83 protein-coding genes (2 of these 83 cut by a window edge) are annotated in these 115343 nt (G+C 47.4%); 37 read left to right on the plus strand and 46 right to left on the minus strand.

The genetic code is table 11. From position 1 onward, the window contains the following. From MYF79_RS22975 to MYF79_RS23035, 13 genes are all read right to left on the minus strand, one after another. A protein-coding gene (locus MYF79_RS22975) for a SusC/RagA family TonB-linked outer membrane protein (RefSeq protein ID WP_247810162.1) crosses the window boundary here: on the minus strand, nt 1-1726 show its 5' portion. 1655 nt of this gene lie to the left of the window's left edge; only the first 1726 of its 3381 coding nucleotides appear in the window; it begins with the start codon at nt 1724-1726; its stop codon lies beyond the left edge, outside the window. 111 nt (nt 1727-1837) lie between these two features. Continuing rightward, nucleotides 1838-2767 carry a FecR family protein gene (locus MYF79_RS22980; RefSeq protein WP_247810163.1) on the minus strand — a complete coding sequence of 310 codons (930 nt, stop codon included), beginning with the start codon at nt 2765-2767 and terminating at the stop codon, nt 1838-1840. A gap of 132 nt (nt 2768-2899) precedes the next feature. Beyond that, the gene (locus MYF79_RS22985) at nt 2900-8356 is read right to left on the minus strand and encodes an Ig-like domain-containing protein (RefSeq protein WP_247810164.1); all 5457 of its coding nucleotides are present in this window, start codon (nt 8354-8356) and stop codon (nt 2900-2902) included. A 56-nt stretch (nt 8357-8412) separates the two neighbouring features. Next, entirely contained in the window at nt 8413-10014 is a 1602-nt protein-coding gene (locus tag MYF79_RS22990; protein WP_247810165.1) for a RagB/SusD family nutrient uptake outer membrane protein, read from the minus strand. A 17-nt stretch (nt 10015-10031) separates the two neighbouring features. After that, the gene (locus MYF79_RS22995; protein WP_247810166.1) at nt 10032-13190 is read right to left on the minus strand and encodes a SusC/RagA family TonB-linked outer membrane protein; all 3159 of its coding nucleotides are present in this window, start codon (nt 13188-13190) and stop codon (nt 10032-10034) included. An 87-nt stretch (nt 13191-13277) separates the two neighbouring features. Then, nucleotides 13278-14327, minus strand: a complete 1050-nt coding sequence (locus tag MYF79_RS23000) for a FecR family protein (RefSeq protein ID WP_247810167.1) — start codon at nt 14325-14327, stop codon at nt 13278-13280. Between the two features lie 70 nt (nt 14328-14397). Next, nucleotides 14398-14952 (minus strand): sigma-70 family RNA polymerase sigma factor, encoded by a 555-nt coding sequence (locus MYF79_RS23005; protein WP_247810168.1) that lies wholly within the window; start codon nt 14950-14952, stop codon nt 14398-14400. Between the two features lie 462 nt (nt 14953-15414). Next, a complete protein-coding gene (locus MYF79_RS23010) occupies nt 15415-16008 on the minus strand; it encodes an RNA polymerase sigma factor (protein ID WP_247810169.1) in 594 nt (197 codons plus the stop codon). Between the two features lie 79 nt (nt 16009-16087). After that, on the minus strand, nt 16088-17083 hold the full coding sequence (locus MYF79_RS23015) for an MBL fold metallo-hydrolase (protein WP_247810170.1): 996 nt from the start codon (nt 17081-17083) through the stop codon (nt 16088-16090). Between the two features lie 45 nt (nt 17084-17128). Further along, complete coding sequence (locus MYF79_RS23020) at nt 17129-18199, minus strand: serine hydrolase domain-containing protein (RefSeq protein WP_247810171.1); 1071 nt, start codon at nt 18197-18199, stop codon at nt 17129-17131. A 5-nt stretch (nt 18200-18204) separates the two neighbouring features. Continuing rightward, nucleotides 18205-19323: a lactonase family protein gene (locus MYF79_RS23025; protein ID WP_247810172.1), complete on the minus strand. Its 1119-nt coding sequence runs from the start codon at nt 19321-19323 to the stop codon at nt 18205-18207. Nucleotides 19324-19503: 180 nt separating this feature from the next. Then, nucleotides 19504-21108 carry a M1 family metallopeptidase gene (locus MYF79_RS23030; protein ID WP_247810173.1) on the minus strand — a complete coding sequence of 535 codons (1605 nt, stop codon included), beginning with the start codon at nt 21106-21108 and terminating at the stop codon, nt 19504-19506. Nucleotides 21109-21137: 29 nt separating this feature from the next. Further along, a complete protein-coding gene (locus MYF79_RS23035; RefSeq protein WP_247810174.1) occupies nt 21138-21560 on the minus strand; it encodes a secondary thiamine-phosphate synthase enzyme YjbQ in 423 nt (140 codons plus the stop codon). A 127-nt stretch (nt 21561-21687) separates the two neighbouring features. Here MYF79_RS23035 and MYF79_RS23040 point away from each other — a divergent pair, with 127 nt between their 5' ends. After that, nucleotides 21688-22536 carry a universal stress protein gene (locus MYF79_RS23040; RefSeq protein WP_247810175.1) on the plus strand — a complete coding sequence of 283 codons (849 nt, stop codon included), beginning with the start codon at nt 21688-21690 and terminating at the stop codon, nt 22534-22536. 103 nt (nt 22537-22639) lie between these two features. After that, nucleotides 22640-23857 (plus strand): PAS domain S-box protein, encoded by a 1218-nt coding sequence (locus tag MYF79_RS23045; protein ID WP_247810176.1) that lies wholly within the window; start codon nt 22640-22642, stop codon nt 23855-23857. A gap of 184 nt (nt 23858-24041) precedes the next feature. Here MYF79_RS23045 and MYF79_RS23050 read toward each other — a convergent pair whose 3' ends face one another. Together MYF79_RS23050 and MYF79_RS23055 are read right to left on the minus strand one after the other, a co-directional pair. Continuing rightward, complete coding sequence (locus tag MYF79_RS23050; RefSeq protein ID WP_247810177.1) at nt 24042-25721, minus strand: RagB/SusD family nutrient uptake outer membrane protein; 1680 nt, start codon at nt 25719-25721, stop codon at nt 24042-24044. Between the two features lie 23 nt (nt 25722-25744). Next, entirely contained in the window at nt 25745-29026 is a 3282-nt protein-coding gene (locus MYF79_RS23055; RefSeq protein WP_247810178.1) for a SusC/RagA family TonB-linked outer membrane protein, read from the minus strand. Nucleotides 29027-29578: 552 nt separating this feature from the next. Between MYF79_RS23055 and pncB the strand changes: the two genes are divergently transcribed. Beyond that, nucleotides 29579-30754, plus strand: coding sequence for a nicotinate phosphoribosyltransferase (gene pncB, locus MYF79_RS23060; RefSeq protein WP_247810179.1), 1176 nt, complete (start codon nt 29579-29581; stop codon nt 30752-30754). A gap of 21 nt (nt 30755-30775) precedes the next feature. Beyond that, nucleotides 30776-31504: an FRG domain-containing protein gene (locus tag MYF79_RS23065; protein ID WP_247810180.1), complete on the plus strand. Its 729-nt coding sequence runs from the start codon at nt 30776-30778 to the stop codon at nt 31502-31504. A gap of 71 nt (nt 31505-31575) precedes the next feature. Here MYF79_RS23065 and MYF79_RS23070 read toward each other — a convergent pair whose 3' ends face one another. Further along, on the minus strand, nt 31576-32325 hold the full coding sequence (locus tag MYF79_RS23070) for a metallophosphoesterase (protein WP_247810181.1): 750 nt from the start codon (nt 32323-32325) through the stop codon (nt 31576-31578). Nucleotides 32326-32327: 2 nt separating this feature from the next. Continuing rightward, nucleotides 32328-33065, minus strand: a complete 738-nt coding sequence (locus tag MYF79_RS23075; protein WP_247810182.1) for a nucleotidyltransferase — start codon at nt 33063-33065, stop codon at nt 32328-32330. Nucleotides 33066-33251: 186 nt separating this feature from the next. On the opposite strand from MYF79_RS23075, the gene MYF79_RS23080 reads away from it, so the two are divergent. The 3 genes from MYF79_RS23080 (at nt 33252) to MYF79_RS23090 (ending at nt 35652) form a co-directional block, all read left to right on the plus strand. Beyond that, nucleotides 33252-33713: a lipocalin family protein gene (locus tag MYF79_RS23080; RefSeq protein ID WP_247810183.1), complete on the plus strand. Its 462-nt coding sequence runs from the start codon at nt 33252-33254 to the stop codon at nt 33711-33713. 409 nt (nt 33714-34122) lie between these two features. After that, nucleotides 34123-34458 carry an EthD domain-containing protein gene (locus MYF79_RS23085; protein WP_247810184.1) on the plus strand — a complete coding sequence of 112 codons (336 nt, stop codon included), beginning with the start codon at nt 34123-34125 and terminating at the stop codon, nt 34456-34458. Nucleotides 34459-34662: 204 nt separating this feature from the next. Then, on the plus strand, nt 34663-35652 hold the full coding sequence (locus tag MYF79_RS23090) for a helix-turn-helix domain-containing protein (RefSeq protein WP_247810185.1): 990 nt from the start codon (nt 34663-34665) through the stop codon (nt 35650-35652). 255 nt (nt 35653-35907) lie between these two features. Here the strand turns inward: MYF79_RS23090 and MYF79_RS23095 are convergent, their stop codons facing one another. The 4 genes from MYF79_RS23095 to MYF79_RS23110 form a co-directional block, all read right to left on the minus strand. After that, nucleotides 35908-36318 (minus strand): VOC family protein, encoded by a 411-nt coding sequence (locus MYF79_RS23095; protein ID WP_247810186.1) that lies wholly within the window; start codon nt 36316-36318, stop codon nt 35908-35910. A 52-nt stretch (nt 36319-36370) separates the two neighbouring features. After that, entirely contained in the window at nt 36371-36778 is a 408-nt protein-coding gene (locus tag MYF79_RS23100; RefSeq protein WP_247810187.1) for a DUF6223 family protein, read from the minus strand. Between the two features lie 68 nt (nt 36779-36846). Continuing rightward, entirely contained in the window at nt 36847-37671 is an 825-nt protein-coding gene (locus tag MYF79_RS23105) for a helix-turn-helix transcriptional regulator (protein ID WP_247810188.1), read from the minus strand. A 193-nt stretch (nt 37672-37864) separates the two neighbouring features. Then, the gene (locus MYF79_RS23110) at nt 37865-38263 is read right to left on the minus strand and encodes a hypothetical protein (RefSeq protein WP_247810189.1); all 399 of its coding nucleotides are present in this window, start codon (nt 38261-38263) and stop codon (nt 37865-37867) included. A 237-nt stretch (nt 38264-38500) separates the two neighbouring features. Between MYF79_RS23110 and MYF79_RS23115 the strand changes: the two genes are divergently transcribed. Further along, nucleotides 38501-39061 carry a hypothetical protein gene (locus MYF79_RS23115; RefSeq protein ID WP_247810190.1) on the plus strand — a complete coding sequence of 187 codons (561 nt, stop codon included), beginning with the start codon at nt 38501-38503 and terminating at the stop codon, nt 39059-39061. Between the two features lie 143 nt (nt 39062-39204). Here the strand turns inward: MYF79_RS23115 and MYF79_RS23120 are convergent, their stop codons facing one another. Beyond that, nucleotides 39205-39531 carry a DUF4870 domain-containing protein gene (locus MYF79_RS23120; protein ID WP_199655540.1) on the minus strand — a complete coding sequence of 109 codons (327 nt, stop codon included), beginning with the start codon at nt 39529-39531 and terminating at the stop codon, nt 39205-39207. A 307-nt stretch (nt 39532-39838) separates the two neighbouring features. On the opposite strand from MYF79_RS23120, the gene MYF79_RS23125 reads away from it, so the two are divergent. Beyond that, on the plus strand, nt 39839-41551 hold the full coding sequence (locus MYF79_RS23125; RefSeq protein WP_247810191.1) for a LuxR C-terminal-related transcriptional regulator: 1713 nt from the start codon (nt 39839-39841) through the stop codon (nt 41549-41551). A 239-nt stretch (nt 41552-41790) separates the two neighbouring features. Here MYF79_RS23125 and MYF79_RS23130 read toward each other — a convergent pair whose 3' ends face one another. Together MYF79_RS23130 and MYF79_RS23135 are read right to left on the minus strand one after the other, a co-directional pair. Next, nucleotides 41791-42753 (minus strand): RimK family alpha-L-glutamate ligase, encoded by a 963-nt coding sequence (locus MYF79_RS23130; RefSeq protein WP_247810192.1) that lies wholly within the window; start codon nt 42751-42753, stop codon nt 41791-41793. After that, on the minus strand, nt 42701-45190 hold the full coding sequence (locus MYF79_RS23135) for a glycosyl hydrolase family 95 catalytic domain-containing protein (protein WP_247810193.1): 2490 nt from the start codon (nt 45188-45190) through the stop codon (nt 42701-42703). The genes MYF79_RS23130 and MYF79_RS23135 overlap by 53 nt, the downstream gene beginning before the upstream one ends. 566 nt (nt 45191-45756) lie before the next feature. Between MYF79_RS23135 and MYF79_RS23140 the strand changes: the two genes are divergently transcribed. Together MYF79_RS23140 and MYF79_RS23145 are read left to right on the plus strand one after the other, a co-directional pair. After that, the gene (locus MYF79_RS23140; protein ID WP_247810194.1) at nt 45757-49842 is read left to right on the plus strand and encodes a two-component regulator propeller domain-containing protein; all 4086 of its coding nucleotides are present in this window, start codon (nt 45757-45759) and stop codon (nt 49840-49842) included. 11 nt (nt 49843-49853) lie between these two features. Then, nucleotides 49854-50417: an SMI1/KNR4 family protein gene (locus MYF79_RS23145; RefSeq protein ID WP_247810195.1), complete on the plus strand. Its 564-nt coding sequence runs from the start codon at nt 49854-49856 to the stop codon at nt 50415-50417. On the opposite strand, the gene MYF79_RS23150 is transcribed toward MYF79_RS23145, so the two are convergent. Continuing rightward, nucleotides 50418-51494 carry a WD40 repeat domain-containing protein gene (locus MYF79_RS23150; RefSeq protein WP_247810196.1) on the minus strand — a complete coding sequence of 359 codons (1077 nt, stop codon included), beginning with the start codon at nt 51492-51494 and terminating at the stop codon, nt 50418-50420. 177 nt (nt 51495-51671) lie between these two features. Here MYF79_RS23150 and MYF79_RS23155 point away from each other — a divergent pair, with 177 nt between their 5' ends. The 7 genes from MYF79_RS23155 to MYF79_RS23185 all read left to right on the plus strand — a co-directional run bounded on the left by MYF79_RS23155 (nt 51672) and on the right by MYF79_RS23185 (nt 62072). Then, nucleotides 51672-52142 (plus strand): VOC family protein, encoded by a 471-nt coding sequence (locus MYF79_RS23155; RefSeq protein WP_247810197.1) that lies wholly within the window; start codon nt 51672-51674, stop codon nt 52140-52142. A gap of 577 nt (nt 52143-52719) precedes the next feature. After that, the gene (locus MYF79_RS23160; RefSeq protein ID WP_247810198.1) at nt 52720-55575 is read left to right on the plus strand and encodes a TIM-barrel domain-containing protein; all 2856 of its coding nucleotides are present in this window, start codon (nt 52720-52722) and stop codon (nt 55573-55575) included. Between the two features lie 105 nt (nt 55576-55680). Then, nucleotides 55681-58794: a SusC/RagA family TonB-linked outer membrane protein gene (locus MYF79_RS23165; RefSeq protein ID WP_247810199.1), complete on the plus strand. Its 3114-nt coding sequence runs from the start codon at nt 55681-55683 to the stop codon at nt 58792-58794. 18 nt (nt 58795-58812) lie between these two features. After that, nucleotides 58813-60378 (plus strand): RagB/SusD family nutrient uptake outer membrane protein, encoded by a 1566-nt coding sequence (locus MYF79_RS23170; RefSeq protein ID WP_247810200.1) that lies wholly within the window; start codon nt 58813-58815, stop codon nt 60376-60378. 26 nt (nt 60379-60404) lie between these two features. After that, nucleotides 60405-61169, plus strand: coding sequence for a hypothetical protein (locus tag MYF79_RS23175; RefSeq protein ID WP_247810201.1), 765 nt, complete (start codon nt 60405-60407; stop codon nt 61167-61169). 236 nt (nt 61170-61405) lie between these two features. Continuing rightward, entirely contained in the window at nt 61406-61852 is a 447-nt protein-coding gene (locus MYF79_RS23180) for a DUF6934 family protein (protein ID WP_247810202.1), read from the plus strand. A 10-nt stretch (nt 61853-61862) separates the two neighbouring features. After that, nucleotides 61863-62072, plus strand: coding sequence for a hypothetical protein (locus tag MYF79_RS23185; RefSeq protein WP_247810203.1), 210 nt, complete (start codon nt 61863-61865; stop codon nt 62070-62072). Between the two features lie 220 nt (nt 62073-62292). On the opposite strand, the gene MYF79_RS23190 is transcribed toward MYF79_RS23185, so the two are convergent. Further along, the gene (locus MYF79_RS23190; protein WP_247810204.1) at nt 62293-62679 is read right to left on the minus strand and encodes a hypothetical protein; all 387 of its coding nucleotides are present in this window, start codon (nt 62677-62679) and stop codon (nt 62293-62295) included. 97 nt (nt 62680-62776) lie between these two features. Then, complete coding sequence (locus MYF79_RS23195; RefSeq protein WP_247810205.1) at nt 62777-64783, minus strand: glycoside hydrolase family 19 protein; 2007 nt, start codon at nt 64781-64783, stop codon at nt 62777-62779. 104 nt (nt 64784-64887) lie between these two features. Here MYF79_RS23195 and MYF79_RS23200 point away from each other — a divergent pair, with 104 nt between their 5' ends. The 7 genes from MYF79_RS23200 to MYF79_RS23230 all read left to right on the plus strand — a co-directional run bounded on the left by MYF79_RS23200 (nt 64888) and on the right by MYF79_RS23230 (nt 70609). Beyond that, on the plus strand, nt 64888-65748 hold the full coding sequence (locus tag MYF79_RS23200; protein WP_247810206.1) for an alpha/beta hydrolase: 861 nt from the start codon (nt 64888-64890) through the stop codon (nt 65746-65748). Nucleotides 65749-65861: 113 nt separating this feature from the next. Next, nucleotides 65862-67112 (plus strand): PAS domain-containing sensor histidine kinase, encoded by a 1251-nt coding sequence (locus MYF79_RS23205; RefSeq protein WP_247810207.1) that lies wholly within the window; start codon nt 65862-65864, stop codon nt 67110-67112. Between the two features lie 14 nt (nt 67113-67126). Further along, nucleotides 67127-68185 carry a response regulator gene (locus MYF79_RS23210; protein WP_199655558.1) on the plus strand — a complete coding sequence of 353 codons (1059 nt, stop codon included), beginning with the start codon at nt 67127-67129 and terminating at the stop codon, nt 68183-68185. A gap of 87 nt (nt 68186-68272) precedes the next feature. Beyond that, entirely contained in the window at nt 68273-68656 is a 384-nt protein-coding gene (locus MYF79_RS23215; protein ID WP_247810208.1) for a hypothetical protein, read from the plus strand. A 94-nt stretch (nt 68657-68750) separates the two neighbouring features. After that, nucleotides 68751-69185, plus strand: a complete 435-nt coding sequence (locus MYF79_RS23220; RefSeq protein ID WP_247810209.1) for a MauE/DoxX family redox-associated membrane protein — start codon at nt 68751-68753, stop codon at nt 69183-69185. A gap of 85 nt (nt 69186-69270) precedes the next feature. Beyond that, on the plus strand, nt 69271-69489 hold the full coding sequence (locus MYF79_RS23225) for a hypothetical protein (protein ID WP_199655561.1): 219 nt from the start codon (nt 69271-69273) through the stop codon (nt 69487-69489). A 58-nt stretch (nt 69490-69547) separates the two neighbouring features. Further along, the gene (locus MYF79_RS23230; protein WP_247810210.1) at nt 69548-70609 is read left to right on the plus strand and encodes a hypothetical protein; all 1062 of its coding nucleotides are present in this window, start codon (nt 69548-69550) and stop codon (nt 70607-70609) included. Here MYF79_RS23230 and MYF79_RS23235 read toward each other — a convergent pair. The 8 genes from MYF79_RS23235 to rmuC all read right to left on the minus strand — a co-directional run bounded on the left by MYF79_RS23235 (nt 70603) and on the right by rmuC (nt 83386). Continuing rightward, a complete protein-coding gene (locus MYF79_RS23235) occupies nt 70603-71955 on the minus strand; it encodes a RagB/SusD family nutrient uptake outer membrane protein (protein ID WP_247810211.1) in 1353 nt (450 codons plus the stop codon). The two genes, MYF79_RS23230 and MYF79_RS23235, sit on opposite strands and share 7 nt — an antisense overlap. Nucleotides 71956-71966: 11 nt before the next feature. Continuing rightward, the gene (locus tag MYF79_RS23240) at nt 71967-75206 is read right to left on the minus strand and encodes a SusC/RagA family TonB-linked outer membrane protein (RefSeq protein WP_247810212.1); all 3240 of its coding nucleotides are present in this window, start codon (nt 75204-75206) and stop codon (nt 71967-71969) included. Between the two features lie 53 nt (nt 75207-75259). Next, entirely contained in the window at nt 75260-76486 is a 1227-nt protein-coding gene (locus MYF79_RS23245) for a FecR family protein (RefSeq protein ID WP_247810213.1), read from the minus strand. A 52-nt stretch (nt 76487-76538) separates the two neighbouring features. Then, complete coding sequence (locus tag MYF79_RS23250; protein WP_247810214.1) at nt 76539-77057, minus strand: sigma factor; 519 nt, start codon at nt 77055-77057, stop codon at nt 76539-76541. 136 nt (nt 77058-77193) lie between these two features. Further along, nucleotides 77194-77574, minus strand: a complete 381-nt coding sequence (locus MYF79_RS23255; protein WP_247810215.1) for a response regulator — start codon at nt 77572-77574, stop codon at nt 77194-77196. A gap of 21 nt (nt 77575-77595) precedes the next feature. Beyond that, nucleotides 77596-81195 carry a response regulator gene (locus MYF79_RS23260; RefSeq protein ID WP_247810216.1) on the minus strand — a complete coding sequence of 1200 codons (3600 nt, stop codon included), beginning with the start codon at nt 81193-81195 and terminating at the stop codon, nt 77596-77598. Nucleotides 81196-81209: 14 nt separating this feature from the next. Beyond that, nucleotides 81210-81893 (minus strand): basic secretory family protein, encoded by a 684-nt coding sequence (locus tag MYF79_RS23265; RefSeq protein ID WP_247810217.1) that lies wholly within the window; start codon nt 81891-81893, stop codon nt 81210-81212. A 74-nt stretch (nt 81894-81967) separates the two neighbouring features. Beyond that, nucleotides 81968-83386 (minus strand): DNA recombination protein RmuC, encoded by a 1419-nt coding sequence (gene rmuC / locus MYF79_RS23270; protein ID WP_247810218.1) that lies wholly within the window; start codon nt 83384-83386, stop codon nt 81968-81970. A 301-nt stretch (nt 83387-83687) separates the two neighbouring features. Between rmuC and MYF79_RS23275 the strand changes: the two genes are divergently transcribed. Continuing rightward, nucleotides 83688-84293, plus strand: coding sequence for a porin family protein (locus tag MYF79_RS23275; protein WP_247810219.1), 606 nt, complete (start codon nt 83688-83690; stop codon nt 84291-84293). A gap of 269 nt (nt 84294-84562) precedes the next feature. On the opposite strand, the gene MYF79_RS23280 is transcribed toward MYF79_RS23275, so the two are convergent. Genes MYF79_RS23280 through MYF79_RS23290 form a run of 3 tightly spaced genes read right to left on the minus strand, consistent with a single transcriptional unit; the run spans nt 84563 to nt 88526 of the window. Then, nucleotides 84563-86260 (minus strand): DUF885 family protein, encoded by a 1698-nt coding sequence (locus MYF79_RS23280; RefSeq protein WP_247810220.1) that lies wholly within the window; start codon nt 86258-86260, stop codon nt 84563-84565. An 8-nt stretch (nt 86261-86268) separates the two neighbouring features. Beyond that, on the minus strand, nt 86269-87516 hold the full coding sequence (locus MYF79_RS23285) for an NAD(P)/FAD-dependent oxidoreductase (protein ID WP_247810221.1): 1248 nt from the start codon (nt 87514-87516) through the stop codon (nt 86269-86271). An 8-nt stretch (nt 87517-87524) separates the two neighbouring features. Beyond that, complete coding sequence (locus MYF79_RS23290) at nt 87525-88526, minus strand: 4-hydroxyproline epimerase (RefSeq protein WP_247810222.1); 1002 nt, start codon at nt 88524-88526, stop codon at nt 87525-87527. A 246-nt stretch (nt 88527-88772) separates the two neighbouring features. Here MYF79_RS23290 and MYF79_RS23295 point away from each other — a divergent pair, with 246 nt between their 5' ends. Beyond that, on the plus strand, nt 88773-92384 hold the full coding sequence (locus tag MYF79_RS23295) for a PAS domain S-box protein (RefSeq protein ID WP_247810223.1): 3612 nt from the start codon (nt 88773-88775) through the stop codon (nt 92382-92384). Nucleotides 92385-92397: 13 nt separating this feature from the next. On the opposite strand, the gene MYF79_RS23300 is transcribed toward MYF79_RS23295, so the two are convergent. Then, on the minus strand, nt 92398-92832 hold the full coding sequence (locus tag MYF79_RS23300) for a nucleoside deaminase (protein WP_247810224.1): 435 nt from the start codon (nt 92830-92832) through the stop codon (nt 92398-92400). Nucleotides 92833-92969: 137 nt separating this feature from the next. Between MYF79_RS23300 and MYF79_RS23305 the strand changes: the two genes are divergently transcribed. From MYF79_RS23305 to MYF79_RS23345, 9 genes are all read left to right on the plus strand, one after another. Further along, complete coding sequence (locus tag MYF79_RS23305; RefSeq protein ID WP_247810225.1) at nt 92970-94154, plus strand: IPT/TIG domain-containing protein; 1185 nt, start codon at nt 92970-92972, stop codon at nt 94152-94154. A gap of 695 nt (nt 94155-94849) precedes the next feature. Next, on the plus strand, nt 94850-95431 hold the full coding sequence (locus MYF79_RS23310; RefSeq protein ID WP_247810226.1) for a sigma-70 family RNA polymerase sigma factor: 582 nt from the start codon (nt 94850-94852) through the stop codon (nt 95429-95431). Nucleotides 95432-95517: 86 nt separating this feature from the next. After that, nucleotides 95518-96669 carry a FecR family protein gene (locus MYF79_RS23315; RefSeq protein ID WP_247810227.1) on the plus strand — a complete coding sequence of 384 codons (1152 nt, stop codon included), beginning with the start codon at nt 95518-95520 and terminating at the stop codon, nt 96667-96669. A 191-nt stretch (nt 96670-96860) separates the two neighbouring features. Beyond that, nucleotides 96861-100394 carry a SusC/RagA family TonB-linked outer membrane protein gene (locus MYF79_RS23320; RefSeq protein WP_247810228.1) on the plus strand — a complete coding sequence of 1178 codons (3534 nt, stop codon included), beginning with the start codon at nt 96861-96863 and terminating at the stop codon, nt 100392-100394. A gap of 21 nt (nt 100395-100415) precedes the next feature. Beyond that, nucleotides 100416-101870 (plus strand): RagB/SusD family nutrient uptake outer membrane protein, encoded by a 1455-nt coding sequence (locus MYF79_RS23325; protein ID WP_247810229.1) that lies wholly within the window; start codon nt 100416-100418, stop codon nt 101868-101870. Nucleotides 101871-101892: 22 nt separating this feature from the next. Continuing rightward, entirely contained in the window at nt 101893-102819 is a 927-nt protein-coding gene (locus MYF79_RS23330) for an ABC transporter ATP-binding protein (protein WP_247810230.1), read from the plus strand. Between the two features lie 8 nt (nt 102820-102827). Then, nucleotides 102828-105134 (plus strand): Gldg family protein, encoded by a 2307-nt coding sequence (locus MYF79_RS23335; protein WP_247810231.1) that lies wholly within the window; start codon nt 102828-102830, stop codon nt 105132-105134. Nucleotides 105135-105137: 3 nt separating this feature from the next. Continuing rightward, on the plus strand, nt 105138-106466 hold the full coding sequence (locus MYF79_RS23340; RefSeq protein ID WP_247810232.1) for a MutS-related protein: 1329 nt from the start codon (nt 105138-105140) through the stop codon (nt 106464-106466). A 2-nt stretch (nt 106467-106468) separates the two neighbouring features. Continuing rightward, on the plus strand, nt 106469-107740 hold the full coding sequence (locus MYF79_RS23345) for a MutS-related protein (protein WP_247810233.1): 1272 nt from the start codon (nt 106469-106471) through the stop codon (nt 107738-107740). A 127-nt stretch (nt 107741-107867) separates the two neighbouring features. Here the strand turns inward: MYF79_RS23345 and MYF79_RS23350 are convergent, their stop codons facing one another. The 7 genes from MYF79_RS23350 to MYF79_RS32530 all read right to left on the minus strand — a co-directional run bounded on the left by MYF79_RS23350 (nt 107868) and on the right by MYF79_RS32530 (nt 113175). Continuing rightward, entirely contained in the window at nt 107868-108224 is a 357-nt protein-coding gene (locus MYF79_RS23350; protein ID WP_247810234.1) for a hypothetical protein, read from the minus strand. Nucleotides 108225-108753: 529 nt separating this feature from the next. Next, nucleotides 108754-109035: a hypothetical protein gene (locus MYF79_RS23355; RefSeq protein ID WP_247810235.1), complete on the minus strand. Its 282-nt coding sequence runs from the start codon at nt 109033-109035 to the stop codon at nt 108754-108756. Nucleotides 109036-109127: 92 nt separating this feature from the next. Then, nucleotides 109128-109583 (minus strand): hypothetical protein, encoded by a 456-nt coding sequence (locus tag MYF79_RS23360; protein ID WP_247810236.1) that lies wholly within the window; start codon nt 109581-109583, stop codon nt 109128-109130. Between the two features lie 356 nt (nt 109584-109939). Next, entirely contained in the window at nt 109940-111151 is a 1212-nt protein-coding gene (locus tag MYF79_RS23365) for a WG repeat-containing protein (protein WP_247810237.1), read from the minus strand. A gap of 623 nt (nt 111152-111774) precedes the next feature. Continuing rightward, nucleotides 111775-112260 (minus strand): hypothetical protein, encoded by a 486-nt coding sequence (locus MYF79_RS23370; protein WP_247810238.1) that lies wholly within the window; start codon nt 112258-112260, stop codon nt 111775-111777. Nucleotides 112261-112400: 140 nt separating this feature from the next. Next, nucleotides 112401-112778 (minus strand): hypothetical protein, encoded by a 378-nt coding sequence (locus MYF79_RS23375; RefSeq protein ID WP_247810239.1) that lies wholly within the window; start codon nt 112776-112778, stop codon nt 112401-112403. Nucleotides 112779-112983: 205 nt separating this feature from the next. Further along, nucleotides 112984-113175, minus strand: a complete 192-nt coding sequence (locus MYF79_RS32530) for a hypothetical protein (protein ID WP_410688328.1) — start codon at nt 113173-113175, stop codon at nt 112984-112986. A gap of 2115 nt (nt 113176-115290) precedes the next feature. Here MYF79_RS32530 and MYF79_RS23380 point away from each other — a divergent pair. Then, nucleotides 115291-115343 carry the start of a hypothetical protein gene (locus tag MYF79_RS23380; protein WP_247810240.1) on the plus strand. Its footprint extends 235 nt past the window's final position, so 53 of the gene's 288 nt are visible here — the first part of the coding sequence; the start codon lies at nt 115291-115293; its stop codon lies off the right edge, out of view.

The raw sequence follows: 115343 nt of genomic DNA on the forward strand, positions 1-115343 counted from the left end.
CGAACGCAAACATGACGCTGGCGGTCAGTCCTTTGGTCAATGCATCCAGTTCCTGTGTAGCCCTTAAATTGGAGAACAACTGGTTGCGGAACTCATTGCGGTAACCTCTGCGGGTCAGGTCTGCATAGGGGTTACGGAAACCACCGTTAGCAGATTGCCCCGGCACCAGGCCTCCGGGATACATGATGGGGTAAGCAACAGGTGCTGCGTCCATCGCACTCTGGAAAATATCAGCAGAATTAATACCGGGATAATTACCATTGGAGAAATAACCCTGCAAACCTACATCCAGCTTAGTGCTTTTAGTAACGCGCAGATTAAGGTTGCTGGTGAAATTGTACCTGTTGTATTTCATGGATGAATTGTACTTCGCCAGGTCATCTGTTTTCAGGAACCCTGACTCATTGAAATACCCCAGGGATACATAATACTGGGCGTTCTCCACGCCACCGCTGGCATTCAGGTTAGTGCTGCGGGTATGCCCATATTTATTGAATACGGCGTCCATCCAGTCCACATCAGGATACAGTAAAGGATCTGTACCGTTTTTAGTGTTCTGGATATATTCCTGCGAATATTTCGGATTCTGGTTACGGGTGGTCAATGCCTCATTGGCCAGGTTCATATAAGAGATGCCATCCAGCATTTCCGGGCGGCGTACAAAAGTGTTTACGCCCTCGTTATAATCCAGGTAGATCTGCGGCTTGCCTACCTTTCCTGTCTTCGTTTTTACCAGTATTACGCCATTGGCGCCACGTACTCCATATACAGCTGTACCGGCCGCATCTTTCAGTACGGTGAAAGACTCAATATCTTCCGGAGAGATATTATTGATAGAACGTTCCACACCATCTACCAGGATCAGGGGACCGGAGCTGTTACCATCGCCGAAGGTAGAGATACCACGGATCCAGATATCCGCGCTTCCCTTACCAGGTTCACCGGAACGCTGCACGCCCACTACGCCGGCAATACGGCCTGCCAGCATGGTGGTGATATCAGCCGCAGGCTGTTTGAATTCTGTTACCCTTACGGTAGATTGTGCGCCCACCAGGCTCACTTTACGCTGTGTACCGAAACCTACTACGGCAACTTCACCGAGCGATTTGCTGGCTACTTTCATACGGATATTCAGGCTGGTCTGATTACCCACTGTTACGACAACAGTTTCATAACCGATGAAACTAAAGGCTAATACGGCGTCTGCCGACTGTACGATCAGTTTGAACTTACCGTCATTGCCGGTGGAGGTCATGGTGCTGGCCCCGCGTACGGCTACGCTTACACCAGGCATTGGATTGCCTGTTTCATCCAGCACGATACCCGATACCACAATATCTTCCCTACCTGTTTTGGTAGCTACAGGCGAAGGATTGCCGGCGGCAGCTCTGCTGATCACAACAACGTTGTTGACCTCTGCAAATTCCAGCTGTTTGTTGCGGAGTAATTGTTCCAGCACGATGTCCAGTCGCTGGTTGGAGAAGGAGCAATCCTGGATGGGAAAAGAGCGTAACAATTGTTTGTCGTAGGCAAAAGTAACTTTCGTGGAAGAGTGCAGCTCCTGAATAGCTGACTCCAGGGAACCGCTTTTCAGGCGGATCGTGACATTGGTTTCTTTCAGGATCTGTCCCTTACCTGCATATACCGGCAGGAAAAGAGAGGCTCCCATCAGGAGAAGAACAGCAGAGAAGAGCCGTCTTCTGAAGGTCGTGGCAATTTTTTTCATACGTAGTTTAGGCATTAAGATGTTACGTTAGCAGTACTCCCGTGACATTGGTTGCATACAGTGTTTTCTTGTGTTTGCTTGTACTTGTCTGTTAGTGTTAGTCTGTTGGTTTTATTTATGGAGTGTGACCACGTGGCCGGTCACTTCTATCTTCAGGTTATGAATGGCAGCCAGTACCTCAGCGGCTTTCACAGGGTCCATCGTCGTGGATAATTCCGTGGTGTACCTCGTTTCCCGGATCTTCACTTCAGAAGTGGTCAGGCTGAGGCCGAAGTTCTTCTGCATCAGCACCACCATATCATCAAAAGAGGCGTCGTTCAGTACCATGGTACCCTGCCGCCATCCCAGGAGGCTTTTATCAATGGCGTCTACCGTAGCGGTTTTTTTGGCCCGGTCATAGGTCAGGGCCTGGTCTTTCACCAGAACATCTGCGCTGCCGCCTGCTTTTTGTACGCTTACCTTACCATCGGTCACGGAGACACTCATCCTGTTCACGCCTTTATAGGCGCTTACGTTGAAGGCGGTACCGAGTACAGTGGTAGTCAGCGGGCCGCTCTGAACGATAAACGGAATGGCGGGATTGCCTTTGACATCGAAGAAGACTTCCCCGTCCACGATGTCCAGCCGGCGTTCCTTGCTCATATCTTTAGGTATACGGATCACGGAACCGGCGTTCAGGGTAAGCTGAGAACCGTCTGCCAGCTGTATGGTTTTCCTTTCACCAATGGCGCTGGCAATTTCCGTATAGGCAGGGGCGGATTTATTGACCATATAATAGGTCAGCCCGCCTGCCAGCAGCAGGAATATGGCAGCAGCGGCCGCCAGGCTTCTCTTCAGGTAATAAACCTTCTTCCTCTCCAGTTCCGGTTGGATGTTCTGCCAGATTTCCCGGCGGATGGCCTCTTCCTGCTCCCTGCTGAGAGGGGCAACAGGCTCATTATCAAAGGACTGGTACCAGCTATCGATGGTGTCGGATTCCCTTTTTCCGGCCTGCCCCAGGAGGTATTGCCGGAAGATGCGCTTCAGTTTATCAGTTTCCAATGTGGAGGTTTTATAAGCTTATCCGGGAAATGGAGGTTTGGTACTAGAGAGAGGGAAAAAAAATTTTTAAGCAAAAAAGAAGAGCCGCCCCATTATATGAGACAGCTCTTCTTCTTCGTCTGATTATTTTCCTTAATGTTTCACAACTTTCATCGTCTTGCTCTGAGTGCCTTGCCTGATATTGATATAATAAATACCAGGTTGCAGCTGCCCGCCAAGCTGGTAATTTACACCGGCATTTATCCTCGCCGAATAAACGACGCTGCCGACGTTGTTAACAATGCTAAGCACCGCTGGCGCTTTCGCGGAAGAAGTCATTCTTACATTAAACACGCCATCGGAAGGATTGGGATATATTTCCGTCGTAAAATCGAGCTTGCCATGGGTGTTTAATTTGTTGCCGGCTACTGCAACCAGGCTTTGGTTTGCAGTCACGTTTTGCAGGGTATCCCCCGGCTGTAATGTCCGCACTTCGATAGCTGCCACCGAGCCGCTGTAAGGATCATACAATCCTTTTTTAGGATAAAAGAATACCATTATCAGGCCGGCATTATCTGCTTTCGCCCTGATAGTTTTTATAACAGCAGTGTTCAATTTATTGCCTGCAGCCTGATAGATATTGAAATCAGTAAGGCTGTCGAGACCATTGGTGGCCTTTATGCTAAAGATCCTCTTGTTCTTCTCTGCATCCTGTGGCTCAACAAAGTGCAGGCGGATGGTATAAACAGTATTTGGAGCGAGCCCACGCAGATAATAGCGCATCTGGGTAACATTGTCTTTGAATACACGTACATACTCATAGACCTGCGGAGGAGCCGGATCAGTAACCTGGGACAGGTCTACCGGGGCATTCACTTTTTGTACCCAGGTATAACCGGCATGCCATAGTTTGTCGGTACCGGTGGGGCCTTCCGGAACATATTGCGCAAAGATGGTATTGGCATATGGACCGGGAGGTGTCAGCGTGGTTCCCGCGTTGATGCCAAAAACGGCGTTTTGATTAGTCTTTAAAACTTCTATGCAATAATCATCCAGCCATACGGTGCCAAAGCCTTCTTTCGCCACCCAGTAAGTGAGTCCTGTCGCACTATCGGGCACAGTGATGGTATCTCTTACCTGCGCCCAGTTATCGCGGTAAGCAGCTACATTGTGCAACTCTTTCGAATAGTTGGCGTTACCTGTGGAATTGCCCTGGTTGTCTACAAACCCTACGCCATATCCAGCCCACCACGGATAGCCGGTCGCGTCTTTTTCTACCTTCACCCATTTGCTAAATACAATGACACTGCCGCCTCTTACAGGAATGGATCCCTGAATGTTCATACTGGTCTTCACTGTAGTAAAGCCCATTGTTACTGCTTTGTCGCCGGAATGGCCTTTACCGCTGACAGTGTATACAGCGCCGACAAAGGGCGAGTCCTTTTTAAAAGTAAGCCAGTTAATCAGGTCGCTTTCGAAGCCGTAGTTGGGTATGCCACCGCAGGAGTCAAAGGGCACAATGGTTACGGGTAGTGTAGCCGATACATTCGATCCGTCCAGGGCACTGGCGGTAATGGTAGCTGTTCCCTGCCTGATCGCGGTAATGATCCCCGCAGTGTCGACGCTGGCCACCGTTGCGTCGGAGCTGGTCCAGGAAACATTTTTGCCGGTAGTGTTGGCAGGCGAGAAAGTATATTTCATCAACAAGGTATCTCTGGCGCCGATGATAGCGGAAGATGGCTGTAAAGTAAGCCCGGTGGCCAATACATTGACCACGTGCACATTGGCCTGCGCAAAAATTGCCGGGTTTTCGGCCGATGCTGCTTTTATGATCACATCGCCTTGCTTGATGCCTGTGATCGTACCACTGCTGTTTACTTTAGCCAGCATCGTATCTGAAGACGTCCATACCACTTGTTTGTTGCTGGCTTTCGCCGGCGCAATGCTGGCAGTCAGCTGGGTGGTCAATCCCACAAATACATCTGCCGATGATGTATTCAGTGTCAGGGATTGAACGGGTACATATATTACGTTGTAGGTCTTAGTAGCTGTGAAGCCGCTTTCTGCCGAGGTTGCGGTGATGCTAACCGTTCCGGCAGATTTTCCCGTCACCACTCCGTTCAGGTCCACCGTAGCAACAGCGGGATTGGAGGAAAGGTAGGAGACGTTCCTGTTGGTGGCATTCAGCGGCGTAGTGCCCAGCTTCAGGGTATCGGTATAACTAACATACAGGTTGCTGCTGTCAGACTGGATGCTGATGCCCTGAAGCGGAATGATACGCGCCTCAATGGCGGCTATGGAGGCACTATAGAGATCGCCGGCACCGGTTTTGGGGTAGAACCAGACCTCTATCAGGCCTGAACTGTTAGCTTTCGCCTGAATAGTACGCGTTACCACCGTGTTCAACTTATTGCCTGCGGCCTGGTAAACATTGAAATTGACCAGGCTATCGCCATTGGCAGCCTTTACACTGAAGATACGGTTCGCCTTATCAGCATCGCTGGGCTCTATAAAGTGCAGGCGTACCGCGTAATTGGCGTTGGGAATAAGGTTGCGCAGGTAATAACGCATTTGAGTAACGTTGTTCCTGGAGATGCGCATGTATTCATATACCTGGCGGGGGGCAGGCTCCGTTACCTGGCTCAGATCCGCCGTGGCCGTAATGCGGACATTCCCGGTATATCCCGCGTGCCAAAGCCCGGCGGTGCCGCTGGGGCCTTCGGGTACATACTGGCCAATGGTGGTATTCTGGTACGGCGTTGCGGGGTTACCTGTCGTCCCTGCATTGATAGCCGTCACAATAGTGTTGACGATCAGCCGCACAGTTCTGCTGGCGCCTCCATCTGCAGCGGTAACGGTGAGCATGGTGGTATCCAGCTTCAGGCCTTTTATCACGCCGTTGGCATCCACGCTCGCAACACTGCCGTCAGCCACTGTCCAGATAAGGGTTTTGTTGGTCGTATTCGCAGGCGTTATTGTGGCCATGATCTGCTTAGGGGTATTCATGGTGCCGTAGACGATGCTGTCTATCGTAATACCGGTGGATATGGTCGGCGGAATGACGACAATTGTGTGTGTGTCTGTTTTTCCCCCATCGACCGACGTAACGGTGATCGTGGCGTTGCCTGCTTTAATGGCGTTCACATTTCCGAATGGGTCCACTTTGGCTACCGAGGTATCGGAAGAGCTCCAGGTAACTGCAGGATTGGTGGGGTAAGCAGGGGTAAGTTTTACGTTCAACTTAAGCGAATATCCTTTTACAATAGTGTCTGATGAGGCATTGATTATTTCCACCGACTGAACAGGGCCTGCTACCGGGGTGCCAAAAAAGATACCATTCCCGTGAGCGGAAATAAACATTCTCCCCTTGTTATCTGCTGCGATATTCGGCGCTACACCCGGTAGCCTGTCTAAAATGGTCGTCCATGTGCGCCCCGTATCGTCTGAACGGAAAGCGCCATAGTAAACGCCGTTGATCGGAAGGATCTGGCTGGTCGCGTACAAAGCCAGGTGCGCATTAGGTGTAGTATCCGACATAGCGGCTGCTATCCATTTGGGTTTAAAATTCTCACCTCCTACCCTGGTGAATGTCCTGCCTGTGTCTGTTGTATGATAGAGTGCGCTGTATTCCGGATATGTGTCATTATAATAGGCGATCCATACATCACCTGTTTTCCCCGGTGTTGCCTCCACATTGGAAGTAGTGGCATAAGCAGAGCCGTTCGAATTGTTGCCTGCATTGGCTGTAAGGCCTTCCGCAGCTGTTTTCACGAACGATTTGCCGCCATCGCTGCTTACAAAGAACGATCCGCGGTCCCATACGTAAAAATAATCGCCGTTCACCTTATCGGCTACGAGATGGTTTTCGCCCGGATAAAGCACCCACTGCGGCCCGGCAGGCAGGATGCCGGAAGCAAGGCCGGTGGATTTTGTCCAGTTGCCCCCCAGGTTATCGGACCAGTAAACATTACCCGGGCTGTTGCCATCCATTTGCGTGAGCCAGAGAATGTTCCTGCGGTTCGCCGACACGGCTACACGCCCGCGTATGCCGGGCAAGGTAGGAAAAAGCGTGTACGTATCGCCGCCATCGGTGGAGTAACCCGCACGCGACGCGCCGATATCGTTATTATCCGGACCGTCGCTGCCCACACGTACAATAAAATTGGGGTCTGTATACTGGTAGGCTACGCCCTGCATGTTAAACGCTGAAAAGATGTTGGTGTACAGCGCGGTATTGGAAACAGCGCCCGTGTACAAGGGCTCCGTAAGGGAACGGTGATGGGCGCCACCAACATCCGCAGTAACTGAGAGCAACTGGTTCTTACCGCTGGGAGGGGCCATCAGCGGGCCTGTTACCATAATCTCTTCCAGGCCTACGACACGGATCTTCCAGTTGGCAGTAGCGGCAAAAACATTATCCGTGCACAGTATATCCAGCAGATCATTGGTCCATACCCGGTTCGGGTAAAAGGGATCCCAGGTAAATGCGATAGGATTATGCCCCGGGGCGTTATATGATACGCCGTCATTCCTCGAATGCGGTGCCTCCGAATTATCGCGGGATATCTTTCCCTGTGTGTAGGAACCGGGAGCGCCACCCTGCGTTGAAACAAAATAAGGGTCCTTGTTCCAGGTGCCACGTGTACCTACAAGAATTTCATTTGAATTGGCGGGGTCTACTGCCACTTTAGAGAAGTACCTGTCGGATTTATTCGGATCCGGGTCCGGCTCCAGGGTTACGGGAGAAATGTTCTGCCATCCGCCACTCTTATACTTGTAAACGCCTTTAGGCAAATTCTCGGCTCCGGCAGATACGTACAGGGTGCCGTCCGCGTGGATCGTAGCCCGGTAAGGATATGCAGGGCTGTTGCTCATCAACGCGAAAGAGCTGCCGCCGTTTTCAGACGCGTATACCCCGTTTGACCGGCCAATGTAGATCCTCCTGGTGACAGGTTGCCCGTCTATGGCAACAGTACCGGAACTTTTATCGAAAAGAATAAAAGAGCAATAGCCCTGCGTGGTGACGTCGCTTACCTGCGACCAGCTGGCGCCGGCGTTGTCCGATTTCAGGGCGCCATTTTGGTCCGTTACCACCCATACACGGTTGCTGTTGGATGGATCTACCTGTATACGATCGCCGAATTGCTGCGTACTGTTCGGATACACCCTGATCGGTACATGCAGATCGGTCCAGGTATCGCCCCTGTCAGTACTTTTCAGTATGGTGCCCAGGTCTGATTTACCTTTGCCCGGCCCGGCGCCTTCACTGTCCTGCACCGTGGCGTAAAGGATGTTGCCGGTAGAGTCGCTGGGATCTACCGCGATACTGCCACAACGCTGGTGAAACTCCCAGTTCCAGTAAGTGACAGGTATTTTTTTGAACAGCATTAAATGCTCCCATTTCTGCAGGTTCTTGTTCCACCGGTAAGGCGTACCTACGTCAGTAGTGATGAAATAAAGATCCGGCACCTTAGGATGTGCCACAAATGAAGGCAGCGCACCAGAGCCGCCTATCCGGACCTGATTCCAGGTATACGTTTGCGCATTTACTTCCCGCGAAGCGGTCAGATAAAAAATTGTTAGCAATAGGATGGAGTAGATCGTTTTCATGTACATAGTGGAATTTTTTAAGGTTTTTTTGGATGATGATCCCGGCTTATGCTTTGTTAATTCCAGCCGTCCCGGATATCTTTGGCCACATTAGGGTTATAATTTTTCTCTACATCGGGAATAGGGAACAACAAGTGTTTGTCCTGGAAAGGCTGTGTACCGGTTCCGGGTTCCGCGGCTTTTTCCGCGTTGATGGTTTGCTTGATAATGCCCCATCTCAGCAGGTCGAAATAGCGGCATTGCTCACCGCACAATTCCAGCTGGCGCTCGCGCATCAGTATTTTCATAGCATTATCTTTATCGCCCAGCGTGGTATATAAAACAGCATGCGAGCGGGAACGCACACTGTCGATCAGCGCCAACGGGGCATTGCCCGTATTGCCTTGCTGGATGTAAGCTTCGGCCAGCATCAGCATCACATCAGCCAGGCGGATCACCTGCCCGTTGATGGGACTTTTAGGATCGCCATATTTTTCCACGAGGTTGTAATACTCATACTTCTTCCAGCGATAGTCGCCCTGTGGATCGGTGGCATCAAAAGGAAACGCTTTTGCCCCTGTAGCGCATTGCTGGCAATACATGGTTTCTCCTCCGGAAGCGGCAGTACCATAGAAGGTGGATTTGGCACGGGGATCGGTATACGGTTCGCCGCTTGCAGGATTTGGATAGGTGAATGCTTTCACAGCGGCATTGCTGACGTACACGTTCTTCCAATCGTTCCAGCCATATTCCATCGCGCGACCAGTATGTGTTTGTTTACCTACCTGTTCCGCGCCGTTGCCAAACATATAGTACGGCGATCCAATACCCCAGTCGGTCCATTGCTGATCCATGATCTGAAAGATATTTTCCGGCGTGTTCTGGTTGGTAGTGCTGAAAACATTATCAAACGAGGAGTCAAGCCTGTAGGCATACGGTGCACCCATCAGCTTTTCGAAGGATGTTTGTGCAAGCGGCCATTTTTTCTGATACAGGTATACCTTTCCGAGTAGTGCTATCACAGCGCCTTTGGTCACCCTGCCTAATTCTGCGGCAGGATACACGGTAGGTAATTCCATAGTGGCTTCCGCTTCCGTCAGGTCTTTTTCCACCTGCTTCCATACGTCAGCAGCAGGACTGCGGGATAAATAGTTGTTATGAAGCGTGGTTTGATAATCGATATACAAGGGCACATCTCCCCATAAGGTCACTAAATGGAAATACGCATACGCCCGGAGGAACTTTACCTCCGCGAGGTATTGATTCAATTTTGCCCGGTCTGCAGTGACTGTAGGATTCCAGGCCGCTGCCCGGTCTATCACCAGGTTAGTCCGGAATATCATCCGGTAGAGCGAGCTCCATAGGGCACTCTGATCTGCATTGTTGGTACCAAAACTGTAATCGCCCAGTTCCTGTTCCGCCCCTAGCAAAAAGCTGGCGCGCTTGGCTTCATGCCCCATCAGGTCGAAAATATAATAATACTCTCTCGCCCACAGTCCCGGGTGTAGCAAGGTGGCATAACAGGCAATGGTAGCCTGGTTCAGCGCTCCTATGTTAGTGAAATAGGTATCGTATGCATAAGCACTCTGGTCCACTAAGTCGAGGCGCGATTTTTTGCATCCGGTAGAAATCGTCATCAGCCCGGCTATCAACAGTATTTGATGTATATACTTCTTCATAAGATCATGTTTAAAAATTAAAACCCTAATTGAATACCTGCCAGGAAAGTTCTTGGCTGTGGCACCTGCCCCTGATCAATACCACGCGCAAACAGGTAGTCGCCCGCCACTTCCGGGTCGTAGCCGGTGTACCTGGTGAGGGTAAGCAGGTTCTGTGCTGCTACGTAGATGCGAAGCGATTTAACGGCGCCCCCCGTAACATTGTTCAATATCGCCGCCGGGGTGTTATATCCAATTGTAATATTCCTCAAACGGAGATAGCTGCCATCTTCCAGCCACCAGTCGGACGGGCGGAGATTACCATTGCCGGTTACATTCTGACCTATTCTCGGTAAAGCGGCTACATCGCCGGGTTTACGCCACCTGTCAAGGATGTCGGTACCAGCGTTGTGCCCCGTAGACATGAAGCTGGTATTTAATTTTAAGCCATTCAGGAGTTTCAGTCCGCTGATCCCTGACAGCACCAGGTTCAGGTCAAAGCTTTTATATGTGATACCGGCATTGATGCCATAGATGTATTTCGGGATAGCATTGCCTAATATTTCCTGGTCCTTTGCCGTTACCACACCATCGCCGTTTATATCCCTATAAATAAAATCGCCCGGCAACAAGCCATCCTGGTACTTTGCATCCGGTCTGCCTGTTTTTTTGGCCGCTTCCTGGTTGAGGATAGATATTTCATCGGCATCCCTGGCCACATGATCTACGCGGTAACCATAGAAGGAGCCGATGGCACTACCTGCAGCGGTGTAAGTGGTGGCAGGTACCGGCGTAAAGGCGCCTGCCTGGATAGGTGCGGAAAACTGATCGCCTAATGACAATACTTCGTTGTGGTTAACAGATCCATTGATGCTCACATTGAAGCTGAAGTGATCGTTGATCTTATCCGCATACCCGATGGTCAACTCCACACCTCTGTTCCGGGCGTCGGCTGCATTGACTGTTTTACGGGGCTGCGCACCGGTAGTACTTACGCCGATACTGGCAGGAAGCAAAGTGGTTACCAGCAAACCGGTACTTTTACGATCATACCAGTCGGCTTCAATGGTAAGGCGGTTTTTCAGAAAAGCCAGGTCGATGCCTATGTCGATCTGATTGGTTTGTTCCCATTTTAAATCCGGGTTGCTAAGGGTGGTCAGGGTGGTGCCGGATATAAATGTTTCTGTGCTGCCCAGCGAGTATACCAGTGCGCCACCAGGTGTGCCCTGATACGTTTTTGCAGTATTCAGGAAGTTGGGGATATTATTGTTCCCGGTTTGCCCCCAGCTGGCACTCAGTTTTCCATCTGATAGCACAGGGAATATATTTTTTATGAATGCTTCTTCCGAGAAACGCCAGGACAAACCCAGGGCAGCGAAGTTACCGTAACGGTTGTTGGGGCCAAAGTTAGAAGCCCCATCCCTGCGGTAGCTGGTGGTCAGTATATATTTATCATCATAAGTATAGTTCAACCGGCCGTAGTAAGAGATCACCGAAGGGCGTGCATAGTTGGAATAACTACTGGTTACCGATTGCGAAGATGCTACACCTGGATTGGTGATATTATCATTGGGTTGCCCCGTTCCCCTGATGGAAGAGCTGTTGGTAATACCAGGATCGATATAGCTTTGTCCTGCAATCAAAGAGAGCTGATGCCTGCCAAGCAGTTTTTCGTACGACAGGTAGTTTTCCACCATATAGTATGAGTTCTCCGTGAAACTCAGCATCGACTGGCGGGCCTGGTTCAGGAAATTGGAGGCCTGGTACTGTTGCTGATAGCTGTTACTTCTGCTGGAGTTCACTTCTGCCGCAAACTGTGAACGGAATTTTAATCCATCGATGATACGCACTTCTCCCGATAGTTGCGGGAAGAAAGCCAGTGATTTGGTAGTCTGGCTTTTCATGGCAATCTCCTGTATCGGATTTACCGCATTGCTGAAGTCATCGATGTTGGAGACGATAGAATATCCGCCCTGGATAGATGGGTCCAGGATGGGTTTGTAGGGCGCATATTGTATGGCATTGATAATATTGGCATTGTAGCCTTTGCTGACATATTGCCGGACGATGATGTTCTGTGTGAACCGGAAGCGGCCCAGCGTTTCCTCGAGGCCAACACGTGCCTGGAATCTTTTGTTGGTGGCATCGGTTAAGATAGCCTGCTGATTGATATAAGTGGCAGATATACTATAGTTGACTTTTTCACCACCACCGCTGATGTTGAGGTCATTTTCGGATACCAGGGCATTACGGAAGATGGCATCCTGCCAGTTGGTACTGTCCTGTAAAACTGCGTTTGTGTTGAATTTTGCAGGCAGCACGGTATTTTTGGTAGCGGCAAGATCTTTAAGCGCCTCTACATATTGTGCGGCATTGAGCAGGTCCAGTTGTTTCCAGGCCCTGGCGATGCCCCATTGAGAGGTAAAGCTGACCCGGGGAGGACCTGTCTTACCTTTTTTGGTAGTGATGATCACCACGCCATTGGCGGCTGCTGAGCCATAGATAGCGGTGGAAGATGCATCTTTCAGGATGGTGATACTTGCTATATCCTGCGGGTTGAGTGTATTGAAAAGGTTTTTGGTACCCTGGATGCCATCCACTACATACAGCGGGTTAATATCCGTAAAGCTACCAGTCCCCCTGATGATGATCTGGGCATCTGCACCGGCGCTACCGCTGCTTTGCAGCACCTGTACACCTGCGGCCTTACCGATGAGCAGTTGCGAGGGATTGGTGGCATTTACCGCGCCGGCTTCTTTCACCGTTACGACGTTGAAGGCGCCTACCACATCTTTCTTCCTGGCGGTACCATAACCGATAACTACGATGTCGTTCAGCGCTGCCACTGTTTTGACAAGGCGTATAGAGAAAGTGAGCGTGGCGCCCGATTTCAGGGAGATGTTATTCAGCCGTTGCGTTTCAAAACCCATGTAAGAAATACTGAGTGCGTATTTTCCTTCGGGGGGTAATCCGGAAAAACGGAATACACCATTACTGTCAGTTACCACGCCGGCTGTATACATCGTCTTTTCATTGAGCGCCACTACAGAGGCATTGGGAAGGAGGTCACCCTGATCTGTGCGCACCGTGCCGGTCACCTGCATACGCCCCTGTGCCCGGGTGATCATCGAAACGCCTGATGTCAACATGACTAGCAGCAGATACAGACACCATTTTGGTTGATAGAACATCTTCATAACTGGAATGTGTTTTTAAAGTCCCGGGCATAGCAAGCCCGGGGGCGCTAAAGGCGCCCGCTTGTGGAATAGAACTATATCGGTGAATTATTTCCTCTTAATTATAAATCCGCTGTCATTCCGGATCAGCTTCAGGTTATTGGGAAGCGTTAAATCGGTTAAGATCTTCTCCAGTGAATCTGTCTTTTCAAACTTACCATCAAAATATATCTCCATCACGTCTGAAGGATAATAATAGATGGCTATTCCATAGTAATTACTCAGCTGATCCAATACCTGCGACATAGGCTGATTATTGAATTTATACCAGTCTGGTTTCGTATAACCAGTGTCTTTGTTGCCGGCTCTTACCAATACGTCCGTGCCCCTGGTACTGAAGTCAGACACGAGAACTTTTCCTGTTTTGCGATAGTAGTTGAGTTCTTTACCGGGGGTGAGCACTACATCGTTCATGATTTTCTTTTTATTGATGGCTCCCTGTATCATCACTTTCCCGCTGTTCAGTCTTATGCTGATCATATCTTCTCCCGGGATGGCTTTCACATGAAAAAAGGTGCCTAGTGCGGTCGTATATAGTTCGCCGCTATATACTACGAAAGGATGTGATCTATCGAATGCTACAGTAAAATCGGCTTCTCCTGTCAGGTAAATGTCCCTGTTGTTCCTGAATTGCTTATCATATAGAATGCTGGCTGCCGGCAACAACCTCACTACAGAGCCATCCGGTAATACGACCGCTATGGCTTTAAGGCTGGTATTGGTGGTCAGTTGCTGTTTTTCCGAAGGAATCATTATTGTCAGTCCCGGGTCACCAGCGGCTATTTTCTGCTGGTCGTGGCGGAGCAGAAACAGGCTGCCGCCGAGCAATATGCCGCTTGCTACCGCGGCAATGGCCAGTCGTCTGATCCATTTCTTCCGTTTATCAGCCAATATCGTTTGTTGATGAATATTTTTCAGCCACTGTTGGGAAACGGTTTCCGGGAAGTAGCCATCTTCCTGCAATTGCAGGAATTCTTCTTCCGGCAGGTATTTCTCCAGCATATCAGGATGCTCCTGCAGGTAATTGGCCACCCAGCGGACTTCTTCCGGCGTGCATTGATTGCCGAAGAACCGTTTCAGTAATTCATCATTTATCATATTGTATACAGCTGACAGATAAGTAATACGTTTGTAACAGGCGGACTACGTAGTCCGATGAAAAAATATTTTAAAACCGTCCGAACCAGGCCAGGAGAGAGACGATGAGCCCGAGATAATGTTTTATCTGTTTGATGGCCTGGAAAATATGTGCTTCCACTGTTCTGGATGACAAGGAAAGTTCCTGCGCGATCTGCCGGTGGCTCATGCCTTTAAACCGACTCATTTCGAACACTTTACGACGCATCGGAGGCATTTCTTTCAGTGCATTCGCCAGCTTCGCCTGTAGTTCTTTTTCCGCCAGCTTGCCCCATAGGTCGTCTACCGGCAGGGTATACTCGTCTATTACGTGGATTACTTTTTCCTTGTAAACGGTTTCCTTGCGGAGAAAGTCGATCAGCGTGGTGCGGGCAATGCGGAATAGCTGCACGGATATATCGAGGTCATCTGCGAGGTTTTCCCTGTAGTTCCAGCACTTGATGAATGCCAGCTGCGTCACCTCTTCCGCAATGAAGGATGACCTTGTTTTCTGGAGAATAAAATAGTAGATCCTTTTGTGCCAGGAATAATAGACCTCATTAAATACCAGCAGGTTACCTTGCTTCAAAGCAGCGATAGTATTCAAAACGTGGGGGATTTACCATAGCAATTTAAATAAATAAATATGGAAATGCCAGAGATATGGTCGACGCCGACCGACATCCCATACTGAGACCGGGCTACTTCGCGTGAAAACCCCGGAGAGGCGGCGACCGCCTGGAAACCGAAGGTAACCCGAGCCTATGTATTCGCTTGGTATTCGCTACAGGTTCGGTGGAGGCTCCTACCTACAGGCGCCCTACTATAGCATTATAGGCACTGTTCTATAGCGATCGCTATAGAATAGTAGGCTAAATGTAGGACTATAGCGCCTATAGGTAGGAATCAGTAGGATAGTTGCACCGAATCTCAAGCGAATGCCAGGCGAATCCGAATGCCAGGAAAGAGTGCTGGAGTGGTCTCAAGTCCGACCAGGCGTCTGGTATAAAGCGGGTTTAATCCCAGCTCAAAGGCAGGGTAAAGGCATGGTAAAAGCGTATTAGATCTACTATCTCACATGACAAAAGAGATAAGCCACCAGCAGGGCCCAGTCTCCCGAGGAACTGGATCTCAGGTACCCCCGCACCCTGCGAAGCGCTTCTGTCAGCTGGTTTTTAACCGTTTGCTCCGACAGGTTGAGCCGCCTGGCTATTTCTGCGATAGGAAGGTCTTCTTCCCGGCTCATCCGGAAGATCTGCTGCATACGGGTGGGTAACAGGCTGACGGCAGCGGCAATATTGGCACTCAGTTCTTTGGTTTCCAGCCTGTCATTGAATTCCTGGCTGTCCAGTATGTCGAATAAGGATATTTTTTTGATCTCTGCTGCACTGAAGGCATAGTGACTGATCACCCTGTATTTAATAGCAGCATGCAGGTATTTTGCGAATTCACCTTCCTTAAAAACGGGGATCTCTTTTCTTCTGCGCCAGAGGCTCAGCATGACTTCCTGTACCAGGTCTTTCGCATCATTGACGTCCACCCGCTGACAGGCCCGCGTATATAATGCTTTCCAATACCTGTTATACAGCATCTCGAAAGCAGCTGTATCATCTCCTTTCAGCAATTGCAGCAGGTCCCCGTCACTGATATGCGTTTCGAACATGTTGATCTTGGTGAGCCGTAAAGTAAAAGCGAATTACTTAAGAAAGCAAGTGCATTACAAATAATTAACCGGTCTCTGCTTAGCCGATGCGTAATTCCTCTCCTACCTTCAGCAGTTCCAGGCGCCCTTGTACTGCTCCTTGTTTTTCAAGTCCCTGCAAGGTTTTAAAAGGGTCGCTCAGCGGCTCGTCAGACAGTGCAAAAGTGCCATAATGCATGGGAATCATCACCCTGGCATGCATATCATTTGCGGCTCTTACAGCATCCCGGGGTGAAATATGGCTTTGCGACATGAAAAATTCGGGCTTATATGCCCCTATGCCTGCAATACAATAGTCTATCAGGGGAAAGATGCGGCCTGCATCCCTAAAATGACTGCCATATCCCGAGTCGGCAGCGAAATAAATGGTCCTGCCGCCTCCCTGGATCACAAAAGCGCCCCAAAGCTGCGTATTAACGTCCCCAAACCCGCGTTTGGACCAATGCCTTGCCGGAAGAAAAAAAATCTTTATACGGGCTTCTGTGCGGTATTGCTGGTACCATCCCGCCGTCTGCACCTGCTTACTACCCGTCAGTCTCTCCAGCAGGCCTTCCATCTTTAAGCCTGTCAGGTAGACTGCCTGCGGATTATTTTCTGCCAGTAAACGCAGGCTGCGCTTATCGCAATGGTCCAGGTGATTGTGAGATACCAGGATATAATCGAGGCCCTTTAATTTTGCCGGATCTATGGGAAAAGGCGTACGCCGTTTGAAGAGCAGGATATCATAGAAAACAGGATCGATCAATATGCTGACGCCCGCCAGCCGGATAAAGAAAGAGGCATGCCCCAACCACACGATACAATCTTTATCGGAATACAGGAAGTCCTCAGTATACAGTACCTCCGGATGCCAGGTATCCGCTTTCTTCTCTGCCTTCTGCGGATTACGCTGGAAACGCCATTTCAGAAATTCCAGGAAGGAGTAGATATGCGGGAACTCATGATTCACGAATCTCCCTTTTTTATCTACCGGGGTTCCTTTCCAGTCAAAAGGTAATTGCATACCGGACAATGCCGGGTTTGAGACATATTCCATAGCTGACGTCATGTGTTCCTGACAAATATACGTTATCGGGTACCGTTATTCTCCGTACCGCCTGCTAAGTTCTTTCAGCAGTACATCAACCGCCTCTTTTGTAGCGGAGCTTGCTGCATTCGTAAAGATGACATACCCCCGGTCAGCCTCTTTGATGATATGCACCCGCGTAATGAATGCACCGGCATTTCCTTCGTTATAGGCCACATGATGCTGTGGCAGCTGCAGTGGATTAAACCATCCATAAGAGAACTGTGGCATCCCAAAGAGTAATTGCTCAAAGGTCTTCTTTGGTAATAAATCACTCTTCCCTTTCAGTCCTGTCAGCAACATCCGCACAAACCGGGTATACTCCTCCAGGCTCACATTGATATTGCCTGCTGCCAGTAACCAGTTCATTTTATAACTTTCTGCAGGTGGCAACGGCTGCAGATCAGCGTTATGCCCCCAGGGTTGCGTAGTGTCTTTTAAATTCGGATAGTCGAAGTAGAAATTGATTCCCAACCGCGCCCCCAGTTCCTGTACAAGTGTTTTATAAGGCTTTCTGCTGGCTTTTTCCAGCATCAGCCCCGCAATGATGTAGTCCACGTTGGAAGGTGTCAGCCCGTTCTCATCCGGCTTCATAGGGGCTTGTGTCAGGAAATTCGCCGCCAGTTGTATACGTTGTGCGGCATAATCCCCGTGCAGGTCTTTGAAGCTGGGCGTTTCAGAATTATAGGAATATCCCTGCAGCCTGCCACGGAATGTCAGCAGGTTAGCGAGTGTGACGGTATCGTATACATATCGGGTTCTCCATCTCAGTTCGGGGAATATTGTCAGAATAGTGGAATTCCACCGGATCTTCTGCTCCTTCACCAGTAAAGCAGCAATAAAAGCAGTAATAGCCTTGGTATTCGATCCGATATGGAACCTGTCGCCCGGCTGGGCAGCATAAGTGCTATTAGCCCGTTTTACGCCCAATACATGGCATTCCAGCACACTATCTGAAGAGACAACGGCAAATGCCAGTTCAGGTACTTTGTACTGTTGCCTTATACTATCTGCGAAAGATACAATGCCCTGGCCCTGGCATAGATGAGGAATAGCTGCCAGCAATGGCAGCAGCAAGCGTTTCATAGGTATTAATCTTTATAGGTTCTGATTTGTAAATTGGAAGGTCCCTGCATCTTTACTTCTATACCTGTATTCGTCAACAGGCCGGTCTGTGCATTTCGTTTAAAGACGACCACATTACCGCTGATCTGGTTGGCCACCACCAGGAATTTCCCGGTAGGATCTATCAGGAAATTACGGGGATGTTCACCCTGTACGGGCTCATATCCTACAATGCTTAAGGTCCCGTTTTTGCTAATGCGGTAGATAGCTATATTGTTTTCATCTCCCCGGTTAGAGGCATACAGAAAACGGCCATCGGGCGAGATATGAATATCGGCGCTGTTGTAAAATTTCTGCGGCGCACTATGTGTCATGAGTCTTTGCAGAGAATCCAGCCTGCCCTTCTTGTATTTATATGCCGTTACGGAACCCGACATTTCCTCTATACAATAGGCAAAACGCCCGTTGGGATGAAAGGTAAAATGCCGAGGGCCGCTACCAGACACACTGCGAACAAAACTATCCGCCTGCAGGGGCTTTGCCTGGCTGGCATCAAAGGCGAAACGCCGTATTTTATCCGCCCCCAGGTCAGGAGCGAATACATAATCCTGCGCCGGAGAAAAGACCGTACTATGAATATGAGCGCTTTTCTGTCTCTCAGTGATACTACTATCGGTAAACGGAATAACCGTCACCGCTGTTCCGATAGTACCATCGCTATTCAAAGGGAATACAGAGATACTGCCACCGGTATAGTTTCCATTCACCAGCCAGCGACCGCTTTTATGCACGGCGAGATAGACGGGATTGTCGCCCCCGCTGGGCTGCTTGCTTAGTAAAGTGATTGTAGGCAGCTTCCGGTCGAAGCGGTAACTGCTTACACTACCCATACCTGCTGTACGGGTTTCCGTGCAGGCATAGATATATTCTCCATCCTGTGAAAGGGTCAGATAAGAAGGGTTCATGATGCCGGAAAAAGTGCAGACCTTATCCAGGTTTCCGCTCTCCATATTCATCCTGTAAATGTAGATCCCATCTTTATCTTTCGCGTCATTGTATGATCCGACAAACAGATAGGTTGTCTGGGCATAGATAAAACTGTTGGCGAGTAATGCCAGTAAGAGCAGATATAATCTTTTGAGCAAGGTGATGAAGCGGTTTATCGGGTCCGGAATTGATGTGCCGGACAAAGATAATACTTACCCTCATTCCATTTTAAGGCTTTTTACAGGATTGGTAAGCCTGGCTTTCAGCGCCTGAAAACTGATGGTCAGCCATGTGAAACAGCCTCCGGCAGGAAATCGGGATCGCCAACGCCTCCTCTCTTACATGTCCCTGCCATACATAAACAGCAGGTTTATCTGCGGATCGATACGTATCGTATGGTTAGCGTGTATATTGATCACCGTTACCTTGTCTTTGATCTGCACTTTATATATCCGGGGATCGTTGTCTATAGCGTATTCCAGCGGGAATGTGAACAAAGGTTCCTGTTGCTGCGTGATGATGAACTTACCTTCTCCACCAGGCCTGATGCTCAATTCCGGCATTCCCGGCATATATAGCCATTGCCGGAAGAAGTCGTCCAGGTTTTGCCCGCTTTCCTTTTCCATCACCTTTCTGAAGTCGGAGGTATTGGCATTATGCCCGCCATAAGTTGCGAAATAGCTCCTGATGCCTTTCCAGAAGAGGCTATCCCCCACCTGCCTTCTTAACATATGCAATACCCATCCGCCCTTCTGATAACTATTGGCATTCAGCAATTGTGTATATCTGTCTTTTGCGCTGGTATCGACAACAGGTGTATATCTCTTTTTCTCAAAGGCGATCACTTTCTTGCGGTCCGCCTTTAAACCGGTCTTCAGCGTATCAGTGCCATATGTATGTTCCATATACAGGTGCGTCATGTAGGTGGCAAAGCCTTCGCTGAGCCATACATGCTCCCAGCCGGTTTCTGTGATGGCATCTCCGAACCATTGATGTGCTATTTCATGAGCCAGCAGTTCCTCGATGTCTCTGGAGCCCACAGATTCTTCGGAGTAAAAGATAGCGCCGGCATTTTCCATACCGCCATAAATGGTCTTGGACTGGATATTAGCCAGCTTCTTATAGGGATAAGGCCCTATCTGCTGTATGAAAAAACGCAGGATCTCTCCAGCCTTGCCATAGTCGGCAAAGCCTTGTTTTTTATTTTCGGGGAACACATAGCTATATACAGGAATGCCCTGTACATCCGCTGAATGATCCACTGCAAAACCTGCTATACCAATTGCGAATATTTTCGTAGGCAACAGCGCCTTTTCCGTATAATGTGTCCTCCTCTGGTGGTTGCCTGTCAGTACATCCTGTGTTTTCAACCCGTTCGCCACCACAGTATATTTATCAGGTGTGATCACATCAAAATCCACGGCTGCTTTATCCGAGGGATGATCTATACACGGCAACCAATGATGCGCACGGTCGGGCCAGTTGTCTGTAAAGAAAGTACGCTTGCCGTATTTGTTCTTTGAGATGATCAGACCATCGCCGGGAATGCCGGCATATTCGATCCTGTAGGTATGTGTTTCGTCCTTCCTGCCATTAACGGATAAATACAGGGCGGCGCTGTCCTGCCGGAACGGAATATTCTTTATGTTATATGGAGCACCAGGTTTTGCAGCAGCGGAACGGCCTGCGCTTACTTTTTCTGTTACTTTCAGCACCGTCATACCAGTATCGGCTATAGCCGGCCCTACCAGGTCCAGGCGCAGCTCCGGCAGCTCATTCAGAAAACGTAGGGTGATTTCAGCGGTAGCTGTTATCTTATCAGTGTTATCGCGCACCGTCAGGGAAATGCCGTAGTGTTGCACGTCTACAGACTGGCGCTGGCCTAAGGTGTTGAAACAGATTCCCAGTAGCAGTAACGGGAGTACAATCAGTTTTTTTTGCATACGGTATAGTATCGGTTTTTCGCAGATTATTATTCTCCCCAGGCGGTGATGACCAGCCTTCTGCTGCCACCGCGATTACGGTGTTCGCATAAATAAATGCCCTGCCAGGTGCCCAGGGCCAGGTTGCCGTTCCTGATCGGGATCATCACAGAACTGCCCAGCATTGCTGCTTTCAGGTGCGCAGGCATATCGTCGGGCCCTTCATCGTCATGCTGATAGTCAGGATCATTTTCAGGCACCACTTTACTGAAATACATCTCAAAGTCCTTCCTGACGGTAGGGTCTGCATTTTCATTGATGGTGAGAGACGCTGAAGTATGCTGGATGAACACCTGGCACATGCCTGTCCTGATCTCCCCCAGCTGCGGCATAGCCTGTACCACTTCCCCCGTGATCAGGTGGAAACCCCTTCTCCTTTCATGGAGCTGTAACAATTCCTGGAATATCTTCATTTCATTCAATTTAAACATGGTTACACATGTTGTAACTACACTTTTCATGCCTGCTGTTAAATAGCATATTTATTTCAGATTTAGGCAGGACAAACTTAACTTAGTAAAAGAGAAAAATGAAATCGTTATGAAAACATTACTGATTCCGGTCGATTTCTCCACCACCTCCGATAATGCGGTCGATTTTGCGATAGAATGGAGCAAAGATTACGGTTATGAACGCATTATCCTGCTCAAGACCTTTTACGATACCGTTTTCGATCATATAGTGGTTTCTGCCGAATATGCCCCTGTCAGCCCTCATTACATGGCCAGGGAACGGGAGGAAGCCACTTTGCAAATGGATAGTCTTTCCCGGCACATTATTGGAAAGACCGACAATAGTCTGCAGGTTGTTTCCATGGTCAGCGAAGCTCCCCTGCTAAGGGCTATACTGGAAGTGGTCAGGGAAGAATCGCCTGAGATGATTGTACTGGGTAGCGACAACTTTAAATATTCCAGCGGCAGCTTCATTGCCGGCAACCTGATAGCCATCGCCAAGGCCAGTCCCGTCAGGGTGCTGATCGTACCGGCAGCCTATACCTATCAGCCGGTAAAGAACATCCTGGTGCCCTGCGACTATAAAACGCTGGACTCCCTCCATAAGCTGGAAAATCTCCGGATCCCTCCCCAGTGGAACGATAGTAAACTGCTGGTACTGAACGTAGACGCTAAAGAAAGGTACCTCAATCCTGACGATCAGCTGATAGCAGCAGAAGAACATGTACATGAACGCCTCCGGGAATACCAGCACGAAATCTGTTACAGCAGCGACAAAAATACCATTAACGGCATCCTGAGCTTTACAGAGAAACATAGGATCCAGCTCATCATTTCCTTACCTGGCAAACACAGCTTTCTTTACTACCTGACACATAAAAGTATTTCCGACGCTATCTGCCGTAATGCCCGCGAACCAGTCATGATACTCAAATAAATATCACTTTTCCGGGTACTTTCTCTCAAAAACTACCCATTATGCCAACAAATAATATGTATAATAAATTAATTTATTATTTTGGGTGGAATAGTCTGTTATCATGCCAATTTGGAAAAAATCATCTATTTTAAAGGCGCCCTCCCTTGGAATACTGTTAATGGGAAAGGAAGATGAGTTTTCCTTCGAGCACCGGCTATTCAATTTAACCGGGGCCATTACCCTGATGATCCTGTCTGCTTTCCTCGTCATCGATGTACTGATTGCCGCGCATAAATCCACCCTGCTTTTACTGGTGCTGATGGGCATACAGGTTGTCTATTATATCCTGTCCCGCAAAATGCGTAAATACCGGACTATCATTGTCAGCTATGTCATTGTCGTATATGCAGGCCTCAGCGGCAATTATTTCTTCAATGCGGGCATCGACGGACCCACCTTACTGCTGTTCTTCACCACGCTGCAGCTGGCGTTGAACATCTCCCACCGGGAAAAATATCTTTTATGGCTCATTTTAAGCCTTATCATACCCGGCACCCTGCTGGCTATAGAATTGTATTTTCCGGGACTAATAAGCGGTTACTATAAAACGCCGACAGAAAAGATCATCGACCGCTTCGGCTGTTATGTGCTGTCCACCATTTACATTTTCTTTGCCACTTCCAGTTTCAAAAGACATATCGCCCGCCAGCAGGAACGTGAGAAAAAAGGAGCTGCCGACATCGTGGAATACAGCATAAGGCTGCGTGCCTTCTTCGAAAGCCTGACCGACAATTTCGTGCTGCTGGACAGGAACATGAAAGTCCTTTACTTCAACAAGGCAGCCGTCGACCTGACCACTACTTTCTATGGTAAAAAGATCGAAGAGGACCTGAATATCGACCAGTTTGTACACGAATCCAATAAAGCATCCTTTTACTATTGTTTTAACACCGCGTTGAACGGCACCGCCATTTCCAGGGAATTCCAGCGGGTATACACCACGAAGGAAACCTGGTGGCTCAGCACCTTCAATCCGGCCAGGAATGAGCAGGGCGAGATCATTGGCGTGACCCTGATCATGAAAGATATCACAGATGCGTATCTGTACAAACTTAAAATAGAACGCAAGAACGAACTGCTGGAAAAGATCGCCTTTATACAGGCGCATGAACTCAGAGGCCCGCTTACCTCCATCCAAAGCCTCCTGGAGCTCATAAAGGAAGAATATTGCGATATGGACCTGATATATACCCGGAAGCTGGAAGAGGGCTTAAACAGGCTGGATGACAAGATAAAAGAGATCGTTACCCTGTCTTCCGGTCATAGGGAAGAGTTATAGGACTCCGGTTACGAACACGGGGCCATGTACGGGCTTGCGTAGGGAAGCGCCATAATATACCATCGCTAAAAGTTGTTACGAACACCGCGCAGCATACGGCCTTTCACAGCGCTAAAGCACCACAGGCAAAAGGCTGCCCCGCATGAAGCAGGAACAGCCCTTTTTAGTGAAAACCCGAACGTTATCAGAAGTTAGGATTTTTTACAGGCGCACTATCTTCACCCGGTGGGTTCAGATCTGCTTCATCTGCCGGTACATCCCAGTAATCCATGAAATTATAATTGATCGTGACATTGGTGTTCACCACACTGGCAGAAGTCAGGAAAGTATTGCCATAACTGCCGCCGCCATTGCTGATATCGTATGTCCAGCCCCATCTCCTGTTGTCATAGAAAGACAGCCCCCTGAACACCAGCGCGGCTCTTCTTTCCATTACCAGCTCTTTCAGCGCACCCACCTTTGTAAGCCCCGTACCGGCTACAGCGGGTATACCTGCTCCCATATACGCTCTCACAGCGTCTACATAGGCAAGTCCTGCATCAGTATTACCCAGGCGGATATTCGCTTCTGCCAGCATCAGGGCGTTTTCTTCATAGCTGGGGCCAATGAACAGTTCATAGTTGCCGGTCGACTTGGAGCCATACACATATACCCCGCTGGCGCCCGCGCCTCCGTCTATCATGCTGTACCGCGTACCGAATGAAAGATCATCCAGGTATTTGGTAGTGGTATTAAAATTATTAGCCAGGCGCTTGTCGCCCGGCTTCAGGTTCTGTACAAAGCGTTCACTCAGCCTGAATGTAATAGCGGTGTTCACACCAACGGTCAGTGCGGCTACGGTACCACCATCTGCAGTAAAGAAACCATTCGCCGCTGCGCTTCTGCCTGTAAATACATAGTCAGTGGGCTTAACACCATTCGTAGCCAGCGTCAGTACCTCATTCCAGTCGGCGGCTGTCATAACGTCTGCAGAAGCTTTCGTGATCACAGCATCCGGATTGCCGTTCACAAATGGCGCCAGCTTGTTCACGAGTATATTCCTGGCCAGCAGGGTATTGATATTCCTGATCCACATATCTGTGGTAAGTACACCACCCTTACCTACCTGGCAGAATGCAGGGATGAGCTGTCCTAATAGAGAGGAATAATCGCCTGAACTGGCAATGCCGGTCGACAATATATCAGACGCCATATGCAGGTATTTATTGGAGGCAGCGATCACCGAGTCTTTCAACACATACCTGTTACTGCCTGCACCATCCTGGTCAATGATCAGACCGGAATAATACATAGAACCGATGGAGGCATAGGCATATCCTTTCCACCAATAGCACCAGGCTTTGATAGTATTGCTCTTTGTTTTGGCATCACCGGAAAAAGTAATGTTGTCGACGATACTTAATACCTTATTGCAGGCGCCATTCAATGCATACATATTCAGCCACTGATAGTACAGCGGATTATACCCCGATCCGGTCTGTGCACGGGTATTGTTAGCCCGCAGCTGGCTGACGTTGGATATATTGGTATTCACCCTTGTATTGTTGTCCAGTATAAAATATTCCGGTATGCTGATCGTACTTACCAGCTGATTGGACGCCTGTGCGCCCACCACATCTGCCAGCAGTTCGCTGTAGCCGTAAGGCAATGAAAAATAACTGTCGCCCAGCCATACATCCCCTTTCTGAAACCCGTTGATATATACGGCGCCGATAGACAATGCAATGATGCCCGACTCATTATTCACATTCCCCCCTACCGTAGGCAGGTTGGGATTACCTACGTTGAGCTCTTTCTTACAGGCGAAGGTGCTGCATAAAATAAGGAACCCTAAAAGCCCTGAAACATATTTATTCCTGATCATAATTTTCTCTTTTTTGATAAACATTAGAATCCGACGTTTAAGCCTACTGCATAAGATTTGAGGTTCGGTATAGTACTGTTGTCTATGCCCCTGTCGAAAGAAGAGTTCACAGCGCCCGAACTCACCTCCGGATCAAAGCCGGTATAGTGGGTAACAGTCAGGAGGTTCCTGCCGGTCATCACTAACTGCAGTTTATTGAAGTATTTCATCCTGAATACTTTCGAAAAGTCAAAACCGACAGAGATATTCCGCAGTCTCAGGAAGGAAGCATCTTCATAGAAATAGTCTTTGGTGGCGTTGTTGCCCGGACCATACAAACTACCCCAGGAACCACTGTAAGCACTGCCGTAATAGGCAGTATATGCGGCAGTAACACCATTGATCGTAACAGGTTTGGAGAAGTCGCCGTGGATACCATCCCTGTACATCCATTCCTTCGTCTGGTTGTACAGGTGACTGCCATATATCCAGTCAAACTGGAAAGAGAAGGTCAGGAAATCCTTATAACCAAATGAACTGATAAAGGAGGCATTGAACTTAGGATTAGGATCACCCAGGGGATAAGCTTCTGAAGAGAACTGAATGCCCCTGGTACTAGTATCCACGAGGTGTCCGTTCACCACCTGGTACTTGCCTGCGTCCTGTTCTGAGATATATTTTGTTCCGGCCTTATTAACAGCATCTACGCTGGTCAATGCCTTATAACCATAGATCTGTCCGATCTTCTGTCCTGCTGTCAGCACCAGTGCTGTACTACCTGCCGCAGAAGTGAGTATGATGTCAGCACCACCATTGATCCTGTCGATCATAGATGTCTGATGACCGAAGTTGGTGGTGAAATCCCAGTTAAAGTTCCTGCTATGATACAAAGGCAGGTTCAGCTGGAACTGATAACCTTTGGACGACATATTGATCGCGTTGTTCAGGATACCGGTAGCGCCGGAAGATAGTGGAGCGCTCACAGTATAGATCACATTTTCACTCTTGCGTTTCCAGTAGGTAAAAGACGCATTCACGGTATTCAGCCATTTGCCTTTGCCGGCATTTAAAGTGAGGTCTGTACCAGCTTCAAACTCCTTGGATACTTCTACCTGCAGATGAGGATTCTGCCCGGTAACCGGTACGGAATACACTACGTCAGACCCAAGGGTGTTCTGGTCGAGCGTGGGGTACCTGTCAAAAGGCCCAGGCTGTATACCGGCTTCACCATATGCAGCTCTCAGTTTAAAATAGGGTATCCTGCTCTCCAGTTTATCGGCCCAGAAGTTAAAGGAAGAAGGGAGTATATAACCAAATACATTCGGGAAAGTAAAAGGAGAAGCACCACTTCCGAAAGCAGAAGACCAGTCGCTTCTGAAGCCACCACCTACGCCACCATAATCGCCGAAATCGATCTTCTGGTTGATGAGATAACCATAGGTGATGAAGGATTCCTCATAGTTGCCGGTTGTCTTGGTGGTGGTAGAATAAGGCGCCACATACAATTGCTTGGCAGTAGAGATATTCACCGGCGGAGAAAGCGGCAGGCCCAGACCATATATGTCTTCTTCCTTATACTTATTCTTCCGGTAGTCGTACGAGATCTGTGTTGTGGTCTGGACAGGCAGATGGATGTTGAAGTCTTTCTCAAAGTCTGTCCTGATATAAGCACTTCCCAGGAAGTTCTGGAAGGTGGTATTGTAGCTCCAGTTGTCTATTTCCCCGGTAGCATCATTGGCAAACTGGTACGCCCATGAGTCGTACAGCATGGTGTTCGCATTCTGTGTCTGGTTGCGATAGGTCCAGGTAGCCTTTTCTGTTCTGTAGTTAATACCATATTTCGCATCCAGTTCCAGGAAATGATTCACCTGGAAATTGGCGTTAAAGCTCTGTACGATATCTACCTTGTTATCCAGCCCGCTTGCATATTGCTTTACAAAGTAGGGGTTGAAGGCGTTGATACTTAAGAAATCGGCCGTTTGGTAAGCAGGTGCATTCCCATCAGCCATTTTATAGGTCAGGTCAAAGAAAGGTGAAGTGTTCAGGAAACTATAGATATTATCATTTTTACCTGCCGTATTTCCTTTGCCATACAGGTAACCGCCTGCGCCTCCCAAACCTGGTACGGTAGTATTTTTAGTATAGATCACCTGTGTGATGGAACGTAGTTTAAAGCCTTTGAACAATTCCGTTCCAAGGTTGGCTGTCAGGTTGGAACGGTCTACATAACCATTCTTCATGACAGGGCTCACCGTATGGTTGTTGGCAACGCCGAGAGAGAAATCAGATTTATCAGAACCGCCGGAAATGCTGATATTATTGTTCCAGGATGTTCCCGTCTGGAACACCTGTTTAAAGTGGTCATAATATTTCAGGTTGGCATTATATGGTTTGTTGGCAATATTTCTCGGATCGAGTATGCCGTACCGTGTAGCGCCGCCGTAGGCGTAGGATATACCCTCAATACTGCCCACATCAGTGTATTTCAGGATATTCCCCGATGCATCAACGATATTATTATTACCATCGGTTAAATATGGATGAAGACGGGCTTTCTCAACATGCCCGCTGTTGATATAACTGTTCGCAGCATAATTGGTAGAATAGGTAACGGCTATAGGGCCCCGTTTTCCTTTTTTGGTGAAGATCTGCATTACGCCGTTGGCGCCCTGCGCGCCGTACATGGACGCGGAAGCCGCCCCCTGCACCACTTCTATCCTTTCTACATTACTCAGGTCAAGCGAGTTGAGATCTGTGGCCGCTACCTGTACACCATCCAGCATGATCAATGGTTTGGTACCATTCTGTACGGTATTGACACCTCTTAACAGGATGTTGACAGGGTCGCCGGGGTTACCACTTACAGAAGAGATCTGTGCGCCGGGTATTTTACCTATAAGCGCCTGATCAATGCTGGTAGAGGGGCCGCTTACCAGTTTCTCTGCTGTAACAGATTCTACAGAGATGCCCAGCTTTCGTTTACTCGTAGCAGTACCCACACCGGTAATAACTACTTCAGATAGTATCTTTTTGTCCACCCCAAGTGTAACGTTCAGCACGGGACCATTTACTGTCACCTGCTTCGTTTCGTAGCCAATAGCCGTAAATATTAATACGCGGCCCTTTTCAACACTGATGGCGAATGCGCCATTGGCATCGGTTACAGTCCCCCCGCCACCTTTTATTTTGATACTTGTACCGGGCAGCGGCGCACCTGAATCGTCAGATACAATTCCGGTGATCTTAGTGGTGGATTGAGCATGAAGAGTGCTGACATAGGCATGGCATAGCAATACCAGCAGGCATAATAGCATTTTCTTTCTCATAATTGTGATTTAAATATTACTGTTTAACCGAGTAAACATGCCTGATAAGGGAAGCCGGGCAATAGGTACAATACTGTCCACTACCGCACTATAAAGCGCGGCATCAATAACAAAGCCTGTATGTACTGTGGTGTTCAGTACATAGCATTCCCCCTGGATAATTCGCTTATCTTTTCAATTCCAGTGACAAAAAATAATCAGGTTAAGTGGCAATTATTCTAACTGCACGGCCACTTTAAAAGCAACTGTTCACCACAAAAGTTCAATTCTTAAAATCAGGCATAGTACCTGGGTTTTCCAAGCTAATACGTCATCACGACAATGATGTCTGGTCGTCGATAATTTAGATTCTGGTTGACATTCTTATCATGATAAATATATAAACCTTTTGCTAGATTTCACAATTTTCGAGGCAGAAAAAGATAAAAAAGTAAATATTGAATTTATCATAATATGACGTTATATACATCTTACACTGTACTACCAGGACAGTGATATCTATCCCCATTTCCTTCAAACAGATTGGCAGCAGAATTGCGGAAGTATGCAGTTATGCGGACAAACATACTTACTTCGATACTTGATAACGACTTCTACAAGTTCACTATGCAGCAGGGAGTGATCACGCTCTTCCCTTATGCAAAAGCCCGTTATGCTTTTATCAACCGGGGCAAACATGTTTTTCCCATCGGCTTTGCCAATATCCTCCGTAAAGCTGTTGACGACATGGCTTTATTACAACTGAACAAACAGGAGAAAGATTTCCTCGGAACAAACTGTCCCTACCTCTCCCCTGTTTATCTTGACTTCCTGGAAGGCTATCGTTATGACCCTTCAGAGGTGAAGATCACACAGGAAGGAGATCAGCTGCATGTCAGCGTGGAAGGCGCCTGGTATCGTACCATTCTCTGGGAAGTGCCCCTGATGTCCCTGATCTGCGAACTGTATTACCGGTTAACCAATATTGATCGCATCAGTGATGAAGAAGTGATAGAGCGGACACGTAAAAAGATAGAAGACTACCTGTTGCTGGGAGTGACCGTCGCTGAATTTGGTACCCGCCGCCGGCATTCCTATGCCGTGCATCACCTGGTAATGAGGGCCCTGAAAGAATATGGTACAGGGGCCTTTATCGGATCCAGTAATGTACATATGGCCATGTTATATCAAACCAAACCTATAGGCACCCATGCGCATGAATGGTTCATGTTCCATGCGGCCCGTTATGGCTTTAAAATGGCGAATGCCCTGGGGCTTGAACACTGGACACAGGTATACCGCGGAGACCTTGGCATTGCGCTGTCTGATACATATACGACCGATGTATTCTTCCAACAGTTTGACAAGATGTTTTCCAAACTCTTTGATGGCGTAAGGCATGACAGTGGCGATCCGTTATTGTTTGCCGACAAAGTAATAGCTCACTACCAGCAGATGGGCATTCCTCCGTCCACCAAAACCATCATATTCTCTGATGCACTTAATTATGACAAGGTAACGCGTATTGCTGCACATTGCCGGAACCGGATAGGCATGTCTTTCGGCATTGGCACCAGCCTGACCAACGATGCAGGTCCTGCCGCCATGAACATTGTGATCAAAATGACGGCCGCCTGCCCGGAAGGAGAAGGCTGGACGCCGGTTGTCAAGCTGTCGGATGAACATGGCAAATATACCGGCGACGAGCAGATGATCGCGCTGGCCAAAACAATACTGGAAATTGATTGACGGAAACTAAACTCCAATTGTATGCAAGCGGTTGAACTGGATACCATACAGGCTTATCTTGACCTGATCAGGGTGAATAAGGAAGAAAATATACGTAATGGCAATATGGGAGATTTTGTTTTCCGCGGACAGGCGGCGGATTATCCATTGATCCCAAAAATCTGCAGATTGAAACCTAAAGGTGATCTTTTTGAGATAGAACGCGCCTTACTGATTGAATTTAAACGCACGAACCCATTGCTGGTAGAGCAACAGACGCCGCTGAACGACTGGGATTACCTGACCCTGGGCCAGCATTTCGGGTTGCCTACGCGCTTGCTTGACTGGTCCAACAGTGCGCTTACTGCCTTATGGTTTGCCGTATCAGGACACAACAGCGAATGCCTGCCGGCAGGCGCTTATGCTGTTGTATGGATATTGATGCCGACAAATGAAGATTTCAATTTTAATCCGGATGAGGTCCATCCATTTGATCTGCCGGCCACCAGGATTTTTCGTCCAAGGTTGATCAAACAACGGATCAATAACCAGTCGGGCGTTTTCACCGTTCCTTCCACGCAGGAATTACGTGAAACCAGGTATATGAATGAAAGCGACAGTTATGACCAGAAACTGATCAAAGTGAAGATCCCAACGGCCAGTCTGCCCAATATAAGGAATGACTTACACACCCTGGGTGTGAATGCTTTTTCCATCTTTCCCGAACTGGAAGGCCTTTGTACTTTTCTGCAGTGGCGTTACTTTGAGTAAGCTCATACTTCGAATATATAGAAGGGCATTTCATACTGCTTTTAACGCTGCAGTGGCATACTTGACCAGGCTCATACTTCAAATATATAGAAGGGCATTTCATACCCTGCTTTTAATAATACAGGCTTAGCTACGTTGAATACCTTCACACCTCCGGGCAATATGCCCTCCAGTGTGCCCATATGTGCATGGCCGTGAAAAACAGCCGCTACCTGCCGGCGGATCAATGGCTCTGCCAGCCGGGAAGAACCCAGGAAGGGATAAATAGGCTCCGGCTCGCCCTTCACAGTATCCTGCAGGGGCGCATAATGCAATACAGCCACCTTTTTCAGATGCTCATGCTGCTGATCTATCCTCGCCAGTGCTCTGTCGAGATGCAGCGCTTCATTGACAGCCTCCTGTACGAATGCCTTCATGGCGTCTTCTCCAAACATAGAGAGCATAAAATTATCAAATCCGCCGCCGAAGCCCTTTACACCGGCAAAACCTACATCTCCTATTACCACTGCCTCCCCGTCCAGGACGTGAACATTCTCGCTTTGCACTGTCTGCCGGATCAGTTTCTGCCGGCCCTTTTCATGGTCATGGTTACCCAGTACCGCTACCACCGGGATCGTGCAGGATTTCAGCTCATCGCATAAGATCTTCGCTTCACTTTCGTCGCCGGTATTGGTCAGATCTCCGCAAATGAGCAACACATCTGCCCTGCGGGATACCTCCTTGAAGTATTCCGTCCACTTGTTCTTGTCAGTGTCAGTTACGTGTATATCGGCGACGGCAGCAATGCGCATCTTTTTCCTTTCAGTGTTTTCAGCATCCATTATCAAACCGTTTTTATGGTCATTCCTTTATAGTGCCAGTCGGTAATATCGACTGCATATTGCGTCTGATCTATCAATGGGCCCCTGCATACCTTCTCCTGTGAAGGCGGCAGTTCATACTGCTCATGCGCCCTTTGCATCAGTTCGTCAAACAGCCAGCGGGGAATGATCTCCGTATAGTCGGCCGGGTAAACAAACTGAAACACAATCAATTGCGCCAGCAGCAGGTGCCAGTGAGGGTCACAGCGCTGCAGCAGCCGTTTCCAGTCCAGCTGCTTGCCATAACGTAACATCACGTGATTGACATCTGCCCCGTCAAAGCGTTCCCTGTTCTGTATAAAGACCTTGCTCCAGATCAGCTCTTCCGGCGCTATCAGCCTTATAGGTAAATCCATAAAGACGGTACTTACCGAGTGCTCATACCAGCTTTCATCAACAATACAGATATTGTTTGTACTATTGAATATAATGTCTATATAGTACTCGCCTTTAAATACCTTAGCCAGCCATCGCGCGTCGGTCAGCACAATCTCATACCCATGACGGGCAAACAGCTTCATAAGACCCGGATACTGCGTAGGTGTACAGAATATGTCAAGGTCCTTGGTATCACGGAAAAGACCCGTGTAATGGAATAAGGCGAATCCTCCTCCCAGCAAAAAGTCTTCCCCGCTCTCCACGAGGATCGATAATGCTTCCCGGTAAAAGGAATGCGCTTCCGTCTTTTGTATATCATTCATCGTCATACCTGTTATATAGACTAAAAACTATGCCGTTGCAGTTCTATACCAGCCTTATCAGGCCAAAGCCCGACTGCTTGCTATGCTTATCAAGCCAGCCGGCGCACAATTCCTGTGAATAATTGCCGAACGCTGTGAAGATTTTGCCCCATTCATTATATTTGAGTCAAATCCTTAATTTCAATCATGAAATATCTTCCGTTTATCGCCATCGCGATCTCATTGCTATCCTGCAGCCAGCAAAAAGAGGAATCGTCCACCGCCACTTCCAGATCACCACTAACAGGTACATGGAAACTGATCAGCGCAAAGTCTATTGAAAACAATGATACGACCGTTACTGCACCTGTTGCAGGACAGGAAACCATCAAAATATTCAATGACAGTTACTTTGCCTTCTTTACACATGATCTGAACCACGGGGCAGATTCAACCGCTGTATTTGGTTCCGGCAGCGGTACCTATACACTGGTGAAAGATGTGTACAACGAACACCTGGAGTACTGCAGCTACAGGGGCTGGGAAGACAAAGACTTCTCCTTCGTCATGCAGATCAAACAGGATACCATCATTCAGAACGGTATCGAAAAGATAGATAGCCTGAATATCAATCACGAGATCGTGGAGACTTATGTAAGGATCCGCTAAAAACAATAAAAAAAACAGGCTGTCCTTTCGCAAGGACAGCCTGTTTTTATTTTATACAGGTAATTGTTCATGAACAGCCGCTTATAATTCCATCCGCCTCAGCACCCTCACCATCGACAACAGTTTTCTCCTGCCAACATCAAACTGCCAATTGTATCCTTCCAGGACAATTGACAGGCAGATAACAGCTGAAATTTCCATTTTCGGGCTATTCTTTTAGCATTTCGGGTTATTCACCTTAAGTATCATCATCGAACTTTGTCACCGGCAATCTTGAAATGAATAATGGGGCTAACACCGGCCCATTATTTAAAAGCCATGGTTATACTGCGCAGTTACCTTATCAATTGATTAACAATTCACTTTCAACAAAGGGAATTACATACTCTCAATTTTATTAAAGGATTTTATGATTAAGTTAGCTATTTTATTAAAACGTCGGGAAGGCATGACTCACCAGGAATTTTTAAATTACCGCCGGGATATACATCTTCCGCTTCTGCTATCAATTCCTGAGACTAAACAATATGTCAGAAAGTTTATCTTTTCAGCTTCCATTCAGGCACCGGGTTATCCGGATCCTATATATGATGCTATGGTAGAAGCATGGTTCGATAGTCTTGAAGATCTGAATGCATTCTTCCTGTCAGATAACTTTGTAAATAAAGTCGACCCTGACCACGTACATTTTCTTGATGTTCCCGCGGCTGTAAGGTTGATTACAGAAGAGTCCGTGGTTATATAAACCAGTAAAAATTAATGATACTTTTTAAGTCAGACCTAAGCGGGTATTGCAATTGCGGAAAAGACGCCTGTCAATTGCAGTACCCGGCTTTTTTTCAGGAACGACTTATTATTTTAGGCTACATGAACTGAAAGTAGCCACATTATTTTAATTGAGGCTGCAGGTGATTTTGTTAATTTTGTCTTTTTTGAAGTCGATCAACATATGAAGAACTCCATACGCATTAGAAAGGGATTTAACCTGGTTGAAGATCTGTCAATTGATTTTTATAATGAAAGCAAGAAAGATGCTGTAAATGTCCCCGCCTACTTAGGAACTGGAAAGATCAGGGGCTTATATTTCCCTTCAGATTTAAATTTATATGTCGGCGATTACCATCTGAATGTCCCGTGGCAACTGGAAACAATCAACGAATCGGATAGCAGAACGTTCTGCATTTTTGCAAGCATCATATCAAATAAAATTACAATCAAAAAAGATAACGAATGGGTTGCAATAGATCATAACGGTCCCAATACGCAGCTATTTTTTTCATCCGGCTCATCTGTTGAAATAGCATTTCCGCAAAAAGAAGCCTTTAAGACGATAACAATAACTTTTACCGCTGAGACTGTGAGCGCAATTATAGATCACCCAGATGCGCTTAAAGGCCTTAATCCTGATGCTCCGTTTCTCTATTTAGATGAAACTGTTCCTGAGGCAGAAAATTATATCCGTAGATTAGCCAGTATCCATGATGAAAATAGTCCGACCCTCTTCGATACATATATTACGCTTCTTCATCTGCTTAAGCTAACGCTATACCGTACCTTTATTATCAAAGAACGCTACAATTCTTCCGGCCTTTTAAAGGAGGATGTCGAAAAGCTATTTTCTATCAGAAAAAAGCTGATGGAAAATAGTCATTTAACAATAAAGATCCCTACGCTCGCCGCGGAGATAGGTATGGGACAAAGTAAAATGGTTAAGCTATTCAAACAGGTCTTCAACCGTACTATTTCTCAGTTTGCTCAAAAGGCTAAGATCATCAAAGCAAAAGATCTTTTAAGTTCAAAGAGGTATAGCGTATCTGAAGTTGGTTATATGGTCGGGTACAACAACCTTACTCATTTTGCAAAAGCATTCAAAAAACACTACAAAGTCAATCCTAGTGAATATCTTAAGGATATACTGAGTAACAAGATAAATCGCTAATGGCGGGAATAGAAACTTTAGAAGTTGTTGATTGTGACTGTTTCTGTTTCTTTATTAATTACACCTCAACCGGGTTGGGGGACGGAAGTTTTCCTAGAACTTATGTTTCGACAAATAGCCGGTACAGGTTTAAAAGCAAACGCCAGGAATAATTATCTCCGGCGTTTGCTTTTAAGTGCTCAGTAGCGGATCGAACCTGCAGGCCGGATGCCCTGCCCATTCATAGCCCCCATGTCTCACCGTGCTTTATTCAACCTACCGCTTACCCTGTTCATTTGGCTCAAACAACTCAACCAGATTCCCTGAAGGATCCCGTAATAATATCTGTTTACCTCCAGCTCCGGCAGTCAGTTCATTCCGAAAATCCGCATTTTTTGTTTTTAACGCCGCTATATACTCTTCCAGGTTACTCACCTCCAATTGTATCCGGCTCCATCCCCCCGGCGCCACCGGCGTACCATCGGGCATCGGTTGTCCGGCGCCTCCAAAGCCCGGTTTATTCAGATACAAATGCAGGCTGTCTTTTGACAACATGGCGAACCCGGGTGCAACCTGCATATTCACCGTAAATCCTAATAAATCTTTGTAGAACGATACAGCAGCATCAATATCGTTCACGATATAGCGAACGCCGTAAAAAGCTACATGTTCATTATGCTTTTCCATAGATTATGAATTTTGGCTTTTGCAAGAATACCTGTATCAATAAGGCGACCTTCTACACCCGTTTTGCACGGAGCGCCAGGCTACTAAAAGTTATGCCCAGCAGTCCCAGCACCATAGCTACGATAGCGCCGGCCTTTCCACCGCCAGTACCAAAGCCGCCACTGACAGTGGCCAGATGCACCGTACTCAGTATAATGCAGATTATCCCCAGTACAAGGGCTGTGACAGATGATGATCGTCTGCTGGTAGTTCCATTAGCAGCACGGGCTTTAGCCCGCCAACCGATGATCAGGCTAATCAGGCCAAACACGGCGCCAGCAAGTGCCCTGGCTCTGCCAGCAGTAATGCCTCTGGGAACTGCGGAAGTGCCATCAGTTTGTGAGAATACTTCCTGGGTTACAAAAAAAGAAAGTACAATGATCAGGCAAGCTGCTAAAACAGATGAAATATGTTTTTTCATTTAAACAGGTTTTTACAAGGCAAAATAGCACCCCGGCAAACCTTAAAATTGTAAAAATGCGACATATTTCAGTCTTCCGACCAGGAGTTGAATTCTTCAAAAGCACGGTAATCAATCGCGTCCTTTTGATTTTTGAAGAACGCTTTGGGATTATACCCGGAGAATAAGCGAAAATCATGGATAAAATGAGACTGGTCGTAGTAGCCGCAGTTATATGCCATTTCGGTGAGCGATCCCGGCCTCTTGTCAAATCCTTTTATGACAGCATTGAACCGGGCAATTCGCTGGAAGTGTTTGGGGCTGTACCCGGCATAGTGAACAAATCTTCTTTCAAACTGTCTGCGGGACAAACAACAACTATCAGCCAGTGCCGGAATAGACAACGCAGCAGATGAAAATAATATTTGCCTGATAGAAGTAAAAACAGCGCTATCCGTCTCCCTGCTCTTCGCCAAGCGCTGCAAAATGAATTGTGAAATGATTGTTGCCCGCTGCATGTGATCGGCAGCTGCGAAGATTTTCTGCTCAAGTAACTGCCCTTCCCTGCCCAGCAAAGTGCCTGTATCAACTGTCTGATCGCTCAATGCATGCGCCGGTAAGCCAAAAATACCCGGAATTGCATAAGGGAAAAGGTATATACCGAACAGACAGAAATCGTTTGAAGTGTACAATTTTTTAAAGTCCTGCAGCTGTCCGGATAGACATGAAAGCGGAGTTCTTTGCCCCTCAGGGCTCTCGAATTGCCCTTTGCAGTAAAATATCCATTCAGGTGAGCTCTCTGCCATGACGCGGTGAAAGAAGGGATTTACGGGCGTAGCCGAACCTTCCAGTACCCAAAAGAACTGAACGTATTCTGCAAGTTTAACCGGAGGTGCAATCGTGTAATAGTTCATGTTTTAATAGTACAGCAGGTTACTATTTATTTGCCTCAAAAATTCTGCCACAAGAACTGCCTGTGCTTTATTTGTCCGCAGTATCTTTTACTGCTACTGTACTTCTACGTGGTGTCCCCTATGACGCTGTCACAGACACTTCTTGCATTTTCTCTCAACATTAGTTTTCAGGACACTAAATACCTCGCGCCGATCAAGAATTCATAGAACGAGTGGAGCTTGTTACCAGCTTGCGAACCTCTACACGGAAGAAAGAAATATAATTAAAACCAGCAGCTATAAAAACTAATCCTACCACCTTTGCCTTCAGCGAACAAACACAGTATATACCAAACAGTGCGAGTATCAGTCCCATAGTAGCTACCCTTAGATTTGTCAGTTCTACATTTTTGTCAGAGATACGAATCGTTTTTTTAGGGAAACGGAATCTCCTGCTGAAATCTGTCTTATAGGTCAGGATGATATTGATAACAGAGCAACAGGTGATCAGGCCAGCTACGAGTAATGCCTGCGGCAATGTGAAGTCAATAAAAAAGACTGCCGCCTGCGACAGGAGTACGATAGCGAGGGCGATGTACAGATAGATCTTCATCGGATGTTGTTGGTTAATGGGCCGAAGCTACATATATTCTTAAAACCTTGCAACTCACCTTCCAGGTCAAAATAACCAGGCGTTTTATCGGGGAAGAAAATGTTACCGTAACAGAAGCTTATCATTACTGTTATATATTTCAGGCACCGCGGAAATACGTTCTGAAAAAGAAGACAGATACGGACAGGCGTATCTTTCTACCGTATGTTATATATTCGCTGAATACCTTGCTTATTTATGAGCTTAATTAAATTCGAAGAGGTACTCAATGACCTTGTAGATTATTTTCTGCTTGGAGATCCTTACCTGTTAATGGACTTCAAAAAGGAACACCAGCTTCCAGACGATCTTATTTCGGAGTTTACAGTAAGTATGGAAGGTGACCGGGTCGTGGAAGAGGGCGTTATGATACCATTACCCCGCGTCAATAACTACCCATATACCGTGTATTTTAATCTGAGCGGCGATACTCCTGAATTGTTGAAAAACGGTAATCTGGTGCAGGTAAGACAGGATGGATATAAACTACAGGTAAAGTATGGCGCTGTTTACCTGTATACCATTCCCTACATCCGCCAATTTAATGACGAAATGCTGGAAAAGCTGTGCCGGTATAAGATAGCAAAGATCACCCTGCCCAATGGCTGGTATACCGTTTCCGTGCTCGGCGGGGAAACTCGACAGGAAAGCGGTCTGGAGCCGACCTTCGAGTTTGTGCTCACTCCCGTTGCAGCTGAACCGGCGTTCAGCGCAGATATCAATTACCAGTTCACCGTTACTGCTTCGGCACATGAATAGGTATTAACAACAAGTAACAACGTTATAACCATCCAATACATCTTTTCATAGCAAGAGCCGGTCATTCCGACCGGCTCCGTTGATGTATTGTACATGACAATTAATGGGATTAACGGCAATGAGTGCCAGGCCTGCTGCCTCAGTTATAGGTTGAACTTCCCCTCTACCAACTTACCAATCAATGGTATAGGGCGCTGCGCCTCGTTGGACGCTGTTATGATTCCCATCAGCATCAATACAAACGGGCACAGCGAAATAATATAGAACAGGGTGGCCAGTGAAGGCAGTATTCCTACCAGTATACCGCTAACGATACTTAATACTATAGAAAAAAGAATAATACCAATTGATTGGGTAAGATGATATCTCACCAGCGGACTTTTATCGTCGGACTTACGATATGACAGATAGGCAACCACCCATCCGATAATAGTAATATAGGCAACTATGGCCATCGTGCGGTTCGTCATGATATGATGTTTTTTTGATACGGTGCAAACCTAGTCACTACCGCAGGGAAAACCATAAAAACAGCAGCTACAATGAGGCTACGTCAACCTGTAGACGCGTCTACAAAGCGTCTACGAAAAATCATAACCTATATGATTTTCAATTATTTAATATTTTACCACTTTTTTAAACCTGATTCTTTTCCCTATTTTTGAAGGAATGTTACGAGCTATTATAACCATATCATTATTAAGCTGTCTGCCTATACTTACGTTTGCCCAGCAACGGTACAGGGATTCTCTTGAGCAAAAATTATCTCAGGCCAATTTGTCAGATTACGAGAAAGTGATCGTCCAGTGTAAGCTGGCAAGAGCATATTTTGAAACCGACCTTGATAAGGCCATTGCATTCACAAACAATGCCGCCGGCGCCTCCGGAGCAGATGCGAAAGCCTGGCTCTATGCAACAAGGATACACCTGCTTGTACAAAAGAAGAATAAACCGGCAGCATATGCCGCCCTGGATAGCGCACTTATATATGTAAACCAGGCCAAAGATCCCCTGGCGAAAGGTATTGTCTGGCTGAGGAACGGATGGCTCGATATTATTGATAACGAGAATGACCTGGCTGTTTCGAAATTGCTGAAAGCGGTTGGTTACTTTAAAACACCAGCCGGAGCGCCATATGCCGCACTTAGCTATCACTATCTTGCCAGCGTTTATAGTTACGGGACAGATACCGCCAGACAGGGAAACTACGCGAAAGAATGTTATGCCCAGGCGTTGCAAAGTGGGGAACCTGATATATTGAACACCGCTTACTATACGATGGGACAGTATTTCCATGATTGTTATAAACTGAACTCCCGGAAGCAACTGCTTGATTCAGCATTATCTTATTATAATCAATCAATAACACTTAGCAACCGGGAGAGAAGCCGGATCATATTACGCAGTAATACTGCGGCTGTGGCGCTGAACACTGCCAATATCTATTTCCAGCACTACCCATCGTCTTTCCGGGACAGCGTATACCGCTACCTGGACATAGCCGAGCAGATAGCCACAGAAACCAGGCTAACAGAAATACTGATCAACTGTTATGGAATGCGGAGCGAATATGCTCTTCGGAATAACAAAGCAGATGAGGCGGAACAACTGCTGCTGACTGCACTCAGCGAAGTTGCTGCGTCCACGATTAAAATGCCACTCACCCAATCCCGGATATATCGCGCATTGGTAAGAGTAGCAGAACAGAAAAATGACCCGAGACTGGCCTTGTCATACATGAAAAGTTATGTATCCAGCAATGAGGAAGCTTTTAACCAGGAAAAAATCAACAATGCCCAAAAGATCGACGCACGATACCGCGCAGCACAACAGGCCCAGAAAATAGCCTTGCTGGAACAGGAAGCAGCCTTCCGGGAGAAACGTAACCTGCTTTCTATTGGCCTGGGAGCAGCGGGAATTGCCGCCCTGTCATTCCTGCTGGTTTCATATAACTATAAGCTGAAAGCATCCATGCGAAAACAGGAGCTGATAGATAAAGAAAAAGAGGAAGTCATCCTGAAGGTGAAACTGCAGGAAGCAGAAACTAATCAACTGCTGGCAGAACAGGCCCTGTTACGTGAAAGGCAGCAACGCCTGGAGAAGGAACTGCTGGCCGAACAACTGCTAAAGGACAGTAAAAACCAGATCATGGAGATACTGGCCGATAAGCATACAAGCGGCAACGAAGAGATCAAAAAGCTTATAAAACGTCAGCAACAGCTTGATGAAGAATATGAAGACCACAAAACCGATTTTGTAGAGGTCCATTCCAGCTTCTTCGAACAGCTGCAGCAACGCGCCGGTAACTCCCTTACAAGGCTTGATATGAAATACTGCTCCTATATACTAATGGGGCTATCCAACAAGGAAATTTCAACCCGGCTGAATATAGAACCCAAAAGTATCAGGATGGCCAGATACAGGATCAAACAGAAATTAGGCCTTGGGAAAGACGATAGCCTCGATAATTTTATTAAAACTTTAAGCTAGCCCCGCAAAGAATCGCGTTGAGTACAAACAGTTGCAGAAAGGGTAATCAATAATGAATCAGCATCTTTTCACATCAACTTACATTCTCAGATTGATGCTGTAAAAAAAGAGGATGTATCAAAATAAACGCACATCCTTAAAATCACTTTCATGAAGACCTGAAACCATCAGGTATTCGAATAAAACGAGGCTGTATCGTACTTTGATACAGCCTCGTTTTGTTAATATGCGTAATAACATTAGCTTACCGCCTGCATCTTTTCTTCCAATGCCGCCAGATAGTTCTCAACGCTTCTTTCTTCAAACACGGTATACAGTAGAGGCTCTATCAGTTCCAGCTCCATTAAGGCCAGCTTCCCGTCTACAAGCACACCGTCCACACGCGTATACAAGGCATCTGCTGCAAAACGGCGTACCAGCGCTGTAGCTTCTTTGATCACAACTGCATCAGGCTGTACACTGTGAATGGTAGCGCCATATTGTGGCTGTACACGGAAATCGCCTTCTTTCGGCTTTTTCACTATCGCATGACTAAAACGGCCGCCAAAGAAAACAAGCGACCACTCACCTGCATGGATCTCTTTCAGGAAGGGCTGTGCAATAAACGCTTCCTGCCGCAACAATTCATTCAGGGGATGTTTCCCTAATTCAGGATCTCCCTTGACCAATGTGAAAGTGTTTTTTGAACCTCCGCTTACACATGGCTTTACAATGATCTTATCTGCTCCCAGACGGGTAAATAAACCAGCAAGGTCAGTCGTAACGTCCTTTTCAAGGAAGATGGATGGAATAATATAAAATCCTGCCTCACTGATCTCTTTCAGATAATGTTTATCTGCATTCCACAATACCATCTCCACCGGGTTCAGTAAGCGTACGCTCAATGCAGACAATTTATGCAGCCAGGTGCTGAATTCATTCAGGCGGTAATGATAATCGTAAGGCGATTTCAGGATGACAAGATCGTATAAGGGCCAGTCAGCCTGCGGGTCCTTCCAGTCTTTCGCTTCTGCTATCCAGCCACGTGTACGAAGGCTTTCCAGCAGTTTTTTATCCTCAGTCCCTGCCATCTCAAATAAATTGGCAGGGTCTTCACATATCAGTGCTATTTTCTTGTTGTCTGGCATAGTAGTTTGTTTCTGCATTACGTTATTCTGCGCCCTGTAAGGTATAAACGCCACCAGCACTTGTTTTAAGTGCATATGGATAACCGGCGGATGGATCTTTTGGTTTCATCGGCGCCAGCTGTGCATTACCGGTCGCTTTCAGGCGATGTTTTGATACGAGATAACAGGTGCCCGCTCTTGTGGCATGGACCGTTACTTTAGTGATCTTCCCTTCTTTCCAGCTCATGTCAATTGTATGACCATCATAAGCCAGCAAGCCTTTTACCTCACCACTGGCCCAGCTGTCGGGAAGAGCAGGCAGCAAATGTATGGCATTTGACTGTCCGTTCAGCAACATTTGCGCAATACCGGAAGTGCCTCCGAAATTGCCATCTATCTGGAATGGCGGATGCGCACAAAACAGGTTAGCGTAGGTACCACCTGCATCATGCATATCGATGGAGCCTTTACCTGTTAATGTCAGCAGCTCCCGCAATAATTTATATGCATGATTGCCATCTTCCAGCCTGGCCCAGGTATTGATCTTCCAGGCCTTGCTCCAGCCGGTACCACCGTCGCCCCTGATCTCCAGTGTACGTTTGGCTGCATTGGCCAGTTCGGGTGTTGCTGATGGAGAGATCTGATCGCCGGGAAAGAGACCATATAAGTGTGATATATGCCGATGCTCTGCTTCAGCTGAAGGCCAGTCTTTGTACCATTCCTGCAAGCTGCCATCCTTCCCTGTTTTAAAAGGATACAGGCGGTCGGCAGCTACCTGCAATGAATCACGCAACGCATTGTCCACCTGCAATACTTCCCCTGCTTTGATCACATTATTGAACAGCTCACGAATGATGGTCATATCCATCGTACTGGCTACAGATACAGCTTCACGTGTACCGTTTTCCAACACGAACATATTCTCCGGAGAAGTAGCGGGTGCAGTAACAAGATACCCCGAAGCAGGATCTTTCACCAGCCAGTCAAGGCTGAAAAGCGCTGCCGATCTCATGATGGGATATGCGGTATCTCTCAGGAACTGCAGGTCGCCTGTATAACGATAATGCTGCCATAGGAACTGGCATAACCAGTTACCGCCCATCATCCAGTTAGCCCACTGGGGATCTCCCCTGCCGGTATCGCCCACAGGATTTGAGATGGCCCATATATCTGTATTGTGGTGCGCCACCCATCCGCGGGCATTATAAAAGTTGCGTGCTGTATATTGACCAGTTACAGACAATTCTTTCAGCAACTGGTACAATGGCCTTTGCATTTCCATCAGGTTACACACTTCTGCCGGCCAGTAGTTCATTTCTGTATTGATGTTGATGGTATAGTTCGAGCTCCAGGGCGCGCGTAACTCTTTATTCCAGATGCCCTGCAAATTGGCAGGAGCGGCCTTTGCACGGGAACTGGAGATCAGCAGATAACGACCAAACTGGAAATAAAGACTTTCTAATGTTGCATCCTTCCCTCCTGCCGCGTAACGCCGTAGTCTTTCATCTGTGGGCAATGCACTCTGATCGGCGCCATCCAGTTGAAGAGATACGCGCTTAAAGAAAGAGTGATAATCCTGCTCATGGCGTTTCAACAGGTTGTCGTACGACAATGCCGCTGCTTTTTTAAGATATCCATCCACCAGCGCTTTCTCATCCAGTCCTTCACTATCCGGGCATCTATCATACCCGTTAAAGCTGGTGGCAGCTGTGAGCAATAAGGTCACCTCAGTAGCGTTCTTTACGGTAATACCAGAAGTATCTGTTGTAATATTACCATCAGGACTGAGCGCTCGCATCCGCAGTTCGTAGCGCATACCATTGCAACTGCCGGGCGCCTCGTATTTAATTGGTTCTTTGTTATAATTTACATAGTTAGGATCAGCATGAGAAGGTGCTTTACCTCTCATAGCAATCTCCCTTTTACCTGTAATCACATTGCTATATCGCAGCTGACTGGAAGTAGAAACGGTAAAGTTTAATTGTCCTTTCTTATTTGCTTTAAGCCTTATTACGATCACCTGATCGGGTGCGGAGATGAACATTTCACGGGAATAGGTAACGCCTCCGCTGGTGAAACGTGTCAGGGCTTTCGCATCTGCAATATCCAGGTCGCGGTAATACTGGCTTACCGCAGTATCTTTCAGCTGCTGCCGGATATGTACATCCCCTAAAGGCAGGAATGACTGGGAATAAGCTCCCTGCATCTTCCGTAAAATACTATCCGCTTCGTGGTACTTTTCTTTAAACAAAGCTTCTCTTACGGCTGGCAGATACCTGGCTGCACCAGGATTGATATTGTTATTAACGGGCCCGCCAGACCATAAAGTAGCTTCATTGAGCTGGACCAATTCTTCACTGGTACCGCCAAATATCATCGCACCTAACCTGCCATTACCTAATGGCAGGGCCTGTGGCCATTCCACAGCCGGTTCTTTATACCAGAGTTTCAGCTTGTTAAGGGATTGCTGCGCCCGTACATGACCTGTTCCTGCTAAAAGCAAAGACAATAAAATGAGACCTGTTCTATTCATACACGTGAAAAAATAAAATTATTGTCGAATTAACAAGTTCTGGTTTTTTAGTACGAAATGCAAACGATTGCGAAAAAAAGAGAGCAAACCTTTGGTTATCACTCACAGGGGTATTACATTTGTTGTGTCAATCATATATTACCGGGATCGGATATTAGTTACCTCCAGCGCAAGTGAATGAATGAAATCATCCCGGGAAATGTTGATCAGCCAATATAAGCTCATACATCCAGCGAAAATATCATCATATACCAATAAAAAAGTATTATAAGTTAGCTTTTTTGAGGAAACTGGTTTTGAGTATAACATAGGTCGATGTATGCTGCATCTGTGTTCATTATATCAAGATTGATCCGTAACGGTACGTTGAAATAAGGCAAAGCCTTCTAAATAACGCCTCGACAGACTAACTTAAAAGATATTAAACTCTTTATGGACCTGAGTACCATAACGTGGAATTTTAGCACAAAGGTCGAATTCTTTCGACCTTTCTTTTTTTATTTACCTGAGAGGCTCTATATTGTAGAACAGACATTTAAAATTCTATATCCGCGTTAATTACACAAGTGGACAAAAAATTATTTATTCTATTCCTGCTGGCGTTTTTACCCGCCTTACTGAGAGGACAGACAAGCGCATCACAATACCAACTGACCAGGATAGATATTACACAAGGACTTTCAGCGAACCAGGTCAATTGCATCCTGAAGGACAGTCGCGGGTTCATGTGGTTCGGCACCATGTCGGGCCTTAACCGCTATGATGGTTATAATTTCAAAGTATTCCGCCAGGCGCTCAGCGACTCCACTACCCTTTCCGACAACTTCATCAGCAGCCTCATGGAAGGCCCCGACGGCCTGTTGTGGCTCACGACCCGTAATGGACAAAACATCTACCATCCTGACAAAGGGAACTTTCAGCGGGATATCCGGCCTGTACTCAGGCAATATGGCATTCCCGGCGATTCCGTCAGCCAGATCCTGAAAGACAAAGCAGGTGTGTACTGGTTTGTTTTACCAAAAACAGGTTTATTTGGATATGTACCTGCCACACATAAAACAACGAAGGTCTCTTTTAAAGCGACGGAAAACAGTGCTGTTACCTCCATTGCAGAAGACGCCGCCGGCAATATCTGGATAGTACATACGGACGGGCTCCTGCAAAAAATGGATGGCCGCAGTCACCAGATCGTTTACCAGGTACAGCTACCCGAACAGGATGGCAGCAGCAAGCAGCAGGACTACCAGATGATGGCCGACAATGACAGCGATCTCTGGATCTTCAGCAATTCTGATATACAGGGTATTTATTATTATAATCAGCGTCAGGCTTCTTTTACACACTATAACCAGAACACCGGTACAATAAGGCTCAACACGAATATTGTACGTGGTGTAGTGCAGGACAACCAGGGATTGATCTGGATAGGTACAGATCATGGCGGACTGAATATCATCGACAAGCAAAAGCAATCAATACAGTACCTCCTTAACAATAGTGAAAATCCTAAAAGCCTGAGTCAAAATAGTATCAATGCTTTGTACCGTGATAACTCAGGCATCATATGGATCGGTACATATAAAAAAGGCATTTGTTACTATCATGAGAATATTGTCAAGTTCCCTTTATACCAGCACCAGGTGTTTACCGCCAACAGTCTGCCTTATGATGATGTGAACCGCTTTGCGGAAGATGCAAAAGGTAATCTATGGATAGGTACCAATGGCGGCGGATTGATCTACTTCGATCGTCAGCGCAACACTTTTAAACAATACCTGCATGAAGCCAACAATCCCAATAGCCCCAGTGGCAATGTGATCGTAAGCCTGTGGATAGACCGTGCGCAGAAGTTGTGGATCGGCTCTTATTTCGGGGGACTAGATTGTTTTGATGGCAGCCGCTTCATTCACTACAAAAATGATCCGGCCGACCCTAACAGTCTTAGTGACAACAGCGTATGGGAAATATTTGAGGATAGTCAGCAACGCCTGTGGGTCGGTACATTGGGTGGAGGATTGAACATACTTGACAGAAGCACCGGCAAGTTCCGGCGCTTTGTCAATGGCGTATCCAATACCCTGCGATCGCCCTATATAGCGGCGCTGCTGGAAGACAGGGCAGGCAACATCTGGATAGGTACTGCTGATGGCATAGACGTCATGAGCAAGGCAGGTAAGTTCACGCATTATGATACGGTGGATAAACAAGCGGGGGGGCTGAGTAATAGGAACATCATGTGCCTGTTCGAAGACAGCCGTGGACTGATATGGGTAGGTACCCGTGAAGGATTGAACCTCTATGATCCTGCCACCAGGAAAATACGCATCCTGCGAAGGGAAGACGGCCTGCCCGACAACACCGTGCTGAACATTCTTGAAGCAAAAGACCATACACTCTGGATGAGTACCGCCAATGGTATATCCAACCTTAGTATAAAGGGACGATCACCAGGATATGCCTTTCACTTCAAGCACTATGATGAATCGGATGGGTTACAGGGAAGAGAATTCAATGAAAATGCAGCTTTAAAGACCAGCAAGGGAGAACTGGTCTTTGGCGGAGGTAATGGTTTCAACCTGTTCTATCCTCATTCAATTGCTATTAATCGGAATGTGCCGCCCATTGTATTCACTGATTTCCAGATCTTCAATAAAAGTATGGAACCGGGAGAAGCTATTAACGGGCGCACATTGTTGCAGCAATCTATCACACAGACCAGACAGATCACCTTAAAATACAGGGAGAATGTATTCTCTGTTTCCTTTGCGGCATTGAACTATTTTCATCCGGAGAAGAACCAGTATGCCTACATGCTGGAAGGGTTCAATAATGAGTGGCTGACCACGGATGGCACCGTGCGCAAGGCAACTTATACCAATCTCGATCCGGGCAACTATACCTTCCGCGTGAAAGCGTCCAACAATGACGGTGTATGGACACCTGCCCCGGTAGAATTACACATCACTATACTTCCTCCCTTCTGGAGAACGCCGCTGGCATTTTTATTGTATGGCCTGCTCATTATAGGTGCATTGATACTCGCAAGAAGGATTGTACTGGAAAGAGAAAGATTGCGCGCCCGCATTGAGCAGGAGAAACAGGAAGCGCAGCGTATACATGAACTGGATGCATTGAAGATCCGCTTTTTCACGAATGTCAGTCATGAGTTCCGCACCCCGCTGAGCCTGATCATCACGCCGCTGGAAAAGATACTGGGTAAAGGTCTGGAGGGTAATTTACAACAGCAGCTTATACTGATACAACGTAATGCACGCCGCCTGCTGAACCTCGTTAACCAGCTGCTTGATTTCCGTAAGATGGAAGTGCAGGAGATCAAACTATATACAAGTGAAGGCGATATTGTTGCATTTATAAAAGAGCTGACCACCTCCTTTTCCGACCTCTCGGAAAAGAAACAGATACACCTTGACTTTCACAGCAGCATCAAAGAGCTGAACATGTTATATGATCCGGACAAGATAGAAAAGATCATCTTTAACCTCTTAAGCAATGCATTCAAGTTTACCCCGGAGCAGGGCAATATTTCTGTGGATGTGCAATTACAGCAAGGGTCGGTATTAGCTATCATAGTCAAGGATACAGGGATCGGCATTCCTTTGGAACAGCAGGAGCGCATCTTTGAAAGGTTCTTCCAGCATGATATTCCGGGCTCTATGGTGAACCAGGGCAGCGGTATTGGCCTGAGCATCACACGTGAATTTGTGAAGCTGCACGGCGGCACCATCACTGTTGATAGTGCACCTGGCATGGGTAGCTGCTTTACTATCCTGCTGCCCATACAGGGCATCTCCGGAAAGCCTGTTACCATCGCCCCTGAAACTACAGCGATCATGTCTGCCGCTCCCATCGCAGCGAGCGGCCCTGTAACATATGCGGGGAAGAAACCGGTGCTGTTGCTGATAGAAGACAGTGAAGATTTCAGGTTCTATCTCAAGGATAACCTGAGTGTTCACTTTCACATCATCGATGCGCCCAACGGACAGATAGGATGGAATATCCTGCAGCAAACGGTTCCCAACCTGGTAGTAAGCGATGTGAACATGCCGGAAATGGACGGTTTAGAGCTTTGCAGGCGGATAAGGCAGCAGCAGCGACTGGCACATTTGCCCGTGATCCTGCTCACCGCACGGGCCTCGGAAGAAGACCAGCTGGAAGCGCTGGATAACGGCGCTACAGATTACATCACCAAGCCTTTTAACTACGAAGTGTTATTGTCGCGTATCCGTAATATCATTACCCAACAGGCATCCCTGAAGAAAACTTTCCAGCAGCATATAGACGCACACCCGGAAGAAATAGCCATCTCTTCGCAGGATGAGCTGTTCATTCAGCAGGCCTTACAGATTGTTGAAAAGAATATCTCCAACCCGGATTTCTCGGTGGAAGAATTAAGCCGCGAACTGCATATGAGCCGGGTATCTGCATACAAGAAACTTTTGTCCCTTACGGGGAAAACGCCGCTTGAATTTATCCGTTCCATCCGCCTGAAAAGGGCGGCACAGTTGCTAGGCAAAAGCCAGCTGACGGTAGCAGAAGTGGCGTATGAAGTAGGATTCAATAATCCTAAGTATTTTGCGAAATATTTCAAACTGGAATACGGCGTATTGCCTTCAGCCTATAAGAACACTTAAAACTGATTGCTATGCAAGCATTTCTCAACAAACTGGACAGTCACCTGGCAGGTAAAAGAGCCGCTTACTATGCTACCTTACAACCAGGACTTACAACGGAAGAAATAACAGCGCTTGAAAAAGAATTTAAGGTAACGATCCCTGCAGATCTTCGGGCACTGTACCAGTGGAAGAACGGGCAGCGTGATGATTCTTATGAGGCATTTGTCAATAATTCCATGTTCCTGTCGCTGGAACATGCTTTGGCCACAGGAAGGGAATATACGTCCATGATAGGATCGGATTTCGAACTGGAGAACTGGTGGCATCCTGCATGGATTCCCATCTTCGATAACGGGGGTGGCGATAGTATTTGTTACGATACTGCAGGTGTATTTACCGGTATCAGGGGGCAGATCATCGAATTCTGGCATGCGGACAATGACAGGAACACCATTGCACCAGACCTGACCTCGTTTATCATTTCTCTCAATCACCTGTATGATACTACCGCCGCAGCGGATTTCGATGAATACTTTGAAGTAAAGGCGCCCGATGGTTATCCGAAGGGCAATTATGCGGGAGAAGCAAAATGATCAGAAAAGCGTTTCAGGGAGATTGTAAGTTCTTACTTCACCGGAGTTGTGCGTCAGTAATAGCTGATGTTGCTTAGTGAGTGCTACGGTGACAATCTCTCCTGCATAGTCAATGACAGCATTAGGATTAGTAGTGGGTCTGCCTGCCATATCGTAGGCCCTGATCTCACAACCTTCAGGGATGAGCTCTCCCCTGCAGCTCAGGCTCTCCCTGTCTATCAGCAGCAACCTGCCAAAGCGTGTGAATGCGAGCAGCGTTTTATCGTTTACATACAGGACCACATATTCCACACTATCTCCATCGTCTGTAGTGGGGTATTCGTTCCTTTCTGCAAACAGCTCGTCGCTTTCCAATACAGCCGTCTTTGTTATCTCCGGAAATGAGAATAACTCGATCCCATCTTCATGATGGGGGGCAGTTACAAACTCTCTTCCATCCGGAGAGAAGCTTCCCATGATCCTGTCGTGGCACTGGGACAGCTCTTCACAGCTGATCTTCCCGTCTTCCAGTCTCACCCGGTAAAACAGACTGGCGTCCTGTCCGGCGGCAGCCTCGATGATCATAGCTTTATTATCGGGTGTCGCGTAGAACATGTAATTATAATCCTGGTTACCGTCCATCATCCAGGTATCAGCCACTTTATAATCGCATGCTTTGACCGCGTACAGGATATCATTCTCCATGGTCGAAGAACCCGGTATGATAAACCAGATCAGTTGTCCGTCGGAAGAGAAAGCACAGGGCGATCCAAGGAACTTACCCCAGGGCTCATGCGGCAATGCCCACAGCAAATTAGCGTCGAGGTCTAATATGCGGATCGTTTCATTACCGGAGAGCGCCATCATCTTTCCATCAGGACTTGCAGTGATCATACAGTTGACATAGTTGATCGTTTGCGCCTGCAGATCTTTCTTCCAGACCTGCTTCAATGAGCTGTCCAGTCTGATGACATGCGGGTCTTTGTTGAAATTAAGCAGGTAGCCGCCATCAGCCAGCTCTGTTATACAGATGGGATTAGCTTCCAATGCCAACCTTTGATGGATGTTGAGTGATATTTGTGAGAATGTATTTGCCATAGCTTGCCAGTGATGCAAATTACTGGTAATATTCGAATTTTTAAGGCTCAGCATGGTACATCACGACTAAAATTAATACTGTCTAAATCACCCCTTTAAGAGGTCTTCTTCACACCGCTTTTGTACAGATTTCTAAAGGTAAGTTTGCTGTATCAACACACGCAAAAAATTACCGTTATGCAAAAGATCACTCCTTTCTTATGGTTCGATACCCAGGCAGAAGAGGCAGCGAAGCTGTATACTTCCCTTTTTACAAATTCATCTATCGGTAAGATCAGTCGTTATCCTCCTGGTATCCCGGGACAGGAAGGAAAAGTGATGACCGTGGAGTTCACCCTGGACGGGCAGGAATTCATAGCACTGAATGGCGGACCTCATTATTCCTTTACTCCGGCAGTGTCAATGTTCATCAAATGTGAGACGCAAGAAGAAGTGGATCGGTTATGGGCAGCGCTCACAGAAGGGGGAACAGCAGACAGATGCGGGTGGCTGAAAGATAAGTTCGGCTTATCCTGGCAGGTAGTGCCGAATGGCTTGCAGGAGTTGTTGCAGGATAAAGATCCGGGCAGGGCGCAGCGAGCTGTCAGTGCCATGATGCAGATGCAGAAACTGGATATCGAGGTGCTGGAAGAAGCGGCAGCGGGATAAGATCTTTATTGATGATATGAAAAAGCCTGCCGGTTATAGCGGCAGGCTTTTTATTGTCTTCAACACATTACTTACCCAATCGCCATCATACTCCTTTACAATAAACGTCCGGAAATTAAACCGGATCCCCGCTCTATCCCGGGCGAATCATCAATATGCAGATCAATATTGAATACGGATGGCAACTTGGATGGTGTACTCATCTGTCCCATTAATCCCTATCATATTGTCATCAGATGCCTACCGTTTTGTCATGCTTTCATACAAGTTACACGACAATCTCCTTCAATCCGCCAAGGGGGCATACAAAAACAAAATATGACGAAGTCAATTAAATATAATCCCTCCCAGCAGCTTATCCGGCACCCCTGATTTAACAAATTATACCCTTCCCCTTATCAAACACTTACTCTCTTTCCCCCCTGCGGTTAACATTTGTACCCCTAATCACAAACAATACCGTCCCCTGGGTCTTAAAACGGACCGCTAAATTTGTCTCAACACGTTAGCAATAGAAACCATTAATAATATATTCTATCAGCAGCCAACAATAAATTATCAGATCAATTCCATGGATATGAAGAAAAAGAGACTACTCCCGGTCCTGGCGTTTACCTTTTGCATGCAGTTCTGCTATGCTGGAAAGATTGAAAGATTTAAGGACGGTTTGCTCGTACGGTTAGAAAAATCTACCGCCGGAGGAGTTAAACAGGTACGGTTACAGGTAATCACTGACAACATTATCAGGGTTACTGCCAGTCCGGCAGATTCTATTTCCGGAACGCCCAGTCTTATGGCTGTTGTAGGCGGTACCCGGGAAATAAAATGGACCAGCGAGGAGAAAAACAACCAGGTTACATTAAAGACAGGCACATTAACCGCCAGTATTGATCTGACTACAGGAGAAGTGGTTTTTAAAGATCTCAAAGGACAGGTGATCCTCCAGGAAAAACAGGGTGGTGGAAAGACCTTCACCCCTGCCGTGATCGATGGGAAGCCCCTTTACAAATTACAGCAGGTATTTGAATCGCCTGCCGGAGAGGCTTTTTATGGACTGGGTCAGCACCAGACGGGGTTAATGAACTATAAAGACCAGGATGTGGACCTTACCCAGTATAACTCTGTTGCGGTGATCCCCTTCCTCGTTTCCAGCAGACATTATGGTATACTCTGGGACAACTACTCTATTACCCGTTTCGGAGACGAAAGGCCGTATGAAGAACTGGGTAGTCTGCAGTTATCAGATAAAAACGGTAAAGCCGGTGGCCTGACCGCTACCTATGCCCTGCGGAATAAACCAGACAGCATCTTCCTGCAAAGGCAGGAATCGCTGATCGACTATACCTTCCTGCCCGATCTGAAGAAAATGCCAGCAGGCTACCCGATGGGAAATGGCGTGGTAACCTGGGAAGGCGATATCACCTCTCAGACCGGCGGACAGGAGAAATTCTATATGACAGCTTCAGGTTACATCAAAGTTTGGATCGACGGTGAGTTAAAACTCGACAAATGGAGGGAGGGATGGAACCCTGGCCCCTCCGTTTTCCGTCACCAGCTGGATAAGGGCAGAAAACACAGGCTTAAAGTGGAATGGATCCCTGAATCCAACCAGGCGTTTGTTTCCGTTAAACATCTCTCCCCTACGCCTGCAAAGCTGCAGAACAAGGCAGCGCTGACATCAGAGGCGGGCGAAAAGATAGACTATTATTTCGTGTACGGTCAGCAGACAGATGATGTCATCAATGGCTACCGCACCATCACTGGTAAAGCTGCTATCGTTCCTAAATGGGCATTGGGCTATTGGCAAAGCCGGGAGCGTTACAAGACCCAGCGTGATGTGATCAGCACCGTACAGGAATTCCGCAAAAGACAGATACCGCTGGACAATATCGTTATGGACTGGTCTTACTGGAAAGAAGACGCCTGGGGCAGCCAGGAATTCGATCCACAGCGTTTCCCCGATGCGAAAGGCATGATCGATTCCCTGCACAATATTTATCATACCCACTTTATGATATCGGCCTGGCCTAAGTTCTATAAAGACATTCCGAACTACAAACTCTTTAACGATAAAGGCTGGCTCTATAAACAAAGCATTAATGACGGTATCAGGGATTGGATCGGCCAGGGATATGTATCTACTTTCTACGATGCTTTCAATCCCGGCGCCCGTAAACTGTTCTGGCAACTGCTCAGCAAAAACCTGTTCAGCAAGGGCGTCGACGCCTGGTGGCTGGATGCTACAGAGCCGGATGTACTGTCGAACGCTAGTATCGACTACCGCAAACAACTGATGAACCCTACGGCGCTGGGGCCATCTGCACAATATTTCAACACCTATGCCCTCCTGAATGCAAAAGGTATTTATGAAGGTCAGCGCCAGGAAAAGCCGGATCAGCGCGTGTTCATCCTGACCCGTTCCGCTTATGCCGGTATGCAGCGCTATGGAGCAGCTACCTGGAGCGGAGACATTGCTGCACGCTTTGATGAACTGGCAAGACAGATACCTGCAGGGCTGAATTTCAGCCTGTCAGGCATGCCCTATTGGACAACAGATATCGGCGGATTTTATGTGGAAGATAAATACGACCAGCCTGACCCACAGGGAGCAGACCTGGAGGAATGGCGGGAGCTGAATACACGTTGGTTCCAGTACGGATCATTCTGCCCATTGTTCCGCTCGCATGGACAGTATCCTTATCGCGAACCATTCAACATTGCACCGGAAAATAGTGTCGAGTTGAACTCAATGGTGTATTATGATAAGCTACGTTATCGTTTGATGCCATATATTTATTCCCTTGCAGGACACACCTATCATCGTGGCTATACCATGATGCGTGCGCTGATCATGGACTTTGACAAGGATACAGCTGTCAGGAATATCGGTGATCAGTTCATGTTTGGTCCTTCACTGCTGATAAATCCGGTATATAGTTATAAAGCCCGTACCCGTAAACTATATCTTCCTGCCAATACCGGCTGGTATGACCTTTACAAGGGCACTTATACTGAAGGTGGACAATACATTACCGCGGAAGCTCCGCTGGACAGGATCCCCGTATACGTAAAAGCAGGCAGCATTGTTCCTTTCGGTCCGGCTATGCAGTACACTGCACAACGTCCGGCCGATACGATCACACTGTATGTATATACAGGAGCAAATGGAAAATTCACACTTTACGAAGATGAGGGTGTTAATTATAATTACGAAAAGGGACAATACAGTACTATTAACCTTACATACGACGAAGCAGGACAGACGCTGACTATTGGCAAACGGGAAGGCAATTTTCCCGGCATGCTGCAGCGCAGGACCTTCCGTATTGTGAAAGCAGGGAAAGACAAACCAGTGAGCATGGATTTCGGTAACAGCAACGCAACCCTTGTACCATATGATGGTGCAGAGAAAAAGATATCATTAAAAATTTAAGCACTTACATGAAGAAAAAGAAGTTTAACAACTAACACGTTGTGAATTGTATTCACGTATGACCATCAGATAAAAACAACCCGTAACTACTAACATTCTAACATTATGAAAACTGCTTACAAAATCAGAGATTTTGTGACTGCCTGCATGATTCCCGTTTCATGCGGATTAAGCAGCCTGCTGCTGATGACGATGCTGTTGCCCGTCAACGTGGCAATGGCGCAAACGGCTAAAAGAGCGCTTTCCGGAAAGGTGACTACCGGAAAAGACAACAGCCCTTTACCCGGCGCCAGCGTACGTATTAAAGGCACCAACAATGGTGCTATTACCGATGCCAACGGTAGCTTTAACCTGCAGGTGAGCGATAGTGACTCACTGGAGGTAAGCCTGGTGGGTTTCTCCAAACAGGTGATCTCTGCGAGAGGCAAATCGTCACTCACTGTGAGTCTCTCCGAAGGCGCTACCGGACTGGATGAGATCGTGGTGGTAGGCTATGGCACCGAAAAGAAAAAACTGGTAACCGGCGCTATTGACCATGTAAACACACAGCAGCTGGAACAGAACCATGCCCTGCGCGTTGACCAGGCTTTACAGGGACAAACACCCGGCGTACAGATCACTGCTACTTCAGCACAACCCGGAGAAGGCATGAAAGTGCGCATCCGTGGTACAAGTACTGTTGGTAACGCTGATCCTCTATATATCGTGGATGGTGTACCTACTTCCGACATCAGCTACCTGAACGCCTCCGACATTGCTGCGATGGATGTACTGAAAGATGCGGCATCCTCCGCTATCTACGGTGCAAGGGCAGCCAATGGCGTTGTACTGGTGACCACCCGTAAAGGCCGTGCGGGAAGCATGAAAATGTCTTACGACACCTACTATGGTATACAGAATCCTTCACATAAAGTATCTGTGCTCAATGCACACGACTATGGCGTGATCATGAACGAGATGGCCATTAACTCCGGCTCCGTTCCTTATTTCACCCTCGATCAGCTCAGTAAACTGGGCAAAGGTACTGACTGGCAGGAGGCGATCTACAACAAGAAAGCGCCCATGCAGAATCATTCCCTGGCATTCGCCGGTGGTAATGAAACTTCTGTGTTCTCTTCTTCCGTTGCCTATACAAAACAGGACGGTGTGATCGGCCTGAAGGATCAGTCGCAGTACGACAGGCTATCCTTCCGCATGAACAGCGAGCACAAAATGTACAAGGACATTGTGATATTCGGCGAAAACGTGACCTATACACAATCCCGTAAACGAGGTGTTGGTGTGGGCAATATCTACGGCAATGCTATCCGTTCTGCGTTCACAGTAAGCCCGCTGTTCCCGGTATACAATCCTGACGGCAGCTACGCAAAGTCTACTTTCAACGTGCAGGAAGCCAACCCGGTGGCTGTGATGGATTATCAGAACCAGAACAAATCCAGGACTGACCGTATCATGGGTAATACCTACCTGCAGGTATCTCCTGTTAAGGGACTGACATTACGTACTGATTTCGGTATTGATGTGAGCAATAACGATTCAAGAAGTTATACGCCGATATACAACCTGTCTACCAACGTGGTGAATGAACATTCCCGCGCTACGCAGGGCATCTACCGTACACATACCTGGAACTGGGATAACACCATCAACTACCAGCGTGATTTCGGCAAACATAATGTAGGCGTACTGGTAGGTATGAACTCCAACGAAACAAAAACTTCTTATCTGAACGGTTATAAACAGGACCTGACCAAGGAAGGACTGGATAATGCCGTTATTGACAACGGTACTACAGACAGCACACAACGTATCTTTGGCGCCGACAGTTCTGCTACACTCTATTCTTATTTCGGACGTATCAGCTATTCCTATGCTGATAAATATATGTTCACTGCCGTGGTAAGATCGGATGCGTCTTCCCGTTTTGGAGCGAACAACCGCAGAGGTACTTTCCCATCTTTCTCTATTGGCTGGGTACCTACTAATGAAGATTTCTTCAAACTCTCCTGGCTCGACTTCCTGAAAGTACGCGCAGGCTGGGGACGGAACGGTAACCTTCCTACAGGATATTATCAGTACCTGTCTACCATCTCAACACAATACCTGGGGTATTATTTTGGCAGCGGCGACCTTCCTTTTATTGGTGCAGCGCCTGTCAAGATATCTAACCCTGATCTGAAATGGGAAACTTCAGAACAGGCCAACGTGGGTATCGATGCGACACTTTTCAGAGACTTCAACCTGACAGTAGATGTGTACCGTAAGACAACAAAAGACTGGCTGGTACCAGTGAACGTACCTGCTGTTTCCGGGGCATCAACTGTACTGATCAATGGAGGTAATGTGCGTAACCAGGGTGTGGAGGTTTCCCTGGGCTACAATCACACCTTCAATGGCCTGACAGTAGGTGTGAATGGTAATATCGGTGTGAACCGCAACGAGATCACCGATATCCCCAACCGGGAAAAGATCATCAACGGTTCAACGGGCATCACCTTTGCCAGTATGCCGGAATTTTACCGTGCGCAGGTGGGCTTCCCAATGGGTTATTTCTACGGATACAAGACAGCAGGCATCTTCCAGAATGAAAATGAAGTAGCGTCCTATGTAAGTAAAGACGGTAAGAAAATACAGCCTAATGCCCTTCCTGGTGATGTTCGTTTCCAGGACCTGAACGGAGACGGTGTGATCGATAGCAAGGATGAAACGCAGATCGGTAATCCTTATCCTAAGTTCACTTATGGCCTGAACTTCAACCTGGGGTATAAAGGATTCGATTTCTCTGCTTCATTGTATGGCAACTATGGCAACCAGATATGGGACGGAACGCATGATTTCTCCAGCCCGCTCAGCAACTACAGGACAGAAATACTGGGCCGCTGGACCGGCGAAGGCACTTCTAACCGCATTCCGCGTGTAACAGATGGCGCTGAACTGAACCAGAACTGGATCCGCTCTTCCGATCTATATGTACACAATGCATCTTTCCTGCGTGTAAAAAGCCTTAACCTGGGATATGATTTCAAAAAGGTGTTACACACCTTGCCTTTACAACAGCTGAGATTATACGTTTCTGCTACCAACCTGTTCACTTTTACTCCTTACAAAGGGGTAGATCCTGAAGTAGGTTATGGCCCTACCGGATGGGCTTCCGGTATAGACCTGGGTACTTATCCGCAACCTAAGACAGTACTGGTTGGTCTGAACGTTAAATTCTAATCCGGTAAATCAATCCACATGAAAAAGATCTTCGCATCCATTATAGCAATTGCACTCTTTGCTGCCTGCAGTAAAGACTTCCTGGAGCTTTCGCCTGTAGATGAACAGACGGAATCCTCCTTTTACCAGACACCGGCACAGGCTTTACAGGCGCTGGTGTCCATATACAGTCAGCTCAATATCGGTGACTACGATAATATTCACCTGGTATCGGAACTGGCCAGTGATGACTGCTTTGGCGGTGGTGGTACTTCTGACCTTGTATGGAAACAGTGGGACCGCTTCCAGGAAGCGTCAAATATGAACCTGGGTCTCTGGCAGAGAGGTTACACCGGCATTTACAGAGCGAATGTATTACTCTCCAAAATAGGCGGCGTGAACTGGGGCGCAGACACCACCCTGAAAACCACCTACACTGCTGAAGCGCGCTTCCTGAGAGCGTACTTCTACTTCGACCTGGTACGTGTATTCGGCAATATTCCACTGGTAACCAAACCACTCACTGTTTCCGAGTATAATATGCCGCAGGCTGCTCCGGCTGACATATACAAACTGATAGCCGAAGACCTGCAATATGCAGCCAATAATCTGCCTGCTACTGCTTACCAGGGCATTTCACCCAACAATTATGGCCGTGTGACCAAATGGGCCGCACAGTCACTGCTGGGCCGTGTATACCTTTACTATACCGGTTACTATAATCAGCCGGACCTGGCGGGTGTTGTTACCAAAACACAGATGATCAGTTACCTCGACAACGTCATCAATGCAAGCGGCTACGGGCTCGTAGACAGCTTTCCCCGCCTGTGGCAGGCATCCGGAAAGTCTTTCGTAGGAGAAGACAATAAAGAAACGGTGTGGTCTATCAAATTTACATACAAAGGCCTCGGCAACTGGGACCAGCATAATGGTAACCGTATGCAGGTGGATATCGGCATCCGCAGCCAGGTGCTGAATCCTTACTATAAAGGATGGGGCGCCGGTACGGTAACGCCCAAATTATGGAACGCCTACGACGCGACTGATACCCGTAGAGGGGCCAGCATCATTTCCATCGAGGATGAAAACCTGACGGCCTATTCAGTCGGCGACCAGGCACAGTACACCGGTTATTTCTGGAAAAAATATATGCCCTTGAATGATGGCAATGCAGATAGCAAGGGAGGTAATTTTCAGATCGATAACTATTTTGATGATATCATTATCCGCTATTCAGACGTACTGCTGATGGCGGCAGAACTGAATCTCGACGTTGATCTCTCCAAGGCGCAGAACTACTACAACCAGGTACGTGACAGGGCATTCCTGAACACCACCAGCCGTAAGACCCTGACCGGCGATGCCAATGGCAAAAAGCTGATCATGGAAGAACGCCGCCTGGAATTTGCACTGGAAGGACAGCGCTACTGGGATCTGCTGCGTCAGGGCCTGAGCGTAGCCAAAGCCGCTATTGACAACAGCGGCAGCGATAGCCAGTTCGACGTGAATTTCCGTACAGAAACACAGGGATTGTTTAAGATCCCCGAACAGGAGATCAACCTGTCAAGCGGCGTTTACAAACAAAATACCGGCTGGTCTAACTAATGTTGAATCATTCAAAAAACTGCAGTATGAAAAAATTTATCACCTTATCCCTGCTTGCATTATCGGCGATGCTGGCGTCCTGTACAAAGGAAGATGAAGAGAGCCTGGGCGGACCATCCATTGCCAAAAGCGATGTAAAATTCTCCGTTACACAGCAACAGGGACATGACAATATAGTAATGTTAAACAGCCTTACACAAGGCGGTTATATCCCCTACTGGGAATTTAACGGTGGCTTCTCCAAGAAGAAACAGGATACGATCAACCTGCCTTTTGCAGGCGACTATAATATCCGTTATACCATCTATACACAAGGAGGTCCGATGGCAGATTCTGCGAAGATCACGGTATCACAAAACGATCCACAATACTTTTCCAGTCCTATGTGGAACCTGCTGGCCAATGCACAGGATGGTAAGACCTGGGTATGGGCATCAGATATTCCGGGAGGCATCTGTTATGGCAACGGATCGGGCGGCGCCACAGCACCTGAATGGTGGCAGAACGGCATTGCCTACCTGACGGAAAAGGGAGTTGCTGCAGATGAGATGACCTTCGATCTGAAGGGCGCCAAAAACTATACATTTACCCATGCGGGTGCGTCACAGAAAGCAATATTTGAACTTGATACTTTAAATAAGACGTTGAAGATAACAGGTAGTGATATCAGCCTCGGTAACAAGGTTACTTACGTGATAGTAAAACTGACTGCCGACGAACTCACCCTGGCACAGCAGGGTGATGGCTGGAGAAACATCTGGATGTACAAAAGGAAGGGATTTAATTATTAGTTTACGGGATGTAAGATGGAAGAAAAAAGGGATGAGGTTTCGTACTTCATCCCTTTATTTTTTTTGAAAATTTGAAGGAAAATTTTGAGAACCGAAGAAAAGATGTATTTTAGTGGTATAGAAAAAGCCACCCTTGATGTCATACGTCAGGGGTGGCTTTTTTTTTATAATAATATGTTCAGCAAGGACGAACCATTGTTTATGCTAATACCTGTGAAATGCATTTAAATCACTATTTGTTTAGATTAACATCAAAAACCAAAACAACAACGGAGTATGAATTTACGAGTATCGGACCCAGGGGGGAAATTAGAAAGACCATACTGTTCTCACTGATAGAATATAACTGTTATAATCTTGCATTTGGAGAAAAGGATGTACAAACAGGAAATGTAGACGACAATATAAACTCCGGGAATAATGACCATGAGAAGATATTGACAACAGTGGCTGCAGTGGTAGAAACCTTTACTACCGAACATCCTGAAGCATTTGTATATGCAAAAGGCAGTACGCCTTCAAGAACAAGGCTATATAGGATCTGTATTACCAAATATTGGAATGACATCACTGACCAATTTGTAGTACTTGGATTGCAGAATGGTCAATGGCAGCATTTCATCCAAAATCAAACATACAATGCCTTTTTAGGTAAGAAGAAATCTTTCGAAATAAACAATTAAATTATCATTCATGGAAATTACAATCTCAAAAAGGGAAAATGTTGAAATGCATACTTCCCCCAAAAAAATTAATATCCCCAATCGGCCACTGCGTCAAATGACGCTGGAGGAAGTTTTAGAAAAAAGTCCTTTTCTAAGAAAAAAGCATGAAGATGCAGTTGCTACATTGAAAAAATACCCTATCCCTGAAGAATTCCGGCACAAGAACAAAAAGAAATAAGTTCTTTTTAAAAATCTTTATTTATGGAAGAGGTAATATCAAAAAAACGAGAAACGAGAACAGATGGATTTTTAATAAAACATAACATATTGGTCGAAACACGAACCCGGTATAACGCTTGAAGAAATACTGGCAATATGTCCGTTTACAAGAAAAAAATATGAGCAGGCAAAAGCAGCCCTGGGGAAAAAAGGCGCCTCATTTACGAGACGCCTTTTCTTTATTTAATAACGACTGTATCTATCTGGTAATCATTTTCTCCTGATACAAATTTCAGGTAATAGGTACCGGGAGCCTTTTCTGTTATTTTGTAGGATGCTTTCCTTTCAGGAATATCCATGGTACACATACAACCTTTATATACTGCTTCTACAGAGATAGTACGTGTATTGCCGCTTTTCTTTTCATTGAATTTATGAAACTGTCCGCAGCCATTGTTTACGTTAAAATAAACGGTAGTAGCGCCATCTGTACCGGATGATGCTTTATCGATCCTGGTAACATTGACTTTCTCATACTTCAGGCAATCCTGCGTAGGTACATTCTTCTTGCTACATCCGGCCATGACAATTGCGGCCAGGGAAATAAAGGTTAGTGATCTTCTCATGAAAATTAATTTAAGCCCCTTCCCTGCTTGTGGAAAGGGAACTGTAACCTTAACGCATGAGATATGCCTTTGGTTACAGCTCACTTAAAAATTAACTTTATTTCAATCTGACGATCTTCCGGCTTCCCATCATGCCGAACCGGCCTTTATCTGCCTTCAGGATCCACACGCCGGCGGGCACTTTACTGATATCCAGCTGTACCTGCTGAGCGCCCTTAGCGGCTGGTATTACAACCTGTTGAAGCACAACCTGGCCGGTTTTTGTATTCACCAGCGACAGCAATACTTTTTCTGTACCAGCGTCTACTGCCACGTTAAGGCTGTTACCTGTAACAGGGTTCGGATATGCTTTCAATGATCCGTTAGCGGGAGTGACCTGGTTTGCTGCCGGTGCAAGCGCAGTTGTTACACTGGCAATGGCCGTAGTACAGTTGCTCACGAATGTCCAGGGTTTGCCATCGCCGGCATTGAGGTCTGGCTGATCTCCCTGTGTCCACCATTTAGCCTGGTAGATCTTGTTGCCGTATGCCACCTTGTTGCCTGCCAGGTAGATACCTCCTGGTGTCCAGCCGGCCACACCGTTGCAGGGCTGACCGGTACCACCGCCATCGCCGCCATTGCCGTTGCAGGCGCCCACAACAGCCCAGGTGGTATTTGTGCCGGGTACATCGCCGCTGCCTGCCCACCACTGGTTACGGTAGATCACGTTGTTGTACTTTACAATATTGCCGGCAGTTTCATAGATCTTTGAGGATTCCCATGCCGGCAGGGAAGCACAACCTTCAAAGGTCTGCGTGTTCCATATTGTAAATGAGACAGTAGATACAATGGAATCCTTCCCATTTCTCAGGCCAACAGCCGTAGCTGTCTGTGCGCCATAAGCAGTGGGCGTCCATTGTACGCTGGTGCCGGCTAGTCTTAGTCCGCCGATCTTGATATACACCTGCGTGATCTCATTCCCGGGATCATTTTTTGATACGGTCAGCGTGACAGGCGCTAAAGAAGTTACCCCGATAATGCCGTTGGACGGCGAAGTAAAGGTCAGCGCGGTGATCTGGGAACATTCGGTATTGTCGATGCTGAAACGGGGCATGGTAGCGCAACCGCAATTAGCGGCGTTATTACCGCCATTCAGCTCCATACTTACCTGCTTGATGCCGGTATAACGCTGGAAGTGACCGATGCGGCCCAGTACTTTTGTATTTTCTGTGCCACTGCCGCATTCAATACCACCGTTGATGATATTGACAGTAGCGCCGAAGCCCGGTTTGAGACCAGCGGCGGCCTGTGAGGCTGTGGGCGTCCATTTACCGGGGATCATCACATCATGGCAGGAAGGTTTCGGATATTGCTGCGCCATCCAGAACCAGATACCTGTTTCAAAAGCGATCACACCATCTTCGATCACTTTTTCCGGATTGGCCAATAGTACGTTCTTATCGCCGAAGATGAATTCACTTGCCTGTCCGTAGTTATAGTTATAACTCAGCTGTATAGGGCCGCGGCCGTGGTAGGATTTGCCGGGAGCGGGCGGGTAAGTGGCATCGTCTATACGGTAACCGATATTGCTGGTTCCTTCATATCCTACCTCTTCGCGGAAGTAGAGGCCCCAGGCATAGGGACCGCCGGGAGCAGTAGGCCAGCCACCGGTAGTCTCCTGGGAGATATTGGCCAGGAACGCCATCAGCTCCCTTTTGCGGGCGGCCAGGTCGCCTTCTCCGGCGAATGTGGCGTAATCGATCGTTTCCCGGATAATAGCATTGGCTGAGATATCAAAATCGGCATCTTTACGGATCACTACAGTGGCGCCGGTGGTTTTATCCACGCGGGTCAGCTTATAGGCGTTGGTAGCGCAACGCCTTTCCGAGATGATCTTAACGTTGGACATTCGTCTAACCGCTTCCGTGAAGTTCGCATAGGAGTAAAAGTCCTTCGCCGGCGTGCCGGGAGGTATACCACTCCCCGACCGGTCGTCGGGATTATAACGGTGCGGAAATAATACATTCCAGTCTGCGCTGGTGATCACATCACCAATCGTCTGGGCATGGGCTGCCGACATGCAGCATAACAACAGGAAGGTTACAATGAAACGTGCTATTTTCATAGATAGAGGATTTGGTACCTGGCGGTACGATGATTATTTTGAGTCGCTTCAAATATAAGAATTCCTGATTCTTTTACTATTTTGTTTTCCCAAACGTTCCCGATATGAAAAAGCTGTTTTATACCCTCATTTTATCAGTAATATCTATGCAGGTTTTGGCCCAAACAAAGGAGAAGGATATTATCCATTTATGGCCGGGAGCAGTACCCGGGGAAACTGGTCCTAAAAAACCGGCAGTTCCCACGCCGGATACAAGTAAGGGTGTAACCCGTCTCACCGATGTAACCGATCCGCTGATGCAGGTATTTATACCGGAGAAAGGCAAGGCTAATGGGGCCGCAGTGATCGTATGTCCGGGCGGTGGTTACCAGATCCTTGCCATCAACCTGGAAGGCTATGAAATAGCGCATTGGCTGAATGAACAGGGATTTACAGTATTTGTGCTGCAATACCGGGTGCCACAGAAGCAGGAAGGAGCCTTGCAGGATGTGCAGCGGGCCATCCGTATAGTACGGAGCAGGGCAGCTGAATGGCAGTTGCAGGCGGAAAAGATCGGCGTACTGGGTTTCTCGGCCGGAGGTAGCCTGAGTGCCAGGGCCAGCACCCTGTACAACAAGCGTACCTATACCCCGGTGGACGCCAGCGACAGCAGTTCTGCCCGTCCCGATTTTGCGCTGCTGATCTACCCTGCTTATCTTGATCAGGGGCCTAATCACAGTATCACACCAGAACTTCAGATAGATGCCTATACCCCTCCCACATTCGTATTTGCCACTGCTGATGATCCTTATGGCAACAGCGCACTGGTAGTAACAGGCGCCCTGAGAGACGCCAAAGTGCCGGTGGAGCTGCATATGTACGCCAAAGGCGGGCATGGTTACGGGCTCAGACCCGGCAACAGGGCCGGACTGGCCTGGACAACACTGGCTGCCAGGTGGCTGGACAGGAATGTGAAGGAAAAATGAGCATTATCATTCCGGCGGATGACCATCATCATATGACCATATGTTCCTGAAGAGGAATTTTACAGTCTATAAAGTATATTTACTGCGTATTCTTTTCGCTGTAAATATATAATATGAAGAAATGGATCAATAAGCTGATGACAATGCTCCCTGGTAACAATGTTTACAAAAAGGAATATAATAAAGAATTGCAGCGCTTTGAGGCGCTGTTCAATTATGCCAGCATCGGCATACTTGTTACCAATCAGCAGGGCCAGATCGTACTGATCAATGATTTTGCACTTACCCAATTCGGGTATGAGCGGGAGGAACTGGTAGGGGAATACATTGAGCAACTGTTGCCCAAACGTTTCCGTGAACGGCACGTAGGGCACCGTGATCATTACAGTCATCATCCGCAGAGCCGTCCTATGGGTATAGGCCTGGACCTTTTCGCGGTCAGAAAGGACGGTTCGGAATTTCCGGTAGAGATCAGCCTGAGCCAGTACAGGCATGATGAGGGCGCTTTCGTGATCGCCTATATCAATAATATTACTGAAAGGAAGAAAGCGGAAGAGAAGATCGAGAAGCTGAACAATGAGCTGGAACACAAGATCAGTGAACGCACGCAGCAGCTGACCAATGCCCTTGAGCAGCTGGAACAGTCCAAACAGGAGGTGATGGCCGCACTGGACAAGGAAAAGGAGCTGAGCGAACTGAAATCGCGTTTTGTGTCCATGGCATCACACGAGTTCCGCACGCCCCTCAGTACTATTCTGTCTTCCGCCTTCCTGGTGAACCAATATACCACGGAGGCCGATCAGCCTAAGCGCAGCAAACATATACAACGTATTATTTCTTCTGTTACACTCCTGACGGAAGTGCTCAATGACTTCCTGTCTGTCGGAAAAATAGAAGAAGGCGGTGTACAGGTACGCAGCAGTACTTTTGACATAGCGATGCACGTCAGCGGTACCATTCAGGAACTGCAGGACATTGTGCAGGAAGGACAAAAGATCGAATATGAGCATCAGGGGCCGACTTCCGTACAACTGGACCCTTCCCTGCTGAAACACATACTGTTAAACCTGCTGGGCAACGCGATCAAATTCTCCGGGAAACATACTGTTATAAGGGTGCGTACTGAACATACCGGAAATAATGTAATATTGAAGGTAAAAGATGCTGGTATCGGTATCTCTCCGGAGGACCAGCAGCACCTTTTTGAACGTTTTTTCAGGGGCGCCAACGTCAGCAACATCCAGGGAACCGGTCTTGGCCTGCACATTGTAAGTAAATACGCTGAACTGATGAACGGAAACATTACCTGTGAAAGTGCACTCAATGAAGGCACCACCTTTATAGTCACTTTCCGGCAAGCATAATTAAAAGAATGATAATGAAAACGATACTGCTGATAGAAGATAATGATGACATCCGGGACAATACCGCCGAGATACTTGAACTGGCCAACTATAAGGTGCTGACTGCCGAGAACGGGAAAACCGGGGTGGAAATGGCGCTGGAACATTTGCCGGACCTGATAGTATGCGATATTATGATGCCGGTATTGGATGGGTATGGCGTATTACATTTGCTGCAGAAACATCCGGAAGTAGAAGATACTCCGTTCATTTTCCTTACCGCCAAAAGCGAACGTGGCGATTTCCGGAAAGGTATGGAAATGGGTGCGGATGATTATATTACAAAGCCATTCAGCGGTACTGATCTGCTGAACGCGGTGGAAAGCCGTTTAAAAAAATCAGAACTCAAAAAACAAGTATTACCTGCAGACATGGAAGGAATACAACAACTGCTACTTGCAGCTACAGGCACTAATCCTCTGAAAAAACTAATGGAAGAGGGCAATACAGACAGGTACAAAAAGAAACAACTGATCTACCAGGAAGGGAACAGACCTACCAGCCTCTATTTCATTGAGAAAGGCCGTGTTAAAACATACAAAGTCAACAACGACGGTAAGGAGCTGGCGGTGAACCTTTATAGTGCCGGTGAATTCCTGGGTTATGTAGCCTTACTGGAAGGCAGCAACTACCATGAGAATGCGGAAGCACTGGAAGCCTGTGAACTGACCGCTATTCCCCGTGAAGACTTCGAAACCCTGATCAATAACAACCGCGAGGTAGCACAACAGTTTATCAGGCTGCTGGCTAAAAATATCACCGAAAAGGAGCAGCAGTTATTGCACCTGGCTTACAGCTCCCTGCGTAAAAAGGTAGCAGAGGCCCTGCTCTTCCTCAAGAAAAAATACCATCACGTTGCTGACCAACCTTTTTCAATCGATATATCGAGAGAAAACCTTGCCACCATCGCCGGAACAGCTACCGAGTCCATGATCCGTACGCTGGGCGATTTCCGGGATGAAAAACTGCTGGAAATCAAACAGGGCGTGATCACCATCCTCAACGAACAGAAACTGGCCAACCTGGTGAATTAATGACAAAAATCAGTTTTTGCGCTGATGCAGGTCCTGTGTAGCGGGCAGGCAACTATCTATCTTTATGTAAGATAAGATAGATTTGTAATGGAAGATCTGCTAAATGAACTAACTGCATTCAGAAAACAACTGGCGGTACTGGAAAACCAGAATATCGCGCTGAAAATACAGCTCGCACATATACTGCAATATCATTTCGATCGTTCACTGCTGGACAGGCTGGAATATTTTCATACGGCATTCCTCCAGCTGGACACACGTTTTGAGGCATTAAAAAGCGAGCTGGCCCTTCACCAGGCCTGGCTGGCCGACCCCGACATGAACACCATTAACTACGACAACATCCGCGCACATCAACTACACATCTGGGGCAAGCTCAATACAATGGAAGCGGATGTAAACAAACTGAAATCCCTTTTCAGTGATTATCTGCAGGAACACTTCCCTGCGGTTGCTCAATCAATATTATAAGTTACCACATTATTATTTCATACTTTAAGTACTCTTATAAAATACTTTAAATGATTTAGAAATTTATCCTATATTGGAGACGCGTTATTATCCTATGTCAAGAAAACTGTTGTTGGAGATCCTTTCTGCTTTATTGGTATTTCTATTTATTTATACCAGTATAAGCAAGTTGCTCGATTATGATACTTTCCGAAGGCAACTGGGACAATCGCCATTTATCACCTTATACGCTCCTGTAATTGTATGGGCGTTACCCGTAGGGGAATTAATTATTGCTGGCTTTCTTTTATTTGCGCGTACGCGACTGACCGGATTCTATCTTTCATTCTTCCTGCTCAGTCTTTTTACTTTTTACCTGGTGGCTATGCTGCGGCTTAGTTATTTTATTCCCTGTTCCTGCGGAGGTGTATTACAACATCTTTCATGGAACGCACACATTGTCTTTAACATCATCTTTGTCATATTTTCAACTATTGGGGTACTGCTGCAGGATAAACAGGAACAGACACCTGCACAATCAACTCTCTGAGTTCTGAACCAACCGGCATTAATATAGGGGGAGCCGAAAACCTTCAGAACAGAGTAGGCATGTATTATATTTAATAAAACACACCATGAAAAAGACACTATCTTTAGCGTTTTTCGCTGCCCTGTGCGCAGCAGGGAGTGCTTTTGCCGGTAAGCTGAACGCCGATCCACAATGGATGCTCAATGATGACACCATTGTAACCGGCACATCTACCCAGATCAAAGTTCTCTACTGCCCGGGACCAAACAATGTTCAATGTGCTGTAAGCCTGGATGGTAATGCTACCATCGTGAGAAAAACATGATTACCTGTTATAGCAGGAAGCCTTATGCACTAGGCTTCCTGTTTTGCTTTCAAGTCCTATGAAAAAACGTATTTATTACCTTGCGTCGCTATTACTGGCGGCATTTTTAATTGTTGTTATACTCGTTTATACGGCACCGTCGCCCAACAGGCAAGCCAATGGTTTCAGCAGGTCATATCTGCAGGCTGTTCCGCTCAAACCTTATATGACGATCCCCACCAATGACCGGATACTGGACATCGCGGGGACAGACGACAGTACCTTTTATTTCTCAACAACTGATCCCTCCATCCTGCTCTCTGCCGCTATGGAAACGGGATGCCACGTGGATACGTTTCAGATCGCATTAAGGCAGTCATTAAAAGATTCCATGGGCACTTACTTTTTTACTGAAGTGAAGAAGGGGGCCTTCTTTGTGTATGGGTACAACATTCCCGCTATCTGTAAAACAGGCCTTACCACTTCAGGCGCCCCTGCTGCGTATACGACATTTGCTGCCGGAGGTTTTTCACAGGCACATGTGCTGCGGGACGGTGAACATATCATGTTGCGCAAACTGGACCTGAAAGAAAAAGACCAGTTCTTTACGCGCGTAACGCTTAACGGCGACAGCATACTGACAGGCAGCGGACTATCGCCTCTGCAGCGCGATGGCGGTATGAGCACGGACGGTTCTTTGAACTATGACATCACAAGCGGCCTGTTCACCTATCTTCATTACTACAGTAATCGATACGTCACTTTCGACAGCGCCATGCACCTGGTCAGCAAGGGTAGCACGATCGATACTTTTACGGTATCCCGGTTCAGCATATCTGCAGCCATGGCCGGCAAGAACGTGTATATGAACCAGGGACCAGACCAGATGGTCAATGGTTTCAGTTGTGTACACAAGGGGATGATGTTTGTACAGGCTAAATTGAAAGCAGATAATGATGATGACAGGTTATTTCACGAACGTTGTATTATAGACCAATATGACCTGCGTACGAACAGGTATAAGGGCAGTGTTTATCTTGATATTCCTGTAAAAGCCAGGATCAACCAGCTCTTCGTTCATGGCAACAAATTACTGGTACATTGTACGGACAGTGTATATGCCATCAGGATCAATTACTGATAACCGTTATTCTGTGAAAGATGGGGATTCCTGTTACGCTCTTCCTGTGGAATTGGGTATAGTGCCGCGGTTGATTTCCAGCCTGGTTTCAATGCCGACATCACCTGATCGAGGCGACCGGTACGACGGAGGCTGAACCAGCGGTCGCCCCATTCTGTAAACAGTTCCATCCTCCTCTCCCGCTCTACCAGTGACAGGCAGGAATCTCTTATTATTGTATCCGACAAGGCCGGAAGCCCCGCTCTTGCTCTTAATACATTCAGGTCGGCAATAGCGTCGCGGGTATTGCTCAGATGTGCAAATGCTTCTGCGCGGATAAGGTATTGTTCTTCTATACGCAATACCATAAGATACTCTTCCTTTCCGGTTACTGCGGCCGTTCTGTTGTGATATTTGTAACAGTTATAATAGGTTGCTCCTCCATACATGAATGATCTTGTCCAGCTGGCCTTTCTTTTATCTGCCGGGTCGAACGACTGCATGAAATCTTCTGTAAAAGGATAAAAAGAGAAACTACCTTCCGCCGGCAGGAAGGTCTGCCCTAAAAACGTGTAACCTTCATTTCTCCAGATCTGTAAAATAGCGGGACGGCTGTTGCGCAGGAATACACTGTCTGCCGGGATCAGCGGTGTATACGCTCCTGAATTGATGACCTGCGAAGCCTGTACGATAGCTTCCTCCCAGTTGCCCCTCTGCAGCTGTACCCTTGCCAGCAATGCAATAGCAGCCCACCTGTTAGCCCTTACTTTCTCACCCGTACTATAATATGCAGGTAATAACTGGCTGGCATAGTTCAGATCGGAAATGATCTGCGTATATACGGAATCTACGCCGGTACGTGGTGCAAGTGCAGTCTGGTTCACATCTGTGGTTGTGAGCAGCGGTACATCTCCCCAGCAATTCACCAGGTAGTAATAGCAGAATGCACGCATGAACACCGCCTCTCCTTTCAGCTGCCGGGCCTTTTCGGCAGACAATCCGCCGGAAGTGGCCAATCCTTCCAGTACGGCATTGGCGCCGTAGATCACTTTATAGATCTCTCTCCATGAAGACAATAAAGGAGGGTCAGTAGGCAGGATAGCATTATTTACGTAGCGGAGATAAGTACCATTGAAGGTATTCAGCTCGTCAGCAGTCATACCATTGATAACAGGCAGGATATTGCTGGCAAAGTAGCTGGAAAGCGAATAATACAGATCCGCCACTGCTGCATCCGCCAGGGCTTCATTAGAATAGACCGATCCTGCCGGGATCTCGTCAGACGGTGCGTTCACTGTGATCAGCTTTTTACATGAAGTGATCATCATCAGCAGCAGTATAAAATAATATGTACGATAGTGTGGCATTGCCTGTCAGCTTAAAGCGTTAACTGAATACCGCCTGTAAATACTCTTAATGTTGGTACAACGATCTGTGTTTCCGGATCCGCGCCTTTATATCCTGTTATTGTCAGTAAATTTTGTCCCTGCACATATACCCTGCATAGTTGCAGGTGTAGTTTCTTCAACACCGCTGCCGGCATAGCGTAAGCCAGCATCATGTTCTTCAGGCGTATATACGAAGCATCGTCATACACCGCATTGGAAAGGAGCAATGTGGTATTGAGATCATAAGCCTGACTACCTGCTGTAGCCGTGGCCCGTGGCACATCTGTCACATCGCCTGGTTTACGCCAGCGCTGCAGACTTTCTGTGAGCTGGTTAGCAAAGTCTCCCGGTTTGACCGCTACCGTTACCCCCTGCTGTTTAATGAACTGCCAGAAGAAGCCCAGGCTGATGTTCTTATACTGCAGATCGTTCTGGATACCGCCATAGAACTTAGGGTCCATGTTGGCGATGGTCACGAAATCGTTCAGGCTGGAGAGGCGGCCATCATGATTAATGTCTTCAAACTGCGCCAGCCCTGTCTGTGGATTTACGCCTGTAAAATGGTAGCCTCTTACAATATTGAGCGACTGCCCGAGTACATACGCATTTGCATAGGAAGACACCGACAGGTCCTGGAATTTCTTCAGCCTGTTGCTAAAGAAAGATATATTGGCGCTGGTGGTCCAGGTGAAATCAGTTTTACTGAAGTTTTTCGTCTGTAATTCAAATTCCCAGCCGGTATTCTCCACCAGTGCCGGCAGGTTGGCCTGGTAACTGGTAAAGCCTGTCATAGCCGGCAGCTGATAGCCTACCAACTGATTACTGCTGCGGTTACAATATTTTGCAGCGGAGAAGAACAGGCGGTCCTGCAGGAAACCCAGTTCAACAGCCGCCTCCATTTTACGGTTCTCTTCCCAGCTATACCTGTTGTTGACGATGCGCAAAGGCCTCAGCGTATTATTGCCTTCATAGTTGCCATTGCTGCCATAATTCTTCATGTATTGGTAGTCGGCGATCTGGTCATTGCCGGTAATGCCTCCGCTGGCCCGCAGTTTTCCGTAACTCAGCCAGGATAATTGTTTCATAAAGGGTTCTTCCGTAAAGATCCAGGCGATACCTACGGAGCCGAAATCGCCAAACTGGCGTCCGGGCCCGAAACGGGAAGAACCATCTCTCCGGTAGCTGACATTGAGCAGGTATTTGCTTTGCCAGTCGTAGGTAACACGAGTAAAGAAGGAAACATACCTGTAGAGGGTATAATTATCCGGTTTATGGATGATGGTATCAGCGTCGTAGATACTATTCATGGCCGATTCGTTGGCGTAGCCCTGGCCGGTGGCCAGCGTACCATTCCTCGAGGTTTGTTGCCAGGTGCCCCCGACCAATGCATGCAGGCTTCCCTTGGCGATACGCAGCACATAATCTGCCTGTGGCTCTACGATAAAGGACCGCCGCTTGTTTTCGGCCGTACGTATAAAACTGGTAGGCGCATTATTGGGATGCTGTGCCGACTGCGGGAATGCGAAGAACTGCTTCATGCGGATATCTGCCAGGCCCAGGCTTGTTTTCAGCTGCAGGCCGGGTAATAAGCGGTAGCGCAATACCAGGTTACTGAGCATGTTCCGTGTATTGCTGTTGGACTGCTGCCGGAAATAGGCAATGGGATTATCGAAGGAGGAGCCCCAGAACAAACGCCCTGCGGAATCGTACAACGGATAATTAGGTGGCAGGTTATAAAAGGGAAAAATGTCATTGGCAATACTCTTGTTCCTGTCGGCCACAAAACTGGCTGTGAGGTTGGCTTCCAGGCGCTGTTCCGGGTGATGGTGCTGCAGGCTGACGTGTACTCCTCCCCTGTTATATCCCAGGTCGGCGGGCATTACGGTGCCTTCGCGGTAGAAATTTCCGCCGACAAGAAACGTATTATAGTTACTTCCACCGGAAAAGCTGGCCTGTGCATTTGTGATGCCGGCCGTTCCGCCGGTAAGTCGTTTAAACCAGTTCACGTTCTGCGTCGTATCCCATAGCAGGAGGTCTGGTGCGCCTGCAGCTGTGGGCTGTACGCCGTCGTTGGCAAATGCCTCCCTGCGGAGGGCCAGGTAATCGTGAATACCAAGCATGGACATATTCCCGGCAGTTGCGCCGATGCCCTTCCGCACATTCAGATCCAGTTTCCCCCTTCCGGGCTTTCCTTTCCGGGTAGTGATCAGTACTACGCCATTAGCTCCCCTTGAGCCGTAAATGGCCGTAGCATCAGCGTCTTTGAGCACGTCAATACTTTCTATATCTGCCGGGTTGATGCTGTTAAAAGGGCTGATACGCCCCGCAGCGCCAAAGAGATCTTCCGAGTTGTTCAGGGGAGTAATATCGAAGGGCACGCCATCTACAATAAACAGGGGATCATTGCCGGCAGCGATGGAGTTCCGGCCACGGATATACAATTTGATCTGGGCGCCTGGCAATCCGTTCGTACTGGTGACCTGTACACCGGGTATCTGTCCCTGCAGGGCAGACAAGGCATTGGCAACGGGTTGCGCTGCCAGCTGCTCTCCGGTGATCCTGCTAACGGCGCCCGTGAGCAGGCGACGGCTGCTGGATCCATAACCGATCACCACAGTGGCATCCAGGGTATTAACTGCTTCTTTCAGGTGGATATCGTGCAGGCGGGTGCCATACAGGGTGGTATCTACAGGGGCATAGCCCAGGGATGAAATACGGAGTAATGCCGGCTGGGGCGCCTCAAACAATTCGAATTCGCCATTGTTGCCGGTGGTCACACCGCGGGAAGTACCTTTCACGACAATAGTAGCACCGGGTACAGGCTGATCGTTCACATCGGTGATACGCCCCCGTATCGTTGCCCGTAAAGTGTCATCCTGTATCTGTGGCAGTTTGCCCGTTTCTGTTATTTGCAGGTATATCCGCTTTCCCTGTTTCAGCCAGGTGATGTTCCTGTTCTTCAGTACCTGCGCCAGTACGTCTTCCCAGCGGGCGTTCTTATAATAAAGGTTGACTTTTTCTTTACCATCGATGATGGCATTGTCGAATACGAAATAATAACCTGTTTGCCGGGCTATACTTTTGAAGACATTGTTCAGGGGCATATTCTTTCCGGTAATAGTAACCCTTGGGCTGTCCACAGTCACCTGGGCTACAACTAGGGTAACCGGCAACAACAGGCAGCACAAGATCAACAGCATACTGATAGCCTTACAGACAAGCTTTACCATTCTTTTAATTTATGGTATACAGATCACAGTTGGCTTTCTACACGAATATGGCTTTATTTTGATCTAAGATATATCTTATCATCCGTAATACGATAGGTTATACCGGATGTTTTATCAAGGCTTTCCAGGAAGTCGGCCACGGGTTGGTTCTTTTCAATGACGCCGGTAAGCATCTTATTGGCCAGCAGGGGGTCTTCAAATATCAGTTGTTTTCCATACCAGTGGAGTAGTACAGCATCAAGGGTTCCCAATGGCTTGTTATAATAGACATATTCTCCTTTGCGCCATGCCAGCGTAATAGCCTCGTCGAAAGCAACCGTTTGCTGGCTGTAGCCTTTGCGGTAGATAGATTCCATGCCGGGGCGCAGCACAACGCCGTCGCTCTCTTCTACTTTTGTCATCACGCTGCCCTGAATGAGGGAGGTGACCACCATTGAATCTGAGTAAGCATTGACGTTAAAAGAGGTACCCAATACCCTGACGGATGTTTCAGCTGTATGTACAATAAAAGGCTGACTGGCATTGGCGGCAATATCGAAATAGGCTTCCCCCTCGAGATATACCTCCCTGGTTTTGCCATCGAATGAAAAAGGAAAGCGCAAACGGGAAAATGCATTCAAATGGACCGTAGATCCGTCAGATAATACCACTTTATAGTCTTTGCCGGTAGGCACAAAAAGCGTGTTCCAGCCTTTACGCTGTTTACCTGCTGTAAAGGAAAGCAGTCCGGCGCCCGGGTGCAGAAGGGCTTCTTTTGTATTGATATCGGCACCGGCCTTACCGGATAAAGGGATCGTATCGCCATTGTCCAGCAACAGCTTCATATCTCCCCATACGGGTATTTCACCGGTATTCACAGCGAGCGAATGATCGTATAGGGAGGCAGACCTCTCTCTGAGCATCCAGTATCCGCCGGCTGTTATCAGCAGCAATGCTACCGCGGCGGCCAGCCACCACCTGTTACGGGAGGATTTCTGAGAGGACGTTTCCTGCATATTGACCACAGGGGTTTCGTCTGAGGTGACCAGGGTCATGGCAGGTTTCTTTTCCTGGTCGGCCTGCAACAGGGACAATACGCTGCTCCAGGCCCTTTCGTTATGAAGGTCGTTCATAAAATCAGGACCGGCGGCATCGCGGGCACCTTCCAGTTCTTCGATGCAACGGCGCACACTGGGGTCTTCCCGGGCAATACGCTCGAGATACCGGTTGTCTTCGTCGCTGATATCGCCACTCAACTTTTCCAGTATTAACTGAAAGATATGTTCCTCATTATAACTCATGTGGGAAATACATAGTTCTTACTCATTACGGGCTATAGGTTTCGTTGGCATTTCATAGTCTTATCTGAAACATCAGGGCTTTCAGGGCTGCTTTGCACTTGCTTTTAAACGCCTTGATACCTTTTCTCAGTATAGATGATAAGTCCAGCGGATATCTTTTGTCTGATAACAATGATAAACTGACACCTCCACTATGTACCAACGCCACCTGTCTCTTATATTGCATCAGGTACCCGGGTAAAGGTAAAATAACCTGCTGCATCAGTAAGAACCCCGGATCATTGGATAACCGGTTATCGGATTGACCTCTTTTAAGAATGTTGACACAACTGTTATGTACCATCCTGTAAAAATATCCTCCAACCGAATGTTCTATTTCCAAATATAATTTCTCTTCCCAAACCTGCACAAACACATGCCGCACCAATTGCTCTGCCTCTTCCATGTTATTCAGCATCATACGCGCTTTTAAGCAGAGCGGCTTATAATATTTCATGAAGAAGTACTGATAAGCCTTGATCTCGCCCTCTTTAAGCGCAATCAGCATTGCCGAATCATCCATGTGCTGCATAAGAGTTGTTTTGGGATATGTTAACAGTTGTTAACGTAAATATCCGTTTTCCCGCAGCGCAAAAGCGTTAATTACATGTTAACACACAGATGTTACGCTTTCATTCACAGCTGAAAGATACTTAATATTTGGATCATCACATATGGAATTCATTTTTTAACAGATGGAGTAAAATGTCCTGGTCAATGGGCTTGGACACATATGCAGCCGCCCCGGCGGCCAGGCACTTTTCCCGGTCTCCTACCATGGCCTGGGCTGTGACGGCGATGACCGGAATATGGTCAAAAAGGGGATTTTTCCTGAGCTGTGCAATGGCCTCATAACCATCCATTTCAGGCATCATCATGTCCATCAGGACCACCCCGATGTCTGCCTGTTCCTCCAGCAGCTGAAGGCCGGTCTGTGCATCCGTTGCCGTGATACAATCGAAACCCTTCGCTTTCAGCACCATGCGTAAGGCGTAGATATTCCTGTTATCGTCGTCTATGATCAGCACTTTTTTAGTGGAAGATCCCATACTCTTTCAGATTCTTAATGATCAACTTCTGTTATTGTCGTACAGCCAGACACGCAGCAGGGACACCAGCTGGTCTATATCCACCGGTTTGGAGATATAGTCGGAGGCTCCTGCCCTGATACATTTCTCCCTGTCGCCCAGCATCGTTTTCGCCGTTACCGCCAGTATAGGCAGGTGCCGGTATTTGGGTGATTCCCGGATGGTCCTGGTGGTTTCATATCCATCCATTTCCGGCATCATCATATCCATCAGGACAATGTCCACCTGCGGATTATTTTCCAGCTGCTGCAGCGCTTCCCGGCCATCCAGCGCTGAGATGATATGCATCTTATGCTGTTCCAGGGCCTTGGTGAGGGAAAAGATGTTGCGCACGTCATCATCTGCTATCAGCACTGTTTTTCCTTCCAGTACTTCTTTCAGCGGCGCCTGTTGTTTCCTGCCCGGTTTATTGTCGGCTCTTTCCTCCACCAGGTGCAGGAACAGGGCTACCTCGTCCAGCATACGCTGATAGGAATGCGCTGTTTTGATGACGATAGAATCCGCGTACTGGCGAATGCGGTTCTCTTCAGCGCGGGACAGGTTCTTGCCTGTAAATATGATAATAGGCAGGTTTTCCAGTCCGGGGTTGCTCTTTACCGTTTCCAGTGTCTCGTAGGCATGCTGGTCGGGTACTCCCATGTCCAGGATCACACAGTTCACATCTTTCTTCTGCAGGGCTGTTACGCTGCTGGTGATATTCCCGGTGATCTCGGTACTTACGCTGAAGTTTTCCAGGAAGTAGGCCAGTGCCTGCGCATGTTTGGGATTTTCTTCCACGATCAGCACTTTCTTCGGATTGCGGGTCAGGGCATTTTCCAGCTGCTGGAATATCCGTGGCATCTGCTCGAGGGCTAGTGGTTTGTCGATAAAGTCCACCGCGCCCCGTTGCAGGCTTTCCTTCTTTGCACCGAGGGAGGAAATGATGTGTACAGGAATTGGCCGGGTAGCGGGATTGGATTTCAGTGCTTCCATCACCTGCCAGCCGCTCTGGACCGGCAGCACGATGTCCAGCAGGATGGCCGCTGGTTTATAACGCTGCGCCATTTCGATACCATGATCGCCACGTACTGCCACAATGCCTTTATAACCACGTTTACGTGTAAAGTCGAGCAGGATACCTGCATATTTTGTATCATCTTCCACGATGAGGATCACCTTATCGCTGGCCCTGAGGTTGTTGCGGTCGTCCGGTATCTCTGCCGGTATTTCTGTTGCGATATAATCGTCTTTCTTATCTCTTGCCGCTACTGCATCTCTCCATACATCTTCTGCCTGCTGTTGGGTGGGCGGCGCCGTTTCTTCTTTTTCCGCCTGTGGATGAACGGGTATGCTTACGGTAAACTCGCTGCCTTGTCCCGGCTCGCTCTCCAGGCGGATCTCACCACCTAAGAGTTTTGCCAGCTCACGGCTGATAGACAGCCCCAGTCCTGTTCCCCCGTACTTACGGCGGGTAGACCCATCGGCCTGCTGAAAGGCTTCGAAGATGATCTGCTGTTTATCTGCCGGTATACCAATGCCTGTATCTTTTACGCTGAAGCGGATGAAAGCCGGATTTTCCGGAACGGCTGCCACCTTCAGGGTGACCACTCCCCTGGCAGTAAATTTCAGTGCGTTGGACAGGAGATTTTTGAGGATCTGTTCCAGGCGCATTTTATCTGTTTCTATCAGTGCCGGGGCTTCCGCCTGCACATCTACCTGCAGCGCCAGGTTCTTTTCCCGGGCAATCGGCGCGAACAATGCTTCCATATCAGTACAGATCTCATGCACCGGTACGTCGGCAAACTCCAGATCCATCTTGCCGGCTTCTATTTTGGACAGATCGAGAATTTCATCTATCAGGTTGAGGAGCCCTTTGCCGGAGCTCTGGATCACCTGGGCAGATTCTACCTGGTCGGGATTCAGGTTCTTGTCATTGTTTTCCGCCATCAACCTGCTAAGCAGGAGGATGGAATTTAAGGGAGTACGCAGTTCGTGCGACATATTCGCCAGGAACTCCGACTTGTATTTTGTGCTGAGCTCCAGTTCTTCCGCTTTCTTCTGTATTTCGAGGTTACGTTCCACAATGACCTGGTTGCGGTCTTCGAGTAAGCGGGAACGTTCTTCCAGTTCCTGGTTGGCCTGTTGCAGCTCTTCCTGCTGTACACGCAGTTCTTCTTCAGAGGCCTGGAGTTTATGCGCCTGGGCTTCCAGTTCGGTATTGATATTCTCCAGTTCTCCATGCTGCACCTGCAGTTCTTCCGACTGTGCCTGGGTCTCTTCCAGCAGTTCCTGCATACGGCGGCGGTTCTTTGCGGTAGTGATGGCTATACCCACGTTATGGGTGGCCGCTTCCAGGAAAGACAGCTGGCTTTGATTGTATGGTTGCAGGGAGGCCAGTTCCAGTACTCCCTTCAGATATCCTTCATACAGAACCGGTACCGCTACGATGTTGGCCGGCCGGATCTCACCTGCTGCATAGCTGACGGTGATATTTCCAGGTGTGACATCTTTTAGTAAAAGGGTTTTGCCGCTGGCAGCACATTGTCCGGCGAGGCCCTGTCCTACAGATATGACGCGGCGGTTTTCAGCAGGCAAAAAGGCGAAACTACCTGTTAATTCCAGCTGGTTGTCAGCGCCGGCCAGATAAAGTACGCCAACCTGACTGGAGGTATATTCTGCCAGGAATTCAATAATATCCCCCGCCAGGGCATTCACATCTTTTTCTCCCACCAGGCTGGTGTTCAGACCTGCCATCCCTGTCTGGTGCCATTCTTTTTCGGCCAGCTGGTTAAAGGCGGTTTCCAGGGAGGCAGCCATCCTGTTCAGGGCAAGTGAAACGCTTCCCAGCGCATCCTTCTCTTCATCATTCACGCGTATGCTATAGTCGCCCGCGGAAATATTTTCTGCAATACCCCTGATAATGTGTATACGGCGGCTTATTTCCCTGTCTTTTTTCTCCAGCGCATCCTGCAGCTGGGTGCGTTCATCATAATCACGTTTTACCCGGGCATAGAACACAGTAGTGATCATCAGGGCCAGCAAAGCGGCGATCACAATTACAATGGGCGTATAGGCGGCAACACGGTCCAGGTTCTGTGTACGGGTTGCCAGTAAAGTTTTCTCCCGGGCTTCCATCATACCTACCAATGCCCGGGCATCCTTCATGATCATTCGGCCAGCCTGCAGGGAATCGAAAGTGATGCCCTGCCCGCTTTTACGGGCATTGATAGTGCTCTGCAGCAAGGACTGGCGGCGGGCCATCAATGACGCCAGCCTGCCTATCTCCAACTGCTGCTGCGGATTGTCTTTTGTCAGTTCCCTGATGGCTTTCAGGTTAGACTGTACGCTGTCATATGCATACCTATAGGGCTCCAGGAAATCCTCATCTCCGGTCAGCAGGTATCCCCGCTGGCCGGTTTCCGCATCTTTCATGAAAGAGAGGGTACTTTCGAGCCTGTAGATCACCGCATTGGTATGATCTACCCAATAGGCGCTTTGCAGGAGATTACGGATACTGAAAAAAGAGGCCACCGAGCTCACTACGAGCAGTAACAGTGATAGTCCAAATCCAATCAGCAGATTTCTTTTGAAGGTAGCTTTCATCCTTGAATAGTTTATCAGATAGCCGGGTTGGCTGCATATGCTTTCCACAATTCGTCCAGCGTGCTCCCGGTTAGTTTCTTCCAGATCTTATCTGTGTATTTTTTGCCACGCATTGCGGCATCCAGTTTCTTCACAAAGTCTTTATTCCTGTTCTTTTCCACCCACACGAAGAAACGGGCGGTGATCCGGTAGCTTTGTGTGTAATGCTGTTTTGGTTTAAAAGCAGGTAATGCCCATTTTGCGCCTGCATTATCTACGCCAAATACGTAGCGTACATAGTCTGCAATCCCTTCTGTGACCCAACCCGGACCAGCGTCGTCGGGATAGGCCTGGACCACGTGCATGGCTTCATGTGTCACCACGTCTATGTCGCCCGGGTGAGCCCGGAACCAGGCGGGATTAAATACGATCACATCTCCGCTGGTAGCTGCAACACCTTCATAGCCAGGATCAATCACAAAGCCTACTTTCTTCGTTGCCTTTTTATTGTAGCGCGCCGCTTCCTGCGGATACACGTGAAAGAAGGCGTCTATGAGCCGTCTTCCTACAGCGGTATCAAAATCGGGCGACTTATTCGTGTATTCCAGCGTATAGCCGTCACGGGTGATCGTTTGCGGTGCATCCTGCGCGTATGTCAGGACCGGCAGCGTGCAAACAGACAGGCATAACAAGCCCATAGTTCTTTTCAGACCTTGCATTGAGTAGACCATTAATTTACGTGGTTGTTATATAAAATAATATAAATCAGGTACAAAATAATGAATCCCGCCGCTTAGTTGTCCTCTTTCTGTTCGAGCGGTAATTCTTCTGTTTGAACGCCTAAGCTGCGTATACCCGTTTCCACTGGTTTTGTCTCCGGCAAGGTCTGCTTTAGTGCCGGGCCAAGGTTGTACAATTTCCGTGCCTGTGGCATAAAACGGCTTTCGAGGGAGGCCACGGCATCGTTGTAATGGCTTACTGCCATTTTGAGACTATTGCCTACGTTGGTGAAGTGGCGTACGAGCACGTTGGTACGGTTATACAGTTCTATACCTGCGTTCCTGATCTCTTCGATATTGGCAGCCACGTGCAATTGCTGCCATACGAAACCTACGGTACGCAGTAAGGTGATGAGCGTAGTAGGTGTGGCAAATACCACCCTGTTGCGGATGCCTTCTTCAATGAGTGCAGGTTCTGCCTGCAGGGCGGCGCCGAAGGAGGATTCTATCTGCATATAGAGGATGACGTAGTCGGGCGACTGCTGCCACTGGCTCCAGTAGGCTTTTGCGCTGAGTTTCTTGAGGTGATCTTTCACGGCGGCTGCATGCTGGTTCAGCAGGAGCCTGCGTTCTTCTTCATCTTCTGTTTCAAATGCCCGCATATAAGCGCTTAGCGGCACTTTGGAGTCTACCACAATAGTCTTCCCTTCCGGCAGGCGGATGATCATGTCGGGGCGCAGCACGCCTTCCTCTCCATTCACCGATACCTGTTCGCTGAAATCGCAGTGTTCCGTCATACCGGCAAATTCCACCACACGGCGCAGGGCGATCTCTCCATAACGACCCCGGATGTGAGAAGTTTTGAGGGCGCTGACGAGGCTATGGGTTTCTTTCTGCAGTTTTTCCGTGCTTTGCTGTACACCCAGGATGAACTGGTTGATCTGTCCGTATTGCTGCTGGCGGTTACTTTCCAGTTGGCGCATGTTTTCATCGAAGCGGTGCAGTGTTTCGGACAATGGTTTAACCATGGCATCAATGGCCTGCTGTCTCTTTTCCAGGTCTCCTTTAGCATCTGTGAGCTGTGTTTCCAGGGCAGATTTCGCCAGGGCTACAAAAGAGGAATTATTATGCTTCAATGCTTCTGCCGACAGTGCATTAAAGGCATCTTTCAGTTTCTCGTTGGACTGATCAATAAATTCCTGCTGTTCCCGCAGGCGGTTTTCCATTTCTCTCAAACGGGCTTCTCCATTGCTTTCTATACGGATGCTCTCTTCCTGTAATATCTGCAGGCGGGCATTGAGTTCGTCAATAACAGACTGTTTGTCCTGTACCTCCTGCCGTAGCGTTCCGGCAGTCTGGTTCACCGCTGACAACTGTGTTTCCAGAATGGCTATGCGGGTCTTTAACTGGTGATTCCCGCTGACAACCTTTATGACCGCTGCCAGGGCGGCACAGGCGATCAGGGCGAAGATGATTACGATAAGATGGTCCATATGCGACCACAATGTTACTCCAAACAACTATAATAAAATAAAAAAAGAAGGGAATTATACCGGCAGGAATAAAAGATGGTTTTCTACATTTCGTCGACAATTATGGAGCTTCTATCCTGTTTGGGCTCCAATAGTTAAACCTGGACAAGGAAACTATATCTAAGAGCTGATAAACTTTTAAGGGTATATTAATTATGATCTTACATGAATTCCGTATGTTTGCCCGCAAATTTTTTAGCCTGAATTGCGTGGCAACATACGTAATTCATTTTTGATCATCTGTAATCGTCAAATAGTATCTATGAAAAAAGGATTATTACTGGCAGGGATATTAGCAGTTATGACAGGTACTGCAGCCAATGCACAGCGTCTGCATTACGGGTTGAAGGCAGCTTTGTCGCTTACCAAGATAACCGGAGCCGGTTTGAAAGAAAACCTTGCACCGGGATTCCAGGGAGGCGCTTTCTTTGAATTCGATCTGACTAAAGACAGGAAATGGGGTATCCAGCCGGAATTGCTTTTTACACAGACTTCCGCTAAAAAGGGGCCTGACTTCGCCAACAAGTATGTGACCTACCACAATACCGAGGGCAAGGACAAGATCTCCATCAGCGCGGCAACTATTCCGTTACTGGTACGTTACACACCGATCCCGGCCATTACACTGAACCTGGGTGCGCAGTACACTTACATGTACTTCATTGACGAGAACCTGCTGAAAGCCAACAGGGATGCGTTCAAGAAAAGCGATGTAGCCGCTGTTGCCGGTGCACAGGTGAATGTAGCCAATGTACGTTTCTTTGCCCGTTATGCTTTGGGACTGTCCAACATCAACGATATTCCTTTGCCAAAGTATGAATGGAATACTCACCAGGTAACTATCGGGATGGGCGTAGCTTTTAAATAAGCTATTCCGGCATCATTCTGATCAGATCATAAAGAGAGCGGGCCCGCACAATTGTGCGGGCCCGCTCTCTTTTATAGCTATCGCTTGTTGTTTGCTTCGGTCCCGCCTGTGCAGGCCATCGACTAAATTAATCCATCCCAGGGAGCCGTGTACCTGCCGGCAAGGGCGCTGACAATAACATCATTTTCTCCCTTCGCTCCAGAGTATATTTTAAAATACACCTATCTCCAGCCCGGCTCCAAAGCACCTTGTATTCCGGCCCTACGATCCTAGAGCTTGTAAAAATGCCAGCTGGCTTTGAAGTCTTTCCCGATCAGTTTATTGGTCAGGATCACTCTTACCATTTCCACCGGCAGGGCGTTTTCTTTCATTACGGCATCATGGTACTGCTGGTAAGTCATTTTTCCGCTGTCTACGAGCTCTTTTTTCAGCGCCATGAACTGCAGACCTCCAATCATATAAGCCACCTGGTATAAGGGGCTGTAATCGCCTTTAAATGAGCGGCGTACCTCACCGGCTGCATTCGCCCTTTCATGCCCAACCCTGTCTACCAGGAAGTCGATACATTGCTGGGGCGTCCATTTGCCCAGGTGATAATTCAGCGAAAAGATGATCCGCGCACAGCGGTGCATCCGCCAGAACAGCATACCGATACGGTCTTCGGGCGACTGCGGGAACTTCAGGTCCCATAGCAGCATTTCCCAGTACAGCGACCATCCTTCTATCCAGAAAGGCGTCCAGAAATTACGGTAGGTGCGGTAGCGGTTGCCCATATATTCTTCCAGCGCATGGCCGGCAAACAGTTCATGGTGTACGGTGGCTCTTGAAAAGTGAGGGTTATTGCCCCGCATGCTCATCAGTTTATCGCCTTCCTCCATATCGTTGGTGGGATAGGAAATACTCAGCTCTTCTCCTCCTGTAAAGAAGGGATTGACCAGCTGCCGTTCGGGCGTCATCATGATCATCCGCCAGGTCTCTTCTGCCAGGGGCGGGATCGTGATCAGGTTTTTCGTTTTCAGGAAAGCCATGGACTCGTCGTAGATCTTCATGATCGCGTCCGGCTGTTCGCCTGCGGGCACATAAGTGTTCTTTACTTTTTCCAGGGCTTTATGCCAGTCTTTGCCGAAGCCCATTTCTTCACTGGCCTTCAGCATTTCTGCATCGCAGAAGGCGAATTCCTTATTGGCGATCTCTATCAGTTCTTCGGGCGAATACGGGATCAGTTCATTCTGCAGTTGTCTTACCAGTTCCTCCCTACCTATCGGGGAGCCTACTATGCCACTGCCGTCATCTTTTCCGCCGGGCAGTGTTTTGATCTTCTGCTGCCATACATTGCCATATGCTTTGAGCACACTATCCAGTTGTTTATAAGGGGCGGGAACCCACCAGGTGAACTGCGGGTCGTACCCGTTGTAGAAGTCGTAGACGCTGTGGACCGCTTCCTGCAATCCACGGGTAATACCGGCGCCTCTGCGCAGGAGGTACATATCGATGCCGGTAGCGGTATTCAGTTGTTTTGCTTTTTCCTGCAGCGCCAGCGACATATCCCGGAAGGTAGCTGCCAGGGCCTGTGCGTCCTGTTTTGTACCTCTCCTTCTCAGCTTTTCCGACGCGTATATTTTGTCGGCGAGGGGGAACCAGGAAGACAACTGTTTATATTGTCCGGCCTGTTCATCCAGGCTGCGAACTTCCTCCTGTAGCTTCGTCCGGAACAGGACATAGTCCACCCGTTCTTCCACACCTAATTTATCAAAATTGAAAGCATTCAGCTGCTGCAGGTAATCTGTATTGAATGTTTTCAGTCTTTCGGTCCTTTCCGGCGAATTATCGATCTGGTAGAACCGCATCAGGCTTCCTTTGTCGGCTTCGTAGTGCGACAACAGTACTGAAATGTCTTTCTCCTGTGCAACGGCGATACCGGCGCTCATGCACCATCCTGTTGCCAGGCAGTAAATAAGTTTCTTCATAAGTACGTTTAACTGAATCTTTCTACTTTAAAAGGCGTGATATCCATAGAAGGCTGAACGTGCGCTACCAGTTCGCTGACCAGCTTACCTGTGGCAGCGCCCAGGCTGATTCCCAGCATGGAGTGCCCGGTGGCTACGGTCACATTCGGGTAACGTTCCATAGTCCCTATATGCGGCAGCCCGTCTGCACTGCAGGGGCGGTAACCATACCATACTTTGTCCGGTGAGGGTAAGGGAATATCGTATGCCGGAAAATACCTTTTTACGGAAGCCAGTATACCTTCCACTCTTTGCATGCGCGGCGGGGCGTTCAGCCCGGTGATCTCCATGGTACCGCCAAAACGGATCTTGTTGCCGTTCATGGGCGAGATAGCCACCCTGGCTTCACTCAGGATCACGGAATGCCTCACTTTGTAGGGAGCGTCTTCGAAAGTAACAGAATAGCCCCTGCCTCCTACCATTGGGATGTTCAATCGCAACTGGCGGGCCAGATCGCGGCTCCATACGCCCGCGGCCACCACGACATGGTCGGCGGTATGAAAACCGGTGGTTGTTTTAACGCCCTGGACTTTATTTCCCTCGGTGATAAAGGCCGTCACTTCCTGGTTGCCCGCAAACCGTACACCATGCTGTTGCAGGTATTTAATCAGGTTTTGCATGAGCTGATTAGGATACAGTTGGGCATCGCCGGGGAAGTATATGGCACCTAATGCATTGATCTGTGTATCCGGCTCCATTTGTTGTAAAGTCTGCCGGTCTATGAGCCGGGCGTCTATTCCCAGGGCAAGGGCATCTTTTGTAGTCTGTTCCGCATGATGTGCGTTCTCTTCTGTATTGAACAGTTCCAGCATGCCCTGCGGATCGTAGGAGAAATCCATTCCGGGGATGCGGCTCCACTCTTCGTACAGCTGTTTACTCAGCAGGGCGATATCTCTCAGCGGCACGGCTGAGCGCTCCACGTGCGCCTTGGTAGCGCTTTTCATGAACTGCCATCCCCAGCTGATCATACTGCTGTTGAGGCTGGGTTTGATGTAGAACGGGCTTTTCGGGTCCATCATCCATTTCAGTCCCTGCCGGACGATGCCGGGTGTAGCCAGCGGGACAAAGTGGCTGGGGCAGATATAACCTGCATTACCATAAGAGCAGCCCTGCTGCATATCTGTCCTGTCTATTACTGTTACGGTATATCCTGCCTGCTGCAGATAAAAAGCGCTGCTTAAGCCAATAATACCTCCGCCTATAATGATTACTTCCATATCCTTGTTTAAATCACCTGTAGTCCATACGCATACGGATCGTCTTCAGGGTCTATTGTGATCGTATTATATCCGTATATCCTTGCCCATCCTTCGATGCCCGGACGTATGGCAGGCACGCCCGCCACGGTGGTCTCTTCTTCTATTGTACCAATAAAACGGGACCCTATGATGCTTTCGTGAATGAAGGAATCGCCTTTTTTCAGTTTCCCTTTGGCATACCACTGGGCCATCCTGGCGGAGGTACCGGTGCCGCAGGGAGAGCGGTCGATCGCTTTATCGCCGTAAAACACGGCATTACGGGCAGTAGAGGTGTTATCCATAACAGCCCCTGTCCACAGTACATGTGAACATCCGTTGATATGCGGATTGTCGGGATGTACGAAAGTGTGTTTCTCATTGATGCGCTTGCGCAATTCCCTTGCCCAACCGATCAGCTGGGAGGCGGTGTAATGTTCGAGGCCGGGGAAGTTCTCCTGGACATCTACAATAGCATAGTAGTTTCCGCCGTAGGAAACATCCACTTTCAGCGGGCCCAGGTCAGGGCATTCCACCACCAGATCGGTAGCAGCGAGGTAGGACGCCACGTTGGTGAGCTTCACGCTCTTTACCTTGCGGCCTTCCTGTTTATATTCGATCAGCACCAGTCCGGCGGGTGCTTCCATCCGTACGATACCGGGTGTTTTAGGCGTGATCAGTCCTTCTTCAATTGCGATAGTGATGGTACCGATAGTGCCATGGCCACACATGGGCAGACAGCCGCTGGTTTCGATGAACAGAACGCCCACGTCGTTGGCCGGATCGTGTGGCGGGTACAGGATACTGCCGCTCATCATATCATGGCCTCTGGGTTCAAACATCAGTCCTGTTCTGATCCAGTCATATTCCTTCAGGAAATGGTTCCTTTTTTCGCTCATGTTGTTGCCCTGCAGTACGGGTCCGCCACCGGCTACCAGCCTGACAGGGTTTCCGCAGGTGTGTGCATCTATGCAAAAGAATGTTTTCTTCACGTTTCCTTATTCTGTTTTAAAAGACATTGGTTGATCTACTCTTTCAAAAATACCGGTTGAGGACGAACAGGATATTGCAGCTTTTGACCAATGGTATGCAGAAATTAACATAAATAAGGGAGATATTCCTGCAAAGGGTAAAAAATGAGCAATTCCGGGCAAAGTCAGCTACCCGGCTCTGCCTTTTTAACTGAAAATCAATATGTATTGATTATATAATTAAATTGCAGTATAGTTCCATGTCATATGAATGAAAACGCTGCCCCAAAAAATGAGAAGGCACGGCTACGAGCGCTCAAGGAATACGGGCTGCTTCAGTTGACTCCGCAATCGGCCCTCGATCAGTTCACAGAACTGGCAACCCTCAGTTGTCATTTCCCTTACGCTGTTATAGCAATTGCCGGAGCTGAAAAGCAGCTGATCATTTCGTCCACTACTATACCAGGCGTACAGGAAACCGCCACTGACTGGGGCTTTATGCAGCAGATTATGGAAGCGCAGGCCTTTACGGCGGTTGAAAATACACTGGCAGAACCTGCATTTTCTGAAAATAAGGCAGTAAAAGAAGCCCCACATATCCGCGCCTTTGCGGGCTATCCGCTGATTGACAACCGGGGCTACGTTTTAGGTGCATTTTACATGATGCATCATAAGCCGGATAAACTCAGCAGTAAAGAAGAAAAGGCTTTGGGCATCATTACACGGCAGGCAGTAGACGCCATTCAGACAGAGCGGCAGAAGGAAGAAACCCGGTACTATGGGAAACTGTTCAATCTGTCGGAAGGGCTGGTATGTGTCGGCTCTTACTCCGGCAAACTGAGAAGGATCAACAAAGCATTCACCTCCCTGCTGGGCTGGGAGGAACATGAGCTGACGACTGTTTCCGTGCTTGAGCTGGTACATCCTGACGATGTGGAAAACACCAGCCGGGAGCTGGAACGTCTCCAGTCGGGCCATTCCACCGTTAACTTTTCTATCCGCTTCCGGACGAAGGATGGCGATTATAAATACATTCAATGGATAGCCACCCCGGAGCCGCATACCGGCAATATCTTCGCCATCGGCAGGGACATTACACGTGAAAAAGTCAAAGAGCAGGAACTGGTAGATAGTGAGAATGATGCCAGGACATTCTTTGAGAATTCGCTGGGTATGATGTGTAAACATGACCTGCAGGGGAACCTGACATCTGTGAACAAGGCCAGCGCCGACAGTGTGGGCTATACTATCCAGGAACTCATGAGCATGAGTTTGTACCAGATCATTCCGCCCGAATATCACAGCGATCTTGACCAATACCTGGCCAAGATCCGGATGAAAGGCAAGGTGACCGGTTTAATGCATACGCAGCATAAGAATGGTAATATCCGCATCTGGCTGTTCAATAATACCCTGGTGACGGACGTGAAGGGCAATACCTATGTGGTGGGCAATGCAGTTGATATTACCGAAAGGCACGAGCTGGAGATAGACCTCAAGCGTACCAAGGAAATGCTGGAACGTACCAACCAGGTAGCGCGTATAGGCGGATGGGAATTTGACCTCGTGAAACAGGAGGTTTTCTGGTCGACCGTAACCTGTGAGCTTCATGAAGTAGGTCCGGACTTTAAGCCGACTGTGGACAATACCATGATCTTTTACGCCGGGGAATACCGGCAGCAGCTTGATGCGGTGATCGATCATGCTATGCGTACCGGTACGCCCTGGCAGCTGGAGTTACAGATCACGACAGCCAAAGGGCGCAAGCTCTGGATCCGCTCCATAGGCCATGCCGCCTTTGAAAATGGCGTCTGTACAAGGTTGTTCGGCACCGTCCAGGATATCAATGAAAGGAAGAAGGCCACGGTGGCCATTCAGCAATCCCGGAAGCTGCTGGAAGATGTGTTACAGTCTGCTTCTGAGGTCAGTATTATTGCCACGGATCATAAGGGGATCATCACCCTTTTCAACAAAGGAGCGGAAAAACTACTGGGATATAGCGCTGCGGAGCTTACGGGGAAATATTCCTGGGAATTGCTCCACTCGCCCGGGGAAGTAGCCGCCAGGGGAAGAGAATTGTCGGAGCAATACAAGACACCTATAGAAGGCTTCCGTGTGTTTGCCCATATACCTGAACTGGAAGGCTCTGAAGGGCGGGAATGGACCTATGTAAGAAAGGACGGGACCACCACAATTGTCTCCATGGTGGTAACGCCTATACGAGATAATACGGTCATTACCGGCTACCTGGGTATCGCCACAGATATTTCCAAGCGTAAGAAGGCCGAAAAGGAGCTGAAAGAGGCCAAATTACAGGCAGAGCATGCCAGTAAGGCCAAGTCGGAATTCCTGGCCAATATGAGCCACGAAATACGCACGCCGCTGAATGGTGTGATCGGGTTCACAGACCTGCTGATGAAGACTGCGCTGAACGAAACGCAGCAACAGTATGTGTCTATCGTCAACCAGTCGGGCAATTCCCTGTTGAGCATCATCAACGACATCCTTGATTTCTCGAAGATTGAAGCCGGAAAGATAGAGCTGGACATCAGCAAGTGCGACCTGCTCGAGTTCAGCAGCCAGGCCAGTGACATCCTGAGTTTCCAGGCGCAGCAGAAAGGGATTGAAATGTTGCTGAACGTATCTACAGACCTTCCCCGTTTTATGTGGGCAGATGTGGTACGGCTCAAGCAGATCCTTCTCAACCTGCTCAGCAATGCGGTAAAATTCACCGACCAGGGAGAAATAGAGCTGGAGATCAGGCCCGTGGGACATCCTAAGGAAGGGTTAACCACTATCCGTTTCCAGGTGAGGGATACAGGTATTGGTATCCATAAGAGCAAACAGCAGAAGATATTCGAGGCATTCTTACAGGAAGATATTTCCACGACTAAAAGATATGGCGGCACCGGTCTGGGACTGAGCATTTCCAACAAGTTGCTGGCGCTCATGGGCAGCCAGTTGCAACTGGAAAGTGCTCCCGGGAAAGGCAGTACGTTCTTTTTCGAAATAACGGTAAAAACAGAAGACGGCGCTCCCATTGCATGGGAAAATATCGACCTTGTCAAAAATGTGCTGATCGTTGACGATAATGAGCATAACCGGACCATCCTGAAAAAGATGTTGCAGATGAGGGGCATTAACTCTGATGAGGCTTCCAACGGCATTGAGGCTTTCCAGTTCCTGATGACGAAGCAGCAGTATGATGTGATCATGATGGATTACCATATGCCATTCATGGACGGACTGGAAACCATCAGGAAGATCAGGACAAACTTCGAAGAGCTGGAGAAGGAACCCGCCATCATCTTACTGCATAGTTCTGCAGATGATGAGAAGATCATCAGGGCATGTGAGGAGCTGCACGTCAACCAGCGCCTGTTAAAACCTATTAAGATACAGGAAATGTACCATGCCCTATCCCATTTGTTCATCAAAGACACCGCTGAGACAAAGAAGACTGAAAGCCGGGAGCACAGGAAGATCAAAGCCAATATCAACATCCTGATCGCGGAAGATAACCCGATCAACATGCTGCTGGCCAGTACTATTATCCGGAAGATCGCCCCTGCGGCGCACATTGCAGAGGCAAAGAATGGTAAGGAAGCATTGGAAAGCTGCAGGCAGCAATTGCCCGATATCATCTTCATGGACATCCAGATGCCTATTGTCAATGGCTATGAAGCCACCCGGATGATCAGGGAGATCAGTCCGCATATTCACATTCCTATTATAGCGCTGACGGCGGGAAATGTGAAGGGAGAAAAAGAAAAGTGTATAGCAGCCGGTATGGACGATTTTGTGACCAAGCCCTTTGTGGAAAGTAACCTGATCGCTGTATTTGAGAAATGGCTGACGTGGAAGTCAGTCAATGCTTAGGCATTCCAAAAGATCAGTAGTGCAATGCCCTGCACGCTTCTTCCAGGACCCCAATGATAAGCTGTGGCGGATTCCCCCATTTTTTTATACCCGTATCTTTCAGCAAAGGGTATGCAGAGCTGGCGCCGCCTATGTCGCCGGTGGTCAGCCCTATGACAATGGTAGGTATGCGAGTATGGCGGATGACGTAAGCGCACATGATACAGGGCTCGTGGGTGGTGTACATGATGCAATCTGATAGGTCCCGGGTATCCGGCAAGGCTGTCGCTTCCCGGATGGCTTCTATTTCGGCGTGATAAGTGATGTCTTTATGTGTTTTACCTCCTTCGATGCCACGGGCGATGATCTCGCCATTGCGGACGAGAATGGAGCCTACGGGACTATCGCCTCGTTGTTTGGCGATTTGGGCGAGCGAGAGGCATTCGCGCATGAAATATTCATTATCCATTATTACATCAATTTTGCAGGCATGGTCTGGTATTCGAAAGTTAATATTACGACAAAAATGTCTGGCTCATCCTTGCGTATCTAAATCCTTTGTATATTTAATGGATATTTTTTTAGTTTAACCCGAACCCGAAATCTATGAAAAGATTATGTTCCCCTTTTTCCCGGCTACTTACTGCCGTTTGTAGCGTTGTATTATTTTCAGCCTGTAGTCATGATGACAATTATCCGTACATTACGGTGACCTCAATTTACCCGGAAGCCGCAGGTGGCGGCGATACCGTTAAAATTTACGGAACGAATTTCCCAATCATGAAATCAGGCCACCAGGTATCTGTATCCCTGAATGGCGAAAAGGTAAAGGTCCTCTCATCCAGCCGGGATAGCCTATCGGTTGTTATACCTGTGATGGCAGGCTCCGGCGAGTTGACCGTACAGGTAGATAATCATGCTTATTCAAAGCCCTTCACCTACAATTATGTGGCAACAGTCACGACTATAGCAGGATCGGGCGTTGATGGCAGAGACGACGGCGTTGGCGCAGCGGCCAGCTTTAATTGTCCCTGGGGACTTGCGGTGGACAACAGCGATGGCACGCTGTATGTCGCCGATTGCTACAACAGGTTGGTACGTAAGGTAAAAATACCCGGCAATACGGTATCCACCATTCCTATTTCTTACGATGTAGAATTTTATTCTCCCCGTAACATCACGCTGGATCAGCATTCAAAGCAGCTGTATCTGACAGACTTCAATACGCATGTAATGCGTATTGAGCCGGATGGCAGGAACGTACCGATATACCAGGGCGCAATGCCTTTGGCTGGTATCGCATTCGGGCCGGATCATAACCTGTATGTAGCTAATACCAACTACGGGTTTATCCTGCGAATGGATACTTCAGGGCATCATGACACGACCTTCGCCTCCGGCCTCACTACGCCTCAAAACATCGTTTTTGATGCAGCCGGTACCATGTGGGTGAGTGCTTACCCGCATGTCAAGATCACACCAGATGGCCAGGTGACTCCTTTACCGCTGGATCCCGGCTTTGGCGGCTGGGAGATTGCGCTTGATCGCCGGGGAAATCTCTATCAGGCGGACCACTTCAATAATAACCTTAGCCTGATTGAAAAATCGACAGGAAGAAAGGTGGTTATTGCAGGCAGCGGTAATGCCGAAGATGTAGATGGAGTGGGGTTAAATGCTTCATTTAACGGTCCCCAGGGACTGGTGACAGACAGACATGGCAACTTGTATATAAGCACGTATAACTACGATACACGCGGTGGGAACAAGATCCGGAAGGTTGTAGTGCGATAAGGTTTTAAAAACGGTATAATGGAATGCCCCCGGGAAGTGGTTTACTTTCCGGGGGCATTTTTATTATGGAAAAGAAAATTTTGTTTTGCCATCAGCGATTATTCTGTGAGGTATAAATTTACGATAATCCATTGGCAGTGATCATCTTAGCAGATGAAGATCTTCCTCAGGCATGGAGTGGTAATGTGAATAATCAGCCACCATTTTATTGAGGAAATAACTCCTGGTCTTACGATTTAATCAATCAGGAACGGGATGGTATAATGCCCGCCTGCAGTTTCAGGACTGGAGAAAGCGTACCCGTAAAAACAAACGAATAAAATCACACCGGTAAGGAAGTGTATTAAGCCAATGGTTAATAAATACAAGAACAACTTAGGTCTCCTTCTCCTGAAGAAAAAGCAGGATGCCAAATAAATTAATGAACAGAATATGAGCGTCATCGCGAAGAAATCGTAGTAGAATGTTATTTCATCCATAGGTGAATAGGCCCAGAGAGCTGCTATAAAGATGGGGGCAAAAAATAGCGTTGCTATGTCAAAAAATCGCTTCATGCTTCCGAATAAATATAAAGATATATTATTATTTATCGTCGATGTATAAATACACCGAAAAACATTCCTGTTTCACTCGTGTATTATAAAATCCTTACTTTTTTACTTAAATTTAAGCCAGGGGGAAATCATTATTGTTTAGTGTTGAACGAATTTACACATACCGACGCCGACCAGGAACTGCTCAGTCTTATTAAAACAGGGTCAGAAACAGCATTCCAGCAATTGTTTCAGCGACATTGGGAAAAACTGTACGTGGCAGCCAGTAAGAAACTGGGCGACCAGGAACTGGCACAGGAACTTGTGCATGATCTGTTCCTCGACCTCTGGAGGCGCCGGGAAGAACTGTCTATACTGAATCTGCCCGCTTACCTGGGCAAAGCGCTCCAATATCGCATCATTAATAAACTGATCTCCAAAAAGGATAAGTTCTTCTTTGAGCTGCTTGAGAACACGGAAGAATCGCTTTACAAAGCCGATCAGGCGCTGCTGGAAAAAGACCTTACCTCCCTCATCATTTCATGGGCAGAGATATTGCCCGAAAGGCGACGCCAGATATTTATTCAATATTACCTGCACCACCTCACCACACAGGAAATAGCCGAAAACCTGCAGATCTCGCAAAAAACCGTACAAAACCAGCTCAGTATCTCTGTACAGGACCTCAGAGCTCATTTCGGACATTTACTCGCCCTGCTCATCCTCCTGGATGAAACTTTATAGGCGGAATCAAAATTTTTTTAAAAAAAGTGCCCCGCGGACGGGAAAGCGGTCCCTTTTTCCTGACTATAGTATTAAAGCCACCTGTTATGTACGATTCCGGCAAGGACCAAAGTCACTTTTTCAAACTGCTCGCCAGGTATAACGAAGGGAAAGCATCCCCGGAGGAAACGGCGTTTGTGGAACGTTACCTGGAACTGCTGGACTACCGGGACAAGGACATACTGAAAGATTTTGAGCAACAAAAAGAGCTGATCGGCGCAAAGCTGGAGCAACAGCTTTTGCAGAGCATCCGGCAGGAACCAGTGGTACGGCGTATTTCTCCTATACGCCGGTGGGTGCCTGCAGCGGCAGCGGTATTATTATTACTGGGCAGCGCGTATTATCTGCTACGTCAGCCACATACACCTCAACAACAACAGTTAGCGCAGCATACAGATATTCTGCCGGGTAAAACAGGCGCCATCCTTACCCTGGCCGATGGCAGTGAAATTGTGCTGGACAGTGCCAGGAACGGCGTCATCGCAATGCAGGGTAGCACAGCTGTTCAACTGAAGAATGGGACTGTATCTTATGATAACACAGGGAGCGGCAGCAAAACAAGACCGCTGGCTTATAACACGATCAGCACGCCGAAAGGACGACAGTACCAGCTGGTATTGCCTGATGGCTCAAAAGTATGGATGAATGCTGCCAGCAGCCTTACCTACCCCACTGCTTTCAGCGGCAGGGAAAGAACGGTACGTGTAACAGGCGAGGCTTACTTTGAAGTGGCAGCCAGTGCCAGCCAACCATTTAAAGTGATTGTCAATGATGCTACCAGCATCGATGTGTTAGGAACCAATTTCAATATCAACGCTTACAATGATGAACCGGGTATTAACACCACACTGTTACAGGGAGCGGTAAGAGTAACTTATCGTCACACATCACAGCTGCTTAAACCAGGACAGGCAGCACGGATCAGTCAGCAGATCCATCTTGTGCCTGATGCAGACGTCAACAGCGCAATAGCCTGGAAAGACGGCATATTTGCCTTTAACGATGCGGATCTGCCGGCGGTGATGCGGCAACTGGCCCGCTGGTACAATATAGAAGTGAGTTATGAAGGTAAAACACCGGATGCCACTTTTACGGGGGAAATAGATAAGACCCTCACTTTATCGCAGGTGCTCGAGGGATTGTCAACTACAAGAATCAACTATAAAATCGAGGGGAACAGATTAATTATCCGGCAGTAAAAAGAACCAAAATCGCATGAACTAAATGAAAAAACCGGGCGCAAAGATTGGCGTCCTACCCCCGGTTTTCGTTTAAGTCTGGCTTATTACTAAACATTAAACGTTGCAAATGTATGCAAATTAAGGGTCATTTCAATCCCGGGGTCCCTCCTATGTCCAAAGGGATCAGGTCAACCAAAAACCTTCCTGTCATGAAACAGGCAATCATGCTTTTCTTTATGGCCCTGCTGCTCGCAGCCGGCAGCGCATCAGCGCAGACGGTCACCTTTACCGCCAGGTCAACACCATTAAAGAAAATATTTGCTGTCATCAGGCAACAAACCAGTTACAAGTTCTTTTACCGCAATGAAGACCTGGAACTTGCCAGCCCCATTACAGTACAATTAAAGGACATGCCATTGGAGCGGGCCTTGCAGATTATCATGGCTAACCAACCGCTGACTTTTAATATCCAGGGCAAGACAATTTTTGTAAGTCGCAGAATCCCCTCTTCCGTGGCTGTACCAGCCGATGTTGAAGCAACCCCGCCCGGCAACATCAGCGGCAAGGTAACGGACAATGAAGGGCAGCTCTTATCCAATATCACGGTGATGCTCCGCAACGGACGCCGTTATGTGTTTACAAATGAAAAAGGCGAGTTTACATTATACGGTCTCATGCCGAATGATACCCTGTTGTTCACGAGTATTAACTACGAAAGTGTACTCGTGCCATTTTCGGGAATGTCGGAGAACATGACTATCATCATGCGCCCCCGTATCAATGCCCTGAGTACCGTTGTCATTTACAACACCGGCTACCAGCAGCTAAGCAGGGAAAGGGCTACAGGTGCATTTGGCAAGCCGGATATGAAAGTGTTCAGGGAACGTGTCAGCACCTTTGATGTAGTGGGTCGCCTGGAAGGACAAATACCCGGTCTTACAGTAGGAACAGGTGTCACGGCTTCCGGCAGAACCGGCAATGGATTCTCCACCAGGTCGAGCGTTATCAGGGGATATACTACGGTCAACGGCGGACAGCCCACCAATCCACTATATGTTGTGAATGGCGTGATCACCACGGATTTCAGTTCTGTTAACCCTGATGATATAGAAGATATTACCGTGCTGAAAGATGCGGCAGCGGCCGCCATCTGGGGAGCGAGAGCTGCCAACGGGATCATCGTGGTGAAAACCAAGGAAGGCAGCAGGAACCAGAGCCTGCGGGTGAACTATACCGGTTCTGTCAGCTTCCAGAGCAAACCGGATCTTAATTTCGGTCAGCGGATGAACAGTGAACAATACATACAGGCTGCAAGGGAAACATTCGACCCGGTAAACTATCCCTGGAGCTCACTGGCTACACAGGTTGTACTGCCACATGATATTATTCTTTACAACCAATACCGCGGGTTGATCACCGCAGATCAGGCAAACAAAAGCCTGGACAGCATGAGCAGGATCAGCAATCTTTCGCAGATGAGAGACCTGTTTTACCGCAATCCGCTTACTACCAATCATACCATCTCTCTTTCCGCGGGTAACAGTGTTTACGCCATGTATGCTTCACTCGGCTGGACAGGCGTACAGAGCAACACACCGGGCGATAAGAACAATACTTATAAAGTTAACCTCTCGCAAAGTTTCAATATCGGCAAACGGATCAATGTATCACTAAATACTTCCCTGATCAATAACGTAAGCAGCCGGAAAAATATGCCGGCTGTTGATAACGGTTTTGTGCCATACCAGCTGTTTGTTGACCAACAGGGCCGTGAGCAGAACATGGCATTTACCAACGGCTGGTCTGATTCAACACGTAATAATTATTCAGCAAGAAGCAGGATCAACCTGGATTATTATCCACTGCAGGAAATGAATTATGCGCATTCCAATGGCAATACGCTCAGTATCAATACAACCGCTAATATCGGCATCAAGTTGTGGAAAGGTGTCAGCTTCCAGGGTACCTATGGTTATCTGAAAGCGCCGGGAACGCAGACCTCTTTTACAGACAGCCGCGCACTCTCCCAGCGCAAACAGCTGCTGTCTTTCACGGTAGCGCCCAGCCCTTCGTCCACGCCGGTTTATTATCTGCCGCAGAACAACAGCATGTATGTAGCCACGAATAATGATCAGCGTAACTGGACAGTGCGTAATCAACTGGTATATAATGCCACACCCAGGTCAGGAAAGGATATGCTGACCTTACAGGCAGGACAGGAAGCACAGGAGGCACTGGCATCACGGAATACAAGCACTATTATCGGATATGATGAGGCTTTGGGCACCTACCCTTTAATTGATTATGCCACCCTGCGGCGTGGTGTGTTCGGCACCGTGACGGGCTTTGGTTTCTTCAGTACGCAGCCATACCAGGTATTCAGAGAGCTGACACGCTTTACTTCCCTGTTTGCATTGGCCAGTTATACCTTAGACCATAAATACAGCCTGGACCTGAGCTGGCGCCGCGACCACAGTAACCAGTTCGGCAGCGATATATCTGTTCAGAACAAACCTGTATGGAGCATAGGTGGTAAATGGCAGGTGCGCAACGAGCAATTTATGCAGCAGGCAGACTGGGTAGATGCACTGGCCTTAAGGGCTACCTATGGTATTACCGGCAACTCTCCCTATGTTGGTTCTGCATCATTGTATGACATCTTATATGCACAACCCCAGTCGCAGACCGGCGGCGTGGCGGGAGATGCACTTACCCTCAATCAGCCGGCCAACAGGAAACTGTCCTGGGAACGCACACAGACCACCAATATTGGTGTAGACTTCTCTGTGTTGCAAAACCGCATATCGGGTGCAATAGATGCTTACAGTAAAACAACCACAGACCTGCTGGGAAGAGTACCGCTGAATCCTTTCACGGGGTTTGACGGCCAGGTGGGCAATGTAGGCAAACTGGTGAACAGGGGGATTGAATTATCCCTGCGTACTGTGAACATCCGGAAACGGGACTGGAGCTGGTCCAGCAACATGGTATTCAGCTATAACTACAACAAGCTGGTATCTTATGCGGCCCTGAATCCTTCGCTGAACACTGCCAGCTACAAATTAACCGCTCCCTACTGGATAGGCTATAACTCGAAGCCCCTGTTTGCTTACCAGTATGCGGGGCTGGACAACATGGGCGATCCGCAGATCAGGCTATCAGATAAATCGGTGACGAAGGAACCTTACATTGCCCAACCGGAAGACGTCGTATATGCCGGCACGACACAGTCGCCCGTGAACGGCGGTTTCACCAACCGTTTCGAATATAAAGGCCTTTCGCTCACCATGAACATGATCTATAACATGGGAGCCGTGATGCGCAGGAACGTGAACATCTACTATACCGGCAGAATGCCGACTTCCACCTCTCTGGGCGGAGAGAATCTCTACACCTCCTTCCAGGACCGCTGGAAAAAGCCGGGTGATGAAAAGATCACCAATATTCCTTCTTATGTATCCAACATGGGTACCAGTTATACGCGCAGGGATGTGAACTACTACATCAGCGGAGATCTGAATGTGCTGAGTGCATCCTATATCAAGATCAGGGATATTACCCTGGCCTATGAGCTGCAGTCAGCAGCCCTGCACTTCCTGAAAATACAACGGCTTAACATTTATGCACAGACCACCAATTTCCTGATCTGGACCGCCAATGACGAGCGGATAGATCCCGAAACCGGTTTCCCGGGGGCATTGTACAAACATCAGTATAACCTGGGCATCAATGTTACACTTTAATTCACTTTTAAACAGAGAAGGATGAGAAAGCTTATATATATCGCCATCATGGTTTCGTTTATAGCCTGCAAGGACAGTTTCCTGGATGTAGTGCCTTTGGGATCGCAGGTAGCCGTTACAACGGACGACTATAATAAACTGATGAACGATCCGCAGTACTATGCACAGACCTTCGCCGGTGGCTGGCAGGAGCCGGCATTAATGGAAGACGATGTAGCTGCAGAGGAAGCGTATCTTTTACAGGGCAGTCCGCAGATGCTCCGGCTCTTCCAGTGGCAGGACGTTGTATACCAGCAACAGGACCAGACGCCCTGGGCCATCAGCCTGTGGCTGGAACAATTGTATACACTGAACAAGATCATCGGCGAAGTCATGAATGCAAGCGGGGGAACAGATGCACAGAAAAGGATCATCCGTGCAGAGGCGATCGCCACACGCGCCTGGACCTATTTCCAGTTCATTAACTTTTATGGCAAGCCCTATGTGCAGAGCACTGCAGGCACTGACCCCGGCTTTCCCATCATAGAGCAGGCAGATGTGAACGCGCAAACGTTCACGCGTGCCTCCGTGCAGGCAGTATATGATTTTATTATCAAAGACCTGACGGCTGCTATTGCGGAATTGCCGGTGAAGCCGTCCATACGTACCCGCATGTCCAGACCGGCCGCCGAAGGTTTACTGGGCAAAGTGTATGTGTTCATGGGCAGGTACAATGATGCCCTGTCTATGTTCAATGCAGCATTCGCCGACCTGGCAGACAGTGATGCGCATTTATACGATTATAACCAGACACTTGCAGCAGATGGCGCCTTTCTGCCGATGGACATCATCATCGGCCCCTCCCAGGGACCGGGCAATAACATGAACGACCTCACAGAAGCGGTAGTATCGAAAGTGTTTTACAATGGGCCTTACAGTGGCAACCAGCTGGGCAACAATGGCCTGGTGCTGGCGCCATGGGCCGCGGCCTTGTACGGGACATCAGATCTTCGCCTGTTGTTATATACGGATACCAATCCCGACCAATCGCCCAACGCAGGAGGCCGCCTGCGTAAGTACGGGGTAACCTATGCGAGAATGGGCCTGCAATTGCCCGATATGTACCTGTTGAGCGCAGAGTGTAAGGCCCGCCTCAACGACCTGGCGGGAGCAGTGGCAGATGTAGAAACGCTGCGTAAGCACCGTATGCCGGCAGCCGATGCAGTAGTACCATCAGCAATAGCGGCTGATCAGACAGCATTGATACGCTTCATTTTCGAGGAGCGCATCCGCGAGTTTGCGACAGAAGGTTACCGTTGGTTCGATATGCGCAGGCAGTCGGTAGATCCCATCTTTGCCGGACAGGTATTTACCCACACGCAATATAATGCAGATGGCAGTGTCAGCACTTTTACACTGAACCAGCCCAGGCGGCTTGTATTACAATTGCCGCCTTCATTTATCACAAGTAATCCGGGTATGCCGAACAATCCTTAATCCAATTCCAAAAAAATAATCAATGAACAGTATTGTAAAGCTGGAGCATTTATCACATCGCTACACCAGCTCATGGGCAATCCGTGACATCAGTATGGAGATCAGCCAGACTGGTATAGTGGGGCTGCTGGGCTCTAATGGTGCGGGTAAATCCACTACCATGAATATTCTCTGCGGCGTATTGAACCAGACAGAAGGCAATGTATTTGTGAACGGCATTAATATGCGGGAGCAACCCGAGCTGGCCAAACAGGAGATCGGTTTCCTGCCACAGCACCCGCCTTTATATATGGACCTTACGGTAGATGAATACCTGGGCTACTGCGCCGGCCTTCGCATGATGCCAAAAGCAGCGATACCGGCAGCCATGAAAGAAGCAAAGGAACGTTGCGGTATAGCACATTACAGTAAGCGTCTTATCCGCAATCTTTCCGGCGGCTACCGTCAGCGCGTAGGCATTGCCCAGGCTATCATACACCGGCCTTCGCTGATAGTACTGGACGAGCCTACCAATGGCCTGGACCCTAACCAGATCATCGAGGTGAGGGCCCTGATCAAGGAAATTGCTACTGACCGTGCTGTGATCTTCTCTTCTCATATCCTCTCCGAAGTACAGCTGCTCTGCAAGGAGATCAAGATGATCGACAATGGCAAGATCGTATTTGCAGATACCATGGACGCCTTCAACAACTATGTAGAGCCGCACAGTGTGCTGATGCATATGGAGAACCCGCCGGCAGCTGCAGCACTTCTGGCGATAGAAGGTGTGACGAAAGCTGATTTCCTCACGGAGCGGCAGGTGCGTGTTTTCTTTAACGGCGACCAGAGTATCTCTGAACGCCTTATCACCGCCAGCGTTCAGCAGGGCTGGCGGCTGAGAGAGATCAGTATTGACAAGACGGCGCTGGACGAAGTATTCAAACAATTATCCAATCAATCAACACAATAGATAGCATCATGAAGATGGTTTTCAGAATTGCGAAAACGGAACTACGCACCCTGTTTTATTCACCGATAGCATGGTTTTTACTGATAGCGTTCCTGGTGCAATGCGGCCTGGCATATATCAATGCACTGGACGGAGCCGCCCGGTCGCAGGAAATAGGCGGCATGTCGCTCGAGAACATGACCCGCCTCACCGAGCGCATATTTGCAGCCAGGGGTGGTGTGTTCAGTGTGGTTATGCAGACACTGTATTTGTACATACCACTGCTGACCATGGGACTGATCAGCCGGGAGGTGAACAATGGCACTATCAAATTGCTGTACTCCTCTCCTGTTAAGGTCAGCGAGATCATCTTCGGCAAGTTCCTCGCCATGATGGTGTATAACCTGTTGATGATGGTTGTACTGGGTCTCTTCATTTTCGATGGAATTATTCATATCAACCATGCGGATGCGGGAGAATTATTCTCTGCCTCACTGGGTTTCTACCTGCTCTTATGCGCCTATTCGGCCATTGGGTTGTTCATGTCCAGCCTCACATCCTACCAGATCGTAGCGGCGGTATGTACCTTCATGATGGTAGGTTTCCTGAGCTATATCGGCACGTTATGGCAGCATATTGCCTTTGTACGGGACCTTACCTATTTCCTTTCGCTGAGCGGCCGTACTGAAAAGATGCTGGCAGGGCTCATCACGAGTAAAGACGTGATCTACTTCCTGGTGATCATCTATATTTTCCTGGCGCTGAGTATCTATAAACTGAAGGCTGGCAGGGAATCGAAACCTGCTATCGTTAAAACAGGCAGGTATGTGGCTGTTGTGGCGCTGGGTTTAGTAGTGGGATACATCACATCACGTCCTTCACTGGTAGGATATTTTGATGCTACTGCCAATAAAACAAGAACGCTCACGCCTAACTCGCAAAAGATCCTGAAAGAACTGGGGAATGTTCCGCTGGAGGTAACTGCGTATAACAACATGCTGGGCTCATTCTATTATTTCGGATCCGAAGAGGGCCGTAATATGGACCTGGCGCGCTGGGAGCCTTACATGCGCTTCAAACAGGATATTCATCTGCAATATGTACAGTACTATGACAGCCTGCTGGACAATCCGAATATCATGCGGTTCTACCCTGGCAAGGACTTCCTGGACATGGCCACACAGCGGGCCAAGGGAATGGGGTTTAAGCTTTCCCAGTTTAAATCGCCCGCAGAGATCAGGAAGATAATAGACCTGCGCCCTGAGTTGAACCGATATGTGATGCAGCTGAAATACAAGGACAAGGTTACCTTCCTCCGTGTGTTTGATGACCAGACGCAATGGCCGGGAGAAGCGGAAGTGGCGGCAGCACTGAAACGCTTGTTACAGTCCGAATTTCCAAGGGTAGCCTTCCTGACGGGCGACCTGGAAAGGAGCATTGAGAAAGAAGGAGACCGGGAATACAGCACGCTGACGAAAAAGAAGACTTTCCGCTATGCACTGGTAAACCAGGGTTTCGATGTAGATACCCTTTCACTGGAGCACCAGGATATTCCTTCAGATGTTACTACACTGGTAATTGCTGACCCAAAGAAGGAATTCAGCGCTGTTACAATGGCGAAGATCAGGAAGTATATCAGTGAAGGCGGCAACCTGCTCATTACCGGGGAACCCGGCAAACAGTCCATCTTAAATCCGCTGTTGCGCGAGCTGGGTGTACAGCTGATGGACGGGATGATCGCCCAAGCGGCCAAAGAGACCGCTCCTGACCTGGCTTTGCCCTTAATGACAGCTACAGCTGCCGGCTTCAGTAAATCGCTTATAAAAGGCTTTAAAGACAGTATTGCGGTTTCTATGCCAGGCGCCACATGGCTTGCTTACAACGACAGCATCTTCAAGGTGCAACCTTTGCTGGTAACAGACGCCAGTAAGAGCTGGGTGAAGAAAGACCGTTTTGCTGCCGATTCTGCGGAGGTGGCCTATGACCCTGCCGCGGGTGATGAGAAGAAATCAGTGCCGACGGTCATCGCCCTCACCCGTAAGGTGAACAACAAAGAACAGCGCATTGTGGTGACTGGTGATGCGGACTTTTTAAGCAATGACGAGCTGGGACGATACAATGTACAGACCATCAATTTCGCTTTTAACACGGCACTCTTCAGCTGGTTGAGCTATGGGCAGTTCCCGATAGACACTTACCGCCCGGAAGCAAAAGACACGCGTGTATCAGTCAGCACCGATACGGTGGATATACTCCGGATCCTGTACATCTGGGTACTACCGGGTATACTGGTGGCATTTGCCGCTATTCTGCTTATCAGGCGTAAAAGAAAATAAGCTATGTTATTTACAACGGATAAACAAACACTGGAAGATCTCAATATTTTCGGCCGGTATGGAGCGGATTCCGTGTACAACATCTTCAACCATACGGTGACACGCGGAGGTGCGGCCCTGCTGGAAGAGACCTTCCGCTATCCATTATCAGACCATGATGCGATCAACCGCCGCAGCAGCATTATCCGGCATTTTGCTGCGGCGGGTACCGCTTACCCGTTTCCCGCCGCTCTCTTTGACGCCATAGCACCTTACCTTGACAATACGGACGAGCGTACAAGACTGAGCACGGAAGAACAATCCATCAGCAAGAAACTGGCGGGGATGATAGCGGCAGACGGAAATATGCAGATGGTGTATAAAGGCGTGCAGGCGCTCATAGAGCTACTACAGGGGGTACAGTCTTTCGTCAGTGCAGAAGCAGGCGGTGCGGCTTACGCAGCCGACAGGAAAGCAATCGCCACGCTCCTGTCCGAGCATGCATTTGAACCTGTACTGGCCCATAAGGGTAAAGCAGCGCATTCCACCATCGCCGCTTTTGATGTGCTATTCCGTTTCCGTTATCGGGCACTGATACAACAGCTCCTGCATCACCTGTATTGCCTGGACGTGTATATATCTGTCGCCAAAGTTGCCACCGAACGGGGGTTTGTATTTCCGCAGGCCTTACCCCGTCATACCTGTCGCATAGATGCTGAAGGCGTATACCATCCCTTGCTGAAGAAAGCGGTGCCCAATAACATCCGGATCAATGAAGAAAGCAATGTCATCTTTCTCACCGGAGCTAATATGGCCGGCAAGTCCACCTTTATGAAATCGCTCAGTATTGCCTTGTTCCTCGCACACATGGGGTTCCCTGTTGCCGCTGCGCGGATGGAGTTTTCTGTGCTGGACGGTATTTATACGACCATCAACCTGCCCGACAACCTGGGCATGGGGGCCAGTCATTACTACGCGGAAGTGCTGCGTGTTAAAAAAATGGCGCAGGAGCTGAGCCAGGGTAAACACCTGTTCATTGTATTTGATGAACTGTTCCGGGGTACTAATGTGAAGGACGCGTATGAGGCTACTATTGCCATATGTAAAGGATTTGCCGGCAAGCGTAACAGCATATTCGTCATCTCTACACACATCATCGAAGCCGGCGAGGTGCTGAAAGCAGCGGCAGCCAATATCCGGTTTGTATACCTGCCCACTCATATGGACGGGCACAAACCTGTATACACCTATACGCTGGAGAATGGCATTACAGACGACCGTCATGGCATGATCATTATTAACAATGAAGGCATTATCGATATGCTGGAAGCCGGCCTGACCAAAACAACATGAGCATGAGTTTTATAGCTGATAAACAAACGCTGGAAGACCTGAACCTGCTGGGCCGGTTCAAGCCTAACTCCATCTATAACCTTTTTAGCAGAATCAAAACCACCGGAGGGGAACAACTGCTGGAACGTATGTTCCAGCAGCCCCTTACTAATACTGCCGCCATTAACCAGCGCAGTGCTACCTTCCGGTATTTCCAGCAAAAGCAGCTCACTTTTCCCTTCAACGGGGTTAGTTTCCGCCAGGCGGAAAACTACCTGAACATGGGAGGGGCAAGCAGCCTGCCTGCTATTCTCAAAAAGAGACTGAACGCATTTTTAAACGACGACGAATACGAAAAGCTGCTGACAGGCTTAAAGGCAACTATTGGAATATTACGCACCTTCCGCAAGTTCCTGCAGGAGCTCAGTGATTACAATGAGGCCGCAGCCTGGCGGAAAACCTTATCTGGCATTTCCTGGCTGGACAGCGACAGGGAACTAACCTTACTGACAGTGGCACGTTACGACCGTTTATTACGGCATACCTTACGCCATGAAATGGAGCAATTGCTGGAAGCTGTTCATCAACTGGACGTCTATATTGCAGTAAGCGATGTAGCACGGCAACGCGGCTTTCATTATGCTACTGCCCTCCCCTCCTCGCCCAGTGTGTTCCGTACCACAGCGCTGCGGCATCCTGCATTGGACGCCGGGGTGGCGAATCCTGTAACCCTCCACAGTGACTCCAATGTTATTTTCCTCACAGGGGCTAACATGGCGGGTAAATCTACCCTGATGAAGTCTTTTGGCATTGCTTTGTACCTGGCGCATATGGGATTTCCTGTAGCCGCTGCGGATATGGAGTTTTCCGTACGTGACGGGTTATACTCATCCATCAATGTACCGGACAATCTCAATATGGGGTATAGTCATTTTTATGCGGAGGTCTTACGCGTAAAGCAAGTAGCGGCGGAGGTGAGTTCAGGGAAGAACCTGGTCATCATCTTCGATGAGCTATTCAAAGGGACAAACGTGAAAGACGCTTATGATGCTACGCTGGCTGTAACCGCAGCTTTCGCCCGTTACCGGAATTGCTTTTTCATCATTTCTACGCATATTATTGAGGTGGGTAATGCGTTGCGTCAATACGCCAACCTGCAGTTTGCCTATCTGCCGACATTGTTAGAAGGTACGAAGCCGAGGTATACTTATCAGCTTAAAGAGGGGATTACGAGTGACAGGCATGGCATGATGATCATTGAGAATGAGGGGATAATAGCGTTGTTGAATAATTAGTGGAAGGCCGTCCTGATTAGTTTCGGGATGGCCTTTTTTTATTTGAGTTCAATGGCCTCCCTGCTGACCATTTCTGATATTCAGATCTTGCAGTGAAAAGACCTCTCGCTACAAACCGTAGATCACCTTAGAGGAGCATCTTATTGCTGTTGTCCAGTTCTTCCATATTTCGTTCACCATATTTTTTTAAGAAAGAAACTACCTTTCCGTTCCTCACCCAGTATGTTTCGCCCCATCCATCGGAACGCAATCCTTGTTTGACCAAAAATCGCAGCGCGCCAGCTTCGTCGATATCAAAAATGAACAGGTTAATTCCCTCATAATTCTCCATAGCAATTAATAAATTTCGCAGCTGAACAATCGTAGTGCTCCAGGCACAATAAAGAAAAACAACACCCCTTTCTATTTTCTCAATATCAATCGAAAAATCGTTGACTCTTACGTTGGCATAACTAGCAATATTTCGCTCTAATTTGTTTAACATTATTATGTAATTGAGCAGTTAGTAGTTAGGGTCCATTGTCTTCTCTCCTACTTTATTCAACGTAAGATATAATTTGAGTGAAGTTTTTCATATTACGAACCGCAATGGTAATGTCCTCTAAATTATCTTTCATTTCCCAATATATAGGATACCTTCTTACATGATTTATTATTCTATTCTTAAAATCATCCAAATTTACTTGCTCAATAAATTCCGTTCTAAACTCGATCCTATTCATTCGCTGAAAATATCTTATTGAATCTTTTAAAGATGCCGTTGTAACCCTGACAATTCCACTAATCTCGAAACAATTACCTATTGCATCGTATATTGTACCATTCTCATAAAATGGTTCTCCACCCCGTGAAACAAGCCCCAATGCTCTGGAATAGAACACATAGATGCCGGGATCATTGGTTTTACATTGACAAGAGGAAAAACAAATTTTGTATACATATAAATAGATGTTGTATTGGTCTTCACTTAAACCTCATCAGACTATGCTGGCACCAGACACTCATCAGTTCCATCAATGAATACTATTAAACTGATCATATCCCAGTGGATACCAAATACCGGGCATCTCTGGGTCACCCATGTTTAAATAAACATGTTTCTTTTCGACGTTTCTAACGTCAAAGTTTTCGATAACAGCGTTGACACGTGGAAGCTTGGAGTTTTCGAATATTTTCTCCTGAATCATCTGAATTGCATGATCGCGGTTATCAGCAGTTACTCCGAAACCAAGCTCCAATCCATGTACTGTGCACACATGGGGAGTTGCAACAAAACTTATCCAAAATTTCATCATACAAAGTTTGACACTGCTCTTAAGCCGTTTACTTAATAACGTCCGGGCATTAGCCACCTACCCGTATTCCAACAAACATCTTCATACAACGACTAAAGGGTAGAAATTGCAGCTAAACGGTTGTAAGTTGATCGAATAGGATCCTTAAATGCCTGAACTCTATAATTCTCAAATTCTTCGTACAAAGAAATACCTACTGCCAATTCATTTCCAGCCTTATCTAAAACTATCAGCTCCCATAGGTCATCCTGTTTGATATAATTTAGTTTCCAAGCTCCCCCATTGTTTTTCTTTAATAGTTCACCAAGATATAAATAGATCCCTAAAAAATTAGAATCAATAAATTCATCGTCGACTGTAAATTTGGCAAGGCGCTTATCTATTAAGTCTAAACTATTTGGTTCACCGTTTAAAGCTCTCCTATCAATACCTAAACTAATACACATATTTTTGACAATTTCCTCCTGTCTAGCCAAAACATACTGATCATAAGGATTTAATCCTGTTAAATAACTTTGGCCTTGTGGTATCTCTGAAACCGACAACAAATCATCTATGGAATTATAAAGTAGATAGCTACCTCTATTCTTAACATTAAGCCGGAATCCAGGTCTGCTATCTCATAGATCTCCCCTCCAACATCCTGCGTTCTAAACCTGACATCTCCTTTAATGATATTTGAATCTATTTTATAGTAAAAGATTTTTTTTTATTATTAACATAAAGGATTCTCTTTTCGAGATTTTGGATATTTAGCTTACCCGTTCCTTTATTCCTTGTTTGACTACATGCCATTAAAACTAACAATCCAATTAAGCTACAAATTAATCCTTTCATATATCTTCGTTTTGCCCTGTTTAGGTCCAGTATAGATGCTGTAGATAGTCTGCCGTCCACCGTACCGCTATCTACCCACTTCTGGAATATATATCTTACCATTATGCATATTCATATAACCTTTTCTACCGTCCGGCATTTCTATCAAGTACGCGCCCACTTCATAGTTAGCGTGATACACACGTTTAAGAACAGGCAGACTCAGTACTCTCCAGTCAGTTTTAATCAGCCCTTCTTTGCCATCTAGCTGGGTCACAAAGAAACCACCTTCATTTCGGATGCTGTCATAGATACAAGGTAGTATAACATTGCCCTCGGGTGCTATCAAGCCAGTTTTACCGTTCTGCACTACCTTTAGCAGGGCTTGCGGCTGCATCGTTTCATCATAGTAAAATTTTTCAACGTTAGTAAAACCAGTCAACTGGAATTCTTTGACAGGGGTCACCGGTGAACTAGCCCAAACTCGCTTTTCATAAGTCACCTTCCAATCGTTGTCCTTGCCTTTATATACATACAAGCTCATATTTCCAACATAAGAATCGTCAATCTTGGTTGCATCGATAGGGATAGCAGCGGACGACGCCGATTGGTGCTGCGTTAATATGGCGGCATTACCCGGCCTTGACCTGCCATCGGCAGTGTAAGAAAGCACTTTATCCCCTTCAATGGCGTCAAAAGCCCCCTGGCTTTTGTATACCAAATGATCATATTGGATGGGGGCAATCAAAGCACCGGTGGTAAGATTTAATACTCCATATTTACCGCCTTGCTGCACCACACCTTCATAATAACCGGTGGTAACAAATCCGATCTCATCATAGCCTTGCTTGTTGATCAACTCTCCTGTAGCCATATTCATGAAATGCCATTTAGCACCGATATGTACTGGCAGTATGGGTGGATTATCGTGATTACTCTCGTCCCATTTATCGAATAAAACTCCAGAAAGCTCTTTACCAGTACTTACATCCACCAGGCGGTACTTACCTTTCGACAGGGCAGCTGCAATGAAACGTCTGATAATGACAATGGAATCATAGCGACAGGGCAATATCGTTGTTCCATCAACTCCTATTGAACCGTATAAACTATCCTTCTGCACGATGGCAATCTTTTCTCTAAAAATCCAGAACTCGGAATCGTACTTCGGCGGAATCACTACCTGATTGCTATCGTCAACCATGCCCCATTTATGGCCGTCGTAATAAGGATATTTAGGGGATTGTGCATAACTCTGGACTGTAAGGAGAGTAAGTAGTAAGTATAAAACTTGCCTCATAGGTTGGATATTTACTTTTATTGGCATTCCCAGACAACATTAACCTGATGGTCTATTTTATTAAAATATATTAAATATATCAAAATAACAAGTACTTGATATTCCCATCCTCATTTTCTTGGTGAATTGATTCTTCATCCAGCATCGAGACCAGTCTTCACCTGAAGTAACAAGGAAATATTAACATATTCACCAAGACCATTTCGTTGACCGAAAAATGTCATCATTAAGCCATTCCCGCTGCTTCGCAAACTCAATGAACTCAAGTGAATTATTGGGTGAAGGCTCCTCCAAAGTCATACAAGCTATTGCCGAATTGGTAAATGATTTTATATCCCTAAATATTTTGACATTTTCTCTCATATCGTCGACATCATCAAAGGTCCCTAATAGGGAAACGCCCAGAATCATTTTAGCATCATCGGTATAAGTAAGTATAGCAAACGCAATCAATGAGCTTTTATTAAGATTCTTTATATAAAAATTATCAATGCTGTTGATATGTTATTATTGACAAAAGTGACCATCAGCTGCCATTTCCCTTCATTTAAAAGAGCAGCCGAACCATCTAGGTCGACTGTTCAAAATTATTATTCCACCCGTCTGACCAAATCACATCTTCTTCAAGTCAAGTAATGGCCTTCCAAAACTGACTTTATGGAAAAAAAACCGTAATCACCGTTACTTTCGTCCCCGAATGCGTAATACAACCTCAACCCATTACTCAAATGAATACACACAGTTTGTAAATATGTCTTCTCTTTATCAAATGTCCAGGCAACATTTAATTGCATAAGAATGCATATTAAACTGTCAAAAGAGATACTTGCATCAAATGCTTTAATGATATCATTCTCATTGATTATAAAATCAACGTCGCGATTCTTATCCAGATCTAATCTAATTTCAAAACAGACGTCTGCTTTATCGAAAACAATTATTAAACAAACACCCGCTTTCATTTCTATTTCATAGTAATTAACATCTTCTGTTTGGATATCTGGACAACTAAGTCGGATTCCTAATACTGCCTCTACTACACTTTTAGCTTGTCCAACCTTCAGACCTGGATAAAAATTACCATTTACTATTAAACCAGTCAATTCCATATATATTTTTTACGGGATGAGGCATTAGGGTCGGTATGTACGAAATCCATAATCCTGGTGATTCTCTTCCCTTTTCACCTCATCCTTAAAATGCGGATATAAAAAGGTAGAACAAGACCCTAATGCTGAAAATAAACCTCCTACTTATAAACATCCGTAAAGAATTGTCGAGCTTCATTAATCTTTTCTCTACCCACCTCCGGTACAATAAATTTAGCACTAAAAACATCGCTTATAAACTCCCCCGGCAATAGTGACCAATACCCTCTATTTAAATAATAAGGCAAATAACTTGGCCATATCCATTTCCCGTCAGTATAAAACACAAGTGGTGCAATAAATATACCTCCATCAAAAACCTCCTCCAAAAACGAAAACACTCTAACACCGTGTTCCAAATAAAAAACAACATTATCAAGATAATCCTCTTTTCCAGCCGAAGCTGTTACGTCTTTAATATAGCGCCCACCTTTCACTCTGAAATTTTCATGATCTCTTATTATCCCGACAAATTTCATCAGAAACTAAATTACCTTTTAAACATTAACATTTTCTCCAGAAGCAAGAGCTACAATACAACCAGATCAGTCATTCACGTTAGTTCTCGTAAAAAACTGATATACTTGTTCAACAAAAACAATCTGTGAATTACAACTTTTCTACTTCATACTTGGGACGAACAAGTAGTAATGACGAGAAAAAGTTTTCGCATACGATACGCGCTTAGAGTTTCTTAAATAAATTATTTATTACCTGGTCATTATGCGCATACTCCCAATCAAAGTTTCGCAATAACCTTAAAACCACCTCCTCTTCAGTTCGACCATAAACAGACTCCATTTCTCTCTTAATATAAGACAACAGATATTCCTGATTGTATACTTCAACTACTATAAGATGAGAAAATAAACTCAACTTATCTAAGCTTCCGTCCTGGAATCATGAACTTAAATAATTATTTATCCCTAAAGGAGTTGCTGCGGAAATTGAAAAATACTCGGCACTCTCGTCTTCATTTTTCTCATCAAAGGAGTAATATATTGTTACAGCACAGAAAAAATCACTTTCTCCATTCTGTCTATGAATGTCAATATAATAGTCTTGTATATAAACTCGTTTCACACGCTCTTAGTTTGCTGATGGTGGTTTCTCACGTGCAAACAAGCATCCCAAACCAATAATACTCCTGCGCCGACCTGATATCCGCCTTATACCATCCTGCCGCCAGCAGCCATTGCTTATCACTTACCGTTGTCAGTACGTTCCCTAAATGGTTATTTAACTCAAAGACCTTATTCCCTCGTATGAAATTAATATTTAATCCTGAAGCTAAGCCAGGTAAAATTACAGCCGTAGAGGGTTTGGGTATCTTCCAGATTGGTAACCAATGAATTAACGATCAACCGAGTGCAAATCAATGTGATTAATGTCTCTATGACTCAATCTGCCCTTACGACAATGCTATCGCTGAAAGGGCTAATGGTATTTTAAAATAGGACCTTCACACTTGGGAAGACTTTTGCGGCTACCCGCAGGCCGTAGTCCCAGTGAATAAGGCAATAGATTGCTACAATAGGCTCAGGCCTCACATGAGCTTTAATAATCTGATGCCTGATCAGGCCTATTTAGACTGTGGAGCATTAAAGCGAAGATGCATTGCTAAAAAGAAGGTAAAAACAACAAATAGCAGTGTAAAGCTTATTTTGCACAGATGCAAAACACATAATGAATTATTACTATAACCTGTAAAGTCAATCCTGAACATCGCCGTTGAAATTGTAAAGTTTTTTAGTTCTAAAATATTCTCTTTCGGACCTGACAGATACCGTCTTGATACCGCTTTGATACCGCTAATCTTACGTTAATCTTACGTTCCTGAACGTAGCTTTAACGTAAGATTAGCGGTATCAAAGCGGTATCAAGACGGTAAAAAGTAAGATCGAAATGTAAATCTGGCCAGAACGTTTTTGTGCAAAATTTTTTTTAAAATAATAACTGACAAAATTCTACTTCAGTAATTGCTTTACCAGGACTTATACATGTATGTATTACATGTCTGCTAAGAGGACATATTAAACACTCAAAATAACTTAAATGAATTGCTTAACAATATCTGCATCCGATTTAAAAACCGTAGTTGGTCCGTTAGCTAATCAATACCGGTTATCTCATTTATTCCTGTTACATATCACAGATGTTCTAATGGAGTTGCATTTATCAGTTATTCCAGTCTTCGTACCTATCTGTTCAGCTTTATGTGATTTCATGATCCATTCGCATGCAGAGCCGCCCGTCTTTGATACTTAAAAAAGAGTAAGTTCGCAAGATGATTTTAGAAGAGAAGACCGTTTACGCCGCAGCACAAGGAACTATATATCTTTTAAGCTCTTTGATGGCCGTACCTTTACAATCAGGAAAAGCCCGCAGCAACTCCAACAGGAAGTCACTGCGGATCTTTTTATTCGCTTACACAAGAAACACGTTGTTTGTATCACCTGTATCAGGTTTGTTGATACACAAGTGACTATGGTTGTCGGCGATTCATTACACACCGGCCCGGACTACAGGGATCAGTTTTTCAGGCATTTTCGGGTTTATTAATAGCGCAGATAAGTTCCGAGCCTCTAGTTTTTGCAGTTCGTCCTCACGTATTTGCAGTTCGTATACATGGATCTGCAGATTGTACACATGGTCCGAAACGGTGTTATGAATTGTGCTAATATTGTGTCAGCAATCGCGATCAACAGGGCTGCACCTGAAACAGGATAGAGGCGCCTCCTGTTTAACCTGGTGATCATGATTATGATAATCAACATTTTTTAATCACTAAAACTTATCACTATGGCATAGGTAAAAACAAAACCTTTCACAAGGGAGCATCCAGTACTGTTCGAGATATGATGAACTTTCGTGTAAGAAGGAGAAAGACGCTAGCCGCAGTTAAACGGGGTCCCTTATCAAACGCCGACTTAAGAACAGCAGCAAACAAACGAATGATTCATACCAACGTCGTTGTTTGCCCAGGATGCAATGAAAGATCCTGCTATAAAAGCGCTGTATCAGAAAGCAGCAAAAGGCGGTCA

The sequence above is a fragment of the Chitinophaga filiformis genome (assembly GCF_023100805.1).
In the GTDB taxonomy this organism is placed as follows: Bacteria; Bacteroidota; Bacteroidia; order Chitinophagales; family Chitinophagaceae; genus Chitinophaga; species Chitinophaga filiformis_B.

Bases quoted from the DNA above. Each gene is read 5' to 3' on its own strand.
- MYF79_RS22985 (WP_247810164.1), bottom strand. From the start codon at position 8,356: ATGAAAACGATCTACTCCATCCTATTGCTAACAATTTTTTATCTGACC.
- MYF79_RS22990 (WP_247810165.1), bottom strand. From the start codon at position 10,014: ATGAAGAAGTATATACATCAAATACTGTTGATAGCCGGGCTGATGACG.
- MYF79_RS22995 (WP_247810166.1), bottom strand. From the start codon at position 13,190: ATGAAGATGTTCTATCAACCAAAATGGTGTCTGTATCTGCTGCTAGTC.
- MYF79_RS23000 (WP_247810167.1), bottom strand. From the start codon at position 14,327: ATGATAAATGATGAATTACTGAAACGGTTCTTCGGCAATCAATGCACG.
- MYF79_RS23010 (WP_247810169.1), bottom strand. From the start codon at position 16,008: ATGTTCGAAACGCATATCAGTGACGGGGACCTGCTGCAATTGCTGAAA.
- MYF79_RS23015 (WP_247810170.1), bottom strand. From the start codon at position 17,083: ATGGAATATGTCTCAAACCCGGCATTGTCCGGTATGCAATTACCTTTT.
- MYF79_RS23020 (WP_247810171.1), bottom strand. From the start codon at position 18,199: ATGAAACGCTTGCTGCTGCCATTGCTGGCAGCTATTCCTCATCTATGC.
- MYF79_RS23030 (WP_247810173.1), bottom strand. From the start codon at position 21,108: ATGCAAAAAAAACTGATTGTACTCCCGTTACTGCTACTGGGAATCTGT.
- MYF79_RS23035 (WP_247810174.1), bottom strand. From the start codon at position 21,560: ATGAAGATATTCCAGGAATTGTTACAGCTCCATGAAAGGAGAAGGGGT.
- MYF79_RS23040 (WP_247810175.1), top strand. From the start codon at position 21,688: ATGAAAACATTACTGATTCCGGTCGATTTCTCCACCACCTCCGATAAT.
- MYF79_RS23045 (WP_247810176.1), top strand. From the start codon at position 22,640: ATGCCAATTTGGAAAAAATCATCTATTTTAAAGGCGCCCTCCCTTGGA.
- MYF79_RS23050 (WP_247810177.1), bottom strand. From the start codon at position 25,721: ATGATCAGGAATAAATATGTTTCAGGGCTTTTAGGGTTCCTTATTTTA.
- MYF79_RS23055 (WP_247810178.1), bottom strand. From the start codon at position 29,026: ATGAGAAAGAAAATGCTATTATGCCTGCTGGTATTGCTATGCCATGCC.
- pncB (WP_247810179.1), top strand. From the start codon at position 29,579: ATGCGGACAAACATACTTACTTCGATACTTGATAACGACTTCTACAAG.
- MYF79_RS23065 (WP_247810180.1), top strand. From the start codon at position 30,776: ATGCAAGCGGTTGAACTGGATACCATACAGGCTTATCTTGACCTGATC.
- MYF79_RS23070 (WP_247810181.1), bottom strand. From the start codon at position 32,325: ATGGATGCTGAAAACACTGAAAGGAAAAAGATGCGCATTGCTGCCGTC.
- MYF79_RS23075 (WP_247810182.1), bottom strand. From the start codon at position 33,065: ATGAATGATATACAAAAGACGGAAGCGCATTCCTTTTACCGGGAAGCA.
- MYF79_RS23080 (WP_247810183.1), top strand. From the start codon at position 33,252: ATGAAATATCTTCCGTTTATCGCCATCGCGATCTCATTGCTATCCTGC.
- MYF79_RS23085 (WP_247810184.1), top strand. From the start codon at position 34,123: ATGATTAAGTTAGCTATTTTATTAAAACGTCGGGAAGGCATGACTCAC.
- MYF79_RS23090 (WP_247810185.1), top strand. From the start codon at position 34,663: ATGAAGAACTCCATACGCATTAGAAAGGGATTTAACCTGGTTGAAGAT.
- MYF79_RS23095 (WP_247810186.1), bottom strand. From the start codon at position 36,318: ATGGAAAAGCATAATGAACATGTAGCTTTTTACGGCGTTCGCTATATC.
- MYF79_RS23100 (WP_247810187.1), bottom strand. From the start codon at position 36,778: ATGAAAAAACATATTTCATCTGTTTTAGCAGCTTGCCTGATCATTGTA.
- MYF79_RS23105 (WP_247810188.1), bottom strand. From the start codon at position 37,671: ATGAACTATTACACGATTGCACCTCCGGTTAAACTTGCAGAATACGTT.
- MYF79_RS23110 (WP_247810189.1), bottom strand. From the start codon at position 38,263: ATGAAGATCTATCTGTACATCGCCCTCGCTATCGTACTCCTGTCGCAG.
- MYF79_RS23115 (WP_247810190.1), top strand. From the start codon at position 38,501: ATGAGCTTAATTAAATTCGAAGAGGTACTCAATGACCTTGTAGATTAT.
- MYF79_RS23120 (WP_199655540.1), bottom strand. From the start codon at position 39,531: ATGACGAACCGCACGATGGCCATAGTTGCCTATATTACTATTATCGGA.
- MYF79_RS23130 (WP_247810192.1), bottom strand. From the start codon at position 42,753: ATGCACTTAAAACAAGTGCTGGTGGCGTTTATACCTTACAGGGCGCAG.
- MYF79_RS23135 (WP_247810193.1), bottom strand. From the start codon at position 45,190: ATGAATAGAACAGGTCTCATTTTATTGTCTTTGCTTTTAGCAGGAACA.
- MYF79_RS23145 (WP_247810195.1), top strand. From the start codon at position 49,854: ATGCAAGCATTTCTCAACAAACTGGACAGTCACCTGGCAGGTAAAAGA.
- MYF79_RS23150 (WP_247810196.1), bottom strand. From the start codon at position 51,494: ATGGCAAATACATTCTCACAAATATCACTCAACATCCATCAAAGGTTG.
- MYF79_RS23155 (WP_247810197.1), top strand. From the start codon at position 51,672: ATGCAAAAGATCACTCCTTTCTTATGGTTCGATACCCAGGCAGAAGAG.
- MYF79_RS23160 (WP_247810198.1), top strand. From the start codon at position 52,720: ATGAAGAAAAAGAGACTACTCCCGGTCCTGGCGTTTACCTTTTGCATG.
- MYF79_RS23165 (WP_247810199.1), top strand. From the start codon at position 55,681: ATGAAAACTGCTTACAAAATCAGAGATTTTGTGACTGCCTGCATGATT.
- MYF79_RS23170 (WP_247810200.1), top strand. From the start codon at position 58,813: ATGAAAAAGATCTTCGCATCCATTATAGCAATTGCACTCTTTGCTGCC.
- MYF79_RS23175 (WP_247810201.1), top strand. From the start codon at position 60,405: ATGAAAAAATTTATCACCTTATCCCTGCTTGCATTATCGGCGATGCTG.
- MYF79_RS23185 (WP_247810203.1), top strand. From the start codon at position 61,863: ATGGAAATTACAATCTCAAAAAGGGAAAATGTTGAAATGCATACTTCC.
- MYF79_RS23190 (WP_247810204.1), bottom strand. From the start codon at position 62,679: ATGAGAAGATCACTAACCTTTATTTCCCTGGCCGCAATTGTCATGGCC.
- MYF79_RS23195 (WP_247810205.1), bottom strand. From the start codon at position 64,783: ATGAAAATAGCACGTTTCATTGTAACCTTCCTGTTGTTATGCTGCATG.
- MYF79_RS23200 (WP_247810206.1), top strand. From the start codon at position 64,888: ATGAAAAAGCTGTTTTATACCCTCATTTTATCAGTAATATCTATGCAG.
- MYF79_RS23205 (WP_247810207.1), top strand. From the start codon at position 65,862: ATGAAGAAATGGATCAATAAGCTGATGACAATGCTCCCTGGTAACAAT.
- MYF79_RS23210 (WP_199655558.1), top strand. From the start codon at position 67,127: ATGAAAACGATACTGCTGATAGAAGATAATGATGACATCCGGGACAAT.
- MYF79_RS23215 (WP_247810208.1), top strand. From the start codon at position 68,273: ATGGAAGATCTGCTAAATGAACTAACTGCATTCAGAAAACAACTGGCG.
- MYF79_RS23220 (WP_247810209.1), top strand. From the start codon at position 68,751: ATGTCAAGAAAACTGTTGTTGGAGATCCTTTCTGCTTTATTGGTATTT.
- MYF79_RS23225 (WP_199655561.1), top strand. From the start codon at position 69,271: ATGAAAAAGACACTATCTTTAGCGTTTTTCGCTGCCCTGTGCGCAGCA.
- MYF79_RS23230 (WP_247810210.1), top strand. From the start codon at position 69,548: ATGAAAAAACGTATTTATTACCTTGCGTCGCTATTACTGGCGGCATTT.
- MYF79_RS23235 (WP_247810211.1), bottom strand. From the start codon at position 71,955: ATGCCACACTATCGTACATATTATTTTATACTGCTGCTGATGATGATC.
- MYF79_RS23240 (WP_247810212.1), bottom strand. From the start codon at position 75,206: ATGGTAAAGCTTGTCTGTAAGGCTATCAGTATGCTGTTGATCTTGTGC.
- MYF79_RS23245 (WP_247810213.1), bottom strand. From the start codon at position 76,486: ATGAGTTATAATGAGGAACATATCTTTCAGTTAATACTGGAAAAGTTG.
- MYF79_RS23250 (WP_247810214.1), bottom strand. From the start codon at position 77,057: ATGCAGCACATGGATGATTCGGCAATGCTGATTGCGCTTAAAGAGGGC.
- MYF79_RS23255 (WP_247810215.1), bottom strand. From the start codon at position 77,574: ATGGGATCTTCCACTAAAAAAGTGCTGATCATAGACGACGATAACAGG.
- MYF79_RS23260 (WP_247810216.1), bottom strand. From the start codon at position 81,195: ATGAAAGCTACCTTCAAAAGAAATCTGCTGATTGGATTTGGACTATCA.
- MYF79_RS23265 (WP_247810217.1), bottom strand. From the start codon at position 81,893: ATGCAAGGTCTGAAAAGAACTATGGGCTTGTTATGCCTGTCTGTTTGC.
- rmuC (WP_247810218.1), bottom strand. From the start codon at position 83,386: ATGGACCATCTTATCGTAATCATCTTCGCCCTGATCGCCTGTGCCGCC.
- MYF79_RS23275 (WP_247810219.1), top strand. From the start codon at position 83,688: ATGAAAAAAGGATTATTACTGGCAGGGATATTAGCAGTTATGACAGGT.
- MYF79_RS23280 (WP_247810220.1), bottom strand. From the start codon at position 86,260: ATGAAGAAACTTATTTACTGCCTGGCAACAGGATGGTGCATGAGCGCC.
- MYF79_RS23285 (WP_247810221.1), bottom strand. From the start codon at position 87,516: ATGGAAGTAATCATTATAGGCGGAGGTATTATTGGCTTAAGCAGCGCT.
- MYF79_RS23295 (WP_247810223.1), top strand. From the start codon at position 88,773: ATGAATGAAAACGCTGCCCCAAAAAATGAGAAGGCACGGCTACGAGCG.
- MYF79_RS23300 (WP_247810224.1), bottom strand. From the start codon at position 92,832: ATGGATAATGAATATTTCATGCGCGAATGCCTCTCGCTCGCCCAAATC.
- MYF79_RS23305 (WP_247810225.1), top strand. From the start codon at position 92,970: ATGAAAAGATTATGTTCCCCTTTTTCCCGGCTACTTACTGCCGTTTGT.
- MYF79_RS23315 (WP_247810227.1), top strand. From the start codon at position 95,518: ATGTACGATTCCGGCAAGGACCAAAGTCACTTTTTCAAACTGCTCGCC.
- MYF79_RS23320 (WP_247810228.1), top strand. From the start codon at position 96,861: ATGAAACAGGCAATCATGCTTTTCTTTATGGCCCTGCTGCTCGCAGCC.
- MYF79_RS23325 (WP_247810229.1), top strand. From the start codon at position 100,416: ATGAGAAAGCTTATATATATCGCCATCATGGTTTCGTTTATAGCCTGC.
- MYF79_RS23330 (WP_247810230.1), top strand. From the start codon at position 101,893: ATGAACAGTATTGTAAAGCTGGAGCATTTATCACATCGCTACACCAGC.
- MYF79_RS23335 (WP_247810231.1), top strand. From the start codon at position 102,828: ATGAAGATGGTTTTCAGAATTGCGAAAACGGAACTACGCACCCTGTTT.
- MYF79_RS23340 (WP_247810232.1), top strand. From the start codon at position 105,138: ATGTTATTTACAACGGATAAACAAACACTGGAAGATCTCAATATTTTC.
- MYF79_RS23345 (WP_247810233.1), top strand. From the start codon at position 106,469: ATGAGTTTTATAGCTGATAAACAAACGCTGGAAGACCTGAACCTGCTG.
- MYF79_RS23350 (WP_247810234.1), bottom strand. From the start codon at position 108,224: ATGTTAAACAAATTAGAGCGAAATATTGCTAGTTATGCCAACGTAAGA.
- MYF79_RS23355 (WP_247810235.1), bottom strand. From the start codon at position 109,035: ATGATGAAATTTTGGATAAGTTTTGTTGCAACTCCCCATGTGTGCACA.
- MYF79_RS23365 (WP_247810237.1), bottom strand. From the start codon at position 111,151: ATGAGGCAAGTTTTATACTTACTACTTACTCTCCTTACAGTCCAGAGT.
- MYF79_RS23370 (WP_247810238.1), bottom strand. From the start codon at position 112,260: ATGGAATTGACTGGTTTAATAGTAAATGGTAATTTTTATCCAGGTCTG.
- MYF79_RS23375 (WP_247810239.1), bottom strand. From the start codon at position 112,778: ATGAAATTTGTCGGGATAATAAGAGATCATGAAAATTTCAGAGTGAAA.